This window comes from Hyunsoonleella jejuensis, assembly GCF_900111025.1.
Classification (GTDB): domain Bacteria; phylum Bacteroidota; class Bacteroidia; order Flavobacteriales; family Flavobacteriaceae; genus Jejuia; species Jejuia jejuensis.
In genome coordinates this window covers 1-115,343 of record NZ_FOFN01000005.1, presented here as the reverse complement: position 1 = coordinate 115,343, position 115,343 = coordinate 1, and the positions used below count along the sequence as shown (strand labels likewise).

The following is a 115,343-nucleotide window of genomic DNA, read 5'->3' as shown; positions in this document are numbered from 1 at the left end:
ACAATTTTCTGATGGTTCCATGTATTATCCAGATTACTTAACCAACTTGGTAGCCAGACAAAGCGAGGCGGTTTTAGATACATTAGGCTATGATGCCAAAGTATTACCACATCCCAAAGAAGCTTCTATGAAACTGTTGGTTAACGACAGGTATTTGGCGCGGATTATAGAGGGTTGTAATGCTGTAAGTGTTATTATTTTGTTTCTGTCGTTTATCGTAGCATTTTCAGGGAATTTAAAAACAACGTTTTTCTATATTCTCTCTGGAAGCGTTTTGGTTTATGCCGTAAACCTTATTAGAATCGTACTGTTGGCTATGGGCTTATACCATTATCCAGAATACGAGGATGTATTGCATACCGTTGTGTTTCCAGCAATTATTTACGGTATGGTATTTTTACTTTGGGTGTTTTGGGTAAATAGATTTTCTAAATTAAAACAAAAACATGTCTAAACCTATAACATACATATTGCTTGTAGTCTTATTTGGGCTATTGATTTTGATACGCTTTTTCGAAGATACCTTGTTTTACGATCCTTATTTGACGTTTTTTCAGAATGATTATTTGTATTTAGATAGTCCCAGACGAGAGGTTGTTAAGTTAGTAGGTTTTACAGCATTACGTTATGCTTTAAATAGTGCAATTTCTTTAGGGATTTTATATGTTGTATTTAAAGAAGTAAGTATCATTAAGTTTTCCGCTATGGTCTATGGTATTGCATTTATTATTTTGATGTTACTTTTTTTATACTTTATAACCAACCCAAAACAGGAGGAGTATTATTTGTTCTTTAACATCCGTAGGTTTTTAATTCAGCCATTGCTTTTAATCTTGTTGTTACCAGCATTTTATTATCATAAAATCACTAAGTGAGTGTTAATGGTTTGATAAAGTTAAACCCAAGTGTCTCGATTTTTGTAATTTTGCAAAGTGATGCAGCAACTATTACATAAAGTATTTTCGGTGAGTATGGCACTTTTGGTGTTGTTCTCAACGGTATCCTTTACTGTTGAAAAACACTACTGTGGTGAAACCCTAGTAGATGTTTCTTTATTCACGGAAGCTGAAAAATGCGGCATGGAATCTATGGAAATGGTGCAAAAGAAAACCTGCTGTAAGGATGAAGTAGATGTAGTGGAAGGACAGGATGAATTAAAAAGTCCTTCTTTTGAAGATTTAGATATAGAACAGCAACAGTTCTTGGTAGCTTTTATACAGTCCTACATCCATGGTTTTGAAAGCTTGCCTAAACCAATTATTCCTCACAAAGATTATTCACCTCCAAATTTGGTTTACGATATTCAGATACTAGACCAAGTATTCTTGATTTGATTTTGTAAAGTTTTGTCATTCTGAACGTGTTTCAGAAGCTATTAGTTATTCAAAATTTTATAAATTAAAAAAATATCATGAAACATACATATACAGTTACAGGCATGACCTGTAACGGATGCAAAGCTTCTGTGGAAGACGCTTTGAATGCACTTCCAGAAGTGTCAAATGCTTCGGTTAACTTAGAAACATCTGAGGCAACCATTGAAATGTCTGAACACATTTCAATCAACATATTACAAAATACGCTTTCTGATAAATACAGCATTTCAGAGAAGAATATTTTCAATAACGCTCCGGAAGTTAGGGTTGAAGATAAAAGCGATTTACAACAGCTGTTTCCATTGTTTTTAATATTTGGCTACATTACTATAGCCTCTATTTTATTAAATATAAAACCGTGGGACGGCAATGGTTTTATGCTCGATTTTATGGGCTTGTTTTATATTGTCTTCAGTTTTTTTAAGTTATTGGATTTAAAAGGATTCCCAGAATCTTTTAGAATGTACGATCCACTAGCTAAAGTTGTGCCCGTTTATGGATGGATTTATCCGTTTATTGAAGTGGTGCTCGGTCTTTTATTTTTAATGCGAATAGAAATTCCAATTGCTTTGGCAGTAACCCTTGTGATTCTAGGGATTACCACTATAGGCGTCACTAAAACGCTGATAGATAAAAAATCCATCCAATGTGCCTGTTTGGGAACTGCTTTAAAACTCCCCATGACCAAAGCAACTTTTATTGAAAACAGTATTATGATTGTGATGGCAATTATTATGCTAATTAACTTATACAAATAAATATCACTTCGAGTGATGCTGTTTTTTGCGGAATTGTGTCAAAAACCTAAAAGGTTTTCGATATAATTTTTCAAAGAAAGAAATGACTCGACCAGATAATAGACATACCATGAAACAATTTATAGTTTTAATTTTACTACTGCCTTTATTCGGATTTTCACAAGAGAAAATATCTGGAAAAATAATGGAAGCAAATAATACAACACAAGATATTGGTTTAGCAGGAGCGAATGTGTACTGGCTAAATACCGAAGTTGGAACCGTTACTGATATCGACGGAACGTTTACTATTCCTTATACTGAAGAATTTAAAAAATTGATAGTAAGTTATGTAGGATACAAAACCGATACGATAACGATTAATGCGCCAAAATTTATACGTCATTATCTAAAATCTAATGATGATTTAGATGAGGTTATAATAACTTCAAGAAAGCAAACCACCGCAAAGTCTTATTTAGCATCTCAAAATATTATAACAGTAAGCAGTGATGAATTGCTTAAAGCGGCTTGTTGTAACCTTTCAGAAAGTTTTGAGACCAACCCGTCTATAGACGTAAATTTCGCTGATGCTATTTCAGGAACGCGACAAATTAAAATGTTAGGTTTAACAAGTCCGTACATATTGATTTCAACTGAAAATATTCCATCCATTCGAGGAGCGTCGCAGGCATATGGGCTGAGTTTTATTCCAGGAACTTGGGTAGAAAGTATTCAAATAACCAAAGGTGCAGGGAGTGTTGTTAACGGTTTTGAAAGTATTGCGGGACAAATCAATACAGAATTGGTAAAACCTTCAACAGACGATAAACTATTTGTAAACCTATACGCTGCTACGAGTGAGCGGTTAGAGCTTAATACACATATTAATACCAAAGTAAGTGATAGATGGCATACAGGTTTGTACATACACGGTAACACGCAAAACAGGAAGCATGATGTAAATGATGATGGTTTTTTAGATATGCCTTTGTTTAATCAAATCAATCTTATGAACCGTTGGCAATACATTGATAATCAAAAAGGTTTTGTAAGTTTTATAAATTTGAAATTTTTAAATGATGAAAAACAAACAGGAGAATTAAATTTTAATCCTGACACCGATAGACTAACTATGAATAGTTGGGGGAGCGAAATTGATACTAAACGTTATGAAGTTTCTGCAAAATTCGGTTATATAAATCCAGAAGTGCCATGGCAAAGTTTTGGTGTGCAAACAGCGTTTAGTAGCCATAAACAAGAGTCTTATTTTGGGCTAAACACTTATGATATAACCCATAATAGTTTGTACACTAACGCTATTTACAATTCTATAATTAGCGACTCACGTCACAAAATTAAAACAGGAGTTAGCTATACTTACGACCATTACAATGAGTTTGTAAATACTACAGATTATGAAAGAACCGAAAACGCTGTTGGTGCTTTTTTTGAGTATAGCCACGATAATTTAGAATTGTTTAATATCACTGCAGGTTTACGTGTAGATTACCATAATTTATTGGGAACTTTTATTACGCCTCGCCTACATGTGCGTTATTCGCCTTGGAGTAAATCTGCTTTTAGGGCCTCCTTTGGAAGGGGAAAGAGAAGTGCTAATATTTTTGCAGAGAATCAACAGCTATTTTCTACTTCAAGAAAAATTAATGTGTTGAATTCAGGTGGAAATATCTATGGCTTAGACCCTGAAATTGCATGGAATTATGGGGTGTCTTATCTCCAAGGGTTTAATCTTTTTGGACGAAAAGCAGATATCACTTTAGATTATTATAAGACCGATTTCAAGAATCAAGTAGTTGTTGATTGGGAAAATCCTCAAGAAATTAATTTTTATAATCTTGATGGGAAGAGCTTTGCAAATAGTTTCCAAGCGGAATTAAATTATAATCCTTTTGAAGGCGTTGACCTGCGAATGGCATATAAATTTTATGATGTGCAAACTGATTATACTTCTGGGCGCTTAGAAAGGCCATTAACGCCAAAGCACAGGATATTTGCTAATGCAGGATATGAAACTAAGCAAAAGAAAAACGGTGCACAATGGAAGTTTGATGCCACGTACAATTGGTTGAGCGACCAGCGGTACGCCTCAACAGTTACTAATCCATCGCAGTTTCAATTGCCAGAGCGTACACCGACCATAGCGACTTTAAATGCGCAAATCACTAAAGTGTTTTCTCCAAAATTTGAAGTATATTTAGGTGGTGAAAATATTACCAACGTTAGACAGCCGAACCCAATTCTCGGGTCGGAAGATCCGTTTGGTGCGAATTTTGATTCTACCTTTGTATATGGTCCTATTTTTGGAAGTATGTATTATGCAGGCTTACGCTATAGTATAAAATAAATCAACGTAGTCATGCTGAGGTTATTTCAGCATCTCATAATTTAAAAGAAGTAACAATCAAGATGTCGCGCTATGCGCAATCAAAGCATCTTAAAAAAAATAAAGAACATGAAAAATACAGTAATAATAGTATTAATGCTAATCGGCACAACAACCTTTGCCCAAAATAAAAACGCTAAAGCTTCTATGGAAGTTGATGGTATTTGTGGCATGTGTAAAGCACGAATAGAAAAAGCATGCTTAAATACCAAAGGGGTAAAATGGGCCGACTGGAATATAGATACGCACGAGTTGAAATTAATTTTTGATGAACGTAAAACAGACTTAAATACTATAGAACATGAAGTTTTAGCTGCCGGCCATGATACAAAAAACGCCAAAGCTACTGACCAGGCTTATGCTAAAGTGCATGGGTGTTGTAAGTATCGTGATGAAGAAGTGAAAGGCGCGCACGATCAAAAGGATAAATCTTAATTTAGTGTTCTAAGCAAATAATGCCCAAAACCGAATACCGTATTTATGTTATAGAATTAAAAAAACGTGTTTTTACAGAAAACACCAAGTTTCGATTGGCTAATCCGCAGTTTAATGGTGTGCTAGAATGTTTGTATGTTGGTATGACGAGTAAAACACCTAAAGAGCGATTCTTACAACATAAAACTGGTCATACAAATAAAAAAGGCTATAAAATAGCTTCTAATATTGTTGAAAAATATGGTTCGTATCTAAGACCTAGTTTGTACAATCATATAGCTCCTATGGTATCAAGACAAGAAGCTCTAAAAATGGAACAAATTTTAGCTTTGGAATTAAGAAGAAAAGGTTACGCGGTTTGGTATAACTAACTAAAAACTTTGAATATGATAACAACACCAGAACATAATGAGCGCATAAGAACAATGAAGTTCTTTTCAGTCTATCCCCACTATGTAACAAAAGTAGAGAAAAAGGGAAGAACTAAAGAAGAGTTGCATAAGGTAATTGAATGGTTAACTGGTTTTGATGAGAACAAAATCCAAGAGCTAATAGGCCGAAACGTAACTTTTGAAGAATTTTTTGATGAGGCCGAAATTAATCCAAATGCTGAATTAATTAAAGGCGTTATTTGTGGCTATCGCATTGAAGAAATTGATAACGAATTAACAAAAAAATGCCGTTACTTAGATAAGTTGGTTGATGAATTGGCTAAAGGAAGAAAAATGGAAAAGATTTTGCGAGCAGGTTGAATTTAAATACTAACTCTTCTTGTTTCTTTCCTGTTTTTTGCCTCCATTTAATTTATATGTATAGCTTAAAATAACGTAACGCCCTAAACTTTCAGTTGTAGTTTCTTCAAAATAGTTTACGGTACTTCGGCGAAAAATATCCACATTTTTATCTAAAATATCAATTAATAATATTTTTAGAATATTATTTCTTGAAAAAGAATATGATAATGCAGCATTCCATATAGGTAATTCTTGATTACTGTTAAACCGATTATCTTTAAAAATAAAATAATCTAATTGTGTACTCAGATTTAGTTGTGCAGTTATATCAAAATCAAATGCTGCAAAATATTGCTGGCGAGAAAATTGCCGGTCTAGGTCATCAACTAAGGAAAAAGCTGTGTTATTGACATTGATTGAGGCGCCAGTTTTTATGTCAAAATTAGTTTTATTGGAATTTTCAAATGTAAGACTAAACAAATAATCTTCTGAAGTTACATCGTTCAATTCTAAATTCACTACAGCATTGCTTGTTGCGTATGTATTTACATTTTTTAGAGTATAACGAATTCCTAATTTTTTTATTTTTTTACTAAAACTTACTGTAGTATTAAGACGTTTTGTATTTTTAACGTTATCATAAGTTCTGTTTCGTACAAAATCCTCGTCAATCACAACATTAGAAACAATAGCATCTCTTACATACTGAAACTCAATTTTTGAATAAAAATTTAAAGAAGATTTAAAGCTATTTATAACAGTATTTAAAGCGAATATGTCCGTTTTTTCCGTTTTCAAATTTGGATTTCCTTTTCTTATAAAAAAGGGATTTAAATTATTAACTACTGTAGTAATCTGTTGAGACCTCGGGCTTCTTATTTGCCTCCTGTAGGCAAATCTATGTTTTATGCCACGCTTAGGTTTGTATTGAATAGTAGCCAAAGGGTTAAAGTAAAATTGAGTTTTACGTATGGGTAATTCTCCCTCGGCGCCAAAAATTCTATTTAATTCTTCTAATTCGGTACCATAAGATAAAAACCACTTGTCCTTACTGTAGTTGTGTAAAATTCTAGTTTGAAAGCGTCTTTCAGTATTTTCGAATTTAAAGTTGAAAATTTCTTCATCGTTATTGTCAATGTTATTTCTTAATTGAAATGCATTCTCAACATCATTTAAATTACGTACCATACCTCTTATTTTCAAATAATTATTTGCCCAAAGAGGTTCAGAATAATTAACATGGTATATAAGTTGAGTGTTTTCGGTGTCTTCATCTCTATATGTAAAACGTTCGGTTTGTCTTTCGTCAGGCTGCCCTATATTTCGAGTTATAAGTGTGTTTTGGCTATTGTCTAAAATTCTATTATTAAATCTAACGTTAACCCCAACATTAAAATTTCTGCCTCTTTTTTGTAGCCGTTTATAGAAATTCGCTGAAATATTTGCGCGGTGTCTCTCGTTATTAGTTTCTAGATCTAAAGTATTGGTAGTTATAAGTTCGTCCATGTCGTTTATAAACCTACCCTGTCTGTCTAGCAAATTTTTTCGATCGTCTGAATTAATGGAACCTGTTATTCTTATCGTGTGCGTTTTATGCGATTTGTCTTCATAGTTAAAATTGAAATTATGGTTGCTTGTGGTGTTATCGAAATTATTATCAGAATTAAAATTGAAGTTATTTCTACTAGCAAAATTAATACGGTTAACTAATGATAGTCCTTTGTTATTAAGATAATTATAAAAATAGTCTGTATTTAACGATTGCTTTTTTTTGAATTCATGACCAACATGAATTCCAGTAACTCCAGTAGTTAAAAATCCACTTAAACTTCTATTGTTTTCAAAACTGTTTACTTCATCGTCTGAGTCGTCGCCAATACCGTTAGCGTTTTCTAAAAATCCCTTAATGTTAGAGCCTGTAACATTTATATTGTTGAATTTCCCAACAACCGATATTTGGGTTTTAGAATTAAAGCGGTTATAGTTTAGATTGCTAAAATAGCGACTGTCTAAACCAGAGCCTATCGAGAATTTGCCAAAACCCTGATTTTTTCTATTTTTTTTAAGTGAAAAGTTGATGATTACTTGTTTGTTTCCATCGTCAACACCTGTCAATTCTGCTTCATCACTTTTTTTGTCAATAACTTCAACTTTAGAGATAGCGTCGGCTGATAAATTTTTTAGTACAATGGCAGGGTCACCTCCAAAAAATTCCTTACCATCTACAAATATTCTAGTAACTTGTTCACCTTGCGCTATAACTTTTCCATCCGAATCAATTTCTACATTGGGTAGTTTTTCAAGAAGAGATTCCAAGGTGTCATCGGAGTTCACTTTAAACGAACTTGCATTATATGCTACTGTGTCCTGTTTAATTTGGATGGGGATAACAGCAGAAATCATTATCTCGTCCAGAGCGTTTATATCATCTTTTAATATTATCGATTTTAAGTCAATGATTTCTCCTTCCAGTTTAATGGTTCTGTAGAATTGTTTGAATCCCATTGAAGAAGCTTGAAACACAACCGTAGTTTGTTTAGGTTCTATAATTCTAAAAAAACCTTTATCGTCCGTAATCGTATAATTGACCAAAGTAGAGTCTTTAGGATTTAAAAGTGCTACTGAAGCAAATTCAATAGGCAGTTTTTCAGTATTAATTAGAATTCCAATAATTTCAGTCTGACAAAAAGTATAATTTATGGTGCAGACAAACAGTATTAAAAAAAATAGCTTCCTGAGCATAAAAGGATTGTAAGTTCTATTTAAGACTATTTTTTTATTGAAAAGTTTAATTGGAATCTAGTTCGAATTTAATTTGACTGAAATAATATTTATTAAGCTATTATAGCTCTTTATAACACGTTCGCTAGCTTGCTTTTTTTAACATTAAGTACCTGATCATACTTTGAATGTTTTTAATAATTGTGCGTTTTTAAACTATGAAATATTCATGAATAAAAAAACGCTTCCATAATTTGGAAGCGTTTTCTAAATATTGATGTCTACTCTTATAATTAAGAGTGAGATGCATATCATTAGTAATTCGCCATTACATCATTCCTGGCATTCCGCCACCGCCCATAGGAGGCATTGCAGGCGCATCTTCTTTAATGTCGATTAAAGCGCACTCAGTAGTCAGAATCATACCAGCAACAGAAGCGGCATTTTCTAAAGCAATACGAGTTACTTTCTTAGGATCGATGATACCAGCTTTTAGCATGTCAACATATTCCTCAGATTTTGCATCGTAACCGAAGTCTTTTTTACCTTCTAAAACCTTATTGATTACTACAGAGCCTTCACCTCCTGCGTTTTCAACAATAGTTCTTAATGGCGATTCAATAGCTTTATTTACGATTTGTACACCGGTAGTTTCGTCTAAATTATCTGTAGTTAATTTAGCCAACACAGATTTAGCTCTAACTAATGCTACACCACCACCGGCAACAATACCTTCTTCTACAGCTGCACGAGTAGCATGTAAAGCATCATCAACACGGTCTTTCTTTTCTTTCATTTCAACTTCAGAAGCAGCACCAACATACAATACTGCAACACCACCAGCCAATTTAGCTAAACGCTCTTGTAACTTCTCTTTGTCATAATCTGAAGTAGTCGTTTCAATCTGAGCTTTAATTTGGTTTACTCTAGCTTTAATGTCAGCAGCTTTACCAGAACCGTTAACAATTGTTGTATTGTCTTTATCCACAGTTACAGTTTCAGCAGTTCCTAACATGCTTAAATCTGCATTTTCTAAAGTAAATCCTCTTTCTTCAGAAATTACTGTACCACCAGTTAAGATAGCAATATCTTCAAGCATTGCTTTACGTCTGTCTCCAAAACCAGGAGCTTTAACTGCAGCAATTTTTAAACCACCACGTAGTTTGTTAACAACTAAAGTAGCTAAGGCTTGTCCATCAACATCTTCAGCAATGATTAATAATGGACGACCAGATTGTGCCACAGGCTCCAGTATAGGTAGAATTTCTTGTAAGTTTGAAATTTTCTTATCGAATAATAAAATGTATGGATTTTCTAAATCAGCAATCATTTTATCTGCATCAGTAACAAAGTAAGGTGATAAGTATCCTCTATCAAACTGCATACCTTCAACAACATCAACGTATGTTTCCATACCTTTTGCTTCTTCAACAGTAATAACACCTTCTTTACCAACTTTAGTAAAAGCTTGAGCAATTAATTCACCAATGGTATCATCATTATTTGCTGAAATAGCTGCAACTTGCTTTATTTTTTCAGAAGAGTTACCAACTTGTTTTGATTGCTTTTCAAGATCAGCAGTAATTGCTTCAACAGCTTTATCAATTCCTCTTTTTAAATCCATTGGGTTAGCACCAGAAGCAACATTTTTTAAGCCTTCTTTTACGATGGCTTGTGCTAAAACTGTAGCTGTAGTAGTACCATCACCAGCCAAATCGTTGGTTTTAGAGGCTACTTCTTTTACCATTTGTGCGCCCATGTTTTCATGAGCATCATCTAACTCTATTTCTTTAGCTACAGAAACGCCATCTTTTGTTACCTGAGGGGCTCCAAAACTTTTGCTGATTATTACATTACGTCCTTTAGGACCTAATGTTACTTTTACTGCATTTGCTAACGCATCTACGCCACGTTTTAAACCGTCGCGTGCTTCAATATCAAATTTTATGTCTTTTGCCATAATGAAAAATTTTGTTTAAAATTTTTAAATCTCAATATTCAAATACTAAATTCCAAAAAGGAATTTATAGTATTTTACGTTTGAGTGATTTTTGGAATTTAGTTTTTGTTTCTTTTGGAATTTGAAATTATACAATTGCTAAAATATCGCTTTCACGCATGATTAAATAATCGTTGCCGTCTAGCTTTAATTCGGTGCCGGCGTATTTGCCATATAAAACGGTGTCGCCAACTTTAACCGTAATTGGTTCGTCTTTTGTGCCAGGTCCGGCAGCTACAACGGTTCCTTTTTGTGGTTTTTCCTTAGCGTTGTCTGGAATAATAATTCCTGATGCTGTTTTTGTCTCAGCGGCAGCAGGCTCAATAAGAACTCTGTCTGCTAATGGTTTAATGTTTACTCCCATTTTGTTTTATATTTTTATTATTTAGGTTATTAATTAATGCTTAGCATTAAGCTAAAAATGTGCCATGACAAGATAACTGACAAACTTGCAGAAATAGTGCTGTATTGTTTCAAGAAAAGTGCAAAATGTTAGGCAAAAAATGGCGCATTAATGATGTTTAGAATAAAAACTCGACACCTTGATTCATTTGTTTGCCAGTATACCTCTTATCTGACATAAAAAAAGCCAACTCAAATAAGTTGGCTCTTTTATGTTTTCTTTTAATTGCTACATTAATTGCTTCCTGTAGAATCTGTTGCTGTAGTTCCGGTATCTACTGGTGCAGGCAATGCTGCAGGAGCTGTTGGTAAAGGCTGTGCAGTTTGAGCATCAGTATCTAATGCTTTCGAGTCTGTTGTGCCTTCATCTGTACCAATGGCAACATTGGATACTAAAATAAGTACCAAAAGTAAGGTTGCTAAAGTCCACGTGCTCTTGTCTAAAAAGTCTGTAGTCTTTTTTACGCCACCTAATTGCTGTGTGCCACCGCCACCAAAAGATGAAGATAATCCACCTCCTTTAGGATTCTGTACCATTATTACTACCACAAGTAAAAACGCTACAACTACGATAAGGATTAAAAATATTGTAAACGTACCCATTATTTCTTATTTATTATTTTCTTGTAATTGTTCTATTGCCTTAATTTGGTTTGCAAAGAAACTACTTTTTTCTGGATATTTCAAACTTAAAATTTTATAAGATTGAATCGCTTTTTTATAGTTTTTTTGCTCTAGATAAATACGAGCTAAAGTCTCTGTCATTAAGGTTTCTGGTTGCCTTGTTCTAGCTTTTGCTAAATTTTCTTTTGGGGCAAACGATTTTACAGGTGTTATTTTAGGGTTTTCGGCAATAAACTTATCAATAATCTCGTTTTTAGATACTTTTTCAATATCAGATTTTGATATGTCGTGTTTCGGTTCTGAAGCTCTTTGTATAGGTTTTAAGCGTGTTAATTTTAGCCACTCATTGAAGGAGTGCGTCTCACGTTTATCAAATTGTAAAGGCTTGCCAAGATTTAAAATATCTTCGGCAGATGCTTCCTGAGTTTTTGTTTCCTCGGTTGCGTTTTCAATAACGTCAGATTCATCTAACTTAAAATGAATAGTTCTTACTTCTGTAGGGTCTTTTGGTTGAAAAAGCTGGGGGTCTAAAACACCAGTTGTGTCTTTTATCTGTTGTTTTAATTGGTCGTCTACTTGCAGGCTCTTACTAACTGAAATATCATCTTCACTTACATTAATATCATTAAGGTAAATTGTATTTTGTTTAATGATTTTGGAAATTTCATTTTGAATAAAAACATCTGAAGTGATGAAGTCGAACAGAATACTTCTGTCGGTAGTATAAGCAGCCGTAATTTTTAAAGCTTGGTTATATGTAGTACTTTCTTGCTGCTTTAAGCCTTTAAGGTACAGCGCCCTTGCCGATTGAAAATAAGGGTGTTTTTGAATAATAGATTTCAATTCCTCAGTTTTTTGAGGCGTAATCTGTTGCGGGTTTTGCAATAAGGATGTGAAATCGTGACTATTCAAGGTGCTTACCATTTCGCCAAAGAGGCATTAAAAATATCTTGTGTTATACGTTCGAAAATTTCTTCTATTGCAGTATCTTTTACTGAACCTGATAATTGTGCTGAACCTTCGTAATCGTGGAAAAATGAAAACGTTTGATCAAACTCTGCTTCGGGGTCATTTTTATCATAAAAGTGAACCTTTACCGAAATAGTTAAACGGTTTTGCGCGGCAGTAAAAGTATTGCCTTGCGTTGATGACGTTGTTGGAGATATGCGATACTCGGTAATTTCCCCTTCATATACTATATCGCCGTTGGAGTTTACATTATTTAAATTGGTTTGATTCTCCAAAATAGCAATCATTGTATTTCTGAAAGTAAGCTCCAAGCCAGGTTCTACTAAAAGGGAATTATTTTCAAAACGATTTACCTGAAAGGTTTTAGTGTCTGGCGAGATAGATGCTCCGGTAAACGAATAAAATCCGCAGCTTGACATTGAAACGAAAAGGGTTAAAACGAATATGTATTTTATGTGTTTCATTTAATTTTTAACGAGCAATTCTTGTTTATGTTGCGAACTGGAAAATGATTTAAAGATCGTATTGTTTTATTTTCCTGTAAAGTGTACGTTCGCTAATACCTAATTCGGCAGCAGCTAATTTACGCTTTCCATTGTGGCGTTCTAATGATTTTTTTATCAATTCCAACTCTTTATCCTGTAAAGATAAGGTTTCTTCTTCTTCAATTTCTTCAGCAAAGTGATATTTGTCGCTTGCATTGGATTCGTTCACACGCTCTGGAATAGAGAGTACTTCAGGGTTTTCTACTACGTCTTCTTCTTCAAACGAAAAGTCTTCTTCTACGGCATCATTATCACCGTAAATTTTTTGAATGAGGTGCTCGTTTTCTTTTTCAACATCTTTAGTGTTACCGCTTTTCATGAGCTCCATGGTGAGTTTTTTCAAATCGTTCAAATCACTTTTCATATCAAAAAGTACTTTGTACAAGATTTCGCGCTCACTGCTAAAATCGCTATCGCTTTTAGAGGATTTTACAACTGCAGGTAAATTGGTTATGCCTGATGTTGGTAAATATTGTTGAAGTGTTGAAGCACTAACGGTGCGATTTTGCTCCAAAACCGAAATTTGTTCTGCTACATTTCGCAGTTGCCTAATGTTTCCGCTCCAACGGTGTTTTAAAAGTAATTGCACTGCGTTATCGGTAAGTTTTACCGTTGGCATTTTATATTTCAAAGCAAAATCGCTGGCAAATTTTCTAAATAATAAATGGATATCGTCCTGACGCTCGCGAAGCGGTGGTAAATGAATATCAACCGTACTTAGGCGATAATACAAATCTTCACGAAACTTCTCTTTTTCTATAGCTTCAAACATATTAACGTTTGTAGCTGCTACTATGCGAACATTGGTTTTCTGTACTTTACTGGATCCTACTTTTATAAACTCGCCGTTTTCCAATACACGTAATAAGCGTACTTGTGTGGTTAATGGCAATTCTCCAACTTCATCCAAAAAAATAGTTCCGCCATCAGCCACTTCAAAATAACCACTACGTGTTGAGGTTGCTCCAGTAAAGGAGCCCTTTTCGTGTCCAAAAAGTTCACTATCTATCGTGCCCTCAGGAATGGCACCACAATTTACGGCAATGTATTTGTTGTGTTTTCTATGTGATAATGCGTGGATTATTTTTGGAATACTTTCTTTGCCAACACCACTTTCGCCAGTAACCAAAACCGAAATATCGGTTGGTGCCACACGAATGGCTTTTTCCAAAGCACGGTTTAGAGATGGCGTGTTACCTATGATGCCAAAACGTTGTTTTATAGCTTGAACTGATTCCATAATTAGTTGTTATCTGAATATCCTACTGCTTCACCAAGCAACGTTGCACTGGTACAATCCGTAATCTTTACGTTTACAAAGTCGCCAACTTTATAATCTCCTTTTGGGAAAACCACTACTGTGTTTTGAGTGTTTCTACCAGACCAATGTGCATCAGAACGTTTCGAAGGTTTTTCAATCAATACTTCCTCAACCTTGCCAACGTGTGCCTGTGTGCGTAATAAACTGTGCTTTTGCTGTAATGCGATAATTTCGTTGAGGCGACGCTTCTTTGTTTCTTCAGGAATGTCATCTTCCATTTTACGTTCGGCGAGTGTGCCCGGGCGCTCAGAATAAGCGAACATAAAACCAAAATCGTATTTTACATATGCCATCAAACTCAAAGTATCCTGATGATCTTCTTCGGTTTCGGTTGGGAAACCAGCAATCATATCTTGACTTATGGCACAATCTGGTATTAAACGTTTAATGTTGTCAATCAGCTCAAAATATTCTTCACGTGTATGCAAACGGTTCATTGCTTTCAGAATACGATTGCTACCGCTTTGTACTGGTAAATGAATGTAATTACATATGTTTTTATGTTTAGCCATAGTTTCAATAACATCCAATGTAAAATCTTGTGGATTGGATGTTGAAAAGCGAAAACGCATCTTAGGTTGTGCCTTTGCACACATATCTAAAAGCATTGCAAAATTAACTGCCGTTGCTTTTTGCAGTTCACTGGCTTTATCAAAATCTTTTTTTAAGCCGCCACCGTACCATAAATAACTATCTACATTTTGCCCTAAAAGCGTAACTTCTTTATAACCTTTGTTCCAAAGATCGTTAACCTCTTCAATTATACTTTGTGGGTCTCTACTGCGTTCGCGTCCGCGCGTAAAAGGAACAACACAAAACGTACACATATTATCACAACCGCGAGTAATAGATACAAAAGCTGTAACACCGTTTGTGTTTAAACGAACAGGCGCAATATCACCATAGGTTTCTTCTTTTGAAAGAATAACGTTTATGGCATCTCTACCATCTTCAACTTCAGCTAAAAGATTTGGTAAATCTTTGTAAGCGTCTGGACCAACAACCAAATCTACAATCTTTTCCTCTTCAAGAAATTTGCTTTTTAAGCGTTCTGCCATACAGCCTAAAACACCCACTTTCATATTAGGGTTTTGAGCTTGTTTTACAGCATTATATTTTTCCAATCGTTTTCTAACGGTTTGTTCTGCCTTGTCGCGAATAGAGCACGTATTTACCAAAACCAAATCGGCTTCTTCTAAGTTTTGTGTGGTGTTGTAGCCTTGTTCATTCAAAATTGAAGCAACAATTTCACTATCGCTAAAATTCATTTGGCAACCGTAACTTTCAATAAAAAGTTTACGCGTATTACCTTCTTTTTTATCGAGAACTAAGGACTGTCCTTGTTTATTTTCGTCTATAATCTTTTCCATATTTTCCAAAGACCATTAATGGGGTCAATTTTCATGCCTGCTTGCTGTTGGGCAGGTGCAAAGATACAATTAAATTGGGTTTTATGACAAAGTGTCATATATATTTTTTCCAAGACTATTAGCGTTTTCACGCAACCATTTGTGTAATTTTGTATCTAATCATTGTACTTCAATCAAATTTCTTCAAGCCAATGAAAAAAATAGTTTTTGCAATTGCTATTGTGTGTTGTTTTGTAAATATGCGATGTGAGCCTAATGATGAGGTACTTAGGGATTCTGATAATTTGTTGATAGGACATTGGGCAGAGCCTGAGTACAACGACCAAAATATAACGCTGAAACGGGTGAACAAACTCCCCGAAAACGGTTATGGCGTTTCTTTTAAGGCAAAAAATGAATTTACTGAACGCTCTTCAGGCTTTTGCGGAACACCTCCTTTAGTGTTTTCTGATTATAATGGAAAATGGCAACTGTCTGAAGGTATTATAGATATTACCCAAGAACATTTTCCAAATCAATATGCGTGGCGTATTGTATCCTTAAACGAGAATGAATTGGTGCTTACCAAAGAATTCACAGAACAGGAAAAGGACTATCGAGCACTTATGGATTTATTTGATGATGCACTTGAGATGCTTAAAAACATCCCTTGCGAAAACTCAGAAGATTGGGCATATACGGCTTACGGCTCTAAGGCTTGCGGAGGTCCGCAGTGGTATATAGCCTATCCTAAAAGTATAGATGTTGAAGCATTTTTGGAGAAAATTGAAATCTACACCAAGGCAGAGCAGGATTATAATATAAAGTGGAGTGTATTCTCTACTTGCGACATTGTGAATCCGCCAAAGGGAATAGTTTGCGAAAACGGATTTCCTACTTTAATATTTTAGCATGAAAAGAATTGGGTTTTTAATAGTGGTAACATTTTGTTTTTTAAGCACGCAATGTGATGAAGACGAAATAGGTGTGGGTTTTGATAATGCCTGTGACGATGTTGTGATTGTTGACGACATTGCTTATGGGAATGTGCAATCTGATGCTTTTACGTTCAATGATGTTCAAATTAGCGGGGATTGTTTAAGTATTTCCATTGGTGCTTCAGGTTGTGATGGCGAAACGTGGGGATATGCCTTAATAGATTCTGGAGCTGTTGCAGAATCCTCACCAGAACAACGTTTTTTAAAGTTTGAATTTAAAAATAATGAAGATTGTGCAGCTGCCATTGGGCGTACAGTTTCTTTTAGTCTAGAGCCTTTACAAATAAACGGAAGCGATACAGTTATTTTAAATCTTGATAATTGGCAAACCCCAATTACCTATTCATATTAACTAACTATTTTCGAAAGGAATCACATCCTTTAGAAAATAATTTGATAATATTGGGTATAATAGAATACACCAATATAAATATCTCGGAAACAACGTTGCGCTAGTATGCGCATATGCTTTAAACTAAACTCAAACTAACGTTGTTGGAAAAATCTGCTTTCGGGCAGATTTTTTTTTGAAATTAGTTTGGTACAATAAAAATATTATACTTTTAGCATTCAAAATTAATCAAACCATAAAACAATGAACACTATCGAAGCTATTTCTAAAAGGATAGAAAATGCCAAAGATTTAGATTTTGGCACCATTTTTAGCGAAACTATAGAACTATTTAAAAAAACTTGGTTACAAGGTTTTTTATTGCATCTTTTTTCTTTAGTCGTAATGCTGCCACTAATTATTATATTTTATGTGCCTTTTATCGGTATGGTCATTGCGCAACAAGAGAGCGGATATGCCAACCCAAATGCGTTCGATGAGTTTTTCGCTGGGATGTCTATAATCTACGTATTGTTATTAGTGGTAGGTGTATTGTTACTTGCAACTATAGCCTATGCACTAACTGCAGCTTACATTAGAATGATAAAAAAGTTGGATCATGGAGAGAGCGTAACAACTTCAGAATTTTTCTATTTCCTTAAAGCGAAATATCTTCAAAAGATTTTTATTATAATGCTAATCTCTATTGTAATAGTGATTCCTTCTGCTTTATTGTGCTATATACCACTCCTTTATGTGTTGGTGCCAATGTCCTTTTTTTATATGTTTTTTGCATTTAATCCAGATATGGGTATAGGTGATATTATAAAATTAAGTTTTAAGCTGGGTAATAAAAAATGGCTCATAACTTTTGGATTATTAGTGGTAATATATCTAATTGTACTTGTGCTTACTTTGGTTACATGCGGTATTGGGCAGTTGTTTGTTCAAGCCCTATTATTTCACCCTTCATACTTAATTTATAAGCATGTTGTGGGTTTCAATGAAAAAAGTGAAATAGAGCAGATAGGCGCAGGAGAAGAAAGTATCTAAACAAAAAATAAAATTAAAATTAAAGCTTGCTTTTGATCATTAAAGGCAAGCTTTTTTGTTGAAATGATAAACAGTTAATTAGTGAAATTATGCAGATAAACTTTTTTTCATATACATTTGTAGCTTCAAAAAATGATGTATGGCGAAGAATTTAGTAATAGTTGAGTCACCAGCCAAGGCTAAAACTATAGAGAAATTTTTAGGAAAAGATTTTAAGGTAGAATCCAGTTTTGGGCACATTGCCGACCTTCCTTCTAAGGAGTTAGGTGTTGATGTAGAAGGCGATTTCAAACCTAAATATCAGGTTTCAAAAGATAAAAGAGAAGTCGTTAAAAAACTTAAGGAACTTGCTAAAAAAGCCGAGATCGTTTGGTTGGCGAGTGATGAGGACCGAGAGGGAGAAGCTATTGCGTGGCATTTAGCAGAAACCTTAAAGTTGGATAAAGCCAAAACTAAACGTATTGTTTTTCATGAGATAACAAAAGCTGCGATACAAAAAGCAATTGAAAACCCAAGAGGTATAGATTATGATTTGGTGGATGCGCAACAAGCACGACGTGTTTTAGATAGAATTGTTGGTTACGAACTCTCACCAGTACTTTGGCGGAAAGTAAAGGGCGGTTTATCTGCAGGTAGGGTACAATCGGTTTCCGTGCGACTAATTGTCGAGAAAGAACGAGAAATCCAAGAGTTTACACCAGAAGCATCTTTTAGAATAGATGCAGAATTTTCAAATGAAGATGGGCAAACATTTAAAGCCAAACTTCCGAAGAATTTCAAAACGAAAGAGGAAGCTTATAAATTCTTAGAAAAAAATACGTCAGCTGATTTTAAGGTTGCAGATCTTCAAAAGAAACCGGCTAAAAAATCACCAGCAGCACCATTTACAACATCTACATTGCAGCAGGAGGCCTCAAGAAAATTATATTTCTCGGTTAGCAAAACTATGACGATGGCGCAACGCCTTTACGAAGCTGGATTGATTACGTACATGAGAACAGATAGTGTGAATCTGTCTGATGAAGCAAGACAAGGCGCTCAAAAGGAAATTGAAAATGCTTTTGGCAATAATTATAGTAACCCAAGAAATTATAAGGGTAAATCTAAAGGTGCGCAAGAAGCCCACGAAGCTATTCGTCCTACAGATTTCTCAAGGCATTCGGTAGACATCGATAGGGACCAAGCGCGTTTATATGATTTAATTTGGAAACGTGCCATAGCCTCCCAGATGAGCGATGCGCAATTGGAACGTACTAATGTGAAAATTGAAGCCTCTACGCATAATGAAACATTTTCTGCGAATGGAGAGGTTATTAAGTTTGATGGGTTTTTAAAAGTTTATCTAGAAGGTACCGATGATGAAGATGTTGAGCAAGAAGGTATGTTACCGGCACTAAAAGTAAACGAAACGTTATTAAATAGTTTTATTTCTGCTACTGAGCGTTACACGCGCCCGCCAGCAAGATATACTGAAGCATCCTTGGTTAAGAAGTTAGAAGAATTAGGAATTGGGCGTCCATCAACCTATGCACCAACCATTTCAACGATTCAAAATAGAAATTATGTTGAAAAGGGCACTGTAGAAGGTGTGGAGCGCGAATATTCGCAATTACAACTTCAATACGGAAAGGTTACCGATAAAACACTTACTGAAAAAGTAGGCTCTGATAAAGGGAAATTAGTACCAACGGATATTGGTATGATTGTTACCGACTTTTTGGTAAATCATTTTGAAGCTATTTTAGATTACAATTTTACAGCCAAAGTTGAAGAAGACTTCGATGAAATTGCTGAAGGCAAAGAGGATTGGAAAGAAATGATGCAGTCCTTTTATAAAAAATTTCATCCTGTTGTTGAAGATGTTAAAGAAAATGCGGATAGGGAATCTGGAGAACGTGTATTAGGTACAGATCCTAAAACAGGGCGCCAAGTAAGCGTGCGTTTAGGGAAATTCGGGCCAATGGTTCAAATTGGTACTGTTGATGATGAAGAAAAACCATTGTTTGCCAGTTTGAGTCCAGACCAGCAATTGAATACCATCACTTTTGAAGAGGCCATGGACCTGTTTCAATTGCCAAAAACTCTTGGTACTTACGAAGGTGAGGAAGTACAAGTAAATAATGGTCGTTTTGGACCGTATGTAAAATTTGGAAAGTCGTTTGTAAGCTTGCCAAAAGGTCAAGATCCACTACGTGTAGAATTAGATGACGCTATTTTTTTAATAAAAGAAAAACAAAAAGCAGACGCACCTATATACATGTACAAAGATTTGCCTGTACAAAAAGGTAAAGGACGTTTTGGGCCATTTATTAAATGGGACAATATGTTTATTAATGTAAATAAAAAGTACGATTGGGATAACTTGTCCGATGAAGATATTGTAGAATTGATTGAAGATAAGATTCAAAAGGAAAAAGATAAACTAATCCACCATTGGGAAGACGAAGGTATACGTGTAGAAAAGGCAAGATGGGGAAGGCATAATGTGATAAAAGGAAAGACCAAAGTAGAACTCCCAAAGACAGTTGATGTAACAGATATGACTTTAGAAGAAGCTAAAGCACATATTGAGGCTAAAGCACCAAAAAAGAAAACTACAAAAAAGCGTGCTACCAAAAAGAAGGCCGCTGCTAAAAAAAAGTAAACTAAACAAGGGTGTGTTTTTACATACCCTTTTTTGTTATATTGTGGTTTTGTAAAAAACGAAGTAATTGATAAACAATATAACCTATTATAATGAATTTTAATTTTCTCTCCCCCGTATCAGATCATGTTTTAGCGCATAATGAGTTACTATCGATGCAAGCCTTGGGAAGAAAGCTTCGCGTACATTCCTCGCAACATGGAATGCCAGAGTTGCAAGATGTTCAAATTGCGCTTTTAGGTGTAATAGAAAATAGAAATGACGTTGATTATATTGGGGAAAGCTTTCGGTTAGATAATATTCGAAAATCACTCTATGCCCTGTTTTCTGGAAGTTGGAATACCGCAATAGCCGATTTAGGAGATATCAATGCAGGAGAAAGTGTTGAAGATACCTACTTTGCACTTAAGGAAACCATTGAAATCTTGGTAAAAAAAAATATTATCCCTGTTCTATTAGGAGGAAGTCAAGATTTAACCTATGCTAACTATCGCGCTTACGATGCATTAATGCCCATGGTGAATTTGGTAAATGTAGATTGTAAGTTCGATTTAGGCGATTCTGCAAAACCAATAAAGAACAATAGTTATGTTGGTAAAATTATTTTAGACGAACCTTATAACTTATTTAATTATTCTAATATTGGGTACCAAACCTATTTCAATTCACAGGAAGAAATAGATTTAATGCAGCGCTTGTATTTTGAGTCGTATCGTTTAGGTGAAGTTAATAAGGATATTACTATCGTTGAACCTGTGTTAAGGGACGCTAATATTGTAAGTATAGATTTAAAGGCGGTAAAAGGGGCAGAGGTAAGTTTAAAGCAAAAGTTTTCACCAAACGGATTGGACGGTGCCGCCATATGTGCTATTTCGAGATATGCAGGTATAAGTAATAAGGTAAGTTCTTTTGGTATTTATGAATACAAACCATCTCCAGACGATGAAATTTCATCCATGCTAGTTGCACAAATTATATGGTACTTTATAGAAGGGGTTAACTGCAGGGTTAGGGACGATGATTTCTCCGATGAAAAAAGCTATCAAAAATTCTACACTATGGTAGAATCTCACGAGTTGGTATTCTACAAGAGTAATAAAACAGGACGATGGTGGGTAGAGATACCTTTTTTGGCTGAAGTAAATAATAAATTAAAAAGACATACGTTATTACCATGCACGCATCAAGATTACTTAGACGCTTGCAACGATATTGTGCCAAACCGCTGGTTTAAAGCATTTCAGAAGAATTCTGTGTAATAGACAAAGTATGGTCAAAAGGTAAATTTCATCGGTGAAATGCCAAATTTTTACGATGAAATGTTATTTTTTTAGATAAAAAGTTGTTTTTTCGGAAATATATAAATATGTTTACGCTCTCAAAATTGAAGCTATAATGATTAACCTCGAGTTTTCTATGAATATGAAGAAGTTTATTTTATTAACCGCAGTATTAACTTTACTGGCTAGTTGTGGCTCTAAAGATAGAGGAGAGCTGGTAGGAGTTGAAGGAAAAAAATGGCACCCAGAAAAGCCTTACGGTATGGAGCTTGTTCCTGGAGGAGCATTTATAATGGGTAAGGCCGATGATGATCTTGCTGGGGTAAATGATGCTCCTGGAAAGACGGTTACGGTGAGAGCCTTTTATATGGATGCAACCGAAATTACAAATAGAGAATACCGTCAATTTGTACATTGGGTAAGAGACTCTATTCTTAGAATGGAATTGGCCAAACTTGCGGACGATGTAGGTTTAACCCAGGCAGACGAGGGAACTATCGGTGAATACGCATTTAAGGATGCAGACCCTGAAAACATGTCGGTTTATGAAAAGTATATGTATGAAAACTATACAGGATTAGGTCCAACTGGATATGAAGGTAGAAAAATAAATAAGGATGTAGAGCTGATTTTTGATACCGAAGAATACCTGGATGAGTACTATGCTGAGGTTATGGATACTATGTATTTGCCTTTGGAGGAGTCTTACAACGGACAACGTACTTGGGATGTAAAGAAATTTAAGTTTCAATATAGTTACATGGATATCCAAGAGGCTGCAAGAAACAGAGGTGTAAAAAGAAGTAAAGTAATTAAAAAGGAAGAAGTTGAAGTGTACCCAGATACAACCGTATGGATTAGGGACTTTCAATATTCATATAATGAGCCAATGCACAACGATTATTTCTGGCATGAAGCTTATGGCGAATATCCTGTGGTTGGGGTAACTTGGAAACAAGCTAAGGCATTTTGTGAGTGGAGAACCATAAATAAAAATACATATCAAAAAAGTAAAAAAGGTGCTGCTTTAGTAAATAGATTCAGATTACCATCTGAAGCTGAGTGGGAATATGCTGCAAGAGGTGGTTTACAAGCTGCAACCTATCCTTGGGGAGGGCCATACACTAAGAGTGATAGAGGATGTTTTATGGCAAACTTTAAACCAGTGCGTGGAGATTATGCAGCAGACCAAGCATTATATACTGTTGAAGCAAAATCTTATGAGCCAAATGATTATAATTTATATAACATGGCTGGTAATGTTGCTGAATGGGTAAATGCATCATACGACCCTGCGTCTTATGAGTACTCATCAACAATAAACCCAAGTGTAAACGATCCTGATAATACACGAAAAGTGATTAGAGGAGGCTCTTGGAAAGATGTAGCATACTTTTTACAAGTAAGCTCAAGAGATTACGAATATGCAGATTCTGCAAGAAGTTATATAGGTTTCAGAACCGTTCAAGATTACATGGGGACAAACGTAACTAAGAACGGAAAATAACACGTATTAATCAAATCAGTATTAACTATTAATTTAACCTACTTAAGTAGTTTGTCTACTTAAAATTAAAAAACCAAAAATTATGGCACAGTCAAAAGCAAGTAAAAGATTCATGAATATGGCCTACGGATTAGGGGCATCAATTGTAATCATCGGCGCATTATTTAAAATTACACACTTCGAAATCGGATTTTTAACCGGTAACGTTATGTTAACCATAGGTCTTGTAACAGAAGCAATTATTTTCGCGTTATCAGCATTCGAACCTGTAGATGAAGATTTAGATTGGTCTTTAGTATATCCTGAATTAGCAGGAGGAAGTGCTTCTGAAAAAGAGCAAAACCCTAAAGGCGTATTATCTCAAAAATTAGACGAATTACTTAAAGAAGCTAAGATAGATGGAGAATTAATGGCGAGCTTAGGCGAAAGTATTAAAAACTTCGAAGGTGCAGCTAAAGGTATTTCACCTACTGTAGATTCTATTCAAGCTACACAAAAGTATGGTGAGGAGCTATCATTGGCAGCGGCCCAAATGGAATCTTTAAATAGCCTATACAAAGTACAATTAGAGAGCATTAATAAGCAAGCTTCTATCAATGAAGAGTCTGTTGAAAATGCAGCTAAATTAAAAGAACAAATGGAGTCTTTGGCTTCAAACTTATCGTCACTTAATGGCGTATATGGTGGTATGCTAACTGCAATGAACAAGAAATAATTAGGGGTTACCCAAATTTAATAACCAAAAACCTAATTACACATGGCAGGAGGAAATTTATCACCAAGACAGAAAATGATAAACTTGATGTATTTAATATTTATCGCGATGTTAGCGTTAAATATGTCGAAAGAAGTTTTATCAGCGTTCGGATTAATGAACGAGAAGCTTACAGAGTCTAATGAGGCTACTGAAGCACGAAATGCAAGTTTTGTAGCAAGTTTAGAACAAAAAGCTGCAGATCAACCAGAAAAATATAAACCTTTAAAGGCAAAAGCTGAGAAAATTGATAAGTTGGCACACGATTTTGATACCTATCTTGCTGACCTTAAAGGTAAAATGACCGCCAAGATTGAAGATCCTACAGATTATGAAATCATGGATAAAGGTGATTATCTGGACAATAACTTTTTTAAAGGCGACAAACTAAAGCCAGAAGGCGAAGAGTTTCTGAATCAAATAACTACTTTTAGAGAAGGTGTTATTCAGGTATTAGAAGGGGAAAAAGGAATGGAGCCTATTATTAAAGAGGTTGAAGAAAAGTTCAGTACCGAAAAAGAAGTGAATAGAGATGGTATTAAAGTAGATTGGTTAGATTATCACTACAAAGGCTTTCCTTTAGTGGCGTCTTTAACAAAAATGACGCAATTACAATCAGATATTAAAACTACTGAATCTGAAATTTTAGCTAGAATGTTAGAAGGTGAGTTGTCTAGTCAGGTTTCTATGACCAACTATACAACACTCATGGAAACTTCAAAATCAGCTTATTTTAATGGTGAGCAATTCGATGGAGAGATTGTATTAGGTCGTAAAGATGCCTCTACAAAACCGAAAAGAGTTGAATTAACTCTTGATGGAAGAAAACTTTCTGAAAATCAGTATGCTATCGAAGATGGTAAGGTGAAATTGAAAGTGGGAACTGGTGGTGTTGGAGAGCACAAAATCGAAGGTAAACTAATCTTTGGTGAAGGTGGAGAGGAGATTGAAGTTCCTGTTAGCTCTTCGTTCGCAACTGTAGCTAAACCAAATGCAGCTACGATTTCAGCTGATAAAATGAATGTGGTATATCGTGGTGTTAAAAATCCGATGACTATTTCATTTGCCGGTATTCCTGATAATAAAGTTGTAGCTAGTGCTCAAGGCTTAAATAGAGCTGGAGGTAGTAAATATGTAATGGATGCTACAAACATTAAGGGTAGAGAAGTAACAATTAATGTAACTGGTACACTGCCTGATGGAGGAAAAGTTAGTGATAATGCTAAATTCAGAATCAAGGATTTACCAAAACCAACAGGAACTGTAAGAGGTGAAGATGGTGCTATTAAAATGCAACGTCAAAGCTTAGAGAAGTCTACTATTGGTGCTATGTTTGATGATTTTGATTTTGAATTACCATTACGAGTTAGCGGCTTTAAATTTAAAGTTCCAGGACAACCTACTATTGAAGTAAGTGGAAACAAATTAAACGACAGGGCTAAAAGTGCTTTACGTAAAGCTAAGCGTGGTTCTGGTGTACAAATATTTGATATAGAAGCGAAAGCAAGTGGTGTAAGTGTGATTCTTAAAAAAGTATCTCCAGTATTTGTTGAGCTTACAAACTAAAATATTAGGCTAACAATTACGTTGGCCTAATAACATAAAATGATGAATAAGATGAATTTAAAAAGTGTTTTATTAACGGTTGTAACGGTTTTTACGGTGTCAAGTATAGTAGCACAAGCCAATATACTTAATGCTAAAAGCCCTGAGGAAATCGGTGTAAGAACGGATGAACAAAAGGCCGTAGATAACGATAAGCCTTTAGAGTATGGCTATGTTGACGATAGAGATATTCTGTTTTCTAAAATGGTTTGGGAAAGAGTAAGTCTTGATGAAAGAGCAAATTTCTCGTTATACTATCCTATTGATACCAATAATATTGGCAGTAACAGAAGGTCGTTATATGATGTTTTGATGAAAAATATCAAAAACGGAAAAATAAAAAACATTTATGATGATTCTTATTTTACTACAAAACGTACGTTGAAGGATATAGAAGCAGCATTATCAAAAATTGATACCACAGAATACGGTATAGAACAACTAAATGCAGGTGAAGAGTTATCAGAGGAATTCATCGATAGACGTGATATTACTGCTGCAGATATTGTAGAGTACCGTGTTAAAGGATTGTGGTATTTTGATAAGCGTCATGCGGAAATGAAATATAGACTTTTAGGAATTGCTCCAGTAGCTCCAGACGTTAATTTCATTGATGACGAAAACCCTGATTTAGTGCCATTATTTTGGGTATTCTTCCCAGATGCTAGAGAGGTGCTACATGAAGCAAAGGCTTTTAATAATGAAAATAGTGCCATACCTCATTCGTTCGATCATTTGTTAAACTCTAGGCGTTTTCAAGGCTATATATACAAGGAAGAAAATGTGCAAGGAGATAGACAGGTTAACGAATATATTACAGACAATGCTTTAATGCAACTTCTAGAATCTGAGCGTATCAAAACAAAAATTAGAGATTTTGAATTAGATATGTGGACATATTAATTCAAATGCAAAAGTAAAATGGAAACGCCTGCTATTAAAGTGGGCGTTTTTTTTATCATTATTGTAAAGACAGGAATCCATTTTTTATATTCGCAATATGCAAGTAGATTATGTAATTGTTGGATTAGGTTTAGCAGGCATAAGCTTTTGTGAACAATTGCGGCATAACAATAAAACGTTTGTGGTGTTTGATGATAGCTCACAAAAATCATCTGTTGTAGCAGGAGGGTTGTACAATCCTGTTGTTTTAAAACGCTTTACGCCGGTTTGGAAAGGTGATGAGCAATTGAGTATGGCCTTGGAGCAATACAAAAATCTAGAGGATCTTTTAAAGATTACTTTAGATTACAAGGTTCCAGTTTACAGAAAGTTTGCGTCGGTTGAAGAGCAGAACAACTGGTTTACAGCTTCAGATAAACCAAAATTAGCTAAGTATCTTTCTAATACTATTATTCCTAATAGAAATAAAGCAATAAATGCTGAATTTGGATTTGGGGAAGTATTACATACAGGCCGTATCGATGTAAATAAGCTTATTAAATCCTATAAAACCTTTTTAGAGTATCATAACGCAATAATCAGGGCATCGTTTGATTATAGCGCTTTAAATATTGAAGCACAATCTTTAACTTATAAAAATATTACTGCTAAGCATGTTGTTTTCTCAGAAGGCTTTGGGGTAACTAAAAATCCATTTTTCAAAAATTTACCGTTGAGCCCTACAAAAGGCGAATTACTCACCATTTATGCACCTGAATTAAAAATTGATTTTGTTTTAAAAGGTCCAGTATTTTTAATTCCGATAGGTAACGACTTGTATATCGTTGGTGCTACGTATGAATTAAATGATTTAACCAACGAAACTACTGAAAAAGGAAAAACCAAACTTTTACAAGGTCTAGAAAGTATTGTTTCTTGTCCGTATAAAATTATTAAACACGTAGCGGGTATTCGCCCAACAGTTAGAGATAGAAGGCCTTTGGTTGGACGTCACGAAGTTCATGACAATATGTATTTACTTAATGGCCTAGGAACGCGAGGTGTTATGATTGGACCTTACGTGGCAAAACAACTTTATGAATTTATTGAACACGATAAAGCACTTGAAAAAGAAATGAGTTTATCTCGGTTAAGCTAGTTCTTACCTTTTTTCTTAGCAAGATTTTCATCATAACTCATAAACATATTTATCCATATATTTCGCGATAGTCTCATAATAATAGGCATAAAGACCACTAGCGTGCCTACTATAGAAATAAAGGTAACCTTTAAATCTGCACCCAATATCAAATTGCTAATAACAAAAGCAGCAACACCAAAAGCAATACCAACGGCATAACTTACGTACATAGCACCATAGAAGAAAGACGGTTCTATTCGATATTTTGTATTACAATGCGAACAGCGTTCATTAACTTTTAATGTTTCAGAAAGTGCATAGGCATTTTTAGTACTATACATCGATTCTTGGTGGCATTTGGGGCAACAGCCCGTTAAAATGCTATAAATTTTTGTTCCTTTTTTAAACATTTAATTTAATGTATTTTTGCTCGCGTAAAACACTGCAAAAGTAATTTTTAAAGTTTAAAAAGACTGTAACCTAAGTCACATTTCTATGCTAAATATTCATAATTTATCAATTTCGTTTCAAGGAGAGTACCTCTTTGAAGATATTACCTTTAAGCTTGGGAATGGCGACCGTGTAGGTTTAATTGGTAAAAATGGGGCAGGAAAATCTACAATGCTCAAAATTTTATCAAAAGAGATTGAGCCAGATTCTGGCCAAATTGCAGCAGACAAAGCGTTAAAAATTGGTTTTTTAAAACAGGACATTGACTTTACTTACGGTAGAACTGTTTTGGAAGAAGCCTACCAAGCTTTTACTGAAATAAAGGCATTGGAAGCTCAAATGGAGGATGTGAATACCCAAATGGCAGAACGTACCGATTACGAAAGTGAGAGCTATCACCAATTAATGATTGATATTAACGATTTGCAGCACCAATATGAAATTATCGGAGGGTATAATTATCAGGGCAATACAGAAAAAATACTACAAGGCTTAGGGTTTAAAAGAGAAGATTTTAACAACCTTACCGATACGTTTTCCGGTGGTTGGCGCATGCGTATAGAGTTGGCAAAACTATTACTTCAAAACAATGATATTTTACTTCTAGATGAGCCTACAAACCATTTAGATATTGAATCTATTATATGGTTAGAAGGGTTTTTAAAAAACTGCTCAGGGGCTGTGGTTATTGTATCTCATGATAAGATGTTTCTTGATAATATTACAAATCGCACTATTGAGATTTCCTTAGGGCGTATTTACGATTATCCAAAACCATATTCAAAATATTTGGTCCTCAGGGAAGAAATTAGGGAGCAGCAGCTAGCATCCCAGAAGAATCAGCAAAAGCAAATAGAGCATACAGAGAAACTTATTGAGAAATTTAGGGCAAAAGCTTCAAAAGCAACAATGGCGCAATCACTCATAAAGAAGCTTGATAAGATTGAACGTATTGAGGTAGAAGAAGATGATAATAGTGTAATGACCCTTAATTTTCCTGTATCAATTACGCCCGGGAAAGTAGTAGTAGAGGCTGAAAATATTTCGAAAAGCTATGGTGATAACCAAGTTTTAAAGGCTCTTGATTTGTTAATTGAGCGCGATAGCAAAACCGCTTTTGTTGGTCAAAACGGACAAGGAAAATCAACATTAGCTAAAATTATTGTTGGAGAAATTAAATATGATGGTCATTTAAAGTTAGGTCATAACGTACAAATAGGTTATTTTGCTCAAAACCAAGCAGAATATCTGGATGGGAACAAAACGGTTTTGGATACCATGATTGATGCTGCCAATGAAACCAATAGAAGCAAAGTTCGGGATATTTTAGGTTCGTTTTTGTTTAGAGGTGATGAGGTTGAAAAATATGTGAAAGTCTTGTCTGGTGGTGAGCGCAACCGATTAGCACTCGCAAAATTAATGTTACAGCCGTTCAACGTGCTTATCATGGATGAGCCAACAAACCACCTCGATATTAAATCAAAAAATGTACTCAAAGAAGCTTTAAAACGTTTTGAAGGCACATTAATATTGGTGTCTCACGATCGTGATTTTTTACAGGGCTTAACCAGTTTGGTATATGAATTTAAGGACCATAAAATAAAAGAGTATTTAGGGGATATCGATTATTATTTGGAGCAGCGCCAAGTAGAAAATCTAAGGGAAGTAGAAAAACGAACCATAGTTGTAGAAGATACACCCAAAGCGCATAAGCAACGTTCCTATGAAGAACAAAAGAAGTTAAAGTCATTGAACAACAAGCTGAGTAATATCGAATCTAAAATAGGTGAGTTAGAAAAAGCTATAAAAGTTATCGATTTAGAGCTGGAAATCAATTATCATGAGGTTACATCTAAACCTGGTTTTTTTGATGATTATCAAAAAAAGAAGGCAGATTTAGAACGACTTATGGAGCAGTGGGAAGAGATACAGATGAAAATTGAGCAGTTGAACGAGTAAAAAATGTTAAAATATTGTGCTTTTTATCGATAAAAATAGTTTTTTATCTAATTAGGACTTATTTTCGTACGTGAAATTAGTCCTAAATCAACCTAAAGATGAAAAACTTAAAGTATACAATTTTAACCCTTTTGTTATCCTTCGCGGCTTTCGCGAATGTTTCCAACACCGAAAAAGAGGCCTTATTAGCATTGTACAATAGCACAAATGGCGCTCAGTGGAACTCCACTTGGGATACATCGGCACCTATAAATACTTGGTACGGTGTAAAATTAGAGAACAATATAGTAGTTGAAATTAATTTACCCTTCAATAATTTACAAGGAGAGTTACCTAACGAAATAGGTAATTTAACAGGTTTAACAAGATTAAACCTTGGTTTCAATGGTATATCGGGTAATGTGCCTGCAAGCTTGAGTAAGTTGCAAAATTTAGAAACTTTAGAATTATTCATGAATAAGTTTGAGGGAGAAATTCCAACGGAATTAGGAAATTTAAAAAAACTAAAGTCCTTAAAACTTTACAGCAATAAATTATCAGGAAATATTCCATTGTCATTAATGCAATTAACAAATCTTGAAGAGCTTTTATTGGGAAGTAATTTCTTAACGGGTAATATTCCTAATGAAATAGGGGCACTATCGAAGTTAAAGAAGTTTAGTGTTATGGATAACAAAATGTATGGTGAGATACCAGTTGAAATGGCCCAATTAATGGAATTAGAAGAATTACTGTTATCCACAAATGAGTTTACCGGAGATGTACCTATTGAATTTGTGAACTTAACCAAACTAAATACTATAATGGTAAGTGATAATAAGTTAAACAGAGAATTTATTAGTGTTTCTGGTAAAAATCCACCATCTCTAATGTTGATGGAAACAGGCAGTGCCACGGCATCTATGGATATTGAAAAAGATTAAAAATAGACAGTATATTTTATAATATAGTTAACATAAAAAAAGATACACAATCGTGTATTTTTTTTTATTTTTAGAATATGTTGGAGCACTATTTTACTTGTCCGTACTGTTGGCAACACATATCTATGTTGTTGGATGATTCGGTAATTTATCAAGAGTATATTGAGGATTGTGAGGTATGCTGTAATCCTATTCAAGTTAAAGTGCGATTCCAAAATTCTGAAATCACAGAGTTTCAAGCGAGTAGCATAGAACAGTAATTTTTTCCGTATAAACACTTGTAAAATCTAAAAAGGATTGTATATTTGCAGTCCGAAATGATTTAGTCGGTGTTATGAACCGAAAGTTAAGAGCTAGGTAAATCATTTTAACATTACATCGCGGGATAGAGCAGTAGGTAGCTCGTCGGGCTCATAACCCGAAGGTCACTGGTTCGAGTCCAGTTCCCGCTACTAGTAAAATTAAGCCTTTCAAGAAATTGAAAGGTTTTTTTATTTCTATAAGAACAACATCAATGTGTTTGTGTCCTAATTCGTAGCATTAGATTTTAGTGAAGCAATCTTAAATTAGCATAGTATTTAAATTAAAAGGAAAAAGGTTGAATTGTATCCTTAATACGATTAAAATAAAATGAAGCAAGCCTACAAAATTAATTGTAGACTTGACTTCAACTAAATTCAACTAAAAAAACTAATGCTATTGAGTAAATTTTAGCAAGAAATTTTGTACAGATTTAATTTAGAAAACTAAAAATTTCTTAACTAATGTATTATTATTGGTATCCTTAACACGAGCGAAATATATTCCAGTATTGGCAGCATCAAATTGAATACTTGTGTGGCGACTGGTAGATTCTTTTCTTGCAATATTACGTCCCGCTAAATCGAATACACTAATTTCAAGTTTGTCATTTGTTTTAGAATGTATTACCAGCCCTTTAGTTTTATTATAAAATATTGATAAGTTATCAGATAAAGCAGAGTAATTAATGCTTAAAGTTCCTAGAGCAAGAATTTGAAATTGTTGATTAGCATTACCTGTATCTACTGGGAATGTGCTTATTTTAGAGCCTGAGTTACCTCCATCAATGTCAAAAGCTTTAATTGGACTATTCACAGATCCAAAATTACAATCGCCATCAAAGGCAATTTGAATCACATAAGTGTTGGTAGCGGCTCCATTGATAATTTTAAATAATGTATACGGACTGGTATTGTTAAAGCTCACTTGTACATCACCAAAATCGCCACACCAACCATCTTTTACCCCTAAAGTAGAATTGTCACCAACGTTAATAATTTTGTAAATATCGTTTCCTTGATGTGTGAAGGTCCATTCTTGAAGGTTATTGTTAGAATCATAGTCTTGCATCCTAGCTCTTCCAATAATAACGTCTTGAGGGTTTCCTGGATTACCTTGTGGAATAGTGTTAACACTCATTACCTCAGAAAGTGATGTATTGTAAATGTTGTAAGTGCCATCGGCAATAATTTGGGCGTTTAAATTTAGAGTGCAAATTAATGTTACAACAGCTAATGCTGTTTTTAGGTAATTTTTTTTCATAATTTAAAATTTAATGGATTAATTAGTATAAGATGGTTTGAATAGCATGAGCGGGAATGTTTAAAAAAGCTTCACTCTCATGCACTATAAGCTTATAATCTATCGGTTTATCATTTTTATTCATGATTACCGTTACCATCTGCCCATCTTCATTTATAAAAGACGTGCTTTCTATTGTACTTCGGCTAGTTGTAGTACTTACTCTTTTAGCATTTGGTTTAATAAATTTTGAAAAGTGACCAATGTAGTAATAGGAAGGTGTGTAAATTAATTCATTGGTTCTTGTATCTGCATGTACCGGTGCAAAACACAAGTTTTGAACGTGGTTAGGGCCGCCTGTTTCATCTAAAAGAATGTTCCAATCGGTCCACCCAACCGTACCACTATTAAAATCGTTAATCATAGAGTTACCATAACGTTCTGCGTTGGACCATCTGAAGTAGTGTTCTTCACTAAATTTCTCCTGGCACCCCTCAGTAAACAATAAATTTTTAGTGGGGAAGGATTCTTTAATGTTCTTTAAATTATCATATTTAGGGTCACCGCCAGTCCAGGTTTCATACCAATGAAAACCAATACCCCAAGCATATTTTGCAGCTTCTTCATCTTCGAAAATGGTATTTGCACGGTGAGAAATTAAATCTCTGTTATGATCCCAAACTACAATATTCTTGTCGCCAAATCCGGCTTTTTCAAATGTTGGCCCTAGATTATTTTTTAAGAAATCGCGTTCTTCTTCAGCAGTATATATGCAGGATTCCCAACGTTGTTTTGCCATGGGTTCATTTTGAATGGTAACACCCCAAACAGGTATACCTTCGGCTTCATAAGCTTCAATAAACTTCACAAAATAATTTGCCCAAGTTTGATAATATTCTGGCAAGAGTTTACCGCCTTGTAGCATATTTTTATTAGATTTCATAAAAGCGGGAGGGCTCCAAGGGCTAGCATAGAACACCAAATCATCTTTAATTAAGCTAGTAGCTCGTTTTATCATAGGGATTCTAAATACTTTATCTTTTTCAATAGAAAAAGTTTTAAGTTCAGTATCCCCTTCTTCAATGTAGGTATGGCTTTTTGAACTAAAATCGCAACTATGAATACTAGTTCTAATGATGTTATAATTTATACCATTATTACTATAGTAAGCATCTAATAATTCCTCTTGCTTGTCTGGGCTGAGTTTAGCAAATACTTCTGCTGAAGCATCTGTTATAGCACCTCCAATGCCTAAAAACTTTTGAAACGTTTTGTTTGAATTCACAAAAACAGCAATTTCGGTTTCTAAGGGTTGTGATGCCGATTTAAAAGTTAGTTCATCAGATAGGGATAGCTTTAAATCTGTCCCTTCTGCTGTTGTGTAAATTTTTAAAGGTTTACCATTGTAATTAACATTGGTTTCTCCCTTTTTTTCTTCAACATCAACAGGTTTTTCTGCTTTTTTATTGGTACAAGAAGCCATGAGTATGGCTGATAGAACGATTATTCTATAGTTAAAAATCATAATAAATTAGTTTTATTTACCAAACAAAAGTGCCTAATGCTCCTGCTTCTAGTGAAGTAGTTATTGGACTTTCTGCCACTTTAATGTTAAATTCTTTACGTGCACCTGTATTGTTTAATACAATTACTACAACCTTATTATTTGGAGTTCTGAACGCTACGTTAGGCAGCTCATTTGAAAAATTAGATTCAATACGCACAGAACCAGGTCTCACATATTTGGCGGCATGTGCAATAATGTAATAGGCTACGTTTCTCTTAACCGCATTACCATCAATAGTTAAAGCTCCTAAACACTCTGTACAGCCACCATCGGTATGCGGATCTTGATTTGAATCTGCTGCTAAATTCCATTCTAAAACCGTTTTACACCAATTTCTAGACGCGCCTATTATAAGTTCTCTAGCGTGCCATTTCAAATTGTCTTGAAATTGTTCATTAGCACCAACCCACTGTTCGGTAAAGTATAAGTTTTTGTTTGGATGTGCATTGTGTACCAAACTAAGACTATTAATACTTCCAGCATAAAGGTGAAATGCAGAGCCATCAATATATTTATTTGCATCAGGATCGTTTAAAATCGAAATAGGGTAATCTGTTCTATCTGCATTATGGTCGTAAATAACAATTTTAGTGTTTATTCCAGCCAATTCAAATGCTGGTCCTAAGTGGTTTTTTACAAAATCAGCTTGTTCTGAAGCTTGCATAACTAAGCTAGGGTTGTTACCACCATGTAAAGGTTCGTTTTGAACGGTAATGACATCAATAGTAATGCCCTCGGCAGCCATAGCTTGAATGTATTTTACAAAATACTTGGCATAGGCACCGTAATATTCTGGTTTTAAACTACCTCCTTTTGGGGCTTGATTGGTTTTCATCCAAGAAGGAGGCGACCAAGGAGAGCCCATAATTTTGATGTTTGGGTTGATAGCTAGTATTTCTTTTAATACTGGAATTAAATTTTCTTTATCCTTATTAATAGAAAATTTAGTCATATCAACATCTGTTTCACCAGGAGGCAAATCGTTATATGAAAAAGGAGCGACGTCTAAATCTGAAGCGCCAATGCTTATTCTTAAGTAGCTAACACCAATATTGTTATTATCCCATTTAAAAAGTTCGTTTAATAAACTACTTCTGATAGAAGTGGGCAAATTATTTATGTGTAGGGCGCTTCCCCCGGTTAAGGAGTAACCAAACCCATCCATCTCTTGGTAGGTTCGGTTACTATTAACATTTATGGTGAAGCCTGAATTATCATTAAAAGCAGAGACTCCAGTTTCTTGTTTTTTGAATAAAACAGATTGATCTGCTTTTGTAAGATAAAAATCCACATTTACAGTTTCTGGAGTAACGGGTGGTTTAACTTCAGTAACTCCATCATCATTTGATTGACAGCTATGGCAACCAAAAAATGAGTTTATTATAATAAAAACCAAAAAACTTCTTTTAATGATTTTATAAGTTATCTTTTTCATAATTATAATAAAAGTTTTATCAGCTTTAATTTTTATTGTCTAATGTATTCGTAAGTTCCTGCAGAAAAATCAGGCGCTATTTCAATATTAACTTGGTAATTGCCATCATTATCAATGTTTCTAATGTTAGAACCGCCTTTGTTGGTTAGGTTTCCTGAAAGATCAGTTGGTGATTCTGAGCCAAAATCGTTATCCCATGGTGATATAAACTTCATATCGAAATTAGCACTTAAACTTACCGTGGTTGTAAATTTATAAGGATGTTGATAGGTCATTAAAAACTCATTACGATCATCCCACTTTTGGTTGATCTCATCCCAATGGAATAGGAAAATATTGTAGTAATTCCATTGTAATTTTGCGTTTGCAAAATCAATTGTGAATTTATAAGCTTGGTCTCTTTCTACATTTATAGCACCGGTTGCTTCACTTAAATTTGGGCTTTCGCTCACATTAATACCATCTGGTGCATCTGTTGCTCCAATAGCTTCAAAGGCGGTAAAGCTGTCTCCAGAGGCATCTGAAGCTGTATTTAGAGTTATTTGATCTCCACTTTGCAATGCGATGTAGTTATCGGTTCTAAAAACATCTCCATCTTTAGTAAGTTCCCCAACAAGTGTATTGTTGTTAAATAAATACAACGAATTTGGTGTTTCAATAGGCTCTGCAGCGTTCGGATCTTTTTCTATAGTATAGGTGTATGCATTTGCAGAAAGATTTAAAGTAACTAATAAGGTGCCCAATTGTTCAGAAGGGATATCTTCAAAACTCACGCCTTGATTACCTGCATCCGATTCCATAATGAGTGTATTGGTAGTTCCAACAACACGCTTCAACAAATGATCCCAATAACCAGAACCATCTACATCTGCCCTAAATAAAAAGCCACCGGTACTCACCAACTGAATGGAAGCCTGCCAAACACCAGCACCTATATATTCCAAAGGTTCATCGCTTCCCCAGCCACCAATTATGGGGCTGCCTTTCATATTCCAACGTTCAATTTTTAAAAGTGAATAGGTGCTATTGTCTAAGTCTATTTTAACGCGATATTGTCCGTCTTGTGCTACAGAAATAGGCGCTCCAGACTTTTCAATACTACCTTCGGTTGCACCTCCACCATATACTAATGCGGGTAGGGATTGCTCGCTAAAAAATTTAAAAGTACTTCCTGCCTTTAAACTTGTATAAATCTCGTACACGTTTGAAGGCTCACCATTAGAATCGTTCAAACGTCTTAAAGGAATAGCTTCTGATAAATTATTGTTGTTTTCCGTAGCTGTTCCAGACATAAATAACCTATCAGGAATTATTTCATTTTCAAAACGCTTAATAGTGATGTCTTTTACATCACTCGAAGTTTTATTGATGCTGCTGGCAATAACAGCCCAAGTGAGTTCTACATTGGTATTTGCAGGGTATCCTGCGAATGATAGGGCTTCATCGATGGCTTGATACGAGACTGAAGCTGATAGGTCTTTACCGCTATTTGAAGGTGTTAATTCTAAAATAGGTGTATCAAAAGAGGAACTGCCAAGTGTATCAACTACTACTTTGTAGCTTACTATATAGTTGGCCGAGGATGTTGCCGGCTCCCACCCAAAGGTTATAATGTTATTAGGAGTGGTTTCATCTAGTACAATTAAATCATCACTTGGTAATGCAATAGTTGGGTTACTAAGTTCCCAAAGCCCTTCAGGCTGTAAATTATTTTCAGTTTCGCAAGCCAGTACAACTAAGGTTACGGAAACAAGGAACAGCAGTTTTTTCACTAATCTTTTCATAATCAATTTATTTTAAGGTGTTAAAGCTGGATTTCTATCTAATTCCTGTTGAGGAATTGGTAGAAATATTTTAGCTTCTGTCATATTATAGTTTACAGGTGTGTTGGTACGTAAATCGATTTCAACTAAGTTGTTCATGGTTGATACAATTTGTCCGTAGCGCACTAAATCATCCCATCTCTGACCTTCTAGAAAAAGTTCAAGGCGACGCTCCTTTAGTATATTTTGTTTCAATATAGCTTTAGAGCTTTTTTGGGCATCGGTTAGATCTGGTAGTTGTGCTCTGCTTCTAATTCTATTAACTTCAGTGGCGGCTGCTTCTAGCTGATCTAATTCGTTTAAGGCCTCTGCTTTAAGTAGTACAATATCCCCATATCTTATTAAATATGTGTTATCTGCACTTGCAAATCCACTGGCATTTTTCCATTTATAACCAAAAGGGATCGTACTTCCGGCTGCATTTCCCCAATACTCATCAACCCATTGTACTTCCTCAAAAAGTATGGATGCATTTTTTCTAACCACATCTCCCTCGGCATCAAATGCGTTAACAATATCCACCGATGGTGTTACAAATTTTCTCCATGTATCGCCACTAATGGAAGGTGGTAACAATAACTGCGGACCAAAATTACCTTCGTTTCCACCTAAATATTGAACTTCTATTATAGATTCAGCATTGTTAGGGTTATTACCATCAAAAAGTTGACTATAATTAATTAAACTGTAATTCGCAGCGCTATTTTCAACTTCAGTTATATGATCTAAAACAGCATTATAATCAGGATTTGGTTGTTGTGCATAAGCCTTAGCAGCTAGGGCATGAGCGGCACCAGAAGTAGCTCTGGCTTTGGTTATTGAATTATTGCCGTAAGTATCTGGAAGCAATGTAGCTGCCAATTCTAAATCTGCTGTAATTTGAGCATAGATATCTTCAATAGGTGATTTAGGAATATTCACACTTTCCGGTGTAGTTGCCTTTATCGATGCCGTTATTAACGGAACACTTCCCCAAAGTTTTGCTAAAGTAAAGTAATGGTAAGATCTTAAAAATAAAGCCTCACCTCTAATTTGTGCTTTTCTTTCATTGGTTAATTGTGGATCGTTTATTCCATCAACACGCTCTAAAACGACATTCGCTTTAGAAATGGCATTATAAATGTTGGACCAATGTGTAAAAAGTCTTGAATGCGTTGGTGTTATATTTAAGAAATCGATGGCAAAAATTTCCGGATTGTCTCCACCTGCATAGTTATTATCTGCGCGCATGTCTTGGAATAATAAATTATCCCATACATAATATTCTGAAGATTGAAACGATTCGTAAGCTCCAGTAAGTGCCGCCTCAATTTGTGATGCATTATCATAGGCATCTGCACTTGTTTCCTCCGAAATAGGAGTAAGGTCTAAAAAATCTTCGCAGTTTGTAAAAAGAGCGAGACTTAAAGTTATTAATAAAATTTTATTTAGTTTCATAGTTGAATTTTTTAAAAAGTAACACTTAAACCAAAAAGCGTGGTTCTCGATTGCGGATAAGTACCAAAGTCTATACCTCTTATGGTATTACTACCGCCAAAGGCATTTACTTCTGGGTCAAAACCAGAGTAATCAGTAATGGTTAATAGATTTTCACCGGTAACATAAAGTCTCAGAGCACTTAGTTTTATTTTATCTAACATATTCTTAGGGAAGTTATAGCCTAGGGTAAGCGCTTTTACTCTTAAATAGGAAGCATCTTCAATAAAACGTGTTGATACTCTCGAATTATCTGAATTACCAAAAACAGCTCTTGGAATTGTTGTAATATCTCCAGGTTGTCTCCATCTATCTAAAACAGCAATAGATTGGTTTTTTGGGTCAATAAGTCCTTCGGTTTCAATTCTTGTTGCATTCAACATATCATTACCTTGAGAACCTTGCAAGTAAATCATTAAGGTAAAGCCTTTATAAGAAAGATTATTGGTTAATGAATATGTAAAGTCTGGATTGGCATCACCAATAATGGTTCTATCATCTGCTGAAGGTGTAAATGTAGAAACTCCATTTCGGTCTAAGTAAAATGCATTTCCAGTTTGTGGATCTACTCCGCCGTATATATAACCGTAAAGAATCCCCAATGGTTCACCCTCTCTAATTAAAGCGGCTTCTCCGCGACCTCCAGCAATGCCTCCCTGAAGCACGTCAGAGTCCACGAGTCTAGTAATTTCGTTTCTGTTGAATGAAATATTGAAATTAGTGTTCCAATTGAAATTTTCAGAATTAATATTTTGTGTGCTAATGCTGAATTCAATTCCTTTATTTTCCAACTCTCCAATATTTTGGATAGCACCGGTAAAACCTGTAGCATTTGGTAACGGTGCATCAAATAATAAATCTTTTGTTCTTTTGATGTAGGCATCTGCAACAATATTCACTTTGTTATTGAATAGAGAAACATCTATACCAACATTAGTTTGATTGGACTCTTCCCATTTTAGTTCTAAGTTTTCTATTGAAGCAGGGAAGGTGCCAGGTTGTACCACGCCACCTATAGGATAGTTAGCACCGCTTCCTACACGACCTAAATACGCGTAATTCTGAATTTGATCATTACCTACAATACCCCAACCAGCACGTAATTTTAGGTCACTCAGTGTTTTGGAATCTTTTAAGAAATTTTCTTGCGACATTCGCCAACCTAGAGAAAATGAAGGGAAATAACCCCATCGCTTATTGGGACCAAAAACACTTGAACCGTCAGCTCTAAAATTGGCAGTAACTAAGTATTTGTCTTCGTATGCATAGTTCAATCTTCCTAAAAAAGATGAATTTGCTTTTTCTGCCTTATCTGCTGTCGCACCAAAAATTTCAGAACCACCATTAGCTGTTGTAACTGTAGCACTAGCAAAATTGCGTGTTTCAATGTAGCTGTTTTCAAATTTGTTTTTTTGATTAACAGAACCAATCAACGCCTCAATTTTGTGATTATTTATTGTGTTGTTATAAGATAAGGTATTTTCTATAATGTAGTATGAGCTTTTGTTAGTGCTATTTATAGATCTACCTTGTAAAGCTCTACCAAAACCAGTTCTAAATGGATCTAAAAACGAATCAAAAACACCAAAACTATTATCAATTCCAACATTAGTTTTGAACGTAAAATTCTTAATTGGTTTTATTTCAAAATATAGGTTACCTAAAAAACGTTGGCTGTTAAACTCACGATCTAAACCATCTGTTGAAGCTAAAGGGTTTTCCCAGTTTTGGAAAGGGTTACTGGTGAAAGAACCATCTTCATTAAATACGCCAATATTAGCGGGTGTGGTAAGTGCACCTAATAAGACACCACCTTGATTTACAGCGTTATTATCATTTACATCTACATCTCTGTATTGAGTATAAGCTATTCTAGTACCAACCTTTAACCACTCGTTGATTTTTTGGTCAAAGTTAATTTTGAAGTTGAAACGTTCAAGCTCAGAACTTTTTACAACCCCTTCCTGATTGGTATATCCAGCTGATACATAATAGTTGGAACCCTCATTTCTCCCAGACATGGCTAACTGATAATTGTTTGAAATTCCGTTTTGAAATATTTCTTGTTGCCAGTCGGTGTTTTGATTGAACCTATCCCAATCCGTGGTTTGGCCAAGTTCAGTCATTAAGTCCCTGTATTGCTCACCGTTTAAAACTGGCAGCGTATTCCATACTTGGGAAATACCTAAATAAGTATCAAAAGTTAATTTCGCTTTTTCAGTTGTACCGCGTTTGGTTGTAATAAGCACAACACCATTGGCGCCTTGAGCACCGTATATTGCTGCGGATGAAGCATCTTTTAGCACTGAAATTGACTCAATGTCTGCAGGATTTATAGAACGGGTATCTGTTGTAGGTACACCGTCTACGACGTATAAAGGCTCACTACCAGAAGTTATGGAGTTTGTACCTCTAATCCTAATGCTTAAACCAGCAGAAGGCTTTCCAGAATTTGCCAATACCTCTACACCTGTTGCTTGACCTTGTAATAGAGAGCCTATTTGCGCGTTGCTTCGACTATCTAAAACTTCTGATTTAATTTGCGCAACAGAGCCTGTTATGTCTTTCTTCTGTTGTGCACCATATCCAATAACTACAATTTCCTTTAATGCCTCGGTACTTTCCTCCATTGTTACATTAATGGTAGTTCTGCCACTAATTTTTTCTTCTATGGTTTTCAGCCCTATATAGCTAAAGACCAATATGGATTCAGAATTTATATTAGCGCTTAATTCATAAAACCCATCAAAATCTGTAGTAGTTCCTGAGGTGGTTCCTTTAAGAATAATTGTAACTCCTGGAATAGGTTGTCCTGATTTACCTGTTACTTTTCCGTTCACAGTTATTTCTTGCCCTAGACATAATATAGGCACAAGAAAAATCAGAAAAAAATTTTTCTTTAATGCTGTCATTTATTTATTTAGTTAAGTTGTTAAAATTAAAGGTTTAGCTAACGCCTTTTACCTTTTTGTCAAAATTAAAACTTATATGATGCTTAAAGCAACCTTAAGTATTGAAAAAGTGGATATGAACATCAATTAAATAAAGTTAAAACTATGTAATTCAGTAGTTTAAATTTATTTTAGATAATTAAAAAAGTAGATAAATGGTGTTAATTTTATAGTTTTACAAACTATATTTATTTCAAAATAATAGTTTTTTATTAAAAAAATAAGATATTTTTAAAATTAAGATATCTTTCTAACGGAATCCTCAAAAGTGTTTCGGTCTTTGGCACTATTTTTAACTTTAACTCTGTAGTTATATATGGTATTTACTGAATAGCGCAAAATTTTGGATATTTTAGAACTATTGGTAATACCCAACCGTATTAAGGCAAATATTCTTAATTCTGTATTTAAGGCTTGTTCATCTTTTACTATTAATTTTTCTTCGTCTTTAAGTAGTGTATTTAATTTTTCGACAAAATCAGGGTATATGTGCAGAAACGATTTATCAAAATTTTCATAAAAAATATTGAGTTCGTTTTCTATTAGTTGTTTGGATTTTGTGAGTTCTAGTAAAGCATTTGTTTTATTAGAAACGATATATTTCCTAACCATCTTACGATAGGTGTCTAGTTTATTGATGTAGTCTGAATATAGATTTAGGAAGGTGCCTATATATTGTTCTTTTACCCTATCTGAATCTGAAAGTTCATTATATAATCTGCTAAGGTCTTCATTACTCAGGCTTAATTGTTCGTTAAGGTCTTGTAATTTATTGTTTGCGTTTTTTAGGTCTTTACGTGCCGCTGATAGTCTCTTTATCTGTCTGTATATATATATAATTGTAACTAATAAAAACAATACCAGAACACTAATAAAGATGAGTAGTTTTTTCAACTCTGTTTTCTGTTCGAAACTTTTAGCTTCGTAAGCTTTCGATATAACCGATAACTTGTTCGAAATGTTTGTATAACGCAATCTAGAGTTGTAAAACTCTGCATCTTCAACAGAAAAGTCTATATATTTATGTGCTCTTTCTATATCACCTTCTTTAAAAAAAATCATGGCAAGTTCTGTTAATGAGGCATTATCTTTTACAGAGGCTTGAATGTCTGATATAGCTGATAATGTTAAAAACTTTTTTTGTTCTTGGGTATTTTTGTCCAATTCGTAAAGTAACGCTCTTTCAAAGGTTATTTGTGAATATTGGGGTGTCGCCATGTCTACTTGAGATAAGCGTTTAGAATTAATTTCTAAGGCTTTATTAATGTTTCTTTCATCTCTATAGCCTTTTTCTACAAGGGCAAGAGATTCATCAGAATTCGGGCTCAGCCTTTGTAATAGTGAATCTTGGTAAACTGCATATAATTTAGAGTAGTCCTCTTTATTCGTTTTTACAGTTGAATAAAAATTAAGTCCTGAATAACTCTCTTTTAAATTCAAATAGTATAAGTTGAGAAGATTTTCTGGGAGCTGAGATCTTTGAATTTCATTCAAAACATCAATGGCCTCTTTGTATCTTCCGGATGTTACTAATAGTTTGGATAGTTTTAATTTGGACTCCTTTACTAAGCTAGTATCGTTTAGTTTTTTTGCTATCTCTATACTCCTTTCTATATATAAAAGAGCATTGTCAAAACTATACTTTTCATATTCTGAAATGATTTTGCTTAGAATAAAATACTTGTTTTCAAGAGTTGCGTTTGGTTCCTCTAATAGCTTTTTTAAATTAGTAATTCTTACTTCTTTAGTGGTGTCGTAGATGGTTCGTCGCTTCATGTTCTCTTCTAACTTTTGAAGTAAGGAGTCTAGCTGATTAGAAGAAAATACAGGATTAAAACATAAAATAAGCGAGAATATCAGAAGAAGATTTTTCAAGACTACTTTTTTAAAGATTGAAACAAAGTTACAGATTTATCAACTTCATCAAAACTCTATTCAAGTTTAAATTCAAAACATAGGCACGTGCAGCAACAGAGATTTTAAATCTAAACATGCTTTCCTATATAATGCAACATAAATCTAAAAGTTTTTTTTATTGCTTTATGGCGTCGTAGCTTTATAAATTACAGATGTGGTATCCGAATTTATGCTGTAATTGCTGTTTGCTAACAAAAATACAGCATCTCCCTTTTTTAGAGATAGCGTACAATCATTTTCAGTGATAGTAGCTTCTCCTTCAACAACTATTAATATTGCGGCTGTTTTAGCGTAAGATTCATATTTCGACGACTGTTTTAGTTTAATCTGGCTTAATTCAAAATCTGGAGCAGGACTTTTATAAATCCTTTCAGGGTTATCTTCTAGTAAGTCGCCCGACTTAATATTAGGAATGGTCTCCTCAAAAACAACATGTTTCAGCAGCTCTTGTACGTCTACATGCTTTTGTGTTAAACCTCCTCTAAGTACGTTGTCAGAATTTGCCATTAGTTCCATATTCTGCCCTTCTAAATAGGCATGAGGTATCCCTGCATCTTGAAAAATAGCTTCGCCAGGGTTTACGTTTACAATGTTAAAAAAGTAAATGGAATATATGCCTTTATCTATATTTCTTTTGTCTTTAGATGTAGCTATGGCTTTTGCAGCCCAATAATCAGGGGAAGATTTCTGTAGTCTTCCAGCCTTGTAAAGTGGTAAAATTCTATCAACCAACGGCTGTAATGTTTGGTTACATTCTTTTTGAGGAGCTTCCATTACGGTTTTGTATAGCCCATAATAACCTGCTTTATAAAAAGTGCTTAATAACGGCTGAAGTTCTGGTATATTCTTTAAAACCTCTTCTAGTTTTGTCTTTGGTAAAAAACCATGTAATAGCCAAAACTCGCTCAATGCAACCATTATTTCAGGTTTATGGTTGTCGTCTTTGTAATTTCTATACGGTGCATCTAAAGGAATACCTAGTTTATTTTCTTTTTCAAAACCTTTTTCAGCCTCAGATTTTTTAGGATGTACCTGTATGGATAGCATGTCTTTAACATCGAGTACTTTGAACAGAAAAGGCAAGCGTCCAAACTTTTTTTCAACAGTGTTTCCTAAAACTTCAATAGCGTTCTTTTTAATAAAACTATCCAGAGTTTGTTCGCCAGTTTCTGTAAGTAATGTGGATGGGGATTTAGTTTGTGCACCAAGCCAGTATTCGGCAAAGTTTTCGGTTTTGGTTGTTTTTACGTTTAAAAGATTGGGGATGAAATGGTGCCCGCCCCACGCATAGTGTTGAATTGTACCTTTTAAGGCATATAATCTTGTCATAAAATCTAGTTTGTATAGTCTACATTCGTTATAAAATCAATACGAATTTACCGTGAAACTTCTTACGATTTTAAAATTACAAATTTTAGTTGATGCGGGTTATATTTAGATAAGATTTAAAAAAATAATAAAAAAGACTTCTTGTAATGGAAGCCTTTTTTGATATTAATCAATGGTTTGAATCTCTTAATTAATTTACAGAAAACTGAAATATTTGTGATTCGGAGTTGTTGTTTTGTGCATCGTGGGTCACAATGCGCCAATAATACGTAGTTCCAGAACTTACATTTACAGAGGCACTTGCATTACTTGTTGTAGTCGCCTTATCAACAGGGGGTGAAATAGTACCGAAAAACACATCATATTCCTTAATATCATTATCTACATCTTCTCCTTTCCATTCTAGAGTTACACTAGTTGTAAAACTCAGTGTAGCCGACAGCTCTGGAGCGATTAATTCCGCAGGAAAAGGCGCGTAAGATGATACAGCTTCACCTGCATTATAAAATTTCCAAGTTGGGCTTTGCGCGGTTTCTGTTCCAGAATTTTTAGAAATAACGTACCAAGAATATGGTGTCCCTCTTAAAACAGTGACACTTCTTTCCGAAATGCTAGACGTGTAATTCTGTGTATTCTGTGTATTAAGATTTTTAACAAATAACCGATATGAAGTTGCGTTATTAGCATCATTCCAATTAAATAGAATGGTGCTTTCTGTACTTGTTAAATTTGAACCTGTGGTACATTCAGAGTTTTGCTCTGGAAAAACTAAGGTTGCTGCACTTGGTGGATCTACTTTATCAGGATCTGGTCCCGGATCAGGTGTGTCATCACCACCACCGCTACTACAATTCCACATAAAAAGGCAAGCCGCCAAACTTCCCACTAAATATATAACTGACTTTTTCATATTATTTCTTAATTATTTTGAAGCTTTTACTCGTAGTTTCAGATGAAACCCTTAGAATATATATGCCTTTGGAATACCTTGATGTGTCAATATTCAAATTGCGCTCATTGCTATTCGTACTAAAAACTTTATTGCCTAAAACCGAGTAGATTTCTACTGAAGTAGTAATGTTTTGCTCGCCTAAATACACATTCAATTCATTTGAAATTGGATTAGGAAATGCCATGACACCTTCACCATAAAAAATAGTTTCTTCATATTTTCCTTGGCAATCCTTATCTGTCTTAACATTAATCGTGTTTGTTCCAAATTGTAAAGGGAGTTCAATGGCGGAAGCAGAGGTTTCTGTTGTAACCCCATTTAACGTAACGACGTAGCTATCTCCACCGTTAAGATTAATGGCAATAGCATTTTTAGATGCAATAACTTTTGATGTTACCGATAAATCTTCAGGTTCCGTAATTGAAACATTAAAGCATTGTTCGTAGTCTGCCTGCCCCTCAACTGTAATGCAAACCCTGTAATCTCCTGCTTCTAAATCAGATTTTAAGAAGGTTGTAGTAAATATTTCAGAGTTATTCAAACCGTTTCCAGTTATAGTAGCAGTATAGTTTAAAGCTTTCTGAGCCATAATGTCAATAATGCCATTATTACTGTTTCTACAAGTTTCACTTGCAATTTGAAGTCTAAAATTATTGATAGGTAGCACAAAAATCTCACAACCATTAGCATCAACGGTCGCACCTAATGGTGTATTAGGGCAAGTGTCTTCTGTATTAGGAACGCCGTCACTATCCAAATCATTGGGGTCAATAACAGGTTGGGTACCATACATACGATATTCTCCGGGAGCTAACGTAATCGATGATGAAACATTGGCAACATCAAGAGGTGTGTTTTTATTTAGTAAGCTGTACCATGTTCCTGTTTTTGAGAAATTGGGGTTTACAGATTTTTCCACCATATCAAAATTTGCAATCACTACAACATCAAAATCACCGTTATTATCGTTTAAATTAACGCGTTTTACCAAGCCGTCTAATGAATATGAAAAATCAGTGGTGTTGAAAGTTGAAGGATATTCCGTCTTCAATTTTATCATTTTTGATGTGATGTTGTACAAATCCAATCGATCTTCATCGTCATCATAATTTAAGGTCCACGCCACGGGTTTTCTATCTAGTCTACAGTTGCCGTTAGTAATATCATTTTCGCAATTAATACTTTTATCGTAACCTAATTCTCCAAATTGCCATAGCATTTTAGGTCCTGGTACGCTATAAAAAATAGCTGTTGCCGCTTCAATTCTGTCTAAGGCCGTTTGAAAATCTTTAGTATCATGTTCAGCATTGGAATTCCCATTATTTATGTTTCTTACCATTAAGCGCTCCTCATCATGACTTTCCATATAGCCAACTACATGGGGGGTGTTCCAATTTCGTTCGGTATAAGATAACCAAGATACATTAGCGTCATTGGATTTTCCCATGGTGTTTTGATTAAAACTGTGGTTGAGATTGCCCCAAAACATGAAACCATAGTCGGCAAGTTCCTTTTCTTCAGAATTATCAGCGAAATGCTCTAGAATAAGATAAGCATCAGAGGATACATTGTTCCAAATATAATCCCCGTAATCTTGAAGAATGGCAATTCTAGAGGCATCTCGATTCCCCCACGCCCCTACATTATCAGGGTTATTAGTTTGGGTAAATCCTTTTGATAAATCGAATCTAAAACCATCTACCTTAAATTCATCAATCCAGTATTTTAAAGTTTGCTTTACGTAGGTTTTTGTGTAATCGCTTTCATGATTAAAATCGTAACCTACATTAAAAGGATGTCGTGCATCTGGGTTTAGCCAAGGGTTGTCTGGAGATGGCTTAAAGGCTGCACTGTCCCAATACAATTGGGCTAACGGACTCTGACTAAACGCATGGTTGTAAACTACATCTATAATAACAGCTATACCTCTTTCATGACAAGCATCTACAAAAGCTTTAAAATGATTTTGCGTACCATAATATTTATCTAAAGCACCGTGAAACGATGGGTTGTACCCCCAGCTATCGTTGCCTTCAAATTCGCTCACAGGCATTAATTCTATAGCGTTGATACCTAGATTTTCAAGATAGTCTAAGTGCGTCATTGCCGCTATAAATGAGTCGTCTTCTGTAAAATCACGAATCAACATTTCGTAAACCACAAGGTTTTCTTGGTTAGGTTTCGCAAACGAATTTACTTGCCAATTATAAGGTGTTTCATTAATTTGAAAAGAGGATACGTTTCCAGAGGTCTTTCCCGAAGGATAATCCATTAGGTTTGGATATGTTGTATCTGAAATAAATTGATCGTTATTTGGGTCAAGTACTTTTTTTGAATACGGATCAGCAACTCGTAAGCTATAATCTACATAGTATTGATATGCGTATTCGGTATCAGGGTCTAAACCGTTTAAAGTTAACCAAAATACCTCTCCATCCTTATTCATTTGATATGTTGGATCCAATGTCCAATCGTTAAAGCTTCCAATTAGGAAAACATCAGTTTTCATTGGTGCTTGCAATACAAAAGTTACAGAGCCATCGTTGTTCTTGTTCAAGCCATATTCTAAACCAGTTGGAACAGTTTCAGTTTGTGTGGGTGTTTTTACATAAACCGAAATTATTTGCTCTTTTGTTTCAGTACCTTGAACCGCAGAGGCAGTAATTGTGAATGGGCCTGTAGTAGTAAATGTATATGCAGAAGCTATAGTGGTGCTTGCCGTTTCAGTTGCAATGGAAGTATTGCTCACTTTTAATTCTAAATCTGCAGCAGCGCTGGATTCTGCCGAAATAGTGATATTATCGTTTATATCAAAAACATCGTCATTTGATGGATTTGTAAGAGTGACATTTAAACCTACTTCAAAAACTTCAATAAAAATATCAGGTCTTGATTGTTGGTTGCCAGCGGCATTTCTGAAAACTATAGCAATGTTAGTAACGGTTTCTCCAGCATCTACGTTGTAAAATGCATTAATACTTGGAGTAATTACAAGTTGATAAGTATTTGCCGTTAATCTGGTTAATTTTGGTTGCGTGGTATTATTGCCCCATGCGCCTATAACGTGTTTCCAATCAGTATTGCTAGTGGAAGCTGAAGTTAGTACACCCGTATGAGCGTAAACATCTCCGGTATAACCTTCTAATTCTGAGCCTGTAGCATCAAAGGTTATGGTGACTTCGTTATCTGCTGTTGGTATGGTAGGAACAGTAGTTGCCGATTGCCCGAAAATCAGGGTTGTTATTAATAAAATATATGGTAGAAATATCTTTTTCATGCTTTATTGGTTTAATCAAAAAAGGCTGTACAAACATTGGCACAGCCTTTTAAGACACTTCAACTAAACTTAATTGGGTATAATGACATAGCTGCCATCTAAATCATTAAACCAGATATCATAACTTCCCGTTGGTTCATTAAATGGAATATTGTCACCTCCACCATTATCTAACCTAGCGGTGCCGTAAAGCTCTTCTGAACCTGTATATCTCCATACTGCGGCGTTACCGTCAGGTGGCCAAACATCGTTAGCTCTAATAAGTATTTGTCCACCATTTGTTAAGGTTACATTATCTAGATGCCATATATGTGGGTCGTTAGGATCTTGTGTGAAATCTGTATCTGTACCCCATCCTAATGGAGTAGCGTCACCAATTATGCCAATTGTAGTGTAAGTTGCGGCGCTAGAAGCATCATAAGGCGCTACCGTAAAACTTCCACCTTCGCCTACTGTGGTGAACGTGTACGTATAGTATCCGGCAGTCGATACATTAAATGTACCTGGATCATTTCCTCCACCAGGGTTTACGGCTAATGTAGAGCCATCATTGGTTCCCCATTGAGGTTGCCATGCAGTAGTTTCTAACAGTTTAAATGCTCCAGCATTAAAATATCCTGTATAGAAATATACGTTTGGTACATTTTGATCTCTAAAGATTGCAGTATTGTTGTTGTCTGGATTCCAACCAGGCGTTGTCGCATCTCCTACTAAATACAAATATGGAAATGAAACGCTATAGGGTGTTACTGAAACCGTTGTGGTTTCTGTAACTCTTTCCAGAGTGTTGCCGTTAGCATTGGTGTTTCTTGCGATTACTCTCATATCTATATTACCAGCACTTTCTGCATTTATGCCAAGACCCAAGGCTACACCATTAAGATCTGAATGCGTGAGCGAAACTGATGTTGCATTATTTGCAGTACCTATAATTACAGGAGAATCAAAATTAGTTCCAGCGGCAGAGGCTTCTACGGTGTACGCCAAATCAATGCCTAGTGATGATGATAGTACAGCATCAGACCATTCAACTGTCATTATTATTTCATCTGACGAGTTAATTGATAAAATAAACGCATCTGTATCAGTTGGATTAATTAATGTTGGAGGGTTCACTGGATACGTCGTAGCAAGTAACAATATACTATTACTAAGTTGATCACCAGCTTGAACTCTCATGTAAACAGGAATATCTTTAAACTGTGTATCCACAATTGATGCCAGCGCATTATTAAATTCTGAAACAGTCATTGAAAAATTATTCGAATCTGATGTTCCTAATACAGTTGGAGATGTAAAATCTGCGTCGGTTGACATTTCGACGGTATAATTTGAACTGCCGGTAACTTCGTCAGTCCAAGAAATAGTAAATGCAGGGTTATCAGGCAATGCAAAATTTAAGAACACGGTACTAATACCTGGAGTGTTTAATACAAATTCTGGGTCTGGTGATGTTATATTTAAGGTTTCTTCTGTTTCGCACGAGGTAAACACAAGTGTTACCACAAGCAACAGAAAGCTTAAATTCTTTATAATTGATTTCATTTGTTTTTTTAGTGTTACGTTAGTCTTATAAGTTTAATGGTATAAGGATATAACGACCTGTTAAATCGTTAAACCAAATATCATAATCATCCTCAACAATTACAGGTATTGAACCGCCTCCCGCAGTTGCAACTCCAGAGAAACTTGTTGTGTTTCCCCAGGATGTTCCAGATCCCGTCATGAAATTAACCTCACCAGGAGTTAGTCTTACACCATTTGCAAACCAAATATGTCCGTCGAACGATAAAGGAGACAATGCAATAGATGAAGCCACACCCGATCCTTCGATAGATAATGAAGTTGGGCTTGTAATACCTAAAGCATCAAAAGGCTCAAAAGTGAATGTGTTGCTACTAAAGTTTATAGTAAACGTGTAAAAACCTTCAGGGATCCCGTCACCTCCGCCATATGGAAATCTTTCTGGATCACTGCCTCCACCTGGATTAGCACCTACGGTTGTGCCATCATCTGTTCCCCATTGTGGTTGCCATAAGCCTTTTGCTTGTAATACTTTAAAATGGCCATTTTCAGCAAACCTTCCTGTGTAATAGAATACATTTGGATTGTTTTCGTCTCGAAATAGGGCGGGGTTGTTATTGTTATTATTCCATCCAGGAGCAGTAGCATCACCAACCAAGTAGTAATCATTAAAAACATAGTTGTAGAATGGGTAAACATCAAATTGTAATACATTTGAAGTAATTGGTTCACTATTTTGGGTACCTAATGAAGCAACAACTCTTGTGTATAAAGTGGCCCATTCAAATGGATTTAGTCCTGCATTGCCTGCAGCTGAATTTAATTCTCCAACTGATAAAGTTATGGCACTTGTGCCCGTAACACTTGTAGCGGTTACAGGAGAGGTAAAGGCGTCATCCATAGAGAATTGTACAGCATAATTAACCGCTGTTGGTTGTCCGTAATCAGACTCAGACCAGTTTAATGCAAGAGCGGGATTTCCAGTATTTGTAGCATCCAACTCTATTTGCGTTATCTGCAAGTCAGCCAAAACAGGTGCGTTTGGCGCTGATATTGTGAATGTATCAGAATTATCATCGCATGAATTTAGGAATATTAGAACTAACCCAATTATGCTAAAAGCTGAAATTCGTTTTAAAATTTTCATCATCATTAATATTATTTAGTTTTTAGTATCCTGGGTTTTGAGTTAGGTTTGGATTTGCAGCCATACTTCCTACGGGAATAGGATATAGGTTGAAATGTGAAGGTATTGCAATACCATTACTACCATTACCTTTCCAAGCCCAGTTATAATTTCCGCCAGTAAATCGGCCATATCTAATTAAATCTTGTCTTCTATGTGCTTCCCAGTGTAGCTCGCGAGCTCTCTCGTCTAGAACAAAATCTAAAGTTAAATCTCCAGAAGCAATAGTGCTTGGATTGTTTGCTCTTGTTCTTAAATTATTGATATAACCAACAGCAGTTGCTAAACTACCACCACCACCTCTTAGGTGTGCTTCAGCATACATAAGATACACATCTGCAAGTCTAAACAATGGGAAATCGGTATCAACAAAAGTTTTGTCTACGCCAAAACCTCCAGTAGAAGTTGCATTAGAGTACTTCTGAATAACGTAACCAGTATCCTTATCAGAGATGTCTGGAATATCGATTGGTCTATCTGCTGAAATTAGCGTGTTTCTGTCGTCATCTGCGAATGCTGGTCCCCAAAGATCAGCAAATTGCTTACGCACTCTAAGAGCGCCACCCCAACCTTCAGTTCCAACACCAACTTCATCGCCATTCTTTTCTAGACTTCCAACAGAGCCATTAATCATAACCGTGGTAGGACCATAATTTTGCGTAGTTGCACCATCTGATACAATCGGGAAAATAATTTCCTTAGTAGCAGAATTGGTATTGTTGTCGGCCATAAAGTTGTGTAAGTAATTATCGGCAAGGTCATAACCACCTGAGATAATCTTTTCACAATAGGTAATGCATTCCATATATTTAGGTTCTTTTATATATACTTCTGCATTTAAGTAAATTTTAGCTAGAATCATTTGTGCTACACCTCTATCTGCTCTTCCGTACTCATTTTGTCTAGCTGCAACCAAATCATCCTCAATATCTATTAATTCAGATTCTATAAACGTGAATAATTGAGTCCTGTCATAAACTTCTGGTTGCGCATTTATAGGAGTAGTTTCATCTGCAAAATTTGCTTTTCCAAACAAATCCATCATGTAGTAGTATGCCATAGCTCTCATTAATCTTGCTTCGGCTCTAAATTCTGCTATATCACTTCTTGTTGCGTTAGAGACATTTCTTGCATTTAATTTTTCATCTGTAGTTTCTCGTAAAAAATTGTTTGCTAAAGCTACAGATAAGTGAGCTCTACTAAACATACCTAATAGTAAAGGGTTTTGAGCTGTCCAGATATTTCGTTGAATTTCACGTGTTCCAGGATCGTTCTCATAAGACCAAATCATTTGATCCGCAGAGAGCGTTTGTGTGTATAACAACACACGTCCAAATTGACTGGTACCAGCATCAATATTCTTTAGATTAGAGCTTTCTGGACCATCAGTTCCTGTTAGTGCTAAATTCGCATAAATACCTGCTAACACCTGTTTGTAAGCGCCTTCATCTTCAAAGAGGTTCTCGCTTAAAACAGTTTGATCATCGTTAGGTGTAATGTTCAAGTCATCGGTACAAGAAACAAGTGTAACGATAAAGAGGAATAATACCCCAATTGTTTTGTGCATTTTAAATCTTGTTTTCATAGTTGTTTTTTTAAAATTTAATGTTAGCTCCCACCAATACAGTTCTTGGTCTTGGATATACTACATTATCTATACCTAATGTAAGCGTAAGGTCTGAGTCGTTATCAGTTACTTCAGGGTCCAAACCACTATAATTAGTGATTGTGAATACGTTTTGCACGCCACCCCATATTCTAACACTTTTTAGCATTTTAGAAATATCATTAAAGGTGTATCCTAAAGTGATATTATCCATTCTTAAAAAAGAGGCATTTTCAATAAAAATATCTGAAATAATAACATCAGCAGTTCTTTGGAATCCAGTATCTAAGACAGTGGTTGGAATATTTCCTAAAACGGCGTTATCAAGTAATAACTCATATTGAGCTCTTGAGGATTGAACGTTGTTATATACGTAGTTTCCAAGGTTTGCTCTTAGGTTAAATGCAAAGTCAAAGTTTCTGTAAAATACGTTAGATTGGAATCCGAAAATGGCATTCGCTCCAGGATTTTCCTTAACGTAACGGTCATTATCATTAATAATATTATCGCCATTTAAATCAGCGTAAGCGCCTTCAATTGGTCTTCCGTTAGTATCATATAATTGTTTAAAAACGTAAAAAGAATTCGGGGCTTCTCCTTCACGGTGAATTTGAATATTATTTCCTGTTCCACCGCTAATACCGCCAGTTCTAACATCTTGTCCGAGCGCTAATTCTTTCATTTCTCTGTCCAGTAAAGTGGCATTAAAGTTGAAATCAACTTTTAGGTCGTCGGTTTTAATCACATCGGTATTTACCGAAAATTCTAAACCTTGAATTTGTAACTCACCAATATTTTGAATAATACTATTAGTAAAGTTAGCACCATCAGGAACAGCAGCAGTAAATAATAGATCGGTTGAATTTTTTTGGAAGAAGTTTAAGGAACCTGATATTTTGTTATTAAATAGGCCATAGTCTATACCAACTTCCATAGTAGTTGTTTCTTCCCACTTCAAATCCGGATTGATTTCTGAAGCAATTAAAGATTGGATGACTTGATTTCCGAATTGAAACTGAGAATCTGGTCTACCACCTCGGTATCGGTTTAAGAAAATATCTCTTTCATTTACCGACTGCTGACCAGTAATACCATATCCTAAACGTAGTTTTAAGTTTGAAAACGTGCTAGAATCTTTCATAAAATCTTCATCACTAATTGTCCAAGCGAAAGCAGCAGCAGGGAAATCGCCCCATTGGTTTTCTTTGCTAAAACGTGATGTACCGTCACGTCTGTAAGTTAATGTTAATGCATATTTATCGTTTAATGAGAAATTGGCTCTACCAAAGAATCCTATAAGCACTACATCTGGGTCTGCATAGAAATCATCAACACTCAATGGATCTGTAATATTTCTACCATTTTTACCGCTGTTGGTGAATCTTTGATAGGAGTAACCTGCGGTTATATCCAAACCTAAATTATCTAAATCTTTTTTATAGTTAAGATAACCATCAAAGAGTTCATTGGTACGTTCCTGAGTATTTTCTCTAAACTCACCTTTGAATAAAATATCTTGATCTGTTGTAGCTTGTAGTCTATCTCTTCTGTCAAGCCCTTTTGCCTCGGTTCTGTCATAACCAAGGTTTATAACTGCTTTAAGTTCTGGTAAGAAGTGAAATTTATAGTCAAAATTCAAATTCCCAAACAATCTATTAGCATCACCTAAATTTGTTCTTTGTAAAAGTTGAGCAACTGGATTATTAGTTCCGTTGGCTATTTGGGTGCCATTTCTGTGTTGGTAAAATCCACCAAAAGGTGATGAAGCATCAAATACAGGTTGAGTGGGGTCGTAACGCATAGCGGCACCAATTTGTCCGGCATCTGCAAAACGGTTGTCCTCAAAAGCAAAATTGGCGTTTAAATTCACCTTTAAATGATCGTCAAAAAATGTTGGGTTTAACGCTAAACTTAAGTTTCTTCTTTCGAATTTAGATGTTTTTAACGCTCCTTCCTGGTCTACAACACCAAAAGTGAATCGAGCTGGCAACACCTTAAATAGCGCTCCTTGCATCGATATATTATGTTGTGAGGAAACGGTACTTCTAAATATCTCATTTTGCCAGTTTGTACTTGCGTCTCCTAAGAGACTTTCATCTATAGTCGCTCCGTTTATTGGTTGAGATGCTATTAGCTGTCTGTAGGCATCAGCAGAAAACACATCTACGGTGTTGGTAACTTCACCGAAAGCATATTGCGTATCGTAAGTGGCACTGAATTTTGATTTACCTTTTTTAGTTACAATTATAATTACACCGTTGGAAGCTCGAGAACCATAAATAGCAGTTGCCGATGCATCTTTCAATACAGAAAACGAATCAATATCATTCGGGTTAATAGATGCTAGAACACCTCTAGATCCTGTAACACCGTTATTGTCAATTGGTAAGCCATCTATTATAATTAAAGGATCGTTGGAGCCATTAATAGATGCGCCACCACGAATTCTAATTTGAGATCCAGAACCTGGGGCACCACTTGTGTTAACACTAACACCCGCAATACGACCATTAATTAAGTTTTCAGGAGTTACAATATTACCTTTAGTAAATCCTTCTGAAGTAATAGCTTCAACAGAACCGGTGGCGTCTTTTCTCGTGGTTGTACCATAACCAATTACTACTACTTCATCTAATTGTGCGGCATCTTCAGCTAGTTGTACATCTAAAGAGGATTGACCGGAATAGGTTATTTCTTGAGTAGCATAGCCAACATAAGAGAATACTAGTGTATCCCCATTGTTTGCCTCAATCTGATAGTTCCCATCAAAATCGGTGGTGGTTCCAGTAGTGGTGCCCTTTATAATGACGTTTACCCCTGGAAGCGGGATGGAGGTAGCTTGTTCCGTTACTGTTCCTTTAACAACACTTTGCCCAAACATAAATACAGGCAGCAGCATAAGGAAAAACAGTAATTTTTGAGTCTTTGTTTTCATACAGTTTTGTTAATTTAATGTTCTAATTAGTCAGTTTATATTTTCACTCCTCATGTCAAAACTATGTAAAGAAAATGTTAAGATGGAATTTTAAATTACGAAATATTTAACGAAAACGTTTTCGTGTTGACAACTTTTTAATTTTATCGCATTAAAATGAGAAAATCACATATTTTGCAAATGATAATTTTTCCTTTTGTTTAAGAAATAAAGGTAATATTGCTTATTTTAGAGCATACAAATTAGCATGAAGAAAAAGATAACATTAAAGCAAATAGCAAGAGAATTAGATGTCTCTGTATCAACAGTTTCTAAAGCCTTAAGTAATAGTAAGGAAATTAGTGAGGATACTACTAAAAAGATTCAGGCATTCGCTAAACTCTATAATTATAAACCAAATAATATTGCACTTAGTTTAAAAAACAGAAAAACTAAGACAATAGGTATCTTAATTCCCGAAATAGTACATCATTTTTTTTCTACGGTAATTCGAGGTATAGAGCGCGTTGCCAATCGCAGGGGGTATAATGTTATTGTGGGGCTTTCCAACGAATCGTTTACTAAGGAGATAATAAATATGGAAATGCTTGCTAATGGTAGTATTGATGGGTTTATTTTGTCAATTTCAAAGGAAACATTACTCAAGCAAGATTATCATCATTTTAATGCTACGATTAATCAAGGTATGCCCATAGTGATGTTTGATAGGGTTGTAGATGAAGTAAAATGCGACAAAGTAATTGTTGATGATTTCAACGGTGCTGTTAAAGCTGTTAAAAAGTTGATAGCAAATGAATGTAAAAATATTGCTTTAATTACTACGATGGATTATGTAAGCGTAGGAAGATTAAGAACTCAGGGCTATCTTGATGCTTTGCAAAGTAGCGGTATTGAAGCCGATCCACATATGATTTTAAAGATTGATGACAGCTTGGATGTAGAAAATCATTTAGAGGTTTTAGAAACTGAAATTGCACATTTTTTTAAGTCCAACCCAAAAATTGATGGCATATTTGCAGTAAACGAATTATATGCGGTTACGGCAATGAAAGTAGCTAGGAAGTTAGGGTTAAGCATTCCTGATGATATGCAGGTAATTGGGTTTACAGATGGTGTGCTTTCTAAGCATGCTACACCCAGTTTAACAACCGTGAGCCAACATGGACAAAAAATGGGTGAGCAATCCGCTAATTTGTTGATAGATAGGTTAGAGGCTGAAGAATTAGAAACCGAGCAATACTTTACAAATAATGAGCAAAATCGTGATTTTATAAAGATGGTTATAGAGACCGAAATCATTGAAAGGGAATCAACTAAATAGTTTCGTAATGCTTTCCTGTTAAACACATGTAATTAGGAAAACTAAAATTCTTTTATATCTTTGAGTAGAAATCAAGACTTATATTTTCACTTCTCACAATAGGTTTTGATAAGTATAGCGCTTATCAAGTAGTATTAATGTAACATACTATTTCATGGAAAAGCGTAGATTAAGTTTCTGGCAAATCTGGAACATGAGTTTTGGATTTCTGGGAATACAAATGGGGTTTGCGCTCCAAAATGCCAACGCAAGTAGAATACTTCAAATTTTTGGAGCAGATGTTCACGAACTATCGTGGTTTTGGATAATAGCACCACTTATGGGGCTAATTGTTCAACCTGTTATTGGGCACTATAGCGATAAAACATGGACACGTTTAGGACGACGAAAACCTTACTTTTTAGTCGGGGCAATTTTAGCCTCAATTGGATTAGTTTTAATGCCTCAAGCTGATATTTTCATTGCATTTTTACCTGCACTTTGGGTGGGGGCAGGAATGCTCATGATAATGGATGCATCTTTCAATATTGCCATGGAGCCATTTCGTGCTCTAGTTGGAGATAATTTAAGAACAGATCAACGTACTCTAGGATTTAGTGTACAAACTGCGTTAATTGGAATTGGTGCTGTAATTGGCTCATGGCTGCCTTATGTTCTGGCCAATTGGTTTGGAGTATCTAATGCCACTACTGAAGGCGCTGTGCCATTAAATTTAATTCTTTCTTTTATAATTGGAGCGGTTGTTTTAGTTGTTTCAATTTTGGTTACCGTTTCTACTACAAAAGAATATTCGCCAGAAGAATTAGCGGAGTTTGAAGCCAAAAAAGCCGAAGAAGATGGTGTTACCATAGTATACGAAGAAGAAAAATCTAGTTTATTGGATATTTTTGAGGATTTCAAAAAAATGCCAACTACGATGCGCCAATTAAGTTGGGTGCAATTCTTTTCTTGGTTTGGACTTTTTGGAATGTGGGTTTTTGCAACACCAGCAATTGCACAGCATATTTACAAGTTACCCTTTACAGATAGCAGCAGTGCATCTTACCAAGATGCGGGCGATTGGGTTGGGATTTTGTTTGGAGTCTATAATCTCGTTTCAGCATTTTATGCCTTTGCATTGCCATATATTGCTAAGAAAATTGGACGAAAAAAAACACATTCGGTGTCTTTGATAATTGGTGGTTTAGGTCTGTTGTCCATCTACATTATGCCAGATAAAAATTGGCTCATTATTTCCATGATTGGGGTAGGGATTGCATGGGCAAGTATTTTGGCTATGCCTTATGCTATTCTTGCAGGTTCTATCTCCCCAAAGAAAATGGGAGTGTACATGGGAATATTTAATTTTTTCATTGTAATTCCTCAAATCATTAATGCTTTAATTGGTGGGCCGCTTGTAAAATATGCTTATGATAACCATGCCATATTCGCTTTAGTAATGAGTGGGATTAGTTTTTTAATAGCAGCATCTTTAGTGTATAAGGTTAAAGATGTTGATGATGTAATTCAATCGTAAAAAATGAATAAAATAGGAGCCATATTCGATTTAGACGGTGTTATTGTAGACACTGCTAAGTATCATTTTTTAGCATGGAAAGATCTTGCTGATCACTTAGGTTTTGAGTTTACTGAAGCGCACAATGAATTATTAAAGGGTGTGAGTCGCGTAAGGTCATTAGAAATCTTGCTAGAAATTGGTAACGTGGAACTTTCCGAAGAAAAAAAGCAAGAGTTCTTGATTAGCAAAAACGAAGAGTATCTCAAGTATATCCACAAAATGGGACCAGAGGAAATTCTTCCTGGAGCAAGTGAACTTTTAGATAAACTTGATGAATTAGGAATTCACTATGTATTAGGTTCGGCCAGTAAAAATGCACCTCTAATCTTAGAGCAGGTAAAATTACTGGATAGATTTGCAGGAATTGTAGATGGTAATAGTGTTTCTAAAGCAAAACCAGATCCTGAAGTATTTTTAATTGGTGCGCAAAAACTCAATCTCAAACCCGAACAATGCATCGTTTTTGAAGATGCCATTGCAGGCATTGAGGCCGCAAATTGTGCGAACATGATTTCCATTGGTATTGGAGATAAAAATACACTAAGTGCAGCCGATTTTAATTTTAACAACCTAACTGAAATACCAGCGAATTTCTTCACAGAGGTGATTTCAGAAAAAACAAAAAGTAAAAAATGAACCAAGATTATATAAAACCAAATAATTGGTCCATCATAGAAGAAGGTTTTGATGCAAATCGCGTTAAATCTTCCGAAAGCTTATTTAGCATTGGTAACGGGGCCATGGGGCAACGTGCAAATTTTGAAGAACAATATACAGGCGACACCTTTCAAGGCAGCTACATAGCTGGAGTATATTATCCAGATAAAACGCGTGTTGGCTGGTGGAAAAACGGCTATCCCGAATACTTCGCTAAAGTGTTGAATGCGCCAAATTGGATAGGTATTGACGTGCTAGTTAATGGCGAGCAGTTAGATTTGAATACCTGTACATCTGTTGATGGTTTCCGTAGGGAATTGAACATGAAAGAAGGTTGGCTATCCAGAAGTTTCAAAGCTAGGTTGCCCAATGATATTCAAGTTGAGGTATTCGTAAAACGCTTTTTAAGTTTAGATTTAGATGAGGTTGGTGCTATCAATTATGAAATTACACCTTTGAATGCTGATGCCGAAATCATATTTCAACCTTACTTAGATTCAGGAATTACCAATGAAGACACCAATTGGGATGATAAGTTTTGGGATACTACAGATGTTAGTCATATTAACAATCAAGCGTTTATTGAGGCTAAAACTATGAAAACCGATTTCCATACCTGTACGTTTATGGAATCTAAAGTTTTTATATCTAATAAACCCATTATAGTTGAGCATAACGTTGTAGCAGATTCAAATCATGTTGCATTCAGTTACGCATATCCGGTAAAAAAGGGAGATACTTATAGTATTCAAAAATATGGAGGTTACACTGTTGATAGAAATCATAATAAGTCTGAGTTAATAAAGGTTGCAAAAAAGGTGTTGAAGACCGCAACTAAAAAAGGGTATTCAAAGTTATTAGAAGACCAGAAAAAAGCTTGGGCAAATATTTGGGAAATGGCAGACATCACTATAGATGGGGATGTAAAAGCACAACAAGGTATTCGTTTTAATATTTTCCAATTAAATCAAACGTATTTAGGTAAAGATTCAAGATTAAATATTGGGCCAAAAGGGTTTACAGGCGAGAAATATGGAGGCAGTACCTATTGGGATACCGAGGCTTATTGTATTCCGTTTTATATGGCGACCAAAGATCAAAACGTAGCTAGAACACTTTTAGAATACCGTTACAACCATTTAGAAAAGGCGATAGAAAATGCTGAAAAACTAGGGTTTTCTAATGGTGCGGCATTATACCCCATGGTAACAATGAACGGAGAAGAATGCCATAACGAATGGGAAATTACCTTTGAGGAAATCCACAGAAATGGCGCTATAGCTTTTGCTATTTATAATTACCATCGTTTTACTGGAGATTACAGCTATATCCCAGAAAAAGGATTGGAAGTTCTGATTGGAATTTCTCGTTTTTGGCAACAACGAGCTACATATTCAAAAGATAAAAGTAAGTATGTTATCCTAGGAGTAACAGGACCTAACGAGTACGAAAACAATGTAAATAATAATTGGTATACTAATTATCTAGCAAAATGGTGTATTGATTATACCCTAGAACAAATACAAAAAATTGAAGATGAGTTTTCTACTGGCTTCTCAAGAATTGCTAAAAAAGTAAAACTGACTAAAAAGGAATTAGCACTTTGGAAGGCGGTGGCAGATAATATGTACTTTCCCTATTCTGAAAAACATCAAGTGTTTTTGCAGCAAGATGGGTTCTTAGATAAGGAGTTGATAACTGTTGAAGATTTACCAAAATCGCAACGACCAATAAATCAGAAATGGAGTTGGGATAGAATTTTGCGCTCCCCATATATAAAGCAGGCCGATGTGTTACAAGGTTTCTATTTCTTTGAAGATCAGTTTACAGATGAAGCGTTAGAACGCCATTTTGATTTTTACGAACCGTTTACAGTCCATGAAAGTTCCTTGTCACCATGTGTACATAGCATTCAAGCTGCAAAATTAGGTAGAATGGAACAAGCCTATAAGTTTTATTTAAGAACATCGAGATTAGATTTGGACGATTATAACCACGAGGTTCATGAAGGCTTACATATTACCTCCATGGCTGGTACTTGGATGAGTATAGTTGAAGGTTTCGGCGGTATGCGTGTTAAAGACGGAAAGCTGTCTTTCACTCCAAAAATCCCTAAGCAATGGAAGGGGTATTCTTTTAAAGTGAATTTTAGAGACCATGTTTTAAAAGTGAGCGTTACCCAAGAGCAAACCTATTTTGAAATGTTGTGCGGTGAAGCATTAGAACTTCTATGTAATAATAAGCCAGTGGTTTTGGAAAGCAATGTGTTGAAGGCTGTGAGTTAAATAAATTAAAAATTTCAATAATGAAGTCATTTTTTATAATCCATATTATTTTTCTGTTGTCATTATCTAATCGTGTTAGTGCTCAGGAATTAAAATCTCCAAATGGTGAATTTACCATGCAGTTTTCTCTGGAAAATGATGGCATGCCAACCTATGAATTAAGCTATAAAAATCAAGTGGTGATAAAACCAAGTCATTTAGGTTTAGAGCTTAAAAATGATGATAAATCCTTGCTAGATGATTTTAAAATTGTTGATGAAACAACAGCAACTTTTGATGAAACTTGGCAACCTGTTTGGGGTGAAGAGAAAGACGTCAGAAACCATTACAATGAATTGGCGGTAACTTTAAAGCAAAACGAAACCAATAGATTGATGTTGATTCGATTTAGACTATTTGATGATGGTTTAGGCTTTCGATACGAGTTTCCGCAACAAGACAATCTTGTGTATTTCATTATTAAAGAAGAGAAATCGCAATTCGCCATGGCAGGAGACCATACGGCATTGTGGATTCCTGGAGATTATGATACGCAAGAATACGATTATACAGAATCTAAACTATCAGAAATTAATGAAAAGTTTGATAAAGCCGTAACAGGAAATGCATCTCAGGAACAATTTTCTAAGACTGGGGTTCAAACAGCTCTAATCATGAAAACGGATGCTGGTTTGTATATCAATTTACACGAAGCCGCTTTAATTAATTATGCCTGTATGCATTTAAACTTAGATGAAGCAAACATGGTTTTTGAATCTTGGTTAACACCCGATGCTAAAGGAGATAAAGGCTATATGCAAGCACCATGCAAAACGCCGTGGCGTACTATAATAGTAAGTGATGATGCTCGGGATATTTTGGCGTCCAGAATGACATTAAATTTAAATGAACCTTGCGCTATTGAGGAAACATCATGGATAAAACCAGTAAAATATATTGGAGTTTGGTGGGAAATGATTACTGGAAAAAGTTCTTGGGCTTATACTGACGAAATACGAGCGGTTCAGTTAGGCGTTACCGATTATTCACAAGTAAAGCCTAATGGCACTCATGCGGCAAATAATAAAAAAGTAAAACGTTATATCGATTTTGCTGCAACGCATGGGTTTGATGCAGTTTTAGTTGAAGGCTGGAACGAAGGTTGGGAAGATTGGTTTGGGAAATCCAAAGATTATGTGTTTGATTTCGTAACACCCTATCCAGATTTTGATGTAAACGAAATTCATGAGTACGCAAAGTCCAAAGATGTAAAAATGATGATGCACCATGAAACTTCGGGGTCTACTAGAAATTACGAGCGCCATATGGATAGCGCTTATCAATTTATGAAGGACAATGGGTATGATGCTGTAAAAAGTGGTTATGTTGGGAATATTTTACCGCGTGGAGAGCGTCATTACAGTCAATGGATAAACAATCATTATCAGTATGCGCTTGAAAAAGCTGTAGATTATGAAATTATGATAAATGCTCACGAGGCTGTAAGACCTACAGGAATTTGTAGAACTTACCCCAATTTAATTGGAAACGAATCTGCACGCGGAACAGAATACCAAGCTTTCGGCGGGTCTAACCCAAATCATGTTACCATTTTACCTTTTACGAGATTAATCGGTGGCCCCATGGATTATACACCAGGAATTTTTGAAATGGATATCAGTAAACTAAATCCTAATAACAACTCCCATGTTAATAGTACTATTGCCAATCAATTAGCGCTATATGTCACCATGTACAGCCCATTGCAAATGGCAGCAGATTTACCAGAACATTACGAGCAGTTTATGGATGCGTTTCAGTTTATAAAAGATGTTGCCATAGATTGGGATAAAAGCGTGTATTTAGAAGCAGAACCTGGGGATTATATCACCATAGCTAGAAAAGAAAAAGATGGAGGCGATTGGTATGTTGGCAACGTAAACGGAAATACACCAAGAACTTCTACAATTTCATTGGATTTTCTAGAAAAAGGTAAAAAATATATAGCTATCATTTATGCAGATGCAAAAGATGCACATTATAAAAGCAACCCTCAAGCTTATACCATTACTAATAAGAAGGTAACGAGTAAATCTAAATTGTCATTACGCTCAGCACCTGGTGGCGGTTATGCTATTTCAATAAATGAAGTTAAGTAAAAATCAATTGAGATGACCAAGTACTTAAGATATCAAAAAAAAATAAAACACTTAGTTTTAATTACACTAGTGTTTGTATTTGCTGTAAATTTAGCTTGTAAAAAGAAAAACAATATGGCCGAGGATAAGGCTAAGGAAACAAAGGTAATAGTTGAAAAAGATGATATTCAAAGAATTGAGCCGCTAAATTGGTGGGTGGGTTTTAAAAACGCATCCTTGCAGCTATTGATTCATCATCCTAATATTTCAGCATGGACTCCTGAAATATCATATGCTGGTGTCTCTATAGAAAAGGTTCATGAAGCCGATAGCCCTAATTATCTGTTTATTGATTTAAATATATCGGAAGCCACAAAACCTGGTAAGTTCAATATTTATTTTAAAAAGGAAGGTCAAGATGATTTGGTGCAAACCTATGCGCTGAAATCCAGAGAGAAGCCTTCAGAAGCTTATGTAGGTTTTAATAGTAGTGATGTTATTTACCTAATTACACCAGATAGATTTGCAAACGGTGACCCAAATAATGATGTGGTTGAAACCATGCTAGAAAAAACCATCGATAGAACTGATGATTATGCGCGACATGGCGGGGATATTCAGGGTGTTATAAATCATTTAGATTATATTGAAGACTTAGGCTTTACTGCCATTTGGCCTTGTCCGTTACAAACTAATGATATGCCACAGAGCTCCTACCATGGTTATGCAATTACGGATTATTATGAGATAGATCCGCGTTACGGTACTTTGGAAGATTACCTTGCGCTGTCATCCAAATTATCAGAAAAAGGTATGAAGTTAATTATGGACCAAGTTGCAAATCATTGTGGTTTAGAGCATTGGTGGATGAAAGATTTACCTTTTCATGATTGGGTAAACCATCAACAAAATTACACAAAACATAGGGAGGAATGGCATGGTGATAAAAGCATCACTACCAATCACAGGCGTACTGTAAATCAGGATATATACGCTTCAGAAATCGATAAGGAGAATATGAGCGTTGGCTGGTTTGTATCTGCAATGCCAGATTTAAACCAACGCAATCCCTTTATGGCCAAATACACCATTCAAAACAGTATTTGGTGGATAGAAACTGCAAATTTAGGAGGTATCCGTCAAGATACTTACCCATATCCTGATAAGGACTTTATGAGTAAATGGGCAGGAGCAATTATGTGTGAGTATCCTAATTTTAGTATTGTTGGGGAGGAATGGAGTTATAACCCATTAATAGTTGGATATTGGCAAGATGGCGCCAATAATAGGGATGGTTATAAATCTAATTTAAAATCGCCCATGGATTTCCCTATGCAACGCGCCATTGTTCAGGCGTTTAATGAGGAGGAAGGATGGGATATAGGACTTGTTAAATTATATGAAGCTCTTGGAAACGATTTTTATTATGCCACACCAAAAGACATTATGGTGTTTCCTGATAACCATGATATGAGTCGTATTTTTACTCAACTTCATGGAGATATTATAAATACTAAAATGGCATTAGGTTATGTTTTAACCGTACCTAGAATTCCACAAATTTATTACGGTACAGAAATTTTAATGCACGATTTTGATAAACCAGGAGATCATGGATTAATTAGAAGTGATTTTCCAGGAGGTTGGGAAGGTGATATGATAAATGCATTCACGGGAGACGGCTTGACCACTGGGCAAAAGGACATGCAGGTTTACCTTAAAAACATATTAAATTACCGAAAGCAAAGTGTTGCTATCCATGAAGGAAAAACGGTTCATTTTGCTCCAGAAAACGGCATTTATGTTCTGTTTAGAATTCATGATGATGAAACTGTTGTGTTTATAATGAACAAGAACGAAGCCACTGTTGAACTTGACTTAAACAGGTTTGAGGAAATTGGTTTAAATGGTAAGATGCTAAAAAATATTCTAACAGATGTTAATGTGCTTTGGGGAGAGCGGCTTGTTTTAGAAGAAAAAGGAGCGATTCTACTCTCTACAATATTTTAATAAAACAAAAATTGCATTTAGTGTAAACGCCTTTCTATATGTTATTAAGCAAATGAAACTCACAAAATACATAGTAGTTGTAATGCTCTTTATTTTAAGTTGCAAAAATGAAAAGGGAGGCGTAAAGGTGCACAAAATAACCACGACAACAACGACAACAACGACAACAAAAATAGTAGTATATCAAGTGTTTACTCGCTTGTTTGGGAACACGAATACAACCAACAAACCTTGGGGTACTATTGAAGAAAACGGTGTTGGTAAATTCAATGATTTTACTGAAAAAGCATTAGCTGAAATTAAGCATTTGGGTGTAAGCCATATTTGGTACACGGGTGTGCCACATCATGCAGTGATTAACGACTATACAAAATATGGTATTTCAAACGATGATCCTGATGTTGTAAAAGGGCGTGCTGGTTCACCTTACGCTGTTAAGGATTATTACAATGTTAATCCTGACTTAGCTGTAAATGTTGAAAACAGATTGGAAGAATTTGAAGCTTTAGTAAAGCGAACACATAAAGTTGGAATGAAAGTGATTATTGATATCATTCCAAATCATGTAGCGCGAAACTATAAAAGTATTTCCAAGCCAGAGGGCGTGAAGGATTTTGGTGAGGGTGATGATACTTCGATAGTTTACACCAAGAATAACAATTTCTATTACAACCCTAATGAAACCTTTAAAGTGCCAGAGTGGAAAAACGGCTATTCTCCTCTAAGGGATGAAAAACATCCACTCGAAGATAATTACTTTCCAGAACAACCAGCTAAATGGACGGGCAATGGTTCAAGATTATCACAACCTGATATGAACGATTGGTACGAAACTGTTAAGGTAAATTATGGCGTTTCGCCAGAAGGACAAAAGGATTTTGATGAATTACCTAATGGTTTTGAAAATGAAGATTATAAAAAACACTTCGAGTTTTGGAATGATAAAGACCTTCCTAATTCTTGGATAAAATTTAGGGATATTGCAATGTATTGGTTAGAAAAAGGAGTGGATGGTTTTCGTTATGATATGGCAGAAATGGTGCCCGTTGAATTTTGGAGTTTTATGAATTCATCTATAAAAATGAAAAATCCTGAAGCTTTTCTATTAGCTGAGGTTTATAATCCAGCCCTTTATAGAGATTATATTAAAAAAGGGAAAATGAATTATTTGTATGACAAGGTGCAACTATATGATACCATTAAAAGAGTAATCCAAGGAAAAGGAAGTACAGACAATATTCCACCAATTTTTAATGAGTTAGAAGATATTGAGCATCACATGTTGCATTTTCTGGAAAACCATGACGAGCAACGTTTGGCAAGCCCAGATTTTGCAGGAAATCCTGAAAAAGGAAAACCAGCTATGGTGGTTTCGGTAACATCAACAACAGCGCCAACGATGATTTATTTTGGACAGGAAGTAGGGGAGGATGGTTCTGAAAACGCTGGGTTTGGGTCGCCCACCAGAACCTCTATTTTTGATTATGTAGGCGTACCTGCACACCAGCGATGGGTTAACAATAAACAATTTGATGGTGGACAATTATTAGATGAGGAAAAAAATTTAAGGGATTTTTATAAACGCCTACTAAATTTTACAATACATAGTAGTGCATTAATGGGTGCGTATCATGATATCCATGTTTACAATAGAGAAAACACAGAATACTACAATGATAAACTGATGTCTTTTGTAAGATGGGATAATACCGAAAAATTAATCATTGTTTCAAATTTTGATGCTGAAAATGGTTATAGGTTCCACCTTAAACTTCCGAAGGCGGTTGTAGAAATTTGGCAGCTAACAAATCAGCATTATCAAGTTGAAGACCAATTATATAAAACGTTTGCATCTACTTTAAAAGTTGAAAACGGAATTGGGAGTATAAAATTACAGTTAAAGCCTTTAGAATCTTTCATCTTAAAACTAAAGTAAATCTATGAAACGATATATATTAATACTATTATCTTTTTTAGTGCTTTTCAATTGTGAGAATAACAAGGAAACACATTTAGAAAAGCCCAAAATGCCTTTTGTTTGGGAAGGAGCGAATATATATTTTTTATTAACTGATAGATTCAATAATGGTGATACATCAAACGACATCAATTTTGATAGAAGCTTGGAAACGGCGAAACTCCGTGGTTTTAAAGGTGGCGACATAAAAGGCGTTACACAAAAAATAAAGGAAGGCTATTTTACCAATTTGGGTGTTAATGCCATTTGGTTGACACCTATAGTAGAGCAAATTCACGGAGGGACAGACGAGGGCACTGGAGTAACCTACGGGTTTCATGGTTATTGGGCTAAAGATTGGACAGCCATTGACCCGAATTTTGGCACAAAAGCAGATTTACATGAATTGGTTGAAACGGCTCATAAAAACGGTATTCGTATTCTTTTGGATGCTGTAATTAATCATACCGGACCTGTAACCGAGAAAGACCCTTTGTGGCCGGAAGGATGGGTGCGAACCGAACCACAATGTAATTATCAATCTTATGAGAATACGGTAACCTGTACCTTGGTAAAAAACCTTCCCGATATTAAAACCGAAAGTAATGAAACGGTAGAATTACCACCGCAATTGATTGAAAAATGGAAAGCAGAAGGTAGATACGAGCAAGAAATCGCCGAATTGGATGCTTTTTTTAAAAGAACAGGCCACCCAAGAGCGCCAAGGTTTTACATTATGAAATGGCTCACGGATTATATCATAGAGTTTGGGATTGACGGCTATCGTGTGGATACCGTTAAACATACAGAGCCCTATGTTTGGCAAGAGTTTAAAAAAGAATGCGATTATGCTTTTGCCGAATATAAAAAAGGAAATGCTGATAAAGCTCTAGATGATAACGACTTTTATTTGGTTGGGGAGGTCTATAACTATGGTATTTCTGCAGGAAAAGCTTTTGATTTTGGAGATAAAAAAGTTAATTATTTTGATGATGCGTTTGATGGATTAATCAATTTTGAGGCAAAATGGAATGCGAAACAAATGCCAACAGAGATGTTCTTTGAAAAGTATTCCCATATTTTAAAGTCTAATTTAAAAGGCTATAGTGTTTTAAACTATTTAAGTTCCCATGATGACGGGCAGCCTTTTGACCCTTCAAGGGAAAAACCTTATGAAACAGCAAATAAATTATTATTATGCCCCGGGACTTCCCAAGTATATTACGGTGATGAGTCGGCACGTTCTTTGGTTGTTGAAGGAACTGTAGGCGATGCCACCTTGCGCTCTTTTATGAATTGGGAGGCAGTTAGAAACGAAGAGAAAACGCAAAATATATTAAGGCATTGGCAAAAATTGGGGCAGTTTCGTGCCAATCATCCTGCTGTAGGTGCTGGTGTCCATCAAACGATTTCTAAAGCCCCTTTTGTGTTTTCGCGAACTTTTGAAAAAGATGATTACAAAGATACTGTTGTTGTTGCAATGGATTTGCCCGAGGGAGAGAAGGTTATAAACATTCTCAATTTTTTTTCAGAAGAAGAAAAAGTGTATGACTTTTATTCTGGTACTTATGGAAATATTGTTAATGGTAAGGTTGTTATAAATACTCCATACAGTTTAGTTCTTTTGGAAATGTGTTATTAATATGTTGCTCATGTCTTGGTGGTGTAGGTAAAAAAAGTGAAGTTGAGGTAGAAACGTTTATAGTACAGAAAATATAACTCACATGTTCCAAAGATGAATATGCTAGCAGTTAGGGAGAATTTTTCATTCTAAATAGAACGTTAATACGTTTTTTTTATGTACTTAATTTCGTTACTTTTGGCGCAATTTAAAAACAAGATTACACTATGAGATTAATTAAATTATCAATTTTAGCAATTGTTATAAGTTTCGCTTCATGCCAAAATAAACCAGGAGCGGTGACTAAGGATGCATTAAAAACGGAAATAGATTCAGTAAGTTATGCCATTGGAATGGATGTTGGAAATAGTGTGCTTACGAATTTTGAGGACATTAACAATGATTTGTTCTTGGCTGGTTATTTAAATGTTCTGGATTCTGCCGATGTATTGTTCGATAAAACCATGGCTCAAGGACTGGTACAAACGTATTTTCAAAAGAATCGTGAAAAAATAATGAAAAGACAGCAAGAGCGTGCTGCTAAAGAAGCCGAAGAAAAATTTGGCGCTAATAAAGAAGCTGGAGAAACATTCTTAAAAGAAAATGTTAACAATGAAGGTGTAATGACAACGGATAGTGGTCTACAGTACATTGTACTTAAAGAAGGAAACGGTGATAAACCAACAACTGCTGATAGAGTAAAAGTGCATTACCATGGAACATTAATAGACGGAACGGTTTTTGACAGTTCAGTAGATAGAGGTGAGCCAACTGAATTTGGTGTTACTCAGGTGATTAAAGGATGGACTGAAGGTTTGCAATTAATGAGCGAAGGAGCTAAGTACAAATTCTTTATACCTCAAGAATTAGCTTATGGCGCAAACCCAAGACCAGGAGGAGCTATTGAGCCTTTTTCTGCTTTAGTTTTTGAAGTTGAATTGATAGAGATTCTCGATAAATAATTTATTTATTTATGTAAAATATCAAAAACAGGAAGCGATTGCGCTTCCTGTTTTTTTTTTAGCCGTTAGAAAATAAATAGATTGTAAATTTGTAATAAATTTTAAAGATGAGTCATAAAGCTGGTTTTGTTAATATTATAGGTAATCCTAACGTAGGGAAATCTACATTGATGAATGCGTTTGTAGGTGAAAAATTATCTATCATCACTTCAAAGGCACAAACTACACGGCACCGTATTTTAGGAATTGTGAATGGAGACGATTTTCAGGTGGTATTAAGTGATACCCCTGGAATCATTAAACCAGCATACGAGTTACAGGCTTCGATGATGGATTTTGTGAAATCTGCTTTTGAAGATGCCGATATTTTAATTTATATGGTTGAAATTGGCGAACAAAATTTAAAGGATGAAAAGTTCTTTAATAAAATCACCAATTCTAAAATTCCAGTATTACTTTTATTAAATAAAATTGATACCTCAAATCAAGAACAATTAGAGAGTCAGGTACAACTTTGGGCTAAAAAAGTACCTAATGCGGAGATATTTCCAATCTCTGCCTTGCAAGGTTTCAATGTAAAGGAGGTGTTTAATCGTATTTTAGAATTATTACCAGAGTCACCACCATTTTATCCAAAAGATCAGTTAACAGATAAACCTGAACGCTTTTTTATAAATGAAAAAATAAGAGAAAAAATTCTACTTCATTATAAAAAGGAAATCCCATACGCTGTAGAAATAGAAACAGAGGAGTTTTTTGAGGAAGAAAACATCATCAGAATTCGCTCGGTAATTATGGTGGAACGCGAAACACAAAAAGGTATTATTATAGGTCACAAGGGTAGTGCGTTAAAGCGTGTAGGGGTTGAGGCTAGAAAAGACTTAGAAGTTTTCTTTGGAAAACAAATTCACTTAGAGTTGTATGTAAAAGTCAATAAAAACTGGCGAAGTAATCAAAACCAGCTTAAACGTTTTGGTTATAATAATAACTAAAAGCTAATAATTACTTTTTAATTAGGTAACTATAGCTTAACATATTAAATAGATATTTGTACATCTCAAAAATTTAGTTTTGTTGAGTTTGAGTTAGTTAGTTTAAAAGCTTTGGTTGAGCCTCTTTTCAATTAAGGCTTTTTTTGTTGTAAGATACTTTGCATAATATCGTGTAGCTGCATCATTTCTTTTTTGCTGGAATCCCTTCCTATTCTACCTGCAAAATAAAGTACAAACCATATAATTACCATCAGTACCATCAGGCTTGCTTGTACTATAAAACCAGTTTTTAGGCTCCAATTAGTATACGCCCAAATACCGAAGGCAATAAAAAGTCCAGCTACCATAAAATGCAGAAACATAAACATGGTCCAAACAGTGGGGTTCGGTCCAAATAAGCCATGAAGTAAGCTAGTATTGGCATTTACTTCATCTATTTCCAAATGTAATTGTGGTGACCAAAAGTGCTGGTCTTTCTTAGGATATTTTATGAAAACGTGATTATCAATTCTAGTAATAGTGAAGTTCTTCTGTGAAGTTTTTAGATCTTCGAAGCGTTTTAAAACAACGTCGTTACTTTCGTTTAACTCAATTTTAAATCGAGGTCTTAAAACAATATCATTTTTAGTTGGCATGCTATTTAGTTTGTACTGTAAATTACTATTTTTTCTTCAATATTAAGTGTTACCTTTGCACCCAATTCAAAGAATATGGGTAATATAGTTGCTATAGTGGGAAGACCAAACGTGGGGAAGTCTACCTTTTTTAATCGAATGATTCAAAAAAGGGAAGCTATCGTTGATGCCGTAAGTGGTGTTACGAGAGACCGCCATTACGGGAAGTGCGAATGGAATGGGAGGGAGTTTTCGTTGATTGATACTGGTGGCTATGTAGTAGGTAGTGATGATATTTTTGAAGCCGAAATTGATAAACAAGTAGAATTGGCTATTGACGAAGCCGATGCCATTATTTTTATGGTTGATGTAGAAGACGGAGTTACCGGAATGGATGAAGACGTTGCAGGATTATTACGCAAGGTAAAAAAGCCAGTATTTTTAGTAGTGAATAAGGTAGATAACGGCAAACGCGCTGAAGACGCCGTAGAATTTTATGCCCTTGGATTGGGCGACTATTACACAGTAGCAAGTATAAACGGTAGTGGTACAGGTGAACTTTTAGATGCACTAGTTAAGGCATTGCCCGAAAAAGAGGAAACCGTAGAAGAAGAGTTGCCACGTTTTGCAGTCGTTGGTCGCCCTAATGCAGGAAAATCATCTTTTATAAATGCATTGATTGGTGAAGATAGATATATTGTTACGGATATTGCAGGCACAACAAGAGACTCTATAGATACAAAATATAATCGTTTTGGATTTGAATTTAATCTAGTAGATACTGCTGGAATTAGAAAAAAGTCTAAAGTAAAAGAAGATTTAGAATTCTATTCGGTAATGCGAAGTGTTAGAGCTATTGAGCATGCCGATGTGTGCTTGTTAGTTTTAGATGCCAACAGAGGTTTTGACGGACAGGTTCAAAATATTTTTTGGCTAGCAGAACGCAACCGTAAAGGCATTGTAGTTTTGGTAAACAAATGGGATTTAGTTGAGAAGGACCATAAATCTGTAAAAGAATACGAAAAAGCCATTAGAAAACAAATGGAACCTTTTACCGATGTTCCCATTGTGTTTATTTCTGCATTAACCAAACAGCGTATTTATAAAGCTATTGAGACGGCAGTTGAGGTTTATAAAAATAGATCTAAAAAGATTAAAACAAGCGAGCTTAATGAGGTTTTACAGCCTATTATAGAGCATTATCCGCCACCAGCCTACAAAGGTAAATTTGTAAAAATTAAATACATTATGCAATTGCCAACGCCACAACCGCAATTTGCATTTTTCTGTAATTTACCGCAGTATGTAAAAGATCCTTATAAACGCTTTTTAGAAAATAAACTTCGTGAGAATTTTGGGTTTAATGGTGTGCCGATAAGTGTTTATATGAGGAAGAAGTAACGAGGCATAAGTTTTTAGTTTCAAGGTTTAGGTTCAAGATTCTGATTTTGTTAATTGGTAATTGACTTTTATTATTAGTACCTAGTATCTCTTACATTCCATCTTCACAATATTGCAGATACAAATTGTTGATTTTAAATCATTACATAATAGTGTCTGTAGTTACAAGGCGTAAAGAAATAGCAAAGGATATTAAATTAAGGTTAAAGCACATCTTAGAGTAAGTTTTAACATTACACTTATTAAAATTGGCTAATAATTAAGAAAATACATACTATTATACGCTTACTTTCGTTACATTCGTATTAGCTATTAACACTTAATTTTATTTCTTCTTTTGAGAGTTGTCCTATTCCTTTTAGTATTAATATCAACACATTATTTTTCTCAAATTTTAAGTCCTGTTACTTGGAAAACTACAATAGAGAAAGTTTCAAAAAACGAATATGACATTGTGCTTACTGCTGATATAAAAACCAGTTGGCATTTATATTCACAACACCTTGCCGAAGGAGGTCCTTTACCAACTGTATTTACCTTTGTGCCTAGCGACAATTATGAATGTGAAGGCCAGCCATCAGAAGAAGACGCCAAAGAAGTATATGAAGAGGTTTTTGAAATGAACGTAAAATACTTTGAAAACAAAGCAGTTTTTAAACAGCGCATCAAAACTAACACTTTTAGGCCTTTAAAAATAGAAGGCGAGATCAACTATATGTCCTGTGACACCGAAAAATGTATACCAGGACACACAAATTTCGAGATATCAATCAAATAAACTATTAATTATGAAAAAACTCCTATTTATCCTTTTTGTTGGGGTAGTATCATCGCATATTTATGCACAAAAAAGCATTGAAAATCCAGAGTATGGGCTCGCCACATATCCAGGAGAAATTACAAAAATTGAAATGCTAGACACCACAACGGTTTTGCATTTCAAATTAAAAAAGTTGCCATGGGGTTACTTTCATTTGCATGAAGAATCATATATCCAAGATTTAAGCGGAGATAAAAAACTATTCACCACTAAACTCACAGGAGCAAAATTCAAAAGAAATTTTTTTCCAAAATCGGGAGAAGTCACATATCAGTTATATTTTCCGCCTTTAAGTAAAACTGTTAAAACTATTGAGTTTGGTGTGGAAAAAGAACGTGGCGGTGGTATTTATGATATTGTAATACAAGAAGATGAAAATAGTATAATATTGCCAAAAGAGCTTAGAGGTAACTGGTTTTTAGCCGATGGTAGTAATCGTTGGGATTATGGGTTTAATTCGAAATATGCCATTGTAGACGGTATTGTTTGGAACTATAAATCTGTTGAAAGAAATGATAAAAAATACACCATAACTCTAGAGAAAAATGGTGAGATTAAAACCGTTTATGTCAAACAAGTTAAAAGCGGAATAGTAGCTTTTGGTAATTCGCCAAAGGCGTTACAAGATTACAGTTTGGAAAAGGTGTATCACCCAGATTTTAAAATGCAAAATGATGAGGCTATTGAAAAGGTGGAGTTTATAATAGGTTTTACTACTTATTCTGGAATGATAAAAGGGTTTTCAGGAAGAATGAAGCAAAAAACAGGAATGCTATATGTAAATAATCCGTTTAAAGGTAGTCAAGAATCTCATTTGGTTAAGATAAATAATGATGGAAGTTTTAAAGTAACATTTCCGCTAACACACCCGCAAACGGTTTACGTAAAAATGCCTACTGGAAGATATGATGTTTTTTTAGAGCCTGAGAAAACAACATTTCATTACGTATATAATGACGAGTCTTTTTTTATGGGAGACAATGCAAGTGCGAATTCAGATTTGCAACAATTATCAGGTATTAGACTTAGGTTAAATAAGGAACAATATAATAAAATAGGAGAAACATCTCCTGAGAAGTATGCACAATTGTGCCAAAAACTAAAAGATGAATCTTTGGATAAGCTTAAAGCATTTCAAAAAGATAAGATCATTAGTGAAAAAGCACTGCAAATAAAAAGTGCAGAAATTGAACTAGGATTTTACGATATGCTTTTGAGTTATGATATGAATCGCCGTTCAATAGTTTATAAAAATAAAAAAGCCAAAAATGAAAAAGATATATTGCCATACAAGGAGTTTGAGGTGAATGATAAATATTATGATTTTCTATCTCGTGATATTTTAGACAATAAGCTGTTAACCTTGTCAAATAGCTTTTATTTTTTCACGAATAGGTTAATGCATGCCCCTATTTTTAGAGAAGATAGAAACTTTAGTCGGCCATCAAAATCGGAAATAGCATTTTGGCTTCAAAAAGTGGGGGTAGAATTAACTGCTGAAGAATTAAATATGGCAGAATTGAGCAAGCAAATTGAAACTCCTGAAATGCTTGCCAAAGAAGAGAAATTTGAAAAGACTTATGGTGATACCCGACAAGCCTTCTACAAAAAATATAGAGAACATTTTAAGGATGCATCAGCATATTTAAAGAAACAAGACCAGCCCAAACATGACTTTATTCTTAATGTAGTGGACTATTTAAAAACTAAGGATATTTCAATAACAGAAGAGGAAGCTAAAATGGCAGAAGTGTTAAACGTTTTAAAAACACCTGTAGAAATTGAAGAAGAACGTTTATTTAACAAACAATTTGCTAGTGCTATCAATACGTTTAACACTAAATATATGGAGCATAGTTCTGAAATTTTTAGAGAACGGTTGAATAAAGTTCGTGATGAAAAGATGCAAGCATTTTTTGGAACGCAAAATTCCTTTATGCAGGATGTCATGAGAATGCAAACCCTGTGTAAAAAGTTTGAAGATTACAAGTTTTATGAAGGTAATAAGCTAGCTATTGCTCAGAAAGAGTTGCAAACCTCATTTTTAAAAGACTATTTGGCGTTTTGCAATCAGCAAATCAAAGAAAAGATAGAGCGCAACAAGACCAAAGGAGGATATACAATACACAATGTAGAAAAAAGGGAAGGCGATGAGTTATTTGCATCAATGCTTGAAAAATTTAAAGGGAAAGTAGTTTACGTAGATTTTTGGGCAACATGGTGCGGCCCATGTAAATCTGGTATAAAAAGAATTGCACCGTTAAAAGAAGAAATGGCCGATGAAGATGTTGTGTTTTTATATATAACCAATCAAACTTCTCCTGAAGCTACATGGAAGAACGCTATCGCTAATATTAAAGGAGAACACTATAGGGTTTCAGACGATGAGTGGAATTACTTAGTGCAGAAATTTAATATTTCAGGAATCCCGCATTACACATTGGTGGATAGACAAGGAAATGTGGTAAAGCCAAAACTAGGCCACATGTCCAATAATGGTATAAAACGAATCTTAAAAGCGGAAATGGATAAATAGTGCTATTTCCTAGTGTAATAAAACGAGTTTAAATAAAAAGGAGAGATGAGATATCAATCTCTCCTTTTTTTATGCGTTTATATGAAGTCTTATTTTATCTGCATAGTTTTACCAGCCCCCAGAAGCACCGCCGCCGCCGAAGCCGCCGCCGCCGAAGCCACCACCAAAACCGCCACCTCCTCCAGATGACCAGCCGCCGCCACGAGAGCTGCCGCCCCAGCCGCTAGAGCCTCTACGATAGCTACCGCGCCCCATGTTACTTAAAATTATGGCTTCTAATAAATCTCGTCCATCAACACCACCTGTTCTTCCTCCACTTCCTCCACCACCGCGTCTGTTTTTGGATACAGAAATTAAAATGATGATAAAAATAAAGAACAACATGAATATCAATCCAACAGGAAAACCACTGCCTTCGGTAGATTGCCGTGTACCTTTATATTCGCCGTTCATCACTTCAAAAATGGCATCAGCACCTCTGTTCAGTCCGCCGTAGTAATCATTCTGTTTAAAGTAAGGAATAATGTCGCGCTCAATGATGCGTTTAGACATAGCATCCGTGAGTAAATGCTCTACGCCGTAACCAGTGTTAATAGCAATGCGTCTATCATCTCTTGCTAATAAAATAAGAACGCCATTATCCTCTTTTTCCTGGCCAATACCCCATTTTTCACCCCATTGTGCTCCTAAATAATTAATATTTTCTCCTTTAGTAGAAGCGATTATTGCTACAACAATTTGAGTTGAAGTAGTGTCGGAGTATTTGATAAGCTTTTGTTCTAAGCTATTTTTTTGTGAAGGTGTTAATAACTTATAATAATCGTAAACGCTAGTTTGAAACTTTGGTTTTTCAGGAATATCAAACTGAGCAAATAAAGCGTTAAAAGAAAATAAAAGCGTTAGTAAAGTATATATGAACTTATTTTTCAATTTAAACTGCGACTGCGACTGCGACTGCGACTGCGACTTAATACTGAATACTAAATACCCCATACCAGCCTTATCCTTTAGAAATTTCGTTAGTAAGTTCGTTCTTGTCGTTGTCAGTATACTGAAAATGTTGCTGTAATTGTTCTCCAGATTTTAAAATTCCTTCAACTAATCCCTGTTTAAAATTCCCATTTTTAAAATTTGACTGGATAATGTTTTTTGTGCTATCCCAAAATCCTTTTTCAACAACATTATTAATCCCTTTGTCGCCATAAATAACGAAGGTTTTGTCTTCCACAGCAACATAAATTAAAACGGCGTTTTGCAGTTTAGTATTGTCCATTTTTAGAAAGTGAAACACCTCTAAAGCACGATTTGTAGCATCACCCTTGCAAGTGTGTTCTATATGCACACGAATTTCTCCAGAAGTATGTAATTCTGCTTGTCGAATTGCTTCAACAATCTCCTGTTCTTCATCGGCCGTAAGAAATGCTTCAATGTTAGTGGACATAATGTTATTTTGTTTATAATAGGATTATTTAAAATCGAAATTTACATCTGGTGCATTTTCGGCTCCAGCTTCAGATTTAAAATAACTCATGTCATCAAAATTTAAAACGCCTGCAAGCAATGAGTTTGGGAATGTTTTGATGTGTTTGTTATAAGGCTCTACTGCTTCATTGAACCTATCTCGTGCAACGTTAATTCTGTTCTCAGTACCTTCTAATTGCGCTTGTAACTCTAAGAAGTTTTGGTTCGCTTTTAACTCAGGGTATCGTTCCACAGTTACTAAAAGGCTTTTTAAAGCACCTGATAGTCCGCTTTGTACTTCACTAAATTTGGCAATTTGTTCTGGTGTTAAATTCGATGGGTCTATATTCATTGATGTAGCTTTAGCTCTCGCTTCGATAACATCTTTTAGGGTTCCCCTTTCGAAATCGGCTGCGCCCTGAACTGTTTTTACTAAGTTGCCAATTAGGTCATTTCTGCGTTGGTAACTACTCTCTACATTGGCCCAGGTTTTTGTGGCTTCTTCTTTTAGATTTACAGCGGTGTTGTTAAAGTTTTTTCCCCAAGAATACAGTCCTAATACTATAATTCCAATAATAATCCATGGCAAAAATTTCTTCATGATAATAGGTTTAAATGTTAGTGATATTAGTTAGACTCAAAATTAATAAAAAAGTTACTCGCTAAGGATATAAATAAGCCCTTCATGTATTAGAAACCATTAAAACCATAAAGTTTGTTACATCTTTATTTGGATCAGGATAAAATTACATATTAAATTAGAAAACAAATTCTAATCCAAAGAACCAACTTTCCCGCATATCTAAAAATCCAAGCTCTCTATCGCTTGCAGAATATAATTGTACCATATCTGTGCGCTGTGTTCCTTGGGAAAGTACGTTAATTTTTAACCATTTAGTTAGTTTGTAGGAGAATTCTAAAGACCAGCCGAAACTTGGTTTAGTAAAATCAAAACGACTTATAATACCGTAACCTAATGCAAGGTTGGTCTCAAAATTAGTCATTTCAAACCTAGGTATGAACCAAATTTTCGGAAAGACAATTTTATTAAACGCATACCCAATGTTTCCAGAATACCTTTTGTAATCACCAGCTAATTCCGCAAACTCAAACTCACCTAAAACTAGCCAATATCCTAATCGTTGTTGTTTAAAATTATATTTACCTCTAATCACAACATCGAGTGTTCCTGGAGGATGGCCATGTTCATCACCGCGTAATCCAAGGCCAATGTCTTCGTAAACACCTAAAGAAAAATTACCTTGAGCATTGATACTTAGACTGTAAAACAAAATAGAACAAAAGCATAACGTAAACTTGTAAAGACATTTCATTGAAATATAACGGGTTTTAATTGACAAATAGTTGCATTTTTACGCTTAAAAATAATGAACATATCTAGAAAATTAATAGGCGTAATGTTAAGATTGGAAGAGCGTTTGATTATAGATGTTTCTTAATTTGAATGAGTTTGTTTTTTATATCCTCTAATTTACTTACGATTTCAAACGTACTTAAAGCCGACTTTTTTTCTTCCTTTAAATGAATTTTAGCGCCTTCTAAAGTAAAGCCACGTTCTTTTACTAGATGATAAATAAACTTTAGATTTTTAATATCCTCTGGTGTGAATTTACGATTGCCTTTAGCATTTTTCTTGGGCTTTAAAATATCGAATTCTTTTTCCCAAAAACGAATTAAAGAGGTGTTTACCCCAAAAGCTTTGGCAACTTCGCCAATTCCATAATATCGTTTTTCGGGTAAATCTATATGCATTAGTCGAGAGATTGATTTTCTAGTGAAGCGCGCTCCAAGAGTTCGCTAAACTCTTCTGCGGTTAAACTTCCGTAGTAAAAGTTAATAGGATTAATTCGGTTACCGTCCTTAAAAATTTCGTAATGTAAGTGTGGTGCTTCAGAACGTCCTGTGCTACCTACAAAACCGATAAGGTCTCCGCGTTTTACTTTTTGGTTTCTTCTAACATTATACTTGTAAAGGTGTGCGTATAAGCTAACGTAGCCAAAGCCATGGTCTATTCTAATATGTTTGCCATAACCGCTTGAACCAGAATCTGCACGAACCACAACGCCATCGCCACTGGCGTAAATAGGTGTGCCACGCGGAGCGGTAAAATCCATACCCCAATGCATTTTTCTTGCTTTAGTAAATGGATCCGACCGCATACCGTAGCCAGATGCCATTCGTGTTAAATCCTCATTGCTTACAGGTTGTATCGCGGGTATTGCAGCTAGTAGCTTTTCCTTTTCTTCAGCCAAAATCGCTATTTCATCAAGCGATTTAGATTGCACTACTATTTGTTTCTGCAAAATATCTAAGCGCTTATTAGTTTCTATGATAAGTGAAGAATTATCATAGCCTTCTAAATCTTTGTACCTATTTATACCGCCAAAACCTGCACGTCTTTGTTCTTCAGGAATTGGGTTTGCCTCAAAATAAACACGATAAATATTATTGTCCCTATCTTCAATATTGGCTAAAACAGTTTCAGCTTCTTTCATTTTTTTGTTCAACAAATCAAACTGTAATTGCATGTTGGTAAGCTCTCGCTTAAGCTCTTTTTCTTTGGGAGATTCAAAATAATGCCCTGCTATTATAACGAACAAAAAGGCAAAAAGTGCGGAAGCCAGCAAGAATACCATTATGTACTTAAAGGTATTGCGTTTTTTACGCTCAATTTTCCGATAGGAAAGCGATTCTGGATCGTAATAATATTTTACCTTACTCATTCCTTAAATTATACTATTTTTGCTGCCTGTAGGATAGTTTTATGCAAAAACCAAAAGTAAAGATAAAAATTGTTTTACAAATACTATAATTTAACGAATAATAGTGTAATTACATCTATGAAATCTCAAGACATAAGATCTAAATTTTTAAGTTTTTTTGAAGGTAAAAAACATACTATTGTGCCATCGGCGCCTATGGTTTTGAAAAACGATCCTACCCTAATGTTTGTAAATTCTGGAATGGCACCGTTTAAGGAGTATTTTTTGGGAAATGCAGAACCTAAAAACAATAGAATAGCAGATACTCAAAAGTGTTTAAGGGTTTCTGGTAAGCATAATGATTTGGAAGAGGTAGGCTATGATACCTATCACCACACGCTTTTTGAAATGCTGGGGAACTGGAGTTTTGGCGATTACTTTAAAAAAGAAGCGATTGCGTGGGCTTGGGAGTTGCTTACAGAGGTTTTCGGTATTGATAAAGATATTTTATATGTAACTGTTTTTGAAGGTGATGCAGAAGATGGTACTGAAATGGATACTGAAGCTTATGATTTTTGGAAAGCCCATATTGCTGAGGACCGAATACTTAAAGGAGACAAAAAAGATAACTTCTGGGAAATGGGAGACCAAGGTCCGTGTGGGCCTTGTAGCGAGATACACGTTGATATTCGATCTCCGGAAGAAAAAGCAAAAATATCAGGTAAGGATTTGGTGAATAAAGACCACCCACAGGTTGTGGAAATTTGGAATTTGGTTTTTATGCAGTACAATCGAAAAGCCAATGGCTCTCTTGAAACCTTACCGAATAAACACATTGATACAGGAATGGGCTTTGAGCGCCTTTGCATGGTTTTACAAGGTGTACAGTCTAACTACGATACCGATGTGTTTACGCCACTAATTCGAGAAATTGAAACTATTACTGATAAAACATATGGTAGTGATGAAAAGGTAGATATTGCTATCCGCGTAATTTCTGATCACGTAAGAGCTGTAGCTTTTTCAATAGCTGACGGGCAATTACCTAGCAACACTGGCGCAGGATATGTTATTAGAAGAATTTTGAGACGTGCGGTGCGATATGGTTTTACATTTTTAGATAAAAAAGAACCTTTTATATTTAGACTAGTTGATGTTTTGAGCAACCAAATGGGAACAGCTTTTCCTGAATTAAAAGCTCAAAAACAATTGATTGAAAATGTAGTTAAGGAAGAAGAGCATTCTTTTTTAAGAACTTTAGAACAAGGCTTGGTATTATTAAATCGCATTGTTAAGGAAACCAAAGGCGATACCATTTCAGGAGAAAAAGCTTTTGAATTATATGACACTTATGGGTTCCCTATCGATCTAACTTCTCTTATCCTTTCGGAAAAAGGTTTAAAGTTAGATGAAAAAAGCTTTGAAGAAGAGTTGCAAAAGCAAAAAAACCGTTCCAGAGCTGCCAGTGAGACTTCTGCAGATGATTGGACGATTTTAATTGATGATACCGATGAAGAATTTATTGGATACGATACATTAGAAGCCAATGTTAGGTTAATACGGTACAGAAAAGTATCTTCTAAAAAAGAAGGCGATATGTATCAACTGGTATTTAATGTAACACCTTTCTATCCTGAAGGAGGCGGACAAGTTGGGGATAAAGGTTATTTAGAAGACATACATGGTGATGTAATTTATATTGTAGATACCAAAAAAGAGAACAATGTTATCATACATTTTACAAAAAACCTACCTAAACATTTAGATGAGACGTTTAAAGCTGTTGTAGATTCTAAGCAACGCCATAGAACAGAATGCAATCATACCGCTACACATTTGTTGCACCAAGCACTGCGTGAGGTTTTAGGAACCCATGTTGAGCAAAAAGGAAGCGCCGTAAACTCTAAGTACTTACGATTTGATTTTTCGCATTTTTCGAAATTAACGGTTGAGGAACTGCAAGATGTAGAGAATTTTGTAAATAGACGAATTGAAGGTAAATTACCTTTGGAAGAAAAGCGTAATGTGCCAAAAGAGGAAGCAATTGCTGATGGTGCTATGAGTTTATTTGGAGAGAAATATGGTGATACCGTACGTTCTATACGCTTTGGAAAATCTATAGAGCTTTGTGGTGGTACACATGTGGACAATACTGCAGACATCTGGCATTTTAAAATAATATCTGAGGGTGCTGTTGCTGCTGGTATTAGAAGGATTGAGGCCATTACAAATGATGCAGTGAAGGACTTTTATGTTGAAAACAATAAGACTTATTTTGAAATGAAAGACTTATTGAATAACGCTAAAGAACCCGTAAAAGCGCTTCAAAAATTGCAAGAGGAAAATGCGAGTTTACAAAAACAAATAGAGGTGTTGTTAAAGGATAAAGCCCAAAATATTAAGAATGAACTCAAGAGCGAACTTCAGGATATTAATGGGATACAATTCTTAGCCACAAAACTCGATTTAGATGTTGGCGGATTAAAGGATGTAGCCTTCGAACTGGGGAGCCAGTTTGATAATCTCTTTTTATTATTAGCTACGGAACAAAACGGGAAAGCGTTATTATCTTGCTATATTTCAAAAGAATTAGTGGCTAGTAAAAGTTTAAACGCAGGACAAGTGGTAAGAGAACTTGGTAAACACATCCAAGGTGGAGGTGGTGGCCAGCCTTTCTTTGCAACTGCCGGAGGTAAGAATCCGAGTGGGATTAATGACGCTTTAGAAGCTGCTAAAGAATTTGTGAAATAAACTATTTCATGCCCAGTATTTTATGGAATGTTCTTATTTCACATTTGTAGAACTTGATAAGTTTGAGTTTTAACAGTGTAATTGTCTTGTTTTTTGCCATAATTTAGAACTTTAAAAAAGTTAGACTAAAAAAGACTTAGAACGTTACATCAAAAATTCTTTCAATGAACCTTCAAACCAAAATACCACTATCAAAACGGGCTGATAATCTAATAAATTACGAGTCTAATATTTTGCTTTTAGGTTCGTGCTTTTCAGAAAATATTGGTAAAAAGTTTGATTATTTTAAGTTTAAGAACGTACAAAATCCTTTTGGCATTTTATTTCATCCCAATGCGATTGAGACGCTTTTGTCTCTGGCAGTAAATGAGAAGGTATATTCAGAATCTGATATTTTTTATCATAATGAACAATGGCATTGTTTTGATGCACATTCTAAATTGAGTAATATTTCAAAAGAACATCTTTTAGAAGATTTAAATACTCAAATTAGGCGGACTAAAACAAATATTCAAAAAGCGACGCATATTATTATCACATGTGGTACTTCTTGGGTATATCGTTTGTTAGAAGCTAATAGCATAGTAGCGAACTGCCACAAGGTTCCACAAAAAGAATTTGAAAAACGATTATTATCGGTTGAAGAAGTGAAACAATCGTTGCAAAATATTGTGGCGTTAATTAGCTCTGTAAATTCAAATGCAGAGATCATCTTTACGGTTTCCCCAATACGACACTTAAAAGATGGTTTTATTGAAAACGCTCAAAGTAAAGCGCATCTAGTGAGTGCTATTCATAATGTAATTAATACTGTAAAAAATTTAGTTTGCTACTTTCCGTCCTATGAAATTATGATGGATGAATTAAGAGATTACCGGTTTTATGCTGAAGATATGATTCATCCAAACCAAACTGCTATAAATTATATTTGGCAGCAGTTTAAATTTGTTTGGATATGTAATACAGCTTATAAAATTATGGATGAGGTTGATAGCATTCAAAAAGGGCTTCACCATAAACCGTTCAACCCAAATTCTGAGGCTAACCAAAGTTTTATTAAAAAAATTGAAGCTAGAAAAAAGGCTCTTAAATTACAGTTTCCCCATATGGTATTCTAAATATACGTAATTCATCGTATTGATTACGGTATTCTATTGTTGCAGATTTGTGGTGTTATAAATCATAAACAAAATTCAACAATGAGACACTTTAATTTGTTAGTTTTTCTTCTGGTAAGTACACTAGTAGTAAATGCACAAAAAGCAGAAACACCAAATCAAGATTACAATTTAGGCGCTAAGATTAACGAAATGACACTTACTGTAGGTGGTATTTTGGTAGTTGCTACTAATGATGGATTGGCAGGAATAAAGCCTACCGAGAGCCAACCCGTTTTTACATTTAATAATTTTGGAAAACTTAAGCCAGAGGAAACGGAGTTTGTTCCTAATTCACCATACATAATTGTTTCGCAAGGAGTAGGTTCGCAATTGGCAGGACTTTCTAAAACTAAGCGTGCTGTTATAGATTATGTGAAAGGAGAGGTTATTTTTAATTCGGAAAACGATAATTGGAACCAAATTTATACATGTAATGTAGTGCTTCCACAAAATAAATTAATTGTAAGTGGTATTCAAAAAGAAGGTAATAAGTTTGAAAAAATGACACCCAAAGTAGCTGTATATGATTTAAACACATCCAAATTAGACTACAGTTTCTTTTTAGATAAACCAGGACGGGTAGGCATTGCTAAAGACTTTAGTGTTACTGGAACACCTCTACTTTTAAAAGAATTTTTAATTATACCAACTGCACAAGGTTTGTTGGCAAAATCGCATACAGGAGAGGACTTGTGGCAAAGTAAAATAAAAGGGGTTAATTGGATGGTTGCTGATGAAACTGAAAAAGAAATTTATGGATTTGAAACAACAACCAACGGGAAAAACACGCGTATTCATAAAATAGGAAGCAATGGCGCAGAACTCTGGAATGACGATAGAAAAGTACAGGGTAATGTTTCTAATTTTCAAATACTGCCACTGGGTTTGGCGGTTGTAAGTGATAGAACAGCAGCACAAGAATCTGAAATAGCGTTTTTAAGTGCTTCTACAGGTGAGGATTTATGGGACAAAGCACCAAAAACTAAAGGGTTTGTACAACATTTTTATGTGCAGGAAGATGGTATTTTGTTTGGCATTCAGCAAGGAGGTATCAATAAAATTTCTTTTGATGGAAAAACATTGTTTAAAAAACCTTTAAAAACAGGTGAAAATATAATGGTAATGGCAGAATCACCACAAGGTTTAATTTATATTACAAGCGAGGATGCTAATATTGTAAATTTAAAATCAGGTGAACAAGTATGGAATAAGCCATTAAAATATAAGAGGGCATCGGCTGTTGCTTCAACTTTTGATGAAGCTAACGATAGATATTTAATTGCTGCCGATGGTAAAATTATGGCTATTGATGCTACTTCGGGTGATGTTAGCGATTTTGCCAAAAGTAATTTTGATGAAAAGGAAGATCCTAATCACATGGAAATAAGAGATGGTGGCGTGTTCTTGTCTTCTAATCAAAATATGACTATGGTAGGTTTTGATGGAAAGGAAACCTACCACGTTTATCACAAATCACCAGGTAGAAGTACTTTTGGTAAAATTGTTGGAGGCGCTTTAGCTGTTGCGTCAACTGCTATGACTGTAGGAATGAGTGCTAAAGCGGGAGCCAACCGGTCTGCTTATGGCAGCATAAACAATTTAAACAGTTATAACGATTATGGTAAAGAGGCAAAAAGAGCCGCTGATATGTTTTCAGATATTGCTAGTGCTTCGTTCGATTATTTATCAACACGCTTTAAAGCAAGTGCAGCAACCGAAAATGCACAGTTTATATTAACTAACCTAGACGGAGGTGCTGGCTTGGTTAAACTTAATAAAGATACAGGGGAAATAGAAAAAGAAATTCTGCTTAAAGACAAAAAGCCAGAATACGAGGTAGATGAATTTGGAGGGTTTTTATTTTATAAGGCTAACGACCAAACTATTTATGCTTACAACCTTAAAAAATAAATCTTGTTGTTGAGATTTGTCGATTGGGCGTGATAATCAGATTATTGCGCTTAATCTTTTTTTCAAACACTTAATCGAGTATTTATTAGGTTAACTAGTAAAAATTATTAGATTTAAAATGCTATTAATCAGTTCATACAGAAAACACCGATTGCTCTTTTTTTATAAAAATTTGAGTTGTTGGTGTTTTTTTATTTTCGTCTATTTTTCCAATAAACATCCTTAAACATAATTTACTATGAGTTTTGATGAGGTATTTATTGGATGTTTAGGGCTCTTGGTTTTAGTTTTGATTTACAACATATTGATAATTGTATCAAATCATCTTATTGAAAAGAATCTTGATGAAGATAAAATTTTGAATCTTCAAATTCAACTTTTTTTTCAGCAAGAAAAATCTTTTGAGCTCATTGAAAAAGAAAAACTATTGCATGATGTTAATGCATCGTTAAGTAAACGTATTTTTAAAATTCTAAAAAAAATAATTTCTTTACAAACGTTTATTGTTGAAACCTATCATTGATTTTTTTATTTATGAATCGATTTTTAATTTTATTGCTCTTCTCCATTTCGCTCTTTACATTCTCTCAACCTGACAATAAAAAATTAGATAGTTTAAAGCATATTTATAAAAATAGTGCCTCTGAAAAAAATAAGGTAACGGCATTAACAGAATTAGTAAAGGAATATTTTGATGCAAATAGAGATTCTGCCGAAGTTTATATTAATAAAACCATAAGTTTTACCGAAAATAAACCCCATTTACATAAACCCCGTTTAATTTCTTTTTTAAACTATGCCCAGATTTATATTATTAAAGGCGATTACAAAACTTCTGAAGCATACTACGCCAAATCTTGGGAAATTTTAAAGAATAATTACTATTACGATTTGTACATTAAATACTTTGGCGATAAAGGTGTGCTTAATTTTTATCAAGGAGATTTTAAAAGTGCCCTAAGTAACTTTAATAAAGCACTAGAGAAAGCAAAAGAAGAAAAAAATGAAGAAGACCAACTTACATATTTAAACAATAAAGCTTTAGCCATGTCTTATCTTAATGAGGCAGAGGCCTCTTTAGATGTTCATAGAGAAGCTATATCACTGGCCGAAAAACTTAATGATTCTACAGCGCTTGGTAAATCTTTTAATAATATAGGCTTAATTTATGAAGATATGAAGGCCTACAACAAAGCTCTGGAGTTTTACAGTAAGGCACTAAATATTAAGAAAAACGGCAATAATAAAATAGATATTGCTAATAGTTTGTTCAACATAGCTGGCATGTATAAGGAGATTGGAGAAAAAGAAAAAGACACAACACTTTATGCAAAAGCCGAAAAACATTTTAAACTCGCGTTTGAGAAAGCAAAGGAAGTTAATTACGGCAAGGTGATGTTATTCTCAAAAACAGGAATGGCACAATTGGCTACAGTACGCAACAAACCTTTAAAGGCAATTTCAATTTATAAATCAGTAGTAGATGAGGCTAGGCGTGTTGATGATAACCAAACGCTAAGGGCAACTTACCTAAACTTAGGGGTAAATTATTTAAGTATAGGAAAACTTAGAGAAGCAGAAACATATCTTTTAAAATCGAAACCTTTTATAGAAGCTGCTGAAAACCCCTCAGATATAGCAAGTTTATACAAAAACTTGTCATTGTTATATCAACAAAAACAAAATTACAATTTAGCGTACAACTATTTTAAAGAGTATCATGGTATAAGTGAGGATTTATCTAAAAACTCGCTTACCGAAAAGATTTCAGAATTTGAAATAAAATATGAAACAGAAAAGAAGGAAAAAGAAATAGTTACCCAGCGTGCAGAACTAATTGAAAAAGAACTAAGAATTAGCAAAAAAAACACGCAACTAATGGGTTTAGGGTTAGTAGCCATATTGCTTTCGGTGTTGGGGTATTTACTCTATAATCAGCAAAAACTTAAAAATCGCCAACTTCAAAAAGAATCAGAGTTAAAAGAAGCATTAGCCCGAATTGAAACTCAGAATAAATTACAAGACCAACGCCTAAAAATCTCTAGAGATTTACATGATAACATTGGTGCCCAACTTACGTTCATTATCTCCTCTATCGAAAATTTGCAATACGGATTCGAGATTAAAAACGAAAAATTAACTAAAAAGTTAAAAGATATAAGTGCATTTACTAAAGAAACTATTTACGAGTTGCGAGACACTATTTGGGCCATGAACAAGAGTGAAATTTCTTTAGAAGATTTACAAACACGCATTAGTAATTTTGTAGAAAATGCTAATACCCATTCAGGGAATATTAACTTTAAATTTATATTAAAAGACACCGTGTTAAATAGCACTATTTTTTCTTCGGTAACGGGAATGAACGTTTACAGAATAGTTCAAGAAGCTATAAATAATGCAATAAAATACTCTGAAGCCAAAAATGTTACAGTTGAAATTTTTCAAAATAAAGAACAACTTGTTATTAAAGTGGTTGATGATGGAAAAGGATTTGATATAACAAAAGCAGGAGATGGAAATGGCTTAAATAATATACAAAAGCGTGCAAAAGATATTAAAGCTACTCTTAATATTATCAGTAAAATTAATGTGGGAACACAAATAGAACTATACGTTGGTGTTTAAAGAAAAACAATGCTTTAGTGATGTTAGTTAAAGTTGTAATTTCTTAAGTTTAAAGCCTTATTCAAAAAAAATAAATGAAAATTAAAACAGCCATTGCAGACGATAATACGTTCTTAATTACTGCCGTTAAAGAAAAGCTTTCTTTTTTTGATAATATAGACCTGAAATTTACAGCGCTAAATGGAGCTGAACTATTAGCAAAACTAGATGATAATTATAACTTAGATATAATTTTGATGGATATTGAAATGCCAGTTTTAAATGGAATTGAAACTACAGAATTGGTAAAGCAAAAATATCCACATATAAAAATTATCATGCTAACGGTTTTCGATAATGATGAAAATATTTTTAATGCTATAAAAGCAGGGGCAGATGGTTATTTATTAAAAGAAGTGAATCCAATAGATTTAAACGCGGGTATGGTTGAAACCTTAAATGGAGGTGCGGCCATGAACCCGTCCATTGCTTTAAAAACATTAAAATTATTACGAAACCCAATTCAAATTCAAAACCAAAAGGATAAAGACGACATTACACTAACAGCTAGGGAAACGGAAGTTTTAGAGCATTTAAGTAAAGGCCTAAGTTATAATGCCATTGCCGATAATTTAATATTATCAACCGGTACTATTAGAAAACATATAGAGAATATTTATAAAAAACTTCAAGTGCATAATAAGCTAGAAGCAGTTCAAAAAGCAAAAAAAAGTAACTTAATATAAAGATTGATTAACGTTTATTTAATTTAAAGGTCAAAACATAATTTTATATTTGTTATGTTATTGAAAGATGACATGGATGCATTAGTTAGACTTCAAAGTCGAAGGAAACTGATGTTTTTTTATGCCTTATTTTTATCACTAGATTCATGGTTGTCAAATTATTTCTAAATTAGAGCATGCGAAAGATTCTATTTGGTGTTATTATTACCCTTGTTATATTGTTCACTTTTAAATATTGCGGTGACAAAAAGAAAGAGAAGTTAGTCTTAAAAGAGAGTACAGCACTAATCCAAGAACAAATTAACAATGTTGGGAAACTGGTAGTGACCGAAGGTTATTTTAGCGAAGTATTTACATATAAAAATTCAAAAGATATTTTCGGAGATTTATTATCTGCAGAAAAAAAAGCGCTTGTAGTTGTTAATGCTGAAGTTACCATAGCGTATGATTTAAGTAAAATAGAATACGATGTTGATGAAGTAAATAAAACACTAACGATAACTAATATTCCAGAAGAAGAACTTAAAGTACACCCAGATTTGGAATATTATGATGTACAAGCCGATTATTTAAATCCCTTTGAAGCTAAAGATTATAACGAGATTAATAAAACGGTAAAAGACGTTTTGAAGAAGAAGATAGAAGCTTCTGATTTAAAATCTAATGCTAAAAACAGATTAATAAGTGAACTTTCTAAATTTTATATTTTAACCAATTCACTAGGTTGGACTTTAAAATATAATGAAAACTCAATTCAATCTATCGAAGAATTAAAGGGTCTTAAATTATAGCTTACTATTTAAGCTCATCCAACCTCCACCGTTAATAGCTTCAATACCATTATTTTTTAAAATTGAAGCAGCACTGCCAGAACGCATTCCGCTTGCACAACAAGTAATTACTGGTTTGTTGTATTTTTTAATATCCTCAATTTTAGATTTAATGGTCTGTAAAGGGATATTTTTAGAACCTGAGATAGCACCTTGCTTAAATTCTTTAATAGTGCGAACATCTATTATAATTGCATCTCTAGTTTTAAAATCTTTTATCGTATTGTCTTTATTTCCAAATAGAAAATCTAATAATCCCATAGTCTAATTTTTTATGCAAATTACTTTATTTTTTTTAAAAGCATAGGTAACAAAAGTTGCATTAACGAGCATTAATTTTTTATGTATATTCAACTTTTAAAAATAGTGTGTTTATGGAAGCTTATGTATCGCTTACTGTTAATAATAATGTTGGATATGTTGAATTTTTTCACCCAAATAGAAATTCAATGCCCAGTGATATTCTATCCAAATTAGAGCAAAAAATAAAAGAAGCGGGACAAAATGAAAATGTAAAAGTTATTGTTTTAAAAAGTGGGGGTGATAGAACGTTTTGTGCAGGCGCCAGTTTTAATGAGGTTATAGCAATAGATAATGAAGAAAAAGGCATGCAGTTTTTTTCCGGGTTTGCTAACGTAATAAACGCAATGCGTAAATGCCCTAAACTGATTATTGGCCGGGTGCAAGGTAAAACTGTTGGTGGAGGTGTAGGTTTAGCAGCCGCAACTGATTATTGTTTGGCTACTAAATATGCATCTATTCGGTTAAGTGAATTAAGTATAGGTATTGGCCCTTTTGTGATAGAGCCTGCGGTATCCAGAAAAATAGGTAAAATAGCCATGTCGCAAATGAGTATTGATGCCGAAACGTTTTACGATTCGGAATTCGCCAAAGAAAAAGGTTTATACGCTGATGTTTTCGAAACTACTGAAGCGTTAGATGATGCGGTAAAAACATTGGCCGAAAAAGTAGCAGGTTACAATCCAGAAGCTTTAGCCGAAATGAAAAAAGTAATGTGGAAAGGTACTGAAGATTGGGATAAACTATTAATTGAACGTGCTAAAATTAGTGGTAGGTTGGTGTTGAGTGAGTTTACAAAAAATACCTTAAAACGATTTAGGTAATAAACCCTTTATGTTATTTTAATTTATTGCGGAATATTACTTGCTGGCCTGAAGTAATCTTGGAGCTAATGTAATTTTAGCTATTAATTTTTTTAGTATTTATAATCTCCAATCCATCGTCAATTAAATGCCCCACCTCAGGCTTGTTTTGCTTAATAGTATTAAGATGTTTCAATATTTTTTCTGCAAGTTCTGTTTCATTATCCAATTGAGATAACTCGTAAAGCTCAACAGGCAGTAACCAATCTATAGGATGGTGTTCTATCAATTCTTCTAGCACTTTATTTCTTGAGATAGTGTTGTTTCTACCTTCTCTGTAGTCTCTAACCTGTTGATAAAGTGTCTCAAGTGCAATGCGTTCTTCAGATTTATCAATATGAATAGTTTGTGTTGAAGGTATGTGCGTTATCAAATCAAAACTATTATAATCGGCAGGTCCTGAGAATGCTGAAACAATATCCTTGCCTACCGCCATGTCGTATACGCCCCATTCTGGTTTAAATAAAACGGTTTCATTATGTGTTACTGTACAATTTTTAAAACTAATCAGAATGATTTTTCCTTGTAGATTACGTTTTCCTGTAATAATTTCGCCTAAAATTTTAAGGTTGCCTTCAAACTCTAATGTAATGGTTTGCCCTTCATAAATATCATAGGCTGCCAAATCCCTTGGGCTCATGTCTTCTATGGCGATATTGATGCCTTTTAATTTTCCAACGGGTGAAGCAAAACCATTATTATGTGTTTTGGTGCCATGGACAACGAGCTCTTTTTCTCTATATGCCAGTGCCGTTTTTCCAGTGGTTTGAAGATAAATGGGTTTGCCATCATGAGAAATAACATTGGAAAAAACACCCGAAATTTGCAATCCTGTACTCAGCTCTACGGTTCCTAAAGCTTTGGAATTAATTAGTTTAGTAACACCTGAAAGTCCTCCTTTACGCAACGCCATGGTGTTTGCAAATTCTTCTAGAATTAAACTTAAATGGGCGAAATCAGGAGTTACATAGAGTTGCGGTTGGGGTTTGGTAATGTCAAAATCTTTAAACGTAGCTTTAATATTGTATGGCAGTTTTTCAACGTCATCCGTCATGCACCAAGCACTTTCTCCAATAGACGATAATAACCCAGCGCCATAAATTTTAGGGTTTTCAACGGTACCTATTAAGCCATACTCCACGGTCCACCAATGTAAATTTCGTATCAATGCCATTTCACTTGGCTCGCCCATATTATTTTGTAGTTCCTCTACCTTTTTTTCCGCCAAAAGAATAACCTTTTCAGTAGAATTAGGTGCTTCCTTTATAATGGATAAATGTCTTACGGCTTCATACAGCTCATAATCTTTTGCTGATGAAATCGCTTTACATCCAATTTCCCCAAAGCGCCTTAAATACTCTGCGTATTCAGGGTTGGCAATAATTGGCGCGTGTCCTGCACCTTCATGAATAATATCTGGGGCAGGTGTATATTCAATATGTTCTAATTGCCTTATATCGCTCGCAATAACCAAAACATTATAGGCTTGAAACTCCATAAAAGCATTTGGCGGAATAAACCCATCTACCGCTACCGCAGCCCAACCTATATCTTTTAAAATACGATTCATCCCGTACATATTTGGGATGCTATCTATTGAAATGCCAGTGTGCTTTAAACCATCTAAATAAGAACTATGGGCAACTTTACTTAAAAAGTCCACATTTTTTCGCATTACATAGCGCCAAACGGCTTGATCGATTGATGAATAAGCATCATAATTTTGAGGTTTTATAAACTGTTTTAAATGCTTGGGAAGCTTTTGTAGTATTTCGTTTGATTCAAATGTATCCGACATCTTTAAAATTTATATTAAAAATACATCTAAAAATACGAATTATTCATTAAAATATTTGTTTTTTAGCATTTCTTTCAAAATTTAAATAGCTGCTTATCAAAGTCCGTTGTTCAGAAGATTTTCATTTTAAAATTATTTTTTTTCTTAAAGAGGTGTTATAATATTCTTATGTATGTGTTTAATTCAAGAATTTATTCTAAAACACTTTTTTCGGTTTTCTATCCTATTTAGTGCTTTGATTTTCTGGGTATTTCATACTATGCGAGCTATTGGTGAGAATAAGGAAAAACTTTTTGAAGATGAGGCATGCCTATATGTCTATTACAGAAATTAGTAGAGGTATTGAGAGCAGTATTCGTCAATTAATTGATGATACTGGTATTACGGTACTTTACGAATAGGAAAATGATATTGCGATGTAAAAAAAAGCGACTCAAGTGAGTCGCTTTTTATATATTTTTATTTTTCAGCTCCTGGAGGATACTGTTCCATAATTTTTGCAACAAATTCTTTAATGCGTTCTTCTTTTTTCTCAGACTTTCTTGTTAAAAAACCGGTGCCCATACCTTGCCACACTAGTTCTTTCTTTTTAGCGTTAATTAAATCAACGAATAAAACCCCCTCAGTTCGCGTGGATACTGCAGGTTGCTGGTTCCAGCCCCAGCCCCAGCCAGGACCAAAGCCGCCCCAACCCCAAGGACCCCATCCGCCCCAGCCCCAGGCACCCATGCCCCAGGCATTATTGTAGACGTCTACACGTTGGTTGGATTTTGTAAAAATACTGATAAGTATATCTGGGTCTTCAGATTTGGTAAATCCTTTAGCCAATAATTCTGCTTCAATGGCGCGTAATATTCGGCGTTTGTCAATATCGTTTATTTCAGCTTTATCAATACCTGTTTTAAAAAACGCAAAGGTTTTAAATGAATTGAAATCCGTTTTTCTATCATAATCCGTAGAAACACGAACAGATGAGCATGAGGTTGCCACGATAAGAAGCGCAAGTAACGGAAGAGTTTTAAAGATTTTTTTCATAGCAAAAGTATTTTATGTTGATTTTCAGCTTTAATAAAGATATGACCTTTTTGGTGAAATTATATCAATAATCATACCATATTATGTTAAAAATTAGCGTTGTATGGCGTTTCTTTTTTTATCATAACCATACGGACAATGCCGGCATCCACTCTCGCAACAAAACCCTCGCTTTAAATGGTACTGCTCGGTAAAACAACGATAACCTTCAGGTGTCATATAATAATCGCCTTCTTCAAGCGGAATAATCTTTTTCATATATAACAAAGATATTTAATTTTAAAGAATTATGTTATGGTTTGGTTTTTGACATTTCTTTAAATAATGATTTTAGTTGTTAAATATTTAGTTCCAAAGGGTTATATGGGGATTTCTATTTTTCCGTTTATTTTTTTGAGTACAGCGGCATCAAAATCTAGCAGAGTATTAATTAATCATGAGAAAATCCATTTAAAACAACAATTGGAGTTATTGGTTCTTCCTTTTTACATATGGTACATGCTAGAATTTTTGATTAGGTTTGCATATTACCAAAATTGGGAAAGAGCCTACAGAAATATTTCTTTTGAAAGGGAAGCATATGATAAGGAGCATGATTTAAGTTACCTGAGCCGTCGAAAGTTTTGGAGTTTTCTAAATTATTTATAAAATAATGCGTTTTCATTTTGAACATTCTGTAAACCAACACATTAATCTTCCGGAAGAACCTAAAATTGAGTTGTGCCTGAAACGTGAAGATAAGTTGCATGCATTTGTTTCTGGAAATAAATACCGAAAGTTAAAATACAACTTAAAAGAAGCAGAGCTATTAGGTTTTGATACATTATTGACATTTGGTGGGGCCTTTTCAAACCATATTGCGGCGGTAGCATCAGCTGGACATATTTTGGGGTTTAAAACCATTGGTGTAATTAGGGGAGAGGAACTTCAGTATAACGTAAAAACTAACCCAACATTACAATTTGCGCAAGACAACGGCATGCGATTAAAGTTTGTACCTCGGGATGTGTATCGGGAAAAGACTACTTCTGCATTTTTAGAAGTATTGAAAAAAGAATTTGGAAACTTTTATCTTATTCCTGAAGGTGGCACCAATACTCTCGCCATTAAAGGATGCGAAGAAATATTAGCTAATGATGATAAAAGTTTTGATTTTGTGTGTTGCGCAGTTGGTACCGGCGGAACTATTTCAGGGCTTATCAATTGTTCAAAACCTCGTCAACAAGTTTTAGGATTTCCTGCCCTAAAAGGTTCGTTTTTACATGAAGATATTAGTAAATTTGTATCAAAAACCAATTGGGACTTGGTTACCAACTATCATTTTGGAGGCTATGCGAAAATAAATTCAAAATTGGTGAACTTTATCAATGCGTTTAAATCGGAATATGATGTTCAACTAGATCCAGTTTATACTGGAAAAATGATGTATGGTATTTTTGATTTAGTCCAAAAAGGTTTTTTCCCAAGTGGTTCTAAAATTTTGGCAATACATACTGGAGGATTGCAAGGCATTGAAGGTATGAATGCTTTTTTAAAAACAAAACAATTACCCTTAATACAAGTTTAATGAAACAAGCAGTATTTATAGTTGCACTAAGTTTTATAGTGTTTAGTTGTGGTTCTAAAAAAACGGTGGTTACCAAAAAATCTCAAAAAACGCAGACAGAACGTGTCGTTGTTGAAAAAAATAAAACAGAGAATACGAAAGTTGAAAATACAGCCCCAGCTCCTGCAATAAGTTCTACGGAAGATTACATTGAGGCCTACAAGGATATTGCTCAAAAAGAGATGACGCTGTATAACATTCCAGCAAGTATTACGCTGGCTCAAGGTATTTTAGAGTCTTCGTCAGGAAAAGGCAGACTTTCTGTGGAAGCAAACAATCACTTTGGAATAAAATGCCATACATGGACAGGCGCCAAAATTTATCATGATGATGATAAAAAGGGAGAATGCTTCAGAAAATATAATAGTGCGAAGTATTCCTTTAGAGATCATTCGTTGTTTTTAACTTCAAGAAAACGCTATGCGAGTTTATTCGATATAGATGTTTCGAATTATAAAGCATGGGCTAGGGGCTTGAAAGCTGCAGGTTATGCTACAGATAGGAAGTATCCCCAGAAGCTAATAGGTTTAATAGAACGTTACGAATTGTATAAATATGATGATGAGGTACTCGGTAGAAATCCATCAGAACGTAAATTTGAAGAAGAGTATAACAACGCAGTTCATGTTGTCGCTAAAGGCGATACATTATATAATATTTCCAAACGTTATAATTTAACCGTCGAAGAATTGAAAGACCTTAATAATATTAAGGGGACTAATATAATGCTTGGACAAGAGTTAAAAGTAAAATAGAATACAATCCAAATGATTTATAAACGAAGTAGCGCATTATTTACCGATGCAGAAAAAGTAATACCTGGAGGGGTGAATTCTCCTGTGAGAGCATTTAAAGGTGTTGGAGGTACCCCGGTTTTTGTAAAAGAAGCCAAAGGTGCTTATTTATATGATGAAGACGATAATCGTTTGATAGATTATATTAACTCTTGGGGACCAATGATATTAGGGCATGCTTATGAGCCGGTAGTAAATGCTGTAATTGAAAAGGCAAAAAAGGGAACGTCCTTTGGAATGCCTACTGAAATTGAAACAAAAATTGCACAATTAGCGGTTTCGATGGTGCCAAACATAGATAAAATTCGTTTCGTGAATTCTGGTACTGAAGCCTGTATGAGCGCTATTCGGTTGGCACGAGGTTTTACAGGGAAAGATAAAATCATCAAGTTTGCAGGTTGTTATCATGGGCATTCCGATTCGTTTTTAATTCAAGCAGGTAGTGGTGCCAGTACATTTGGAACGCCAAATAGCCCAGGTGTTACACAAGGCACTGCAAAAGACACGTTGCTAGCCAACTATAATGATATAAAAAATGTTGAGACTTTAATTGATGCAAACAGAGGTGAGATTGCCTGTATTATTATTGAGCCAGTTGCAGGTAATATGGGATGTATTCCGCCAAAAGAAGGTTTTTTGGAGTCTTTACGGTCGTTATGCAATAAACACAATATCTTATTAGTTTTTGATGAGGTCATGACAGGGTTTAGACTAGCAAAAGGTGGTGCTCAGGAACTTTATGGAATAAATGCGGATATTGTCTGCTATGGAAAAGTTATCGGTGGTGGTTTGCCCGTTGGTGCTTTTGCCGCTAGAAGCGAAATTATGAATCATTTAGCGCCTTTGGGTCCTGTGTATCAAGCCGGAACACTTAGTGGTAATCCGTTGGCTATGGCAGCAGGTTTAGCAATGTTAACTGAATTGAATAGTGATGCTGAAGTGTTTAATCGCTTATCTGAAAAAACAGAATATTTACATAAAGGTATTACTAAAGTGCTACATGATAACAATGTTCCTCACACTATTAATCGTGTGGGCTCTATGATTTCTGTTCATTTTGATGAAAGTGAAGTTTACGATTTTACAACAGCGGCCAAAGGGAATAATGATACCTTTAAATCTTTCTTTCACGGCATGCTTAACGAGGGTGTATATATTGCGCCAAGTGCTTTTGAAACTTGGTTTATTACGGATGCTTTGACTTATGGGGACTTAGATTTTACTATTAATGCAGTAAATAGAGCAGTAAAAAATTTATAAAAAAAAGCACCTCTATATAGAGGTGCTTTTCTATCAAAAAAATCACTAAACTAAACAAAACTCAAACTCTGTTTATACTTTTTTACCAGCACGCTTTTTTTGGCCTTTATCTTTCATTTTTCTTTCTCTTTTAGCCATAGCGGTTTCCCATTTGGTATACTGTTCTTCGTTTAAAATCTTTTTCATTTTGGCTTTCACCTCAATTTTATGGTCTAGCATTTTGTTTGCCATAGCTAAACGCTCTTCTTTTGTAGGTTTACTAGCTTCGCTGTTTTCTTTTCTTGCTTTTCTTTCAGCCATATGGGCTTTTCGCAGTTTGGCATTTTCTAAATTGATTTTGTAGATGTCTTGCTGTTGGGCATCTGTTAAATCTAAGTGTAAGGTCATTTTTTTGGTTTGCAATGTTGCAATTTCCTCTGGCTCTAAATTGGCCATTGCTTTTCTGTTTTGGTTTGGCCCTTGTGCGGCTACAACCTGTATTGTGCAAATTGCCAATACTACCATTATAAGTTTTTTCATGTCTTAAAATATTTGTTTGTTGTTAGGACTGAAAAAAGAAAGAATGGTTTAAAATATGATTTGGTTTTAACTGAAAATTAACAAAACCAACATTATTTATTTTTGAGAAAAAGGAATGCTCAAACTTATGCCAGTTTGAAAATCAGGAGCATTGTTAACCAGCAAATCTTGCTTTAAGAATAGTGATAATTTATAGTTGGGTCTGCCGTACGTATAAATTAAGCTCCAATCGGATAGTGCTTTATATAGTGTGGCTACACCGTTTTGCCATCCACCGTTAATTTCTTGCCATTTTCCTATAAGCTTGTAATAACCTTCTTCTTCTTTTTTATTGAAGCGAGATTGGATACGATAATTTATCCCGAATGCATTATAGTTTTTTTTCTTGGTGTATTTTGTAAATTCAATATGGCCTTCTAAAGTGGCTAATAATAGGTTGTTTCCTAGATCTATGTTATCAGGTCTAAAGTTTACGAAATTTTTACGCAATACGCTTGTACCAGCCCCAAAATTAAACTCATTTTTGTTTTTTAAAACAACAGTTTTAACACCATTAAAAGAAATACCATAATCTAATGACGTATTAAATCTAGAAGTATTTATACCTATGTGGTTTCCGAAGTTGAAATACAGCCTTCGCTTTTCATTCTTAAGAAATGCTGGATAGTAAAAATGATTCAACTCTATACCACCAATAAAAAAATCGTTGGCATTAAGTTCAAGCATTCTCCCATTTCTATCTAAATACCGAAAGTTAACTTGGTTCAGGCCGTAGTAGCGCCTCCCAAATGGGTCTTCTCCACCTGCTACATTGCTATGAAACCATTCTATAGTTTCATCACTTGTAAAAAATGAAAATGGGTATTTACCTTTGGATATAATATAAGATCTTAGTGTTATGGCCAATTCGTGTTCCTTGGCCAATGGAATATTGTAGTTTATTCTAAATTCCTTAATCACTGCGTCAACAACAATATTCATATAATCTGCGGGTGTGGTCTCTTGGTCAATGAAATTAAAAGGACGATCGTGCCATGTTATTTTACTCAGTCGCTCTCTAACTTCAGGATCTCTAGGAAAATAAGATTCTACAAAAGGATGAAACGTATTGCCGCTCGTATAATTTACGGAAAGAGCAGGCGTTTTGAGGGGGACAACTTTAAAATTTTGATTAATTCTAGAACTAAAAATCCCGAAATGGTGCGTAGTTAATACGCTTGGTCTTTCTATACCATTTTTAAAGGATAAACTATCCCGCTCCTGACCTAAACAATACAGACCACAGAACAGATATAAAGTAAATAGGGCTTTTTTGAACATCGGGCAAATATAAAGGTTTTTACTGTGTATCCTGACCAAGTTTCACAAGTTCGATGCTGAAATATAGATTTCTAAGATATGAATTTATTAAAATTATATTTGCTAAATAACTACCTTATGTGGTATGAAGAATCAATTGATTTCTACGAAAGTGCCAAAAATTCATTTAGAGTACTACCAAAGGAAAACCACACGATCGTAGCAATTGAAAAGGTAAATCACGATAATATTATCGAGTTTGAAGTTTATCATAACACGACAGAAGAAATTGTAATTTTTTCATATGCTATTGATATATAAATCATAAGGAAATCTTAAAAATTTAACTAGATAAGTTAAACATTTCTAAACTGTTGTAAGGATTCGAATAAAATTTCGTCTATTTGTATCAGTTTAGTTTAAGTTTAGTTTAGTTTAGTTAAAGAAAAAGCCGTTGATATTTCTACAAAATCATCGGCTTTCTTGTTTTAATGTATTTAAATTTAGTCCAGTTCCACAAACAAGCCTTCTTCGGTTTTTTCAACTTTTGCCAAACTATTTTTAGTCAATTCTTTAATAGACTTGTCCCATTTTTTATTGGATAACCCAGATTGTGATTTTAAATCTGCTAATTCTAATTTTTCGGCTTTAGTTAAAATCTCTAAAATTGTTTTAGCATCATCGCTAATGGCTAAAGGTTTTTTCTCTGGTTTCATTTGTGGGAAGAACAGTACTTCTTGAATAGATTGATTATTGGTTAAAAACATAATTAATCTATCCATACCAATTCCCATCCCAGATGTAGGAGGCATCCCATATTCTAGTGCACGTAAAAAGTCGTAATCTATTGTAGCGGTAGCTTCATCATCACCTTTTTTAGCTAACTCTAATTGGTGCTCAAAACGCTCACGTTGGTCTATTGGGTCATTTAACTCACTGTAAGCGTTTGCAATTTCCTTTCCACAAACCATTAACTCAAAACGCTCTGTTAATTCTGGGTTTTCACGGTGTTCCTTACACAGCGGGCTCATCTCTTTTGGGTAATCTGTAATAAATGTGGGTTGTATGTAGTTACCCTCGCATTTTTCACCAAAAATCTCATCAATCAGCTTTCCTTTACCCATAGTGTCATCTACTTCAATACCTAAATCTTTGGCAGCTTTACGAATTTCAGATTCTGATTTTCCAGTAATATCAAAACCAGTAAAATGCTTGATGGAATCTGCCATAGTTACCCTTGGGTAAGGCGCTTTAAAATCAATTTCATGTGTGCCAAATGTAGCTTTAGTTGTGCCATTTACGGCAATGGCACAGTATTCTAATAACTTTTCACAGAAATCCATCATCCAGTTGTAGTCTTTATAGGCTACGTAGATTTCCATAGCGGTAAATTCAGGATTGTGGGTGCGGTCCATCCCTTCGTTTCTAAAGTTTTTAGAAAACTCATACACACCATCAAAACCACCAACAATTAAACGTTTTAGGTATAATTCATTGGCAATTCGCATGTATAGAGGAATGTCTAAAGAATTATGATGTGTAATAAAAGGTCGCGCCGCAGCTCCGCCAGCGATAGGTTGTAATACAGGAGTTTCTACTTCAAAATAACCCGCATCATTAAAAAACTGGCGCATAGCATTAAATAATTTGGTGCGCTTTACAAATACATCTTTTACATGAGGATTTACGACTAAATCTGCATAACGTTGCCTGTAACGTTGTTCTGGGTCAGTAAACGCATCATGAACTTTTCCTTCTGCATCCACACGAGGTTGTGGCAATGGTTTCAATGCCTTACTCAACAACGTAAAATCTTTAACCATCACGGTTTTTTCACCAACTTTAGTTTTAAAAAGTTCACCTTCAACACCAATAAAATCACCTATATCTAAAAGCTTTTTATAAACGTCGTTGTATTTACTTTTATCCTCACCTCTACATATTTCATCACGGTTAAAATACACTTGAATACGACCTTCACTATCCTGAAGTTCAGCAAAACTCGCACTTCCTTGAATTCGGCGTGACATAAGGCGACCAGCAATAACCACTTTTTTACCCTCTTCAAAATCAGTTTTTATGTCTTTAGACGTCTGTTTAACAGGAAACAAATCTGCTGGATAAGGATTAATGCCTAAGGCTCTTAATTTTGCGAGTTTTTCGCGACGTACCAATTCTTGTTCTGAAAGCTGCATGCTATATAATTTAAAGCTGCAAAATTACATTATTTAACAGAATAAGTGCAAAAATCCGCTAGGTTTTATACCACTAGCGGTTTCATAAAATATCACTTGGTTTAGTTTGATTTTATAATGTCAAGGTTTTTAGCCAAATCCTTATTATCAGGAAAGCGCTCTAGGGCTTTTTCAAGTATCATAATGGCTTCTTCTTTTTTCTTATTTGCTCCTAACGTATTTGCTAAACTCATGTAGCTTCTCGGGTTATCCGGAAAGAGCATATTGTTCAATTTAAATACTTCAATGGCTTCTTGTTTTCGGTTTTCAGTATAAAGCACTTTACCGTAAGTATTAAGTTCAAACATAGTGCTTACTTTTCCTTTGAAGTTTTTTACGAGCTTTTTTTGCTTTTTTCTGAATCCATTTACCCCTTCGTATTTAAGAATAGTATTTATCTTGGTAACAATCTGGTAGTTGCTTTCATAATCATTTGAAGTGATGATATTCAGGATGTCTTTTTCTAAAGTTGCTACAGGATGCTCTACAATACGATTTATTTCTTGTCCATTCTTGTAAAAAATAAAAGTAGGCACACGATGGATGTTTAACCCTGCTTCTTCATGGTTAGGGCTTTTTTTGTACATGTAAGGTTTTCCGCTTACGGCAATTACGCTCAATCTTTCTTTAGGGAAATTACATGCTTCAAGAATTTTATAGAATCTTGGTACTTCACGTTTGCTATCGCCGCACCAAGTGCCCATAAAAAGGGTAATCGTGTAATCGTTCAGCCTCTCGCCAATTGATTCTAGGGTAGCTTTATCAAGCGCATAATTATTGAAATTTTGGTAAAACCATGACTTATAACTTACTGAGGTTAGTCCTTTTTTATCAATTTTACCAAGTAAAAAAGGTGACTCTCCTTCGATAGTAATCTCCTGGTTAATGCTTTGTGCTTTTGAAGTTAAAACAACTGAAAATACTAATAAAAATAGAATGCTTTTCATAGGGTTATTGGTTTAGTGAGACCGTTTTATTAGAGATAACGTTACCTTTTATTTGAAGTCGTTTTTGAGATATATCAGCGTTAGATATAACGGTTATAGCTTTTGAAAACCTACCAACTCTACTGGTAGCATATTTGATATTAATCATGGAAGATTCACCAGGAAGAATTGGTTTTTTGGCATAATAAGGCACAGTACAACCGCAAGTGGTTTTAATTTTTGAAATTACTATTGGTGCATAACCACTGTTCGTGAATTTAAATGTTCTTAAGCCGTTGTCATTTTGCTGAATAGTTCCATAATCAATGATTTCTTCTTCAAAAGTAAAAGAACCGATATTTTCATTGGATGCTTCATTTTGAGCAAAACTAGAATTTGAAACTAAGGTGATTGCAATAAGAACTACAAGTTTAATACCTCCAGTAAATGGGGTAGATTTAAAATGCATCATAATGTTTGTTTTTTGATTAATGATTGGCAACAAACATCATAATAACAGTAAAAAAATAAGGTAATAAAGGGGTTGAAATTGGTACTAGTACCTAGGTTGAATTTTGTAATTAGCTATCTAACAGGATTTTAATTTCTTCTCTAGAATTAACATTGAGTTTTTTGTAAATGTTATTTATGTGTGTTTTTACAGTACTCACGCTTATAAAAAGTGCTTCTGCTATTTCTTTATTAGAATACTCCTTAAGCATTAATTCTAGAACGTTTTGCTCTTGTTTGGTAAGTTGGTCGGTAATTGTTTTTTGCTCATGCTTCCGTTTCATTTTGGCTTTAGAAATAAACCAGAAGTTTAAAATTAACGAAATTGCCAATAGACCAACTAATAAATATGTCCAATTGAAACTTGACGATTCTTTATTAGGAGTAGCAATATATTTGTCCGAAGTAATTTCTGCCTCGTATTGTTTAGTATATCTTGTGTTTGGGTAAGCGGTTTTTAGTCTTTCTAGCAGATTATCGTAATAGATATTTGACTTTATATCCTCTAAATAATAGTTATGAAACGGACTACCTCTTTCAGATAGGAAAGCATAAATATATAATTCTGCGAGAGGTTCATTTAAATGTGCTCCAAAGTCTTGAAGTGTTTTAAACCATTTTTTGTTGTTAAGATTTCGGTTGGCCTTACTTCTAAATTCAGAATAGGCAAACTTCATTTCTTCCTTTAGCGAATCAATTTTTATAAAAGCCGCAGTTCTTGGATTTGTAGATTGAACATCGCAAAACATTTCAGCATCAAAGGAAAGTGGAAAGCTAATGGTATCTGTGTTTTTTGCAATAAACAAAACACCTTTACTATCAAAGCAATGGCCATCAAAATGATTACTGTCTTGGTTATAAGTATCGCAATTATCTACATGTAATTTATAAATACGGTTTTCTGGTTCAAGTTGATCGCCTAAAAATTGAAAAAAGCCGTTATTATCTACTGATGTTTTTGATATAATTTGTTCATTATCAATACTCTCAAGTGTCCGATAATCTTCAATTACCGATAAATATACGTCGCCTTGCCAACGTTCGGTATTTACATAGCCGTTAAAATTATATTGAGCAAAACCAATATAACCAAAGCAAATAAAAAAGCATAAGTGGCTCAAAAATCTCATAGTACTAAACTACTATAATTTATGTGAAACTAAAATTTTAATCCCTATGCCTTAAATGTAACAAAAGCATTAAATTAACGTCAAATTAGTAATCATCAATCATTAAAAAAATTACTATGAGTGTTTGGAGAGTTATTCTTTCTATTATTTGCCCACCATTGGCCGTTATAGACAAGGGCTGTGGTTCTATAATTATCGTTTTTTTGCTATGGCTTTGTGGCTGGGTTCCAGGTGTTATTGCAGCCTTAGTTATATTGAATAATCCGAAGAGTTAAAATGCAAAATTGTCGTAATTTTGCATTCTATGAATAAAAAAGTTGCCTTACAAGATTTAGGTTTTAAAGATTACAAAGATACTTGGGATTACCAAGAAGACTTATTTAAAGCTATTGTTGATACCAAGGTTAAAAATAGGAGGGAGTATGCAAACCTTGAAACCCAAAATCACTTCTTATTTGTAGAACATCCTCATGTATATACCCTTGGTAAAAGCGGCAATTTGTCAAATTTATTGTTGAATGAAGATCAACTTAAAGCTAAAGGAGCTACATTTTATAAAATAAATAGAGGAGGTGATATTACCTATCATGGCCCTGGGCAAATCGTAGGTTATCCTATTTTAGATTTAGAAAACTTTTTTACCGATATACACAAATATCTCCGTTTTTTAGAAGAAATGATAATTCTTACTTTAGAGGAGTATGGATTAAAATCAGAAAGAAGTCCTGGAGAAACTGGAGTTTGGCTTGACGTAGGTACACCTTTTGCCCGTAAAATTTGTGCTATGGGTGTAAGGGCAAGCCGTTGGGTTACAATGCACGGTTTTGCACTAAATGTAAATGCAGATTTGGGGTATTTCGATAATATTATTCCCTGTGGTATTCGGGGTAAAGCAGTAAGCTCTTTAAATGTTGAATTGGGTGTTGAAAAGGTAAATGAACAAGAGGTAAAAGAAAAACTTTTGAAACATTTTTCAAAGCTTTTTGAGGCGGAGTTTTTAGTTAATTCATGAAATTAAAAAAAGGCATTAAAATCACGTTACTAGTATTGAGCACAGCTATTGTTGCTTTCGTTATTGTAGTATCATATAGTATTCTCATTTTAGAAAATACTAAGTTTGAATACGAGATGTTATTATTGCTGGCAGCTATTCTTGGCGGTGTTCTAAGCATAGTTTACCAGATAAAAACCATGAAGTTCTACAATACAAAAAATGAAAAACTAGAACTTCAGGGTAAATTATTTTGGATTGGCAATATGGTGTTCTCAATAATGCTATTCTGTTTTGGTTTGTACTTTCTTTACTTTATTTATATAAGCTATGTTAGCCTTGAAAGAAATTTAGGCAGTGGCATTTTAATTACTCTTGCTATTACCGTTTTAATTTTGTTGGTAGGTGTTTTTTTAGCGCTTGAAACAAGTGCGTTGTATAAACGAATTGTAAGTCAAAAAGAACGTGAGTATATTGATTCTATTGAGGATATTAAAGGACAACAGGACGAATCCTAAGGCATTCTGAAGCTAATACTTCTCAGGGATAAAGGTTTGATAATTCATTGGCGGACGTACATAGCCTTCATAGTCTGGTAGTTCAGGAAGTTCTATGGGTTTTATATCCATTTTTTCGTAGGGAATCATACTCAAGACATGGCTAATGCAGTTTAAGCGCGCTCTTTTTTTATTGTCGGAGTTAACCACATACCACGGCACCTGCTTAGTGTCGGTATGCGCAAACATATTGTCTTTTGCTTTAGAGTATTCCATCCATCGCGAACGCGATTCTAAATCCATAGGGCTAAATTTCCACCGTTTCAGTGGATTTTTAATTCTATTTTTAAATCGTTTCTCCTGCTCCTCATCACTAACGGAAAACCAGTATTTTAATAGTATAATGCCCGAACGTACAAGCATCCGCTCAAATTCAGGGCAAGACCTTAAAAATTCCCTGTATTCCTCATCGGTGCAGAAACCCATTACTTTTTCAACACCAGCACGATTGTACCAACTTCTGTCAAATAATACAATATGCCCTGCCGAAGGTAAATGTTCTACATAACGTTGAAAGTACCATTGCGTTTTTTCTTTTTCCGTGGGCACGCCTAACGCTACTACTTTGCAGACTCTTGGGTTAAGTGGTTCTGTAAAACGTTTTATAGTACCACCTTTTCCCGAGGCGTCTCGTCCTTCAAAAACAATTACTACTTTTAAACCCTGCTTTTTAACCCATTCTTGGAGATGTACGAGTTCGGTATGTAATTCTTTTAATACTTTTTCGTAGTCTTCGTTAGATATAGATTTGCTCATGCGATGTGCTTTAGTGTCTCAAAGTTAAAAAATATTGTTAAGGTATGCGGCTAACAGAACAGGTATTTTATTAATTTTCAGCATTAAAGAACACTTTATAATAATGCATTTTTTTCTCCTCGTCATAGCCGCGTTCTAAGTATTCCGTTGAGGCATCTGGAGCATCAATATCGAGTTTTATTTGTATGTTAGTATCTAGTTTAATGTCTGTTTTAAGCTTACGTTTTTCCTTGTTAACTACTGCCTCGGCAACATCAAACTGATTTCTAATTACTAGATTTTGTTCACCTTCAAATTCTTTTTTGTAAGTGTCAAATTCGCGTTTGTGCCTATCTTCTTCAAATAGTTCTTCTTTAAAACGTTCAACATTTACTACTTCATTTTCTTTAAAGAAATCGATAGTTTTAGCTAAAAATGTATTTTGTTCTTGGGCACCATACGTGGCTTTTATAATCTCTGTTGAAAAGTCCTTACATAGTTCAATATATTGTTGTGTATGGCTATTGGCATCATCGGCATATTTAATATTTAAAAAATGATTTATCCAGTATTGTGCGTCGTAACTATTATTGTCCACACTAAAAATAATATTTCCCTCGGTATCGCTTTGATTTAAAATTAAGCAGCCTTTATCTACTTTTTTAGAGCTAATGCCTTTTTGAACCAACACGTCATAACTGTTGTTTTCTAAATAGGTTTGAAAGAAATTCACCTTATTTTCAATTTTAAAAATGCCAATTGCATTTGTCGTTATGTCTCTAAATTCGATACCCTCAAACATGACCACCAAAACATCGCCAGTTTTTATATTTGCTGAATTGGACTGTTCATACAGATGCATTACAATATGCTTAGAAATATCAACAAAGGCATCTTCATCGTTAAATAGTTGCGTGGAATAAGTGTTTATTTCGTTTAAGGAAATATTGGCGTGATGATTAAAACGGTAGCTTTGCACTGCGCTGCCAAAAGGTTTTAACAGAAAAGGCAGCATTAAATCGTAGCTGGCTTCATCAAAATCAACTGTTTTGTTCGAAAAAGCATTTTTGGTATCGTTAAATTTATTACCAACCTTATGAATTATAAATTTTGAAATGGATGCGTTTTTTCTTGAAATCATATATGTAATGTTATGACTGCAATAGTATTAAATTAAGTTGAAATTTGGACAAAAAAAAGGCGCCAAAGCAAAAGCACTTTGACGCCTAGATTCGAGGACTTGTATTTTGGTGGTTATAAATTAAATTTTAATAAATTCATCCCTCTTTGTTTAGGTGTTTATCCATTTAATATTAGATTATCAGCAACTTGCATGTTTTTGTGTAATAACCCCTATACTGAAAATGTCAGGTGCACTATAGTTCAAACCTTCTAAATCATCTAATGCCTCTTCGAGCACATCAATATCCTTGTCTTCAGGTGCCGTACCTGCTTCCGCATAACCATCATACATGTGAACTTTATCGTAAATATCAAAAGATTCTCCAACAAATCTATCTAGGCTAGAAACTCCAACTCCCTTATTGGGACGTTTGAGCTTTTTGGTCTGCGCTTCAAAATTGGGAATTAGAAACAGAAATAATACTCCAAAAAGTAGAATGCGTTCAGCATTTTTTAGGAATTTCATTGATAAAGGTTTGATTAATAGCTGTGCTAAATATAAAAATTAGTTTTCTAGATACAAAAGGCTTCTTACAAATTAATCAACAATTGGTTGTTAATTATCTGCCTGTAAATAAACTAGTTAATCTTATATAGTATTATGGTGTTGGTGTCACCCTTTGTAACAAACTCTAGGTTTTTATCGCTATCAACATTATCTAATTGAATGGCAGAGTTACCATACACAGGGAAATTAGGTATGGATTTTCCTTGACTGTCGTACAAGTAGATTTTTTTTGCTTGCAGATCAGTTATGGTTACATAAATTTTATCGTTGATGTAAAAAATAGCTGGTCTGGTATAGTTACCATAGTCTAGCTCTAAGGTTCTGCCTTTTATGCTTAATTTGTTATCATGAAAAGTAACTTGCGTTTTACTGGTGGTCTCCAAATTGTGTTGGGCGCTTAAATTTAAATTTACTTTTGCTACGTTGCCTCTAGTGTCAATGCTAATGAGTTGTCCATCTTCAGTTGTTGTGGTAAATTTATCCTGAAACAGAAAAATAGGTTCTGTAGAAAATGTGTTTTCAGATTTTGGTGAAACCCGTGTTCTTCCAGTTCTGTCTAAGACATAAAGTTTACGTTTTGTTTTGAAGGCCAAATAATCTTTGGAACCAATTCTAAAGTGTTTTGGTTGACTAATAATGTCATTACTAGCAGATTTAAAAGTGAAGCCAGATACAGATTTTCCACGTACATCATACATCAAAACGTTTTTGCCTTGAGTGACCAAAATACGATATTTTTTGTTTTTGTCATAATCAAAAACCGAAAGTGGTTGTGTAATATCGTCATTAAATTTTAAGGGAAACGGAGCCACGTCTCTGCCTTTACGGTCTATTACATAAACTCTGTTCTTAGTTGAAAACGCTAATTGTAGTCTTCCGTTTTTATACATATCGATTTGCGAAATATCACCAAGTATATCGCCATTAAGTCGCTTTTTCCAGAGCACCTTTCCTTTATTGGATATTAAATAAAGATTGTTATTAATATCCTGAACCACAACCTCTTTTTCTTTGGTGATATGATTGGTAACAAACTGGGGATTATTTAAAATATCTGCATCTAATTTTAACGCAAAACTTTCTGAAACCGAATGTTGCATACGTTTTTTTCGTCCCTTTATCAAACCTCCGTGTACGTGAGCAAAATCAGCATCATAAACAAATTGTATTGCAAAAAGATTATATGCTTTTAGATTTATATTAGGGGTTTTTCCTAAGTTTCTCTCCAATACATTTTCTAATAGTTGAGGTTTTGCAACAAATATTAAAGAGCTTTCGCTACTCAATTTTTCGGTTAGTTCCTTAAAGTAGGTTCTACTGCCAAACGTCGTTTTGTTTTGGTAGTTGGCAATAATATTTTGAAGTTGCTCCATAGAGTCTGTAAATACAAAATAATTGTCTAGAATACAGTATTTTGAAACTGGAATATCGTCAATTAAAGGGTTAAATGTTTCTTGAAAAATACCAGATTTCGAAAACTCAAAAATGGTAATATCCCTATAAGAATCTATAGTGTTTTGTTCGTCTAATAGTCCGTCTTGTGTGGCAATAGGGTCAATGGAATTCAGTATAATAGCACGATTTTTGTCTTCATAAATAACGCCTACTTCAATAATCGAATTGAAAAGAGCGTTGTTTTTGGCAATGGAGTCTTTACCGCGAAATTTCATTAAATTTTCATTAAAAACCTGAAAATCATCAAATGTAAAACTTAAATAACCGTCACTGTTACCTGGGGTAATGCGCTGTATTTGGTTTTCTTGTGGTACAGTATTTTTAAAAACATCAATAACCTTTTTTGAGGTGTCTAACGATGTTGCAATCCCATTAATCAAAATATCAGCTTGAGATATTTCAGTGTCTAGCGTTAAAAAATCACAGAGCTCGCTGGGTTTTAAATTCTTCTCTATAAAAAATGAAGGAGCTAGACTAGATTTTGTTCGAACCAAAACAGACAATGTTTCATTATCACTAGATACACCATATAATTTTTTAAGATATTGGTTTTGGCGCTCCTCGTTAACGACAGCAACTACGGTTTCCTTTGAAGACGACACAATAAATGTGCTATCAATAATGGTGCTAAAAAACACATGATCTTCAAGGGTAGATTTTGTGATGTTGTAAGACTTGTATTTAAGATGTTCTTCAATGTAATTTTTTAAGGAATCAGGTTGAAATAAGGTTTCTGAAAATTTGGTGATTACTGTATATGTTAGGCTGTCTTGTTCAACTTTAGATAAGCAAATTAAAACCTCGCTATCAATATTAAGTTCTGTAATAGGGTGCAATGCGCTTTTAAAATCTTTATAGCTTTTCGCTTCAGAAAGAGTATTTAGAAAGGTGTTGTTGGCAACAGCACTTTTTAGGCTTTCAAGATTTGAACTTTTAAGAATGACTTCGCTATCAATAGGAGCAAAGTCAATCAGTTGATGGCGTTTCTTTTTTGTGTTTACACAGCTATATGCTACAAAAAGTAGGAGGGAACATAAAAAAAATCTCATGGCGTCATCAAATTTCTGCTAAAATATAGAAACTTATAAATCTAGCTTTAATTGTTCGGGTAATAATCTAAAAGATTTTCGGTGGTATTTGGTAATGCCATACTTTTTTATCGCCTCCCGATGTTCTTTGGTGGGGTAGCCTTTGTTTTTTTTCCAATTATACATTGGATATTCTTCGTGAATTGTATTCATATAGGCATCACGATAAGTCTTTGCTAACACTGATGCTGCAGCAATACTTAAATATTTACCGTCTCCTTTAATTATGGTCTCGTGCGGAACACTGTTGTATGGTTTAAATTTGTTGCCATCAACTATAATAAACTCGGGTGTTTTATTCAATCTATCAATGGCCTTATGCATTGCTAAAATAGAAGCATTTAAAATATTTATGGCGTCAATTTCCTTTTGAAAAACATGCGAAACACCAAAACACATGGCATCACGTTCTATTATGGGTTTGAGGGCGTCACGCTTTAGTTCACTTAACTTTTTAGAATCGTTTAGAATTTCATTCGTAAAATCCTCAGGTAAAATTACAGCAGCAGCAGTAACAGGACCAGCTAAACAACCGCGACCAGCTTCATCAGTACCGCACTCGTAAGTGTATTTAGTGTGCTTAAAATTTAGCATGAATCAAAAGTATTATGAATAATTTAATATATCAACTAAATAATTTTTTCATTTTACGGCGTTATCATATTTTGTATTTACATTTGCAACGTTTTTAATTTTTTATGCAGAAGTTAGCTTTCGTTTTATTTTTTGTGCTATGGGCTTCGGTGGGGCGTTCTCAAACCGACCCAGAGCAAAAACCACCGGTTAAGAATGCGGATTCTACTGCTGTTAAGGTAAAAGATAGTACGTCTATTACAACCGAAAAGGAAGTGCGAAAAGAAAGCTTATTAGGTAAGCTTACCAAGGGAGATAACAATGATAAAAAAGCTAAAATTCAAGATTATCTAATTATTTCTCATAAAAACGATACTACTTTTGTTGATACCACGCTAACTATTCAAAAAGAGTATAAGTTTAATTATTTAAGACGTGATAATTTTGGGTTAATGCCGTTTTCTAACCTTGGGCAAACCTATAATAGTTTAACCTATAATTTTGAGAACAGTAATCTTTTGCCAAGTTTTGGGGCTAGGGCGAGACATTTCAATTATATGGAAATTGAAGACATTAATTACTACCGAGTACCAACACCATTAACTGAACTGTTTTACAAAACGGCCTTTGAACAAGGGCAGTTGGCCGATTCGTTTTTTACGATAAATACGTCCCCTCAATTTAATTTTTCAATTGCATATAAAGGTATGCGCTCTTTAGGACAATACCAGCATATTTTAACCAGTACAGGTAATTTTAGAGTTACAACAAATTACACAACAAAAAATAAGCGCTACTATATGAGAGGGCATATAGTAATGCAAGACTTGTTAAATCAAGAAAATGGAGGGTTGCAAGATGATGATATTGAGAACTTTGAATCTGGAGATCCAGATTTTCTGGATAGGGCTATTTTTGATCCTAATTTTGAAAATGCAGAAAGTATTCTCAAAGGGAAACGTTTTCATTTAGATCATGGTTACAATATTCTAAATAAAGTAGTAAAAAAAGCGTTACCAAAAACCTTAACCGATTCTACATCAACATATAAACTGTCATTGCACCATATCATTTCATTCGAAGACAAGTCATTTCAATTTGATCAGACTAGGCAAAACTCAATTTTTGGAGATGCCTTCAGAAGTTCAAATTTAAGAGATCGCACAACACTGGAAAAATTATACAATCAATTTGAACTCAGTTACCTTAATAACGAATTGGGAGATTTTAGCATAAACGTAAGTAACACTCATTATAACTATGGTTATAATAAATTAGTGGTGCTTAATGAAGGAACAATCACCAATAGGTTAAAAGGAAATATGTATGCTGCCGGTGGAAAATACAGAAAGTTTTATAAAGGATTCAATATTCAGGGTGAAGCAGGTGTAAATTTAGTGGGCGATTTTACGGGTAATTATATAATTGGAGAAGCGTCATACAACATAACCGACGATATTTTTGGCAAAGTAAGAATTAACCACAGTTCTAAAGCGCCAAACTTCAATACGCTATTATATCAAAGCAATTATCAAAATTTTAATTGGCAAAATGGATTTAATAATATAGAAACACAACAACTAGCATTTCAAATAAAGTACAAACAGTTGGTAGATCTTACTGTAGATTATTCCACTATATCTGATTACGTTTATTTCAAACAAGATGAAACGTCTCAGGTACCTCAGGCAATTAAGGCGTTCCAAAATGATGGTACCATTAACTATTTAAGAGTTAAACTTGAGAATGAGATAAAAGTTGGTAAGTTCGCCCTAAACAATACAATTTTGTACCAAAACGTACAAGACGACAATAATGTGCTAAACGTTCCTGAACTCACAACTAGAAATACATTCTATTTCAGTTCAGATCTTTTTAAAAGAGCTATGTTTTTGCAAACTGGGGTAACACTAAATTACTTCACTAAATACTACATGAATGGTTATAACCCTGTTCTTGCAGAATTTTTTGTTCAAAACGATAAGGAGTTTGGTGAGTTTCCAAGGTTAGATTTTTTCATCAATGCCAAAATTCGTCAAACGCGTATCTATCTAAAAGCCGAACATTTTAATTCCGCGTTCACAGGTTACAACTATTACTCCGCACCAAACTATCCTTACAGAGATTTTACAATACGATTTGGTTTGGTTTGGGATTTCTTTATGTAATTTTTTTACTTGGGCGTTCCCCCTCCTTGGTTTCGGGGTCGGGCTCTCCGCTATATCTTTCTGCGCAGCGTTCCAGTTTTTTTTTGTGGTCCCCGCCGTTCGGGAG

At 34.7% G+C, this 115,343-nt stretch carries 96 protein-coding genes and 1 tRNA gene (1 of these 97 running past the window's edge); 52 read left to right on the top strand and 45 right to left on the bottom strand.

Features of this window, described 5'->3' with window-relative positions:
• The 8 genes from xrtF to BMY39_RS14395 all read left to right on the top strand — a co-directional run.
• Positions 1-454, top strand: partial view of an exosortase family protein XrtF gene (gene xrtF, locus BMY39_RS14430; RefSeq protein WP_092580934.1) — the 3' portion only. 98 nt of this gene lie to the left of the window's left edge; the window shows 454 of its 552 coding nt (coding positions 99-552); its start codon lies beyond the left edge, outside the window; its stop codon occupies positions 452-454.
• The gene (locus tag BMY39_RS14425) at positions 447-875 is read left to right on the top strand and encodes an exosortase F system-associated membrane protein (protein WP_092580932.1); all 429 of its coding nucleotides are present in this window, start codon (positions 447-449) and stop codon (positions 873-875) included. Before xrtF ends, BMY39_RS14425 begins: the two co-directional genes overlap by 8 nt.
• 60 nt (positions 876-935) lie before the next feature.
• Positions 936-1,334, top strand: a complete 399-nt coding sequence (locus BMY39_RS14420) for an HYC_CC_PP family protein (RefSeq protein WP_092580930.1) — start codon at positions 936-938, stop codon at positions 1,332-1,334.
• A gap of 77 nt (positions 1,335-1,411) precedes the next feature.
• Positions 1,412-2,134 carry a heavy-metal-associated domain-containing protein gene (locus tag BMY39_RS14415; RefSeq protein ID WP_092580928.1) on the top strand — a complete coding sequence of 241 codons (723 nt, stop codon included), beginning with the start codon at positions 1,412-1,414 and terminating at the stop codon, positions 2,132-2,134.
• A gap of 109 nt (positions 2,135-2,243) precedes the next feature.
• On the top strand, positions 2,244-4,481 hold the full coding sequence (locus BMY39_RS14410) for a TonB-dependent receptor (RefSeq protein ID WP_092581031.1): 2,238 nt from the start codon (positions 2,244-2,246) through the stop codon (positions 4,479-4,481).
• Between the two features lie 108 nt (positions 4,482-4,589).
• A complete protein-coding gene (locus BMY39_RS14405) occupies positions 4,590-4,955 on the top strand; it encodes a heavy-metal-associated domain-containing protein (RefSeq protein WP_092581029.1) in 366 nt (121 codons plus the stop codon).
• A gap of 20 nt (positions 4,956-4,975) precedes the next feature.
• Complete coding sequence (locus BMY39_RS14400; protein ID WP_092580926.1) at positions 4,976-5,326, top strand: ribose-5-phosphate isomerase; 351 nt, start codon at positions 4,976-4,978, stop codon at positions 5,324-5,326.
• A gap of 15 nt (positions 5,327-5,341) precedes the next feature.
• Positions 5,342-5,707 carry a DUF2200 domain-containing protein gene (locus BMY39_RS14395; RefSeq protein ID WP_092580924.1) on the top strand — a complete coding sequence of 122 codons (366 nt, stop codon included), beginning with the start codon at positions 5,342-5,344 and terminating at the stop codon, positions 5,705-5,707.
• Between the two features lie 9 nt (positions 5,708-5,716).
• Here BMY39_RS14395 and BMY39_RS14390 read toward each other — a convergent pair whose 3' ends face one another.
• From BMY39_RS14390 to miaB, 8 genes are all read right to left on the bottom strand, one after another.
• Positions 5,717-8,431 carry an outer membrane beta-barrel protein gene (locus BMY39_RS14390; RefSeq protein WP_092580922.1) on the bottom strand — a complete coding sequence of 905 codons (2,715 nt, stop codon included), beginning with the start codon at positions 8,429-8,431 and terminating at the stop codon, positions 5,717-5,719.
• A 307-nt stretch (positions 8,432-8,738) separates the two neighbouring features.
• Positions 8,739-10,370: a chaperonin GroEL gene (gene groL / locus BMY39_RS14385; RefSeq protein ID WP_092580920.1), complete on the bottom strand. Its 1,632-nt coding sequence runs from the start codon at positions 10,368-10,370 to the stop codon at positions 8,739-8,741.
• A gap of 127 nt (positions 10,371-10,497) precedes the next feature.
• Complete coding sequence (locus BMY39_RS14380) at positions 10,498-10,773, bottom strand: co-chaperone GroES (RefSeq protein WP_092580918.1); 276 nt, start codon at positions 10,771-10,773, stop codon at positions 10,498-10,500.
• A 272-nt stretch (positions 10,774-11,045) separates the two neighbouring features.
• On the bottom strand, positions 11,046-11,414 hold the full coding sequence (gene secG, locus BMY39_RS14375; RefSeq protein ID WP_092580916.1) for a preprotein translocase subunit SecG: 369 nt from the start codon (positions 11,412-11,414) through the stop codon (positions 11,046-11,048).
• 6 nt (positions 11,415-11,420) lie between these two features.
• Positions 11,421-12,347: a hypothetical protein gene (locus BMY39_RS14370; RefSeq protein WP_092581027.1), complete on the bottom strand. Its 927-nt coding sequence runs from the start codon at positions 12,345-12,347 to the stop codon at positions 11,421-11,423.
• A gap of 5 nt (positions 12,348-12,352) precedes the next feature.
• Complete coding sequence (locus BMY39_RS14365) at positions 12,353-12,868, bottom strand: LptE family protein (protein WP_092580914.1); 516 nt, start codon at positions 12,866-12,868, stop codon at positions 12,353-12,355.
• Positions 12,869-12,917: 49 nt separating this feature from the next.
• A complete protein-coding gene (locus tag BMY39_RS14360; RefSeq protein WP_092580912.1) occupies positions 12,918-14,189 on the bottom strand; it encodes a sigma 54-interacting transcriptional regulator in 1,272 nt (423 codons plus the stop codon).
• A 2-nt stretch (positions 14,190-14,191) separates the two neighbouring features.
• Entirely contained in the window at positions 14,192-15,640 is a 1,449-nt protein-coding gene (gene miaB / locus BMY39_RS14355; RefSeq protein ID WP_092580910.1) for a tRNA (N6-isopentenyl adenosine(37)-C2)-methylthiotransferase MiaB, read from the bottom strand.
• A gap of 191 nt (positions 15,641-15,831) precedes the next feature.
• Between miaB and BMY39_RS14350 the strand changes: the two genes are divergently transcribed.
• The 10 genes from BMY39_RS14350 to BMY39_RS14305 all read left to right on the top strand — a co-directional run bounded on the left by BMY39_RS14350 (position 15,832) and on the right by BMY39_RS14305 (position 27,832).
• Positions 15,832-16,530: a lipocalin-like domain-containing protein gene (locus tag BMY39_RS14350; RefSeq protein ID WP_092580908.1), complete on the top strand. Its 699-nt coding sequence runs from the start codon at positions 15,832-15,834 to the stop codon at positions 16,528-16,530.
• Between the two features lies 1 nt (position 16,531).
• Positions 16,532-16,969, top strand: coding sequence for a hypothetical protein (locus tag BMY39_RS14345; RefSeq protein ID WP_092580906.1), 438 nt, complete (start codon positions 16,532-16,534; stop codon positions 16,967-16,969).
• 243 nt (positions 16,970-17,212) lie between these two features.
• The gene (locus BMY39_RS14340) at positions 17,213-18,001 is read left to right on the top strand and encodes a DUF4013 domain-containing protein (RefSeq protein ID WP_092580904.1); all 789 of its coding nucleotides are present in this window, start codon (positions 17,213-17,215) and stop codon (positions 17,999-18,001) included.
• Positions 18,002-18,140: 139 nt separating this feature from the next.
• A complete protein-coding gene (gene topA, locus BMY39_RS14335) occupies positions 18,141-20,645 on the top strand; it encodes a type I DNA topoisomerase (protein ID WP_092580902.1) in 2,505 nt (834 codons plus the stop codon).
• Positions 20,646-20,737: 92 nt separating this feature from the next.
• Positions 20,738-21,904 carry a formimidoylglutamase gene (locus tag BMY39_RS14330; RefSeq protein ID WP_092580900.1) on the top strand — a complete coding sequence of 389 codons (1,167 nt, stop codon included), beginning with the start codon at positions 20,738-20,740 and terminating at the stop codon, positions 21,902-21,904.
• A gap of 163 nt (positions 21,905-22,067) precedes the next feature.
• Complete coding sequence (porK, locus tag BMY39_RS14325) at positions 22,068-23,432, top strand: T9SS ring complex lipoprotein PorK/GldK (protein WP_177176617.1); 1,365 nt, start codon at positions 22,068-22,070, stop codon at positions 23,430-23,432.
• 82 nt (positions 23,433-23,514) lie between these two features.
• Positions 23,515-24,147: a type IX secretion system motor protein PorL/GldL gene (porL, locus tag BMY39_RS14320; protein ID WP_092580898.1), complete on the top strand. Its 633-nt coding sequence runs from the start codon at positions 23,515-23,517 to the stop codon at positions 24,145-24,147.
• Between the two features lie 42 nt (positions 24,148-24,189).
• Positions 24,190-25,752: a type IX secretion system motor protein PorM/GldM gene (porM, locus tag BMY39_RS14315; protein WP_092580896.1), complete on the top strand. Its 1,563-nt coding sequence runs from the start codon at positions 24,190-24,192 to the stop codon at positions 25,750-25,752.
• Between the two features lie 51 nt (positions 25,753-25,803).
• The gene (gene porN / locus BMY39_RS14310) at positions 25,804-26,694 is read left to right on the top strand and encodes a type IX secretion system ring subunit PorN/GldN (RefSeq protein WP_092581023.1); all 891 of its coding nucleotides are present in this window, start codon (positions 25,804-25,806) and stop codon (positions 26,692-26,694) included.
• Between the two features lie 97 nt (positions 26,695-26,791).
• Entirely contained in the window at positions 26,792-27,832 is a 1,041-nt protein-coding gene (locus BMY39_RS14305; RefSeq protein ID WP_092580894.1) for an NAD(P)/FAD-dependent oxidoreductase, read from the top strand.
• Here BMY39_RS14305 and BMY39_RS14300 read toward each other — a convergent pair.
• Positions 27,829-28,224, bottom strand: coding sequence for a DUF983 domain-containing protein (locus tag BMY39_RS14300; protein ID WP_092580892.1), 396 nt, complete (start codon positions 28,222-28,224; stop codon positions 27,829-27,831). The two genes, BMY39_RS14305 and BMY39_RS14300, sit on opposite strands and share 4 nt — an antisense overlap.
• An 85-nt stretch (positions 28,225-28,309) precedes the next feature.
• Between BMY39_RS14300 and BMY39_RS14295 the strand changes: the two genes are divergently transcribed.
• The 4 genes from BMY39_RS14295 (at position 28,310) to BMY39_RS14280 (ending at position 31,598) form a co-directional block, all read left to right on the top strand.
• Entirely contained in the window at positions 28,310-30,223 is a 1,914-nt protein-coding gene (locus BMY39_RS14295; RefSeq protein WP_092580890.1) for an ABC-F family ATP-binding cassette domain-containing protein, read from the top strand.
• 98 nt (positions 30,224-30,321) lie between these two features.
• Positions 30,322-31,146, top strand: coding sequence for a Two component regulator three Y domain protein (locus BMY39_RS14290; protein WP_092580888.1), 825 nt, complete (start codon positions 30,322-30,324; stop codon positions 31,144-31,146).
• A 77-nt stretch (positions 31,147-31,223) separates the two neighbouring features.
• Positions 31,224-31,406, top strand: coding sequence for a CPXCG motif-containing cysteine-rich protein (locus tag BMY39_RS14285; RefSeq protein WP_092580886.1), 183 nt, complete (start codon positions 31,224-31,226; stop codon positions 31,404-31,406).
• 119 nt (positions 31,407-31,525) lie between these two features.
• Positions 31,526-31,598 (top strand) — tRNA-Met (locus BMY39_RS14280).
• A gap of 286 nt (positions 31,599-31,884) precedes the next feature.
• Here BMY39_RS14280 and BMY39_RS14275 read toward each other — a convergent pair.
• From BMY39_RS14275 to BMY39_RS14210, 14 genes are all read right to left on the bottom strand, one after another.
• Positions 31,885-32,709: a T9SS type A sorting domain-containing protein gene (locus BMY39_RS14275; protein WP_092580884.1), complete on the bottom strand. Its 825-nt coding sequence runs from the start codon at positions 32,707-32,709 to the stop codon at positions 31,885-31,887.
• Positions 32,710-32,731: 22 nt separating this feature from the next.
• A complete protein-coding gene (locus BMY39_RS14270; protein ID WP_449404343.1) occupies positions 32,732-34,171 on the bottom strand; it encodes a glycoside hydrolase family 30 protein in 1,440 nt (479 codons plus the stop codon).
• Between the two features lie 58 nt (positions 34,172-34,229).
• Complete coding sequence (locus tag BMY39_RS14265) at positions 34,230-35,690, bottom strand: glycoside hydrolase family 30 protein (protein ID WP_092580880.1); 1,461 nt, start codon at positions 35,688-35,690, stop codon at positions 34,230-34,232.
• A gap of 32 nt (positions 35,691-35,722) precedes the next feature.
• Positions 35,723-37,474: a SusE domain-containing protein gene (locus BMY39_RS14260; protein WP_092580878.1), complete on the bottom strand. Its 1,752-nt coding sequence runs from the start codon at positions 37,472-37,474 to the stop codon at positions 35,723-35,725.
• A gap of 12 nt (positions 37,475-37,486) precedes the next feature.
• Positions 37,487-38,950: a RagB/SusD family nutrient uptake outer membrane protein gene (locus tag BMY39_RS14255; protein WP_092580876.1), complete on the bottom strand. Its 1,464-nt coding sequence runs from the start codon at positions 38,948-38,950 to the stop codon at positions 37,487-37,489.
• Between the two features lie 11 nt (positions 38,951-38,961).
• On the bottom strand, positions 38,962-41,829 hold the full coding sequence (locus BMY39_RS14250; RefSeq protein ID WP_245738314.1) for a SusC/RagA family TonB-linked outer membrane protein: 2,868 nt from the start codon (positions 41,827-41,829) through the stop codon (positions 38,962-38,964).
• A 348-nt stretch (positions 41,830-42,177) separates the two neighbouring features.
• Entirely contained in the window at positions 42,178-43,716 is a 1,539-nt protein-coding gene (locus tag BMY39_RS14245) for a DUF6377 domain-containing protein (protein ID WP_092580872.1), read from the bottom strand.
• A 264-nt stretch (positions 43,717-43,980) separates the two neighbouring features.
• A complete protein-coding gene (gene manA, locus BMY39_RS14240; protein ID WP_092580870.1) occupies positions 43,981-45,186 on the bottom strand; it encodes a mannose-6-phosphate isomerase, class I in 1,206 nt (401 codons plus the stop codon).
• 190 nt (positions 45,187-45,376) lie between these two features.
• The gene (locus BMY39_RS14235; RefSeq protein ID WP_245738312.1) at positions 45,377-46,096 is read right to left on the bottom strand and encodes a hypothetical protein; all 720 of its coding nucleotides are present in this window, start codon (positions 46,094-46,096) and stop codon (positions 45,377-45,379) included.
• Between the two features lies 1 nt (position 46,097).
• On the bottom strand, positions 46,098-49,415 hold the full coding sequence (locus BMY39_RS14230) for an alpha-amylase family glycosyl hydrolase (RefSeq protein WP_092580866.1): 3,318 nt from the start codon (positions 49,413-49,415) through the stop codon (positions 46,098-46,100).
• A 69-nt stretch (positions 49,416-49,484) separates the two neighbouring features.
• Positions 49,485-50,960 carry a SusE domain-containing protein gene (locus tag BMY39_RS14225; RefSeq protein WP_092580864.1) on the bottom strand — a complete coding sequence of 492 codons (1,476 nt, stop codon included), beginning with the start codon at positions 50,958-50,960 and terminating at the stop codon, positions 49,485-49,487.
• Positions 50,961-50,985: 25 nt separating this feature from the next.
• On the bottom strand, positions 50,986-52,092 hold the full coding sequence (locus BMY39_RS14220) for a SusE domain-containing protein (RefSeq protein ID WP_245738310.1): 1,107 nt from the start codon (positions 52,090-52,092) through the stop codon (positions 50,986-50,988).
• A 16-nt stretch (positions 52,093-52,108) separates the two neighbouring features.
• Positions 52,109-53,710 (bottom strand): RagB/SusD family nutrient uptake outer membrane protein, encoded by a 1,602-nt coding sequence (locus BMY39_RS14215; RefSeq protein ID WP_092580860.1) that lies wholly within the window; start codon positions 53,708-53,710, stop codon positions 52,109-52,111.
• A gap of 10 nt (positions 53,711-53,720) precedes the next feature.
• Complete coding sequence (locus BMY39_RS14210) at positions 53,721-56,666, bottom strand: SusC/RagA family TonB-linked outer membrane protein (protein ID WP_092580858.1); 2,946 nt, start codon at positions 56,664-56,666, stop codon at positions 53,721-53,723.
• Between the two features lie 247 nt (positions 56,667-56,913).
• On the opposite strand from BMY39_RS14210, the gene BMY39_RS14205 reads away from it, so the two are divergent.
• The 10 genes from BMY39_RS14205 (at position 56,914) to era (ending at position 72,146) form a co-directional block, all read left to right on the top strand.
• Positions 56,914-57,987 (top strand): LacI family DNA-binding transcriptional regulator, encoded by a 1,074-nt coding sequence (locus BMY39_RS14205; RefSeq protein ID WP_092580856.1) that lies wholly within the window; start codon positions 56,914-56,916, stop codon positions 57,985-57,987.
• A gap of 154 nt (positions 57,988-58,141) precedes the next feature.
• Positions 58,142-59,503, top strand: coding sequence for an MFS transporter (locus BMY39_RS14200; RefSeq protein WP_092580854.1), 1,362 nt, complete (start codon positions 58,142-58,144; stop codon positions 59,501-59,503).
• A gap of 3 nt (positions 59,504-59,506) precedes the next feature.
• Positions 59,507-60,181, top strand: coding sequence for a beta-phosphoglucomutase (gene pgmB / locus BMY39_RS14195; RefSeq protein ID WP_092580852.1), 675 nt, complete (start codon positions 59,507-59,509; stop codon positions 60,179-60,181).
• Positions 60,178-62,487: a glycoside hydrolase family 65 protein gene (locus BMY39_RS14190; protein WP_092580850.1), complete on the top strand. Its 2,310-nt coding sequence runs from the start codon at positions 60,178-60,180 to the stop codon at positions 62,485-62,487. The genes pgmB and BMY39_RS14190 overlap by 4 nt, the downstream gene beginning before the upstream one ends.
• A 20-nt stretch (positions 62,488-62,507) precedes the next feature.
• Positions 62,508-64,625 carry a glycoside hydrolase family 97 protein gene (locus tag BMY39_RS14185; RefSeq protein WP_092580847.1) on the top strand — a complete coding sequence of 706 codons (2,118 nt, stop codon included), beginning with the start codon at positions 62,508-62,510 and terminating at the stop codon, positions 64,623-64,625.
• Positions 64,626-64,637: 12 nt separating this feature from the next.
• Complete coding sequence (locus BMY39_RS14180; protein ID WP_177176616.1) at positions 64,638-66,614, top strand: glycoside hydrolase family 13 protein; 1,977 nt, start codon at positions 64,638-64,640, stop codon at positions 66,612-66,614.
• Between the two features lie 52 nt (positions 66,615-66,666).
• Entirely contained in the window at positions 66,667-68,550 is a 1,884-nt protein-coding gene (locus tag BMY39_RS14175; protein ID WP_092580845.1) for an alpha-amylase family protein, read from the top strand.
• A gap of 4 nt (positions 68,551-68,554) precedes the next feature.
• Positions 68,555-70,213 carry an alpha-amylase family glycosyl hydrolase gene (locus tag BMY39_RS14170; protein WP_092580843.1) on the top strand — a complete coding sequence of 553 codons (1,659 nt, stop codon included), beginning with the start codon at positions 68,555-68,557 and terminating at the stop codon, positions 70,211-70,213.
• Positions 70,214-70,419: 206 nt separating this feature from the next.
• Positions 70,420-71,154, top strand: a complete 735-nt coding sequence (locus BMY39_RS14165) for a BamJ family beta-barrel-assembly machinery protein (RefSeq protein ID WP_092580842.1) — start codon at positions 70,420-70,422, stop codon at positions 71,152-71,154.
• 107 nt (positions 71,155-71,261) lie between these two features.
• Entirely contained in the window at positions 71,262-72,146 is an 885-nt protein-coding gene (gene era, locus BMY39_RS14160) for a GTPase Era (protein WP_092580840.1), read from the top strand.
• A gap of 131 nt (positions 72,147-72,277) precedes the next feature.
• Here the strand turns inward: era and BMY39_RS14155 are convergent, their stop codons facing one another.
• Positions 72,278-72,781, bottom strand: coding sequence for a GTP-binding protein (locus tag BMY39_RS14155; RefSeq protein WP_092580838.1), 504 nt, complete (start codon positions 72,779-72,781; stop codon positions 72,278-72,280).
• Positions 72,782-72,856: 75 nt separating this feature from the next.
• Here BMY39_RS14155 and der point away from each other — a divergent pair, with 75 nt between their 5' ends.
• From der to BMY39_RS14140, 3 genes are all read left to right on the top strand, one after another.
• Entirely contained in the window at positions 72,857-74,161 is a 1,305-nt protein-coding gene (gene der / locus BMY39_RS14150; RefSeq protein WP_092580836.1) for a ribosome biogenesis GTPase Der, read from the top strand.
• A 337-nt stretch (positions 74,162-74,498) separates the two neighbouring features.
• Positions 74,499-74,939 (top strand): protein-disulfide reductase DsbD domain-containing protein, encoded by a 441-nt coding sequence (locus BMY39_RS14145; protein WP_177176615.1) that lies wholly within the window; start codon positions 74,499-74,501, stop codon positions 74,937-74,939.
• Positions 74,940-74,949: 10 nt separating this feature from the next.
• Positions 74,950-77,517 carry a TlpA family protein disulfide reductase gene (locus tag BMY39_RS14140; RefSeq protein ID WP_092580833.1) on the top strand — a complete coding sequence of 856 codons (2,568 nt, stop codon included), beginning with the start codon at positions 74,950-74,952 and terminating at the stop codon, positions 77,515-77,517.
• A gap of 108 nt (positions 77,518-77,625) precedes the next feature.
• Here BMY39_RS14140 and BMY39_RS14135 read toward each other — a convergent pair whose 3' ends face one another.
• The 6 genes from BMY39_RS14135 to BMY39_RS14110 form a co-directional block, all read right to left on the bottom strand.
• On the bottom strand, positions 77,626-78,510 hold the full coding sequence (locus BMY39_RS14135; protein WP_092580831.1) for a TPM domain-containing protein: 885 nt from the start codon (positions 78,508-78,510) through the stop codon (positions 77,626-77,628).
• Between the two features lie 7 nt (positions 78,511-78,517).
• A complete protein-coding gene (locus BMY39_RS14130; RefSeq protein ID WP_092580829.1) occupies positions 78,518-78,958 on the bottom strand; it encodes a TPM domain-containing protein in 441 nt (146 codons plus the stop codon).
• 24 nt (positions 78,959-78,982) lie between these two features.
• Positions 78,983-79,579, bottom strand: coding sequence for a LemA family protein (locus tag BMY39_RS14125; RefSeq protein WP_092580827.1), 597 nt, complete (start codon positions 79,577-79,579; stop codon positions 78,983-78,985).
• A 157-nt stretch (positions 79,580-79,736) separates the two neighbouring features.
• Positions 79,737-80,312 carry a hypothetical protein gene (locus tag BMY39_RS14120; RefSeq protein WP_143064784.1) on the bottom strand — a complete coding sequence of 192 codons (576 nt, stop codon included), beginning with the start codon at positions 80,310-80,312 and terminating at the stop codon, positions 79,737-79,739.
• Positions 80,313-80,421: 109 nt separating this feature from the next.
• Entirely contained in the window at positions 80,422-80,751 is a 330-nt protein-coding gene (locus BMY39_RS14115; protein ID WP_092580823.1) for a MerR family transcriptional regulator, read from the bottom strand.
• On the bottom strand, positions 80,751-81,722 hold the full coding sequence (locus tag BMY39_RS14110; RefSeq protein WP_092580821.1) for a M23 family metallopeptidase: 972 nt from the start codon (positions 81,720-81,722) through the stop codon (positions 80,751-80,753). The genes BMY39_RS14115 and BMY39_RS14110 overlap by 1 nt, the downstream gene beginning before the upstream one ends.
• A 117-nt stretch (positions 81,723-81,839) precedes the next feature.
• On the opposite strand from BMY39_RS14110, the gene alaS reads away from it, so the two are divergent.
• The 7 genes from alaS (at position 81,840) to BMY39_RS14075 (ending at position 91,667) form a co-directional block, all read left to right on the top strand.
• A complete protein-coding gene (alaS, locus tag BMY39_RS14105) occupies positions 81,840-84,452 on the top strand; it encodes an alanine--tRNA ligase (protein ID WP_092580819.1) in 2,613 nt (870 codons plus the stop codon).
• Between the two features lie 164 nt (positions 84,453-84,616).
• Complete coding sequence (locus tag BMY39_RS14100; protein ID WP_092580817.1) at positions 84,617-85,570, top strand: GSCFA domain-containing protein; 954 nt, start codon at positions 84,617-84,619, stop codon at positions 85,568-85,570.
• Between the two features lie 81 nt (positions 85,571-85,651).
• A complete protein-coding gene (locus BMY39_RS14095; RefSeq protein WP_092580815.1) occupies positions 85,652-87,523 on the top strand; it encodes an outer membrane protein assembly factor BamB family protein in 1,872 nt (623 codons plus the stop codon).
• A gap of 238 nt (positions 87,524-87,761) precedes the next feature.
• Positions 87,762-88,046, top strand: a complete 285-nt coding sequence (locus BMY39_RS14090) for a hypothetical protein (protein ID WP_092580813.1) — start codon at positions 87,762-87,764, stop codon at positions 88,044-88,046.
• Positions 88,047-88,057: 11 nt separating this feature from the next.
• On the top strand, positions 88,058-90,151 hold the full coding sequence (locus BMY39_RS14085) for an ATP-binding protein (protein ID WP_143064783.1): 2,094 nt from the start codon (positions 88,058-88,060) through the stop codon (positions 90,149-90,151).
• A gap of 74 nt (positions 90,152-90,225) precedes the next feature.
• A complete protein-coding gene (locus tag BMY39_RS14080; protein WP_092580809.1) occupies positions 90,226-90,876 on the top strand; it encodes a response regulator in 651 nt (216 codons plus the stop codon).
• A gap of 176 nt (positions 90,877-91,052) precedes the next feature.
• Positions 91,053-91,667, top strand: a complete 615-nt coding sequence (locus BMY39_RS14075) for a DUF4230 domain-containing protein (RefSeq protein ID WP_092580807.1) — start codon at positions 91,053-91,055, stop codon at positions 91,665-91,667.
• Here BMY39_RS14075 and BMY39_RS14070 read toward each other — a convergent pair.
• Positions 91,662-91,967 carry a rhodanese-like domain-containing protein gene (locus BMY39_RS14070; RefSeq protein WP_092580805.1) on the bottom strand — a complete coding sequence of 102 codons (306 nt, stop codon included), beginning with the start codon at positions 91,965-91,967 and terminating at the stop codon, positions 91,662-91,664. The two genes, BMY39_RS14075 and BMY39_RS14070, sit on opposite strands and share 6 nt — an antisense overlap.
• Positions 91,968-92,080: 113 nt before the next feature.
• Here BMY39_RS14070 and BMY39_RS14065 point away from each other — a divergent pair, with 113 nt between their 5' ends.
• On the top strand, positions 92,081-92,830 hold the full coding sequence (locus BMY39_RS14065; protein ID WP_092580803.1) for an enoyl-CoA hydratase/isomerase family protein: 750 nt from the start codon (positions 92,081-92,083) through the stop codon (positions 92,828-92,830).
• A 76-nt stretch (positions 92,831-92,906) separates the two neighbouring features.
• Here the strand turns inward: BMY39_RS14065 and BMY39_RS14060 are convergent, their stop codons facing one another.
• The 3 genes from BMY39_RS14060 to BMY39_RS15130 form a co-directional block, all read right to left on the bottom strand.
• A complete protein-coding gene (locus tag BMY39_RS14060; protein WP_092580801.1) occupies positions 92,907-94,667 on the bottom strand; it encodes an aromatic amino acid hydroxylase in 1,761 nt (586 codons plus the stop codon).
• A gap of 459 nt (positions 94,668-95,126) precedes the next feature.
• Entirely contained in the window at positions 95,127-95,702 is a 576-nt protein-coding gene (locus BMY39_RS14055; protein ID WP_092580799.1) for a DUF4136 domain-containing protein, read from the bottom strand.
• A gap of 93 nt (positions 95,703-95,795) precedes the next feature.
• Positions 95,796-95,960 (bottom strand): C1orf53 family protein, encoded by a 165-nt coding sequence (locus tag BMY39_RS15130; RefSeq protein ID WP_177176614.1) that lies wholly within the window; start codon positions 95,958-95,960, stop codon positions 95,796-95,798.
• A 66-nt stretch (positions 95,961-96,026) separates the two neighbouring features.
• Between BMY39_RS15130 and BMY39_RS14050 the strand changes: the two genes are divergently transcribed.
• The 4 genes from BMY39_RS14050 to hemL are packed head-to-tail and all read left to right on the top strand — an operon-like array spanning position 96,027 to position 99,362.
• Positions 96,027-96,350 (top strand): hypothetical protein, encoded by a 324-nt coding sequence (locus BMY39_RS14050; RefSeq protein WP_092580797.1) that lies wholly within the window; start codon positions 96,027-96,029, stop codon positions 96,348-96,350.
• Positions 96,351-96,354: 4 nt separating this feature from the next.
• A complete protein-coding gene (locus BMY39_RS14045; protein WP_092580795.1) occupies positions 96,355-97,269 on the top strand; it encodes a 1-aminocyclopropane-1-carboxylate deaminase/D-cysteine desulfhydrase in 915 nt (304 codons plus the stop codon).
• Entirely contained in the window at positions 97,269-98,063 is a 795-nt protein-coding gene (locus BMY39_RS14040; RefSeq protein WP_092580793.1) for a glucosaminidase domain-containing protein, read from the top strand. The genes BMY39_RS14045 and BMY39_RS14040 overlap by 1 nt, the downstream gene beginning before the upstream one ends.
• Positions 98,064-98,075: 12 nt before the next feature.
• Positions 98,076-99,362, top strand: a complete 1,287-nt coding sequence (gene hemL, locus BMY39_RS14035) for a glutamate-1-semialdehyde 2,1-aminomutase (RefSeq protein WP_092580791.1) — start codon at positions 98,076-98,078, stop codon at positions 99,360-99,362.
• A gap of 72 nt (positions 99,363-99,434) precedes the next feature.
• Here hemL and BMY39_RS14030 read toward each other — a convergent pair whose 3' ends face one another.
• Positions 99,435-99,881, bottom strand: a complete 447-nt coding sequence (locus BMY39_RS14030; protein WP_092580789.1) for a DUF4890 domain-containing protein — start codon at positions 99,879-99,881, stop codon at positions 99,435-99,437.
• Positions 99,882-99,977: 96 nt separating this feature from the next.
• Entirely contained in the window at positions 99,978-101,201 is a 1,224-nt protein-coding gene (locus tag BMY39_RS14025; protein WP_092580787.1) for a hypothetical protein, read from the bottom strand.
• 117 nt (positions 101,202-101,318) lie between these two features.
• Here BMY39_RS14025 and BMY39_RS14020 point away from each other — a divergent pair, with 117 nt between their 5' ends.
• Complete coding sequence (locus BMY39_RS14020) at positions 101,319-101,501, top strand: hypothetical protein (RefSeq protein ID WP_092580785.1); 183 nt, start codon at positions 101,319-101,321, stop codon at positions 101,499-101,501.
• 182 nt (positions 101,502-101,683) lie between these two features.
• Here BMY39_RS14020 and lysS read toward each other — a convergent pair whose 3' ends face one another.
• The 4 genes from lysS to BMY39_RS14000 form a co-directional block, all read right to left on the bottom strand.
• Positions 101,684-103,375 (bottom strand): lysine--tRNA ligase, encoded by a 1,692-nt coding sequence (gene lysS / locus BMY39_RS14015; protein WP_092580783.1) that lies wholly within the window; start codon positions 103,373-103,375, stop codon positions 101,684-101,686.
• A 101-nt stretch (positions 103,376-103,476) separates the two neighbouring features.
• Positions 103,477-104,361 (bottom strand): thioredoxin family protein, encoded by an 885-nt coding sequence (locus BMY39_RS14990; protein WP_143064782.1) that lies wholly within the window; start codon positions 104,359-104,361, stop codon positions 103,477-103,479.
• A 4-nt stretch (positions 104,362-104,365) separates the two neighbouring features.
• Positions 104,366-104,812 carry a DUF1573 domain-containing protein gene (locus BMY39_RS14005; protein ID WP_143064781.1) on the bottom strand — a complete coding sequence of 149 codons (447 nt, stop codon included), beginning with the start codon at positions 104,810-104,812 and terminating at the stop codon, positions 104,366-104,368.
• Positions 104,813-104,921: 109 nt separating this feature from the next.
• Positions 104,922-105,980: a helix-turn-helix domain-containing protein gene (locus BMY39_RS14000; RefSeq protein WP_092580779.1), complete on the bottom strand. Its 1,059-nt coding sequence runs from the start codon at positions 105,978-105,980 to the stop codon at positions 104,922-104,924.
• A gap of 116 nt (positions 105,981-106,096) precedes the next feature.
• Between BMY39_RS14000 and BMY39_RS13995 the strand changes: the two genes are divergently transcribed.
• From BMY39_RS13995 to BMY39_RS13985, 3 genes are read left to right on the top strand one after another with little or no spacing between them, the layout of a single operon-like run.
• Entirely contained in the window at positions 106,097-106,255 is a 159-nt protein-coding gene (locus tag BMY39_RS13995) for a YqaE/Pmp3 family membrane protein (protein WP_092580778.1), read from the top strand.
• Positions 106,256-106,284: 29 nt separating this feature from the next.
• Positions 106,285-106,992 (top strand): lipoyl(octanoyl) transferase LipB, encoded by a 708-nt coding sequence (lipB, locus tag BMY39_RS13990; RefSeq protein ID WP_092580776.1) that lies wholly within the window; start codon positions 106,285-106,287, stop codon positions 106,990-106,992.
• Positions 106,989-107,489: a hypothetical protein gene (locus BMY39_RS13985; protein WP_092580774.1), complete on the top strand. Its 501-nt coding sequence runs from the start codon at positions 106,989-106,991 to the stop codon at positions 107,487-107,489. Before lipB ends, BMY39_RS13985 begins: the two co-directional genes overlap by 4 nt.
• A 12-nt stretch (positions 107,490-107,501) precedes the next feature.
• Here BMY39_RS13985 and ppk2 read toward each other — a convergent pair whose 3' ends face one another.
• The 5 genes from ppk2 to BMY39_RS13960 all read right to left on the bottom strand — a co-directional run bounded on the left by ppk2 (position 107,502) and on the right by BMY39_RS13960 (position 113,090).
• Complete coding sequence (ppk2, locus tag BMY39_RS13980) at positions 107,502-108,284, bottom strand: polyphosphate kinase 2 (protein ID WP_092580772.1); 783 nt, start codon at positions 108,282-108,284, stop codon at positions 107,502-107,504.
• Positions 108,285-108,354: 70 nt separating this feature from the next.
• Positions 108,355-109,404: a nucleoid-associated protein gene (locus BMY39_RS13975; protein ID WP_092580770.1), complete on the bottom strand. Its 1,050-nt coding sequence runs from the start codon at positions 109,402-109,404 to the stop codon at positions 108,355-108,357.
• 180 nt (positions 109,405-109,584) lie between these two features.
• Positions 109,585-109,911: a hypothetical protein gene (locus BMY39_RS13970; protein ID WP_092580768.1), complete on the bottom strand. Its 327-nt coding sequence runs from the start codon at positions 109,909-109,911 to the stop codon at positions 109,585-109,587.
• Between the two features lie 113 nt (positions 109,912-110,024).
• The gene (locus BMY39_RS13965) at positions 110,025-112,457 is read right to left on the bottom strand and encodes a ribonuclease HII (RefSeq protein WP_092580766.1); all 2,433 of its coding nucleotides are present in this window, start codon (positions 112,455-112,457) and stop codon (positions 110,025-110,027) included.
• Positions 112,458-112,490: 33 nt separating this feature from the next.
• Entirely contained in the window at positions 112,491-113,090 is a 600-nt protein-coding gene (locus BMY39_RS13960) for a ribonuclease HII (protein WP_092580764.1), read from the bottom strand.
• A gap of 104 nt (positions 113,091-113,194) precedes the next feature.
• On the opposite strand from BMY39_RS13960, the gene BMY39_RS13955 reads away from it, so the two are divergent.
• Complete coding sequence (locus tag BMY39_RS13955) at positions 113,195-115,237, top strand: putative porin (RefSeq protein ID WP_092580762.1); 2,043 nt, start codon at positions 113,195-113,197, stop codon at positions 115,235-115,237.
• Positions 115,238-115,343: the final 106 nt, after the last annotated feature.

Bases quoted from the DNA above. Each gene is read 5' to 3' on its own strand.
- BMY39_RS14360 (WP_092580912.1), bottom strand. From the start codon at position 14,189: ATGGAATCAGTTCAAGCTATAAAACAACGTTTTGGCATCATAGGTAAC.
- BMY39_RS14040 (WP_092580793.1), top strand. From the start codon at position 97,269: ATGAAACAAGCAGTATTTATAGTTGCACTAAGTTTTATAGTGTTTAGT.
- BMY39_RS14420 (WP_092580930.1), top strand. From the start codon at position 936: ATGCAGCAACTATTACATAAAGTATTTTCGGTGAGTATGGCACTTTTG.
- BMY39_RS14100 (WP_092580817.1), top strand. From the start codon at position 84,617: ATGAACCTTCAAACCAAAATACCACTATCAAAACGGGCTGATAATCTA.
- BMY39_RS14045 (WP_092580795.1), top strand. From the start codon at position 96,355: ATGCGTTTTCATTTTGAACATTCTGTAAACCAACACATTAATCTTCCG.
- BMY39_RS14225 (WP_092580864.1), bottom strand. From the start codon at position 50,960: ATGAAATCAATTATAAAGAATTTAAGCTTTCTGTTGCTTGTGGTAACA.
- BMY39_RS15130 (WP_177176614.1), bottom strand. From the start codon at position 95,960: ATGAAAAAGATTATTCCGCTTGAAGAAGGCGATTATTATATGACACCT.
- BMY39_RS14060 (WP_092580801.1), bottom strand. From the start codon at position 94,667: ATGTCGGATACATTTGAATCAAACGAAATACTACAAAAGCTTCCCAAG.
- BMY39_RS14235 (WP_245738312.1), bottom strand. From the start codon at position 46,096: ATGAAAAAGTCAGTTATATATTTAGTGGGAAGTTTGGCGGCTTGCCTT.
- topA (WP_092580902.1), top strand. From the start codon at position 18,141: ATGGCGAAGAATTTAGTAATAGTTGAGTCACCAGCCAAGGCTAAAACT.
- era (WP_092580840.1), top strand. From the start codon at position 71,262: ATGAGTCATAAAGCTGGTTTTGTTAATATTATAGGTAATCCTAACGTA.
- BMY39_RS14395 (WP_092580924.1), top strand. From the start codon at position 5,342: ATGATAACAACACCAGAACATAATGAGCGCATAAGAACAATGAAGTTC.
- BMY39_RS14425 (WP_092580932.1), top strand. From the start codon at position 447: ATGTCTAAACCTATAACATACATATTGCTTGTAGTCTTATTTGGGCTA.
- miaB (WP_092580910.1), bottom strand. From the start codon at position 15,640: ATGGAAAAGATTATAGACGAAAATAAACAAGGACAGTCCTTAGTTCTC.
- BMY39_RS14155 (WP_092580838.1), bottom strand. From the start codon at position 72,781: ATGCCAACTAAAAATGATATTGTTTTAAGACCTCGATTTAAAATTGAG.
- BMY39_RS14390 (WP_092580922.1), bottom strand. From the start codon at position 8,431: ATGCTCAGGAAGCTATTTTTTTTAATACTGTTTGTCTGCACCATAAAT.
- manA (WP_092580870.1), bottom strand. From the start codon at position 45,186: ATGACAAGATTATATGCCTTAAAAGGTACAATTCAACACTATGCGTGG.
- BMY39_RS14125 (WP_092580827.1), bottom strand. From the start codon at position 79,579: ATGAAGAAATTTTTGCCATGGATTATTATTGGAATTATAGTATTAGGA.
- BMY39_RS13960 (WP_092580764.1), bottom strand. From the start codon at position 113,090: ATGCTAAATTTTAAGCACACTAAATACACTTACGAGTGCGGTACTGAT.
- BMY39_RS14220 (WP_245738310.1), bottom strand. From the start codon at position 52,092: ATGATGATGAAAATTTTAAAACGAATTTCAGCTTTTAGCATAATTGGG.
- BMY39_RS14095 (WP_092580815.1), top strand. From the start codon at position 85,652: ATGAGACACTTTAATTTGTTAGTTTTTCTTCTGGTAAGTACACTAGTA.
- BMY39_RS14170 (WP_092580843.1), top strand. From the start codon at position 68,555: ATGAAACGATATATATTAATACTATTATCTTTTTTAGTGCTTTTCAAT.
- BMY39_RS14295 (WP_092580890.1), top strand. From the start codon at position 28,310: ATGCTAAATATTCATAATTTATCAATTTCGTTTCAAGGAGAGTACCTC.
- BMY39_RS14085 (WP_143064783.1), top strand. From the start codon at position 88,058: ATGAATCGATTTTTAATTTTATTGCTCTTCTCCATTTCGCTCTTTACA.
- BMY39_RS14185 (WP_092580847.1), top strand. From the start codon at position 62,508: ATGAAGTCATTTTTTATAATCCATATTATTTTTCTGTTGTCATTATCT.
- BMY39_RS14230 (WP_092580866.1), bottom strand. From the start codon at position 49,415: ATGAAAAAGATATTTCTACCATATATTTTATTAATAACAACCCTGATT.
- BMY39_RS14245 (WP_092580872.1), bottom strand. From the start codon at position 43,716: ATGAAGCGACGAACCATCTACGACACCACTAAAGAAGTAAGAATTACT.
- BMY39_RS14290 (WP_092580888.1), top strand. From the start codon at position 30,322: ATGAAAAACTTAAAGTATACAATTTTAACCCTTTTGTTATCCTTCGCG.
- BMY39_RS14075 (WP_092580807.1), top strand. From the start codon at position 91,053: ATGCGAAAGATTCTATTTGGTGTTATTATTACCCTTGTTATATTGTTC.
- BMY39_RS14400 (WP_092580926.1), top strand. From the start codon at position 4,976: ATGCCCAAAACCGAATACCGTATTTATGTTATAGAATTAAAAAAACGT.
- hemL (WP_092580791.1), top strand. From the start codon at position 98,076: ATGATTTATAAACGAAGTAGCGCATTATTTACCGATGCAGAAAAAGTA.
- BMY39_RS14090 (WP_092580813.1), top strand. From the start codon at position 87,762: ATGAGTTTTGATGAGGTATTTATTGGATGTTTAGGGCTCTTGGTTTTA.
- BMY39_RS14205 (WP_092580856.1), top strand. From the start codon at position 56,914: ATGAAGAAAAAGATAACATTAAAGCAAATAGCAAGAGAATTAGATGTC.
- BMY39_RS14055 (WP_092580799.1), bottom strand. From the start codon at position 95,702: ATGAAAAAAATCTTTAAAACTCTTCCGTTACTTGCGCTTCTTATCGTG.
- BMY39_RS14380 (WP_092580918.1), bottom strand. From the start codon at position 10,773: ATGGGAGTAAACATTAAACCATTAGCAGACAGAGTTCTTATTGAGCCT.
- BMY39_RS14340 (WP_092580904.1), top strand. From the start codon at position 17,213: ATGAACACTATCGAAGCTATTTCTAAAAGGATAGAAAATGCCAAAGAT.
- porL (WP_092580898.1), top strand. From the start codon at position 23,515: ATGGCACAGTCAAAAGCAAGTAAAAGATTCATGAATATGGCCTACGGA.
- BMY39_RS14215 (WP_092580860.1), bottom strand. From the start codon at position 53,710: ATGAAAACAAGATTTAAAATGCACAAAACAATTGGGGTATTATTCCTC.
- BMY39_RS14020 (WP_092580785.1), top strand. From the start codon at position 101,319: ATGTGGTATGAAGAATCAATTGATTTCTACGAAAGTGCCAAAAATTCA.
- BMY39_RS14130 (WP_092580829.1), bottom strand. From the start codon at position 78,958: ATGTCCACTAACATTGAAGCATTTCTTACGGCCGATGAAGAACAGGAG.
- BMY39_RS14175 (WP_092580845.1), top strand. From the start codon at position 66,667: ATGAAACTCACAAAATACATAGTAGTTGTAATGCTCTTTATTTTAAGT.
- BMY39_RS14305 (WP_092580894.1), top strand. From the start codon at position 26,792: ATGCAAGTAGATTATGTAATTGTTGGATTAGGTTTAGCAGGCATAAGC.
- BMY39_RS14180 (WP_177176616.1), top strand. From the start codon at position 64,638: ATGACCAAGTACTTAAGATATCAAAAAAAAATAAAACACTTAGTTTTA.
- BMY39_RS13995 (WP_092580778.1), top strand. From the start codon at position 106,097: ATGAGTGTTTGGAGAGTTATTCTTTCTATTATTTGCCCACCATTGGCC.
- ppk2 (WP_092580772.1), bottom strand. From the start codon at position 108,284: ATGAGCAAATCTATATCTAACGAAGACTACGAAAAAGTATTAAAAGAA.
- BMY39_RS14265 (WP_092580880.1), bottom strand. From the start codon at position 35,690: ATGAAAAAGATAACTTATAAAATCATTAAAAGAAGTTTTTTGGTTTTT.
- BMY39_RS14050 (WP_092580797.1), top strand. From the start codon at position 96,027: ATGATTTTAGTTGTTAAATATTTAGTTCCAAAGGGTTATATGGGGATT.
- BMY39_RS13965 (WP_092580766.1), bottom strand. From the start codon at position 112,457: ATGAGATTTTTTTTATGTTCCCTCCTACTTTTTGTAGCATATAGCTGT.
- BMY39_RS14135 (WP_092580831.1), bottom strand. From the start codon at position 78,510: ATGGGGTATTTAGTATTCAGTATTAAGTCGCAGTCGCAGTCGCAGTCG.
- BMY39_RS14405 (WP_092581029.1), top strand. From the start codon at position 4,590: ATGAAAAATACAGTAATAATAGTATTAATGCTAATCGGCACAACAACC.
- BMY39_RS14255 (WP_092580876.1), bottom strand. From the start codon at position 38,950: ATGAAACTAAATAAAATTTTATTAATAACTTTAAGTCTCGCTCTTTTT.
- BMY39_RS14000 (WP_092580779.1), bottom strand. From the start codon at position 105,980: ATGAGATTTTTGAGCCACTTATGCTTTTTTATTTGCTTTGGTTATATT.
- BMY39_RS14410 (WP_092581031.1), top strand. From the start codon at position 2,244: ATGAAACAATTTATAGTTTTAATTTTACTACTGCCTTTATTCGGATTT.
- BMY39_RS14030 (WP_092580789.1), bottom strand. From the start codon at position 99,881: ATGAAAAAACTTATAATGGTAGTATTGGCAATTTGCACAATACAGGTT.
- BMY39_RS13975 (WP_092580770.1), bottom strand. From the start codon at position 109,404: ATGATTTCAAGAAAAAACGCATCCATTTCAAAATTTATAATTCATAAG.
- BMY39_RS14190 (WP_092580850.1), top strand. From the start codon at position 60,178: ATGAACCAAGATTATATAAAACCAAATAATTGGTCCATCATAGAAGAA.
- BMY39_RS14140 (WP_092580833.1), top strand. From the start codon at position 74,950: ATGAAAAAACTCCTATTTATCCTTTTTGTTGGGGTAGTATCATCGCAT.
- BMY39_RS14990 (WP_143064782.1), bottom strand. From the start codon at position 104,361: ATGAAAAGCATTCTATTTTTATTAGTATTTTCAGTTGTTTTAACTTCA.
- BMY39_RS14200 (WP_092580854.1), top strand. From the start codon at position 58,142: ATGGAAAAGCGTAGATTAAGTTTCTGGCAAATCTGGAACATGAGTTTT.
- BMY39_RS14270 (WP_449404343.1), bottom strand. From the start codon at position 34,171: ATGGCTTCTTGTACCAATAAAAAAGCAGAAAAACCTGTTGATGTTGAA.
- BMY39_RS14120 (WP_143064784.1), bottom strand. From the start codon at position 80,312: ATGAAATGTCTTTACAAGTTTACGTTATGCTTTTGTTCTATTTTGTTT.
- BMY39_RS14330 (WP_092580900.1), top strand. From the start codon at position 20,738: ATGAATTTTAATTTTCTCTCCCCCGTATCAGATCATGTTTTAGCGCAT.
- BMY39_RS14350 (WP_092580908.1), top strand. From the start codon at position 15,832: ATGAAAAAAATAGTTTTTGCAATTGCTATTGTGTGTTGTTTTGTAAAT.
- pgmB (WP_092580852.1), top strand. From the start codon at position 59,507: ATGAATAAAATAGGAGCCATATTCGATTTAGACGGTGTTATTGTAGAC.
- groL (WP_092580920.1), bottom strand. From the start codon at position 10,370: ATGGCAAAAGACATAAAATTTGATATTGAAGCACGCGACGGTTTAAAA.
- BMY39_RS14415 (WP_092580928.1), top strand. From the start codon at position 1,412: ATGAAACATACATATACAGTTACAGGCATGACCTGTAACGGATGCAAA.
- BMY39_RS14285 (WP_092580886.1), top strand. From the start codon at position 31,224: ATGTTGGAGCACTATTTTACTTGTCCGTACTGTTGGCAACACATATCT.
- BMY39_RS14300 (WP_092580892.1), bottom strand. From the start codon at position 28,224: ATGTTTAAAAAAGGAACAAAAATTTATAGCATTTTAACGGGCTGTTGC.
- porK (WP_177176617.1), top strand. From the start codon at position 22,068: ATGAAGAAGTTTATTTTATTAACCGCAGTATTAACTTTACTGGCTAGT.
- BMY39_RS14275 (WP_092580884.1), bottom strand. From the start codon at position 32,709: ATGAAAAAAAATTACCTAAAAACAGCATTAGCTGTTGTAACATTAATT.
- der (WP_092580836.1), top strand. From the start codon at position 72,857: ATGGGTAATATAGTTGCTATAGTGGGAAGACCAAACGTGGGGAAGTCT.
- BMY39_RS13955 (WP_092580762.1), top strand. From the start codon at position 113,195: ATGCAGAAGTTAGCTTTCGTTTTATTTTTTGTGCTATGGGCTTCGGTG.
- BMY39_RS14005 (WP_143064781.1), bottom strand. From the start codon at position 104,812: ATGATGCATTTTAAATCTACCCCATTTACTGGAGGTATTAAACTTGTA.
- BMY39_RS14025 (WP_092580787.1), bottom strand. From the start codon at position 101,201: ATGTTCAAAAAAGCCCTATTTACTTTATATCTGTTCTGTGGTCTGTAT.
- BMY39_RS14165 (WP_092580842.1), top strand. From the start codon at position 70,420: ATGAGATTAATTAAATTATCAATTTTAGCAATTGTTATAAGTTTCGCT.
- lysS (WP_092580783.1), bottom strand. From the start codon at position 103,375: ATGCAGCTTTCAGAACAAGAATTGGTACGTCGCGAAAAACTCGCAAAA.
- alaS (WP_092580819.1), top strand. From the start codon at position 81,840: ATGAAATCTCAAGACATAAGATCTAAATTTTTAAGTTTTTTTGAAGGT.
- secG (WP_092580916.1), bottom strand. From the start codon at position 11,414: ATGGGTACGTTTACAATATTTTTAATCCTTATCGTAGTTGTAGCGTTT.
- BMY39_RS14080 (WP_092580809.1), top strand. From the start codon at position 90,226: ATGAAAATTAAAACAGCCATTGCAGACGATAATACGTTCTTAATTACT.
- porN (WP_092581023.1), top strand. From the start codon at position 25,804: ATGAATTTAAAAAGTGTTTTATTAACGGTTGTAACGGTTTTTACGGTG.
- BMY39_RS13970 (WP_092580768.1), bottom strand. From the start codon at position 109,911: ATGAAATTCCTAAAAAATGCTGAACGCATTCTACTTTTTGGAGTATTA.
- BMY39_RS14065 (WP_092580803.1), top strand. From the start codon at position 92,081: ATGGAAGCTTATGTATCGCTTACTGTTAATAATAATGTTGGATATGTT.
- lipB (WP_092580776.1), top strand. From the start codon at position 106,285: ATGAATAAAAAAGTTGCCTTACAAGATTTAGGTTTTAAAGATTACAAA.
- BMY39_RS14345 (WP_092580906.1), top strand. From the start codon at position 16,532: ATGAAAAGAATTGGGTTTTTAATAGTGGTAACATTTTGTTTTTTAAGC.
- BMY39_RS14070 (WP_092580805.1), bottom strand. From the start codon at position 91,967: ATGGGATTATTAGATTTTCTATTTGGAAATAAAGACAATACGATAAAA.
- BMY39_RS13985 (WP_092580774.1), top strand. From the start codon at position 106,989: ATGAAATTAAAAAAAGGCATTAAAATCACGTTACTAGTATTGAGCACA.
- BMY39_RS14110 (WP_092580821.1), bottom strand. From the start codon at position 81,722: ATGAGTAAGGTAAAATATTATTACGATCCAGAATCGCTTTCCTATCGG.
- BMY39_RS14210 (WP_092580858.1), bottom strand. From the start codon at position 56,666: ATGAAAACAAAGACTCAAAAATTACTGTTTTTCCTTATGCTGCTGCCT.
- BMY39_RS14260 (WP_092580878.1), bottom strand. From the start codon at position 37,474: ATGAAAAGATTAGTGAAAAAACTGCTGTTCCTTGTTTCCGTAACCTTA.
- porM (WP_092580896.1), top strand. From the start codon at position 24,190: ATGGCAGGAGGAAATTTATCACCAAGACAGAAAATGATAAACTTGATG.
- BMY39_RS14365 (WP_092580914.1), bottom strand. From the start codon at position 12,868: ATGAAACACATAAAATACATATTCGTTTTAACCCTTTTCGTTTCAATG.
- BMY39_RS14115 (WP_092580823.1), bottom strand. From the start codon at position 80,751: ATGCATATAGATTTACCCGAAAAACGATATTATGGAATTGGCGAAGTT.